The organism is Thermodesulfovibrio sp. TK500a (assembly GCF_055381765.1).
Genome location: NZ_AP041606.1, coordinates 745953 through 860570 on the forward strand (window position 1 = coordinate 745953; position 114618 = coordinate 860570).

General features: G+C 37.9%; 122 protein-coding genes and 7 tRNA genes (2 of these 129 running past the window's edge). 46 read left to right on the forward strand and 83 right to left on the reverse strand.

Going from position 1 to position 114618, the window contains the following annotated elements:
* The 21 genes from purB to ACZ430_RS03960 all read left to right on the forward strand — a co-directional run.
* Nucleotides 1-1242 carry the 3' portion of an adenylosuccinate lyase gene (gene purB / locus ACZ430_RS03860; RefSeq protein WP_297211140.1) on the forward strand. It extends 51 nt beyond the left edge of the window, so the window shows 1242 of its 1293 coding nt (coding positions 52-1293); its start codon lies off the left edge, out of view; the stop codon is at nt 1240-1242.
* Nucleotides 1243-1271: 29 nt separating this feature from the next.
* Nucleotides 1272-3368: an elongation factor G gene (gene fusA, locus ACZ430_RS03865; protein ID WP_297211143.1), complete on the forward strand. Its 2097-nt coding sequence runs from the start codon at nt 1272-1274 to the stop codon at nt 3366-3368.
* A gap of 394 nt (nt 3369-3762) precedes the next feature.
* Nucleotides 3763-4476 (forward strand): uracil-DNA glycosylase family protein, encoded by a 714-nt coding sequence (locus ACZ430_RS03870; protein WP_297211146.1) that lies wholly within the window; start codon nt 3763-3765, stop codon nt 4474-4476.
* The gene (locus ACZ430_RS03875; protein WP_297211148.1) at nt 4458-4889 is read left to right on the forward strand and encodes a hypothetical protein; all 432 of its coding nucleotides are present in this window, start codon (nt 4458-4460) and stop codon (nt 4887-4889) included. The genes ACZ430_RS03870 and ACZ430_RS03875 overlap by 19 nt, the downstream gene beginning before the upstream one ends.
* The gene (gene argH / locus ACZ430_RS03880) at nt 4886-6262 is read left to right on the forward strand and encodes an argininosuccinate lyase (protein WP_297211150.1); all 1377 of its coding nucleotides are present in this window, start codon (nt 4886-4888) and stop codon (nt 6260-6262) included. Before ACZ430_RS03875 ends, argH begins: the two co-directional genes overlap by 4 nt.
* Nucleotides 6259-7377 (forward strand): fibronectin type III domain-containing protein, encoded by a 1119-nt coding sequence (locus ACZ430_RS03885; RefSeq protein ID WP_297211153.1) that lies wholly within the window; start codon nt 6259-6261, stop codon nt 7375-7377. Before argH ends, ACZ430_RS03885 begins: the two co-directional genes overlap by 4 nt.
* On the forward strand, nt 7370-8368 hold the full coding sequence (gene hypE, locus ACZ430_RS03890) for a hydrogenase expression/formation protein HypE (protein WP_297211156.1): 999 nt from the start codon (nt 7370-7372) through the stop codon (nt 8366-8368). Before ACZ430_RS03885 ends, hypE begins: the two co-directional genes overlap by 8 nt.
* A gap of 11 nt (nt 8369-8379) precedes the next feature.
* Entirely contained in the window at nt 8380-9351 is a 972-nt protein-coding gene (locus tag ACZ430_RS03895) for a peptidylprolyl isomerase (RefSeq protein ID WP_297211159.1), read from the forward strand.
* Between the two features lie 2 nt (nt 9352-9353).
* Complete coding sequence (locus ACZ430_RS03900) at nt 9354-10094, forward strand: pseudouridine synthase (RefSeq protein WP_297211162.1); 741 nt, start codon at nt 9354-9356, stop codon at nt 10092-10094.
* A 13-nt stretch (nt 10095-10107) separates the two neighbouring features.
* Nucleotides 10108-11268 (forward strand): ABC transporter substrate-binding protein, encoded by a 1161-nt coding sequence (locus tag ACZ430_RS03905; protein ID WP_297211165.1) that lies wholly within the window; start codon nt 10108-10110, stop codon nt 11266-11268.
* Nucleotides 11269-11271: 3 nt separating this feature from the next.
* The gene (locus ACZ430_RS03910; protein WP_297211168.1) at nt 11272-12159 is read left to right on the forward strand and encodes a branched-chain amino acid ABC transporter permease; all 888 of its coding nucleotides are present in this window, start codon (nt 11272-11274) and stop codon (nt 12157-12159) included.
* Between the two features lies 1 nt (nt 12160).
* Complete coding sequence (locus tag ACZ430_RS03915; RefSeq protein WP_297211172.1) at nt 12161-13117, forward strand: branched-chain amino acid ABC transporter permease; 957 nt, start codon at nt 12161-12163, stop codon at nt 13115-13117.
* Nucleotides 13107-13856 carry an ABC transporter ATP-binding protein gene (locus ACZ430_RS03920; RefSeq protein ID WP_366934801.1) on the forward strand — a complete coding sequence of 250 codons (750 nt, stop codon included), beginning with the start codon at nt 13107-13109 and terminating at the stop codon, nt 13854-13856. Before ACZ430_RS03915 ends, ACZ430_RS03920 begins: the two co-directional genes overlap by 11 nt.
* Before the next feature lie 3 nt (nt 13857-13859).
* Nucleotides 13860-14600: an ABC transporter ATP-binding protein gene (locus ACZ430_RS03925; protein WP_297211179.1), complete on the forward strand. Its 741-nt coding sequence runs from the start codon at nt 13860-13862 to the stop codon at nt 14598-14600.
* A gap of 11 nt (nt 14601-14611) precedes the next feature.
* Nucleotides 14612-15904 carry a phenylacetate--CoA ligase family protein gene (locus ACZ430_RS03930; protein ID WP_297211181.1) on the forward strand — a complete coding sequence of 431 codons (1293 nt, stop codon included), beginning with the start codon at nt 14612-14614 and terminating at the stop codon, nt 15902-15904.
* An 83-nt stretch (nt 15905-15987) separates the two neighbouring features.
* Complete coding sequence (locus ACZ430_RS03935; RefSeq protein ID WP_297211186.1) at nt 15988-16566, forward strand: response regulator transcription factor; 579 nt, start codon at nt 15988-15990, stop codon at nt 16564-16566.
* 147 nt (nt 16567-16713) lie between these two features.
* Complete coding sequence (locus tag ACZ430_RS03940) at nt 16714-17253, forward strand: hypothetical protein (protein ID WP_297211188.1); 540 nt, start codon at nt 16714-16716, stop codon at nt 17251-17253.
* Nucleotides 17254-17334: 81 nt separating this feature from the next.
* On the forward strand, nt 17335-17895 hold the full coding sequence (locus ACZ430_RS03945; RefSeq protein ID WP_464910712.1) for a hypothetical protein: 561 nt from the start codon (nt 17335-17337) through the stop codon (nt 17893-17895).
* Nucleotides 17896-17901: 6 nt separating this feature from the next.
* The gene (locus ACZ430_RS03950) at nt 17902-18291 is read left to right on the forward strand and encodes a CsgE family curli-type amyloid fiber assembly protein (RefSeq protein ID WP_297211193.1); all 390 of its coding nucleotides are present in this window, start codon (nt 17902-17904) and stop codon (nt 18289-18291) included.
* A gap of 13 nt (nt 18292-18304) precedes the next feature.
* Nucleotides 18305-18715, forward strand: a complete 411-nt coding sequence (locus tag ACZ430_RS03955; RefSeq protein WP_297211196.1) for a curli assembly protein CsgF — start codon at nt 18305-18307, stop codon at nt 18713-18715.
* 13 nt (nt 18716-18728) lie between these two features.
* Nucleotides 18729-19670 carry a CsgG/HfaB family protein gene (locus tag ACZ430_RS03960; RefSeq protein WP_297211199.1) on the forward strand — a complete coding sequence of 314 codons (942 nt, stop codon included), beginning with the start codon at nt 18729-18731 and terminating at the stop codon, nt 19668-19670.
* A 1-nt stretch (nt 19671) separates the two neighbouring features.
* Here ACZ430_RS03960 and hemC read toward each other — a convergent pair whose 3' ends face one another.
* From hemC to ACZ430_RS03985, 5 genes are all read right to left on the reverse strand, one after another.
* The gene (gene hemC, locus ACZ430_RS03965) at nt 19672-20652 is read right to left on the reverse strand and encodes a hydroxymethylbilane synthase (RefSeq protein ID WP_297211202.1); all 981 of its coding nucleotides are present in this window, start codon (nt 20650-20652) and stop codon (nt 19672-19674) included.
* The gene (hemA, locus tag ACZ430_RS03970) at nt 20639-21934 is read right to left on the reverse strand and encodes a glutamyl-tRNA reductase (RefSeq protein ID WP_297211205.1); all 1296 of its coding nucleotides are present in this window, start codon (nt 21932-21934) and stop codon (nt 20639-20641) included. Before hemA ends, hemC begins: the two co-directional genes overlap by 14 nt.
* Complete coding sequence (locus ACZ430_RS03975) at nt 21931-22737, reverse strand: cytochrome C assembly family protein (RefSeq protein ID WP_297211208.1); 807 nt, start codon at nt 22735-22737, stop codon at nt 21931-21933. The genes hemA and ACZ430_RS03975 overlap by 4 nt, the downstream gene beginning before the upstream one ends.
* Nucleotides 22737-23417, reverse strand: a complete 681-nt coding sequence (locus tag ACZ430_RS03980) for a molybdopterin-guanine dinucleotide biosynthesis protein MobB (RefSeq protein WP_297211211.1) — start codon at nt 23415-23417, stop codon at nt 22737-22739. Before ACZ430_RS03980 ends, ACZ430_RS03975 begins: the two co-directional genes overlap by 1 nt.
* 63 nt (nt 23418-23480) lie before the next feature.
* A tRNA-Cys gene (locus tag ACZ430_RS03985) sits at nt 23481-23577 on the reverse strand.
* Nucleotides 23578-23680: 103 nt separating this feature from the next.
* On the opposite strand from ACZ430_RS03985, the gene ACZ430_RS03990 reads away from it, so the two are divergent.
* Nucleotides 23681-24211 carry a thermonuclease family protein gene (locus ACZ430_RS03990; RefSeq protein WP_464910713.1) on the forward strand — a complete coding sequence of 177 codons (531 nt, stop codon included), beginning with the start codon at nt 23681-23683 and terminating at the stop codon, nt 24209-24211.
* Here ACZ430_RS03990 and ACZ430_RS03995 read toward each other — a convergent pair.
* The 7 genes from ACZ430_RS03995 to ACZ430_RS04025 form a co-directional block, all read right to left on the reverse strand.
* On the reverse strand, nt 24208-25530 hold the full coding sequence (locus ACZ430_RS03995; RefSeq protein ID WP_297211217.1) for a glucose-6-phosphate isomerase: 1323 nt from the start codon (nt 25528-25530) through the stop codon (nt 24208-24210). The genes ACZ430_RS03990 and ACZ430_RS03995 overlap by 4 nt on opposite strands.
* Entirely contained in the window at nt 25524-25676 is a 153-nt protein-coding gene (locus ACZ430_RS04000) for a hypothetical protein (RefSeq protein WP_297211220.1), read from the reverse strand. Before ACZ430_RS04000 ends, ACZ430_RS03995 begins: the two co-directional genes overlap by 7 nt.
* A gap of 33 nt (nt 25677-25709) precedes the next feature.
* Nucleotides 25710-26111: an ATP synthase subunit I gene (locus ACZ430_RS04005; protein ID WP_297211223.1), complete on the reverse strand. Its 402-nt coding sequence runs from the start codon at nt 26109-26111 to the stop codon at nt 25710-25712.
* The gene (locus ACZ430_RS04010; RefSeq protein WP_297211227.1) at nt 26080-26334 is read right to left on the reverse strand and encodes an AtpZ/AtpI family protein; all 255 of its coding nucleotides are present in this window, start codon (nt 26332-26334) and stop codon (nt 26080-26082) included. The genes ACZ430_RS04005 and ACZ430_RS04010 overlap by 32 nt, the downstream gene beginning before the upstream one ends.
* The gene (locus ACZ430_RS04015) at nt 26331-26855 is read right to left on the reverse strand and encodes a TorD/DmsD family molecular chaperone (protein WP_297211230.1); all 525 of its coding nucleotides are present in this window, start codon (nt 26853-26855) and stop codon (nt 26331-26333) included. Before ACZ430_RS04015 ends, ACZ430_RS04010 begins: the two co-directional genes overlap by 4 nt.
* Nucleotides 26852-28135 carry a glutamate-1-semialdehyde 2,1-aminomutase gene (gene hemL, locus ACZ430_RS04020; RefSeq protein ID WP_297211233.1) on the reverse strand — a complete coding sequence of 428 codons (1284 nt, stop codon included), beginning with the start codon at nt 28133-28135 and terminating at the stop codon, nt 26852-26854. Before hemL ends, ACZ430_RS04015 begins: the two co-directional genes overlap by 4 nt.
* Before the next feature lie 94 nt (nt 28136-28229).
* Nucleotides 28230-29642, reverse strand: a complete 1413-nt coding sequence (locus ACZ430_RS04025; RefSeq protein ID WP_297211236.1) for an MASE3 domain-containing protein — start codon at nt 29640-29642, stop codon at nt 28230-28232.
* Between the two features lie 111 nt (nt 29643-29753).
* Here ACZ430_RS04025 and lgt point away from each other — a divergent pair, with 111 nt between their 5' ends.
* From lgt to ACZ430_RS04040, 3 genes are read left to right on the forward strand one after another with little or no spacing between them, the layout of a single operon-like run.
* A complete protein-coding gene (lgt, locus tag ACZ430_RS04030) occupies nt 29754-30527 on the forward strand; it encodes a prolipoprotein diacylglyceryl transferase (RefSeq protein ID WP_297211239.1) in 774 nt (257 codons plus the stop codon).
* Nucleotides 30524-30955, forward strand: a complete 432-nt coding sequence (locus tag ACZ430_RS04035; protein ID WP_297211245.1) for a ClpXP protease specificity-enhancing factor SspB — start codon at nt 30524-30526, stop codon at nt 30953-30955. The genes lgt and ACZ430_RS04035 overlap by 4 nt, the downstream gene beginning before the upstream one ends.
* The gene (locus ACZ430_RS04040) at nt 30952-31287 is read left to right on the forward strand and encodes a hypothetical protein (protein ID WP_297211249.1); all 336 of its coding nucleotides are present in this window, start codon (nt 30952-30954) and stop codon (nt 31285-31287) included. The genes ACZ430_RS04035 and ACZ430_RS04040 overlap by 4 nt, the downstream gene beginning before the upstream one ends.
* On the opposite strand, the gene phoU is transcribed toward ACZ430_RS04040, so the two are convergent.
* The 6 genes from phoU to ACZ430_RS04070 all read right to left on the reverse strand — a co-directional run bounded on the left by phoU (nt 31273) and on the right by ACZ430_RS04070 (nt 36183).
* A complete protein-coding gene (phoU, locus tag ACZ430_RS04045) occupies nt 31273-31977 on the reverse strand; it encodes a phosphate signaling complex protein PhoU (RefSeq protein WP_297211252.1) in 705 nt (234 codons plus the stop codon). The two genes, ACZ430_RS04040 and phoU, sit on opposite strands and share 15 nt — an antisense overlap.
* Nucleotides 31978-32081: 104 nt before the next feature.
* The gene (locus ACZ430_RS04050; protein ID WP_297211256.1) at nt 32082-32456 is read right to left on the reverse strand and encodes a HEAT repeat domain-containing protein; all 375 of its coding nucleotides are present in this window, start codon (nt 32454-32456) and stop codon (nt 32082-32084) included.
* A gap of 4 nt (nt 32457-32460) precedes the next feature.
* A complete protein-coding gene (pstB, locus tag ACZ430_RS04055; RefSeq protein WP_297211259.1) occupies nt 32461-33333 on the reverse strand; it encodes a phosphate ABC transporter ATP-binding protein PstB in 873 nt (290 codons plus the stop codon).
* Nucleotides 33327-34250, reverse strand: coding sequence for a phosphate ABC transporter permease PstA (gene pstA, locus ACZ430_RS04060; protein WP_297211262.1), 924 nt, complete (start codon nt 34248-34250; stop codon nt 33327-33329). Before pstA ends, pstB begins: the two co-directional genes overlap by 7 nt.
* Nucleotides 34251-35144 (reverse strand): phosphate ABC transporter permease subunit PstC, encoded by an 894-nt coding sequence (gene pstC / locus ACZ430_RS04065; protein ID WP_464910714.1) that lies wholly within the window; start codon nt 35142-35144, stop codon nt 34251-34253.
* Nucleotides 35145-35163: 19 nt separating this feature from the next.
* Nucleotides 35164-36183, reverse strand: a complete 1020-nt coding sequence (locus ACZ430_RS04070) for a PstS family phosphate ABC transporter substrate-binding protein (RefSeq protein WP_297211268.1) — start codon at nt 36181-36183, stop codon at nt 35164-35166.
* Between the two features lie 146 nt (nt 36184-36329).
* Between ACZ430_RS04070 and pstS the strand changes: the two genes are divergently transcribed.
* Nucleotides 36330-37337, forward strand: a complete 1008-nt coding sequence (pstS, locus tag ACZ430_RS04075) for a phosphate ABC transporter substrate-binding protein PstS (protein ID WP_297211271.1) — start codon at nt 36330-36332, stop codon at nt 37335-37337.
* Between the two features lie 36 nt (nt 37338-37373).
* Here the strand turns inward: pstS and aroD are convergent, their stop codons facing one another.
* Nucleotides 37374-38060 (reverse strand): type I 3-dehydroquinate dehydratase, encoded by a 687-nt coding sequence (gene aroD, locus ACZ430_RS04080; RefSeq protein WP_297211276.1) that lies wholly within the window; start codon nt 38058-38060, stop codon nt 37374-37376.
* 97 nt (nt 38061-38157) lie between these two features.
* Here aroD and ACZ430_RS04085 point away from each other — a divergent pair, with 97 nt between their 5' ends.
* Nucleotides 38158-39369, forward strand: coding sequence for an MFS transporter (locus tag ACZ430_RS04085; protein WP_297211300.1), 1212 nt, complete (start codon nt 38158-38160; stop codon nt 39367-39369).
* On the opposite strand, the gene ACZ430_RS04090 is transcribed toward ACZ430_RS04085, so the two are convergent.
* The 16 genes from ACZ430_RS04090 to ACZ430_RS04165 form a co-directional block, all read right to left on the reverse strand.
* Nucleotides 39310-39834, reverse strand: coding sequence for a Mut7-C RNAse domain-containing protein (locus tag ACZ430_RS04090; RefSeq protein ID WP_297211303.1), 525 nt, complete (start codon nt 39832-39834; stop codon nt 39310-39312). The two genes, ACZ430_RS04085 and ACZ430_RS04090, sit on opposite strands and share 60 nt — an antisense overlap.
* The gene (gene rpoC / locus ACZ430_RS04095; RefSeq protein ID WP_297211306.1) at nt 39831-43946 is read right to left on the reverse strand and encodes a DNA-directed RNA polymerase subunit beta'; all 4116 of its coding nucleotides are present in this window, start codon (nt 43944-43946) and stop codon (nt 39831-39833) included. The genes ACZ430_RS04090 and rpoC overlap by 4 nt, the downstream gene beginning before the upstream one ends.
* 3 nt (nt 43947-43949) lie before the next feature.
* On the reverse strand, nt 43950-47882 hold the full coding sequence (gene rpoB, locus ACZ430_RS04100; RefSeq protein ID WP_297211309.1) for a DNA-directed RNA polymerase subunit beta: 3933 nt from the start codon (nt 47880-47882) through the stop codon (nt 43950-43952).
* A 35-nt stretch (nt 47883-47917) separates the two neighbouring features.
* Complete coding sequence (gene rplL / locus ACZ430_RS04105; RefSeq protein ID WP_297211312.1) at nt 47918-48310, reverse strand: 50S ribosomal protein L7/L12; 393 nt, start codon at nt 48308-48310, stop codon at nt 47918-47920.
* 15 nt (nt 48311-48325) lie between these two features.
* Nucleotides 48326-48901: a 50S ribosomal protein L10 gene (gene rplJ / locus ACZ430_RS04110; protein WP_339945577.1), complete on the reverse strand. Its 576-nt coding sequence runs from the start codon at nt 48899-48901 to the stop codon at nt 48326-48328.
* 86 nt (nt 48902-48987) lie between these two features.
* Nucleotides 48988-49674: a 50S ribosomal protein L1 gene (rplA, locus tag ACZ430_RS04115; protein WP_297211315.1), complete on the reverse strand. Its 687-nt coding sequence runs from the start codon at nt 49672-49674 to the stop codon at nt 48988-48990.
* A gap of 6 nt (nt 49675-49680) precedes the next feature.
* The gene (rplK, locus tag ACZ430_RS04120) at nt 49681-50109 is read right to left on the reverse strand and encodes a 50S ribosomal protein L11 (RefSeq protein ID WP_297211317.1); all 429 of its coding nucleotides are present in this window, start codon (nt 50107-50109) and stop codon (nt 49681-49683) included.
* Nucleotides 50110-50124: 15 nt separating this feature from the next.
* Nucleotides 50125-50649 carry a transcription termination/antitermination protein NusG gene (nusG, locus tag ACZ430_RS04125; RefSeq protein ID WP_297211320.1) on the reverse strand — a complete coding sequence of 175 codons (525 nt, stop codon included), beginning with the start codon at nt 50647-50649 and terminating at the stop codon, nt 50125-50127.
* Between the two features lie 4 nt (nt 50650-50653).
* On the reverse strand, nt 50654-50839 hold the full coding sequence (gene secE / locus ACZ430_RS04130) for a preprotein translocase subunit SecE (protein ID WP_297211323.1): 186 nt from the start codon (nt 50837-50839) through the stop codon (nt 50654-50656).
* A gap of 24 nt (nt 50840-50863) precedes the next feature.
* Nucleotides 50864-50937, reverse strand: a tRNA-Trp gene (locus tag ACZ430_RS04135).
* A gap of 1 nt (nt 50938) precedes the next feature.
* Complete coding sequence (gene rpmG, locus ACZ430_RS04140; protein WP_297211325.1) at nt 50939-51091, reverse strand: 50S ribosomal protein L33; 153 nt, start codon at nt 51089-51091, stop codon at nt 50939-50941.
* Nucleotides 51092-51094: 3 nt separating this feature from the next.
* Entirely contained in the window at nt 51095-52294 is a 1200-nt protein-coding gene (gene tuf, locus ACZ430_RS04145; protein ID WP_297211328.1) for an elongation factor Tu, read from the reverse strand.
* Between the two features lie 56 nt (nt 52295-52350).
* Nucleotides 52351-52423 (reverse strand) — tRNA-Thr (locus ACZ430_RS04150).
* Nucleotides 52424-52430: 7 nt separating this feature from the next.
* Nucleotides 52431-52502 (reverse strand) — tRNA-Gly (locus ACZ430_RS04155).
* Nucleotides 52503-52553: 51 nt separating this feature from the next.
* Nucleotides 52554-52636: transfer RNA gene (locus ACZ430_RS04160), tRNA-Tyr, on the reverse strand.
* Between the two features lie 13 nt (nt 52637-52649).
* A tRNA-Thr gene (locus tag ACZ430_RS04165) sits at nt 52650-52722 on the reverse strand.
* 106 nt (nt 52723-52828) lie between these two features.
* Here ACZ430_RS04165 and ACZ430_RS04170 point away from each other — a divergent pair.
* From ACZ430_RS04170 to ACZ430_RS04180, 3 genes are read left to right on the forward strand one after another with little or no spacing between them, the layout of a single operon-like run.
* On the forward strand, nt 52829-53230 hold the full coding sequence (locus tag ACZ430_RS04170; RefSeq protein WP_297212443.1) for a CBS domain-containing protein: 402 nt from the start codon (nt 52829-52831) through the stop codon (nt 53228-53230).
* A 2-nt stretch (nt 53231-53232) separates the two neighbouring features.
* The gene (locus ACZ430_RS04175; protein WP_297212445.1) at nt 53233-53865 is read left to right on the forward strand and encodes a TIGR00153 family protein; all 633 of its coding nucleotides are present in this window, start codon (nt 53233-53235) and stop codon (nt 53863-53865) included.
* A 35-nt stretch (nt 53866-53900) separates the two neighbouring features.
* Nucleotides 53901-54845, forward strand: coding sequence for an inorganic phosphate transporter (locus ACZ430_RS04180; protein WP_297212447.1), 945 nt, complete (start codon nt 53901-53903; stop codon nt 54843-54845).
* Here the strand turns inward: ACZ430_RS04180 and acpS are convergent.
* From acpS to ACZ430_RS04235, 11 genes are all read right to left on the reverse strand, one after another.
* Nucleotides 54823-55179, reverse strand: coding sequence for a holo-ACP synthase (acpS, locus tag ACZ430_RS04185; protein ID WP_297212449.1), 357 nt, complete (start codon nt 55177-55179; stop codon nt 54823-54825). The genes ACZ430_RS04180 and acpS overlap by 23 nt on opposite strands.
* A 13-nt stretch (nt 55180-55192) precedes the next feature.
* Entirely contained in the window at nt 55193-56212 is a 1020-nt protein-coding gene (locus ACZ430_RS04190) for a deoxyguanosinetriphosphate triphosphohydrolase (RefSeq protein WP_297212452.1), read from the reverse strand.
* Nucleotides 56209-57591, reverse strand: coding sequence for an L-seryl-tRNA(Sec) selenium transferase (gene selA / locus ACZ430_RS04195; protein ID WP_297212455.1), 1383 nt, complete (start codon nt 57589-57591; stop codon nt 56209-56211). Before selA ends, ACZ430_RS04190 begins: the two co-directional genes overlap by 4 nt.
* Nucleotides 57592-57593: 2 nt before the next feature.
* On the reverse strand, nt 57594-60215 hold the full coding sequence (gene alaS / locus ACZ430_RS04200; protein WP_297212457.1) for an alanine--tRNA ligase: 2622 nt from the start codon (nt 60213-60215) through the stop codon (nt 57594-57596).
* Between the two features lie 3 nt (nt 60216-60218).
* Nucleotides 60219-60554 carry a hypothetical protein gene (locus ACZ430_RS04205; RefSeq protein WP_297212460.1) on the reverse strand — a complete coding sequence of 112 codons (336 nt, stop codon included), beginning with the start codon at nt 60552-60554 and terminating at the stop codon, nt 60219-60221.
* A 43-nt stretch (nt 60555-60597) separates the two neighbouring features.
* Nucleotides 60598-61050, reverse strand: coding sequence for a regulatory protein RecX (locus tag ACZ430_RS04210; protein ID WP_297212461.1), 453 nt, complete (start codon nt 61048-61050; stop codon nt 60598-60600).
* Nucleotides 61025-62053, reverse strand: coding sequence for a recombinase RecA (gene recA, locus ACZ430_RS04215; RefSeq protein ID WP_297212464.1), 1029 nt, complete (start codon nt 62051-62053; stop codon nt 61025-61027). Before recA ends, ACZ430_RS04210 begins: the two co-directional genes overlap by 26 nt.
* Nucleotides 62054-62130: 77 nt before the next feature.
* A complete protein-coding gene (locus ACZ430_RS04220) occupies nt 62131-62904 on the reverse strand; it encodes an RNA methyltransferase (RefSeq protein WP_297212467.1) in 774 nt (257 codons plus the stop codon).
* Nucleotides 62905-63126: an exodeoxyribonuclease VII small subunit gene (gene xseB / locus ACZ430_RS04225; protein ID WP_297212471.1), complete on the reverse strand. Its 222-nt coding sequence runs from the start codon at nt 63124-63126 to the stop codon at nt 62905-62907.
* Nucleotides 63104-64570: an exodeoxyribonuclease VII large subunit gene (gene xseA / locus ACZ430_RS04230; protein WP_297212473.1), complete on the reverse strand. Its 1467-nt coding sequence runs from the start codon at nt 64568-64570 to the stop codon at nt 63104-63106. The genes xseB and xseA overlap by 23 nt, the downstream gene beginning before the upstream one ends.
* Nucleotides 64563-65291 carry a pyridoxine 5'-phosphate synthase gene (locus ACZ430_RS04235; protein WP_297212476.1) on the reverse strand — a complete coding sequence of 243 codons (729 nt, stop codon included), beginning with the start codon at nt 65289-65291 and terminating at the stop codon, nt 64563-64565. The genes xseA and ACZ430_RS04235 overlap by 8 nt, the downstream gene beginning before the upstream one ends.
* Nucleotides 65292-65434: 143 nt before the next feature.
* Between ACZ430_RS04235 and trpE the strand changes: the two genes are divergently transcribed.
* Genes trpE through hisD form a run of 5 tightly spaced genes read left to right on the forward strand, consistent with a single transcriptional unit; the run spans nt 65435 to nt 70430 of the window.
* Nucleotides 65435-66925, forward strand: coding sequence for an anthranilate synthase component I (gene trpE / locus ACZ430_RS04240; RefSeq protein WP_297212479.1), 1491 nt, complete (start codon nt 65435-65437; stop codon nt 66923-66925).
* The gene (locus tag ACZ430_RS04245) at nt 66922-67485 is read left to right on the forward strand and encodes an anthranilate synthase component II (RefSeq protein ID WP_297212482.1); all 564 of its coding nucleotides are present in this window, start codon (nt 66922-66924) and stop codon (nt 67483-67485) included. The genes trpE and ACZ430_RS04245 overlap by 4 nt, the downstream gene beginning before the upstream one ends.
* The gene (gene trpD / locus ACZ430_RS04250; protein WP_297212484.1) at nt 67482-68492 is read left to right on the forward strand and encodes an anthranilate phosphoribosyltransferase; all 1011 of its coding nucleotides are present in this window, start codon (nt 67482-67484) and stop codon (nt 68490-68492) included. The genes ACZ430_RS04245 and trpD overlap by 4 nt, the downstream gene beginning before the upstream one ends.
* A 3-nt stretch (nt 68493-68495) precedes the next feature.
* Nucleotides 68496-69104 carry a hypothetical protein gene (locus tag ACZ430_RS04255; RefSeq protein ID WP_297212486.1) on the forward strand — a complete coding sequence of 203 codons (609 nt, stop codon included), beginning with the start codon at nt 68496-68498 and terminating at the stop codon, nt 69102-69104.
* A 48-nt stretch (nt 69105-69152) separates the two neighbouring features.
* Nucleotides 69153-70430 carry a histidinol dehydrogenase gene (gene hisD, locus ACZ430_RS04260; protein WP_297212488.1) on the forward strand — a complete coding sequence of 426 codons (1278 nt, stop codon included), beginning with the start codon at nt 69153-69155 and terminating at the stop codon, nt 70428-70430.
* On the opposite strand, the gene ACZ430_RS04265 is transcribed toward hisD, so the two are convergent.
* Both ACZ430_RS04265 and cutA read right to left on the reverse strand, forming a co-directional pair.
* Nucleotides 70421-70726 (reverse strand): hypothetical protein, encoded by a 306-nt coding sequence (locus ACZ430_RS04265; protein ID WP_297212495.1) that lies wholly within the window; start codon nt 70724-70726, stop codon nt 70421-70423. The genes hisD and ACZ430_RS04265 overlap by 10 nt on opposite strands.
* Complete coding sequence (cutA, locus tag ACZ430_RS04270) at nt 70713-71027, reverse strand: divalent-cation tolerance protein CutA (protein ID WP_464910715.1); 315 nt, start codon at nt 71025-71027, stop codon at nt 70713-70715. Before cutA ends, ACZ430_RS04265 begins: the two co-directional genes overlap by 14 nt.
* A gap of 163 nt (nt 71028-71190) precedes the next feature.
* On the opposite strand from cutA, the gene ACZ430_RS04275 reads away from it, so the two are divergent.
* The 3 genes from ACZ430_RS04275 to ACZ430_RS04285 are packed head-to-tail and all read left to right on the forward strand — an operon-like array spanning nt 71191 to nt 74333.
* Nucleotides 71191-71883 carry an energy transducer TonB gene (locus tag ACZ430_RS04275; protein WP_297212500.1) on the forward strand — a complete coding sequence of 231 codons (693 nt, stop codon included), beginning with the start codon at nt 71191-71193 and terminating at the stop codon, nt 71881-71883.
* Between the two features lie 40 nt (nt 71884-71923).
* Nucleotides 71924-72862 (forward strand): tRNA modification radical SAM protein MnmL/YtqA, encoded by a 939-nt coding sequence (mnmL, locus tag ACZ430_RS04280; protein ID WP_464910716.1) that lies wholly within the window; start codon nt 71924-71926, stop codon nt 72860-72862.
* Nucleotides 72807-74333, forward strand: coding sequence for a YifB family Mg chelatase-like AAA ATPase (locus ACZ430_RS04285; RefSeq protein WP_297212505.1), 1527 nt, complete (start codon nt 72807-72809; stop codon nt 74331-74333). Before mnmL ends, ACZ430_RS04285 begins: the two co-directional genes overlap by 56 nt.
* On the opposite strand, the gene ACZ430_RS04290 is transcribed toward ACZ430_RS04285, so the two are convergent.
* Genes ACZ430_RS04290 through ACZ430_RS04340 form a run of 11 tightly spaced genes read right to left on the reverse strand, consistent with a single transcriptional unit; the run spans nt 74330 to nt 83037 of the window.
* Entirely contained in the window at nt 74330-75619 is a 1290-nt protein-coding gene (locus ACZ430_RS04290; RefSeq protein ID WP_297212507.1) for a DUF512 domain-containing protein, read from the reverse strand. The genes ACZ430_RS04285 and ACZ430_RS04290 overlap by 4 nt on opposite strands.
* Nucleotides 75612-76154, reverse strand: coding sequence for a CDP-alcohol phosphatidyltransferase family protein (locus ACZ430_RS04295; protein WP_464910717.1), 543 nt, complete (start codon nt 76152-76154; stop codon nt 75612-75614). Before ACZ430_RS04295 ends, ACZ430_RS04290 begins: the two co-directional genes overlap by 8 nt.
* A 9-nt stretch (nt 76155-76163) precedes the next feature.
* A complete protein-coding gene (locus ACZ430_RS04300; protein ID WP_297212512.1) occupies nt 76164-77198 on the reverse strand; it encodes a tetratricopeptide repeat protein in 1035 nt (344 codons plus the stop codon).
* The gene (gene rpe / locus ACZ430_RS04305) at nt 77195-77848 is read right to left on the reverse strand and encodes a ribulose-phosphate 3-epimerase (protein WP_464910718.1); all 654 of its coding nucleotides are present in this window, start codon (nt 77846-77848) and stop codon (nt 77195-77197) included. The genes ACZ430_RS04300 and rpe overlap by 4 nt, the downstream gene beginning before the upstream one ends.
* Nucleotides 77849-77850: 2 nt before the next feature.
* Nucleotides 77851-78339, reverse strand: a complete 489-nt coding sequence (locus ACZ430_RS04310) for a PASTA domain-containing protein (RefSeq protein WP_297212518.1) — start codon at nt 78337-78339, stop codon at nt 77851-77853.
* Nucleotides 78336-79667 (reverse strand): RsmB/NOP family class I SAM-dependent RNA methyltransferase, encoded by a 1332-nt coding sequence (locus ACZ430_RS04315; RefSeq protein ID WP_297212521.1) that lies wholly within the window; start codon nt 79665-79667, stop codon nt 78336-78338. Before ACZ430_RS04315 ends, ACZ430_RS04310 begins: the two co-directional genes overlap by 4 nt.
* Nucleotides 79634-80179, reverse strand: coding sequence for a DUF116 domain-containing protein (locus ACZ430_RS04320; RefSeq protein ID WP_464910719.1), 546 nt, complete (start codon nt 80177-80179; stop codon nt 79634-79636). Before ACZ430_RS04320 ends, ACZ430_RS04315 begins: the two co-directional genes overlap by 34 nt.
* Nucleotides 80154-81089 (reverse strand): methionyl-tRNA formyltransferase, encoded by a 936-nt coding sequence (fmt, locus tag ACZ430_RS04325; protein ID WP_464910720.1) that lies wholly within the window; start codon nt 81087-81089, stop codon nt 80154-80156. The genes ACZ430_RS04320 and fmt overlap by 26 nt, the downstream gene beginning before the upstream one ends.
* Before the next feature lie 10 nt (nt 81090-81099).
* Nucleotides 81100-81600: a peptide deformylase gene (def, locus tag ACZ430_RS04330; protein ID WP_464910721.1), complete on the reverse strand. Its 501-nt coding sequence runs from the start codon at nt 81598-81600 to the stop codon at nt 81100-81102.
* Nucleotides 81601-81612: 12 nt separating this feature from the next.
* Nucleotides 81613-82563 carry an MlaD family protein gene (locus ACZ430_RS04335; protein WP_339945399.1) on the reverse strand — a complete coding sequence of 317 codons (951 nt, stop codon included), beginning with the start codon at nt 82561-82563 and terminating at the stop codon, nt 81613-81615.
* 3 nt (nt 82564-82566) lie between these two features.
* Nucleotides 82567-83037 carry a flavodoxin family protein gene (locus tag ACZ430_RS04340; protein WP_464910722.1) on the reverse strand — a complete coding sequence of 157 codons (471 nt, stop codon included), beginning with the start codon at nt 83035-83037 and terminating at the stop codon, nt 82567-82569.
* 65 nt (nt 83038-83102) lie between these two features.
* On the opposite strand from ACZ430_RS04340, the gene ACZ430_RS04345 reads away from it, so the two are divergent.
* Nucleotides 83103-83480, forward strand: a complete 378-nt coding sequence (locus tag ACZ430_RS04345; RefSeq protein ID WP_464910723.1) for a response regulator — start codon at nt 83103-83105, stop codon at nt 83478-83480.
* Here ACZ430_RS04345 and ACZ430_RS04350 read toward each other — a convergent pair.
* Both ACZ430_RS04350 and ACZ430_RS04355 read right to left on the reverse strand, forming a co-directional pair.
* Nucleotides 83472-86018 (reverse strand): ATP-binding protein, encoded by a 2547-nt coding sequence (locus ACZ430_RS04350; protein ID WP_464910724.1) that lies wholly within the window; start codon nt 86016-86018, stop codon nt 83472-83474. The two genes, ACZ430_RS04345 and ACZ430_RS04350, sit on opposite strands and share 9 nt — an antisense overlap.
* Entirely contained in the window at nt 86015-87025 is a 1011-nt protein-coding gene (locus tag ACZ430_RS04355; RefSeq protein ID WP_339945392.1) for an ABC transporter substrate-binding protein, read from the reverse strand. The genes ACZ430_RS04350 and ACZ430_RS04355 overlap by 4 nt, the downstream gene beginning before the upstream one ends.
* Nucleotides 87026-87124: 99 nt before the next feature.
* Between ACZ430_RS04355 and ACZ430_RS04360 the strand changes: the two genes are divergently transcribed.
* Both ACZ430_RS04360 and ACZ430_RS04365 read left to right on the forward strand, forming a co-directional pair.
* A complete protein-coding gene (locus ACZ430_RS04360; RefSeq protein WP_464910725.1) occupies nt 87125-88171 on the forward strand; it encodes a hypothetical protein in 1047 nt (348 codons plus the stop codon).
* Nucleotides 88168-90819 carry a c-type cytochrome gene (locus ACZ430_RS04365; RefSeq protein ID WP_464910726.1) on the forward strand — a complete coding sequence of 884 codons (2652 nt, stop codon included), beginning with the start codon at nt 88168-88170 and terminating at the stop codon, nt 90817-90819. Before ACZ430_RS04360 ends, ACZ430_RS04365 begins: the two co-directional genes overlap by 4 nt.
* A gap of 25 nt (nt 90820-90844) precedes the next feature.
* Here ACZ430_RS04365 and ACZ430_RS04370 read toward each other — a convergent pair whose 3' ends face one another.
* The 3 genes from ACZ430_RS04370 to ACZ430_RS04380 are packed head-to-tail and all read right to left on the reverse strand — an operon-like array spanning nt 90845 to nt 94319.
* Nucleotides 90845-92059: a phosphoglycerate kinase gene (locus ACZ430_RS04370; protein WP_339945386.1), complete on the reverse strand. Its 1215-nt coding sequence runs from the start codon at nt 92057-92059 to the stop codon at nt 90845-90847.
* A 14-nt stretch (nt 92060-92073) separates the two neighbouring features.
* Nucleotides 92074-93078, reverse strand: coding sequence for a type I glyceraldehyde-3-phosphate dehydrogenase (gap, locus tag ACZ430_RS04375; RefSeq protein ID WP_297212555.1), 1005 nt, complete (start codon nt 93076-93078; stop codon nt 92074-92076).
* A gap of 11 nt (nt 93079-93089) precedes the next feature.
* Nucleotides 93090-94319, reverse strand: a complete 1230-nt coding sequence (locus ACZ430_RS04380; protein ID WP_297212558.1) for a DUF1015 domain-containing protein — start codon at nt 94317-94319, stop codon at nt 93090-93092.
* Nucleotides 94320-94382: 63 nt separating this feature from the next.
* Here ACZ430_RS04380 and ACZ430_RS04385 point away from each other — a divergent pair, with 63 nt between their 5' ends.
* Genes ACZ430_RS04385 through ACZ430_RS04395 form a run of 3 tightly spaced genes read left to right on the forward strand, consistent with a single transcriptional unit; the run spans nt 94383 to nt 99454 of the window.
* Nucleotides 94383-95045 (forward strand): DUF1828 domain-containing protein, encoded by a 663-nt coding sequence (locus ACZ430_RS04385; protein WP_297212561.1) that lies wholly within the window; start codon nt 94383-94385, stop codon nt 95043-95045.
* A gap of 39 nt (nt 95046-95084) precedes the next feature.
* Nucleotides 95085-98492: a DNA polymerase III subunit alpha gene (locus tag ACZ430_RS04390; RefSeq protein ID WP_297212564.1), complete on the forward strand. Its 3408-nt coding sequence runs from the start codon at nt 95085-95087 to the stop codon at nt 98490-98492.
* On the forward strand, nt 98489-99454 hold the full coding sequence (locus ACZ430_RS04395; RefSeq protein ID WP_297212566.1) for an acetyl-CoA carboxylase carboxyltransferase subunit alpha: 966 nt from the start codon (nt 98489-98491) through the stop codon (nt 99452-99454). The genes ACZ430_RS04390 and ACZ430_RS04395 overlap by 4 nt, the downstream gene beginning before the upstream one ends.
* 6 nt (nt 99455-99460) lie before the next feature.
* On the opposite strand, the gene ACZ430_RS04400 is transcribed toward ACZ430_RS04395, so the two are convergent.
* Together ACZ430_RS04400 and ACZ430_RS04405 are read right to left on the reverse strand one after the other, a co-directional pair.
* Entirely contained in the window at nt 99461-100045 is a 585-nt protein-coding gene (locus tag ACZ430_RS04400) for an RNA ligase partner protein (RefSeq protein ID WP_297212569.1), read from the reverse strand.
* Entirely contained in the window at nt 100042-101352 is a 1311-nt protein-coding gene (locus ACZ430_RS04405; protein WP_297212571.1) for a tetratricopeptide repeat protein, read from the reverse strand. Before ACZ430_RS04405 ends, ACZ430_RS04400 begins: the two co-directional genes overlap by 4 nt.
* A 114-nt stretch (nt 101353-101466) precedes the next feature.
* On the opposite strand from ACZ430_RS04405, the gene ACZ430_RS04410 reads away from it, so the two are divergent.
* Nucleotides 101467-101542: transfer RNA gene (locus tag ACZ430_RS04410), tRNA-Ala, on the forward strand.
* 29 nt (nt 101543-101571) lie between these two features.
* Here ACZ430_RS04410 and ACZ430_RS04415 read toward each other — a convergent pair.
* The 16 genes from ACZ430_RS04415 to ACZ430_RS04490 all read right to left on the reverse strand — a co-directional run bounded on the left by ACZ430_RS04415 (nt 101572) and on the right by ACZ430_RS04490 (nt 108974).
* The gene (locus tag ACZ430_RS04415; RefSeq protein ID WP_297212574.1) at nt 101572-102609 is read right to left on the reverse strand and encodes a site-specific integrase; all 1038 of its coding nucleotides are present in this window, start codon (nt 102607-102609) and stop codon (nt 101572-101574) included.
* Between the two features lie 87 nt (nt 102610-102696).
* Nucleotides 102697-102930 carry a helix-turn-helix domain-containing protein gene (locus ACZ430_RS04420; protein ID WP_012545071.1) on the reverse strand — a complete coding sequence of 78 codons (234 nt, stop codon included), beginning with the start codon at nt 102928-102930 and terminating at the stop codon, nt 102697-102699.
* On the reverse strand, nt 102931-103170 hold the full coding sequence (locus ACZ430_RS04425) for a hypothetical protein (protein WP_297212579.1): 240 nt from the start codon (nt 103168-103170) through the stop codon (nt 102931-102933).
* 10 nt (nt 103171-103180) lie between these two features.
* Nucleotides 103181-103363 carry a hypothetical protein gene (locus ACZ430_RS04430; RefSeq protein ID WP_297212582.1) on the reverse strand — a complete coding sequence of 61 codons (183 nt, stop codon included), beginning with the start codon at nt 103361-103363 and terminating at the stop codon, nt 103181-103183.
* A gap of 21 nt (nt 103364-103384) precedes the next feature.
* Entirely contained in the window at nt 103385-103591 is a 207-nt protein-coding gene (locus ACZ430_RS04435) for a hypothetical protein (protein WP_297212585.1), read from the reverse strand.
* Nucleotides 103592-104021: 430 nt separating this feature from the next.
* Nucleotides 104022-104183 carry a hypothetical protein gene (locus tag ACZ430_RS04440; RefSeq protein ID WP_297212588.1) on the reverse strand — a complete coding sequence of 54 codons (162 nt, stop codon included), beginning with the start codon at nt 104181-104183 and terminating at the stop codon, nt 104022-104024.
* Nucleotides 104184-104201: 18 nt separating this feature from the next.
* Nucleotides 104202-104606 carry a hypothetical protein gene (locus tag ACZ430_RS04445; RefSeq protein ID WP_297212591.1) on the reverse strand — a complete coding sequence of 135 codons (405 nt, stop codon included), beginning with the start codon at nt 104604-104606 and terminating at the stop codon, nt 104202-104204.
* A gap of 41 nt (nt 104607-104647) precedes the next feature.
* Nucleotides 104648-104962 carry a hypothetical protein gene (locus ACZ430_RS04450; RefSeq protein ID WP_297212594.1) on the reverse strand — a complete coding sequence of 105 codons (315 nt, stop codon included), beginning with the start codon at nt 104960-104962 and terminating at the stop codon, nt 104648-104650.
* A 31-nt stretch (nt 104963-104993) separates the two neighbouring features.
* Entirely contained in the window at nt 104994-106202 is a 1209-nt protein-coding gene (locus ACZ430_RS04455) for a type IV secretion system DNA-binding domain-containing protein (protein WP_366934812.1), read from the reverse strand.
* Nucleotides 106202-106639, reverse strand: a complete 438-nt coding sequence (locus tag ACZ430_RS04460; protein ID WP_297212600.1) for a hypothetical protein — start codon at nt 106637-106639, stop codon at nt 106202-106204. Before ACZ430_RS04460 ends, ACZ430_RS04455 begins: the two co-directional genes overlap by 1 nt.
* Nucleotides 106640-106642: 3 nt before the next feature.
* On the reverse strand, nt 106643-107185 hold the full coding sequence (locus ACZ430_RS04465; RefSeq protein ID WP_297212604.1) for a hypothetical protein: 543 nt from the start codon (nt 107183-107185) through the stop codon (nt 106643-106645).
* Between the two features lie 20 nt (nt 107186-107205).
* Nucleotides 107206-107856 carry a hypothetical protein gene (locus ACZ430_RS04470; RefSeq protein WP_297212607.1) on the reverse strand — a complete coding sequence of 217 codons (651 nt, stop codon included), beginning with the start codon at nt 107854-107856 and terminating at the stop codon, nt 107206-107208.
* Complete coding sequence (locus ACZ430_RS04475; RefSeq protein WP_297212610.1) at nt 107849-108082, reverse strand: hypothetical protein; 234 nt, start codon at nt 108080-108082, stop codon at nt 107849-107851. Before ACZ430_RS04475 ends, ACZ430_RS04470 begins: the two co-directional genes overlap by 8 nt.
* Nucleotides 108083-108095: 13 nt before the next feature.
* Nucleotides 108096-108278, reverse strand: a complete 183-nt coding sequence (locus ACZ430_RS04480) for a hypothetical protein (RefSeq protein WP_297212613.1) — start codon at nt 108276-108278, stop codon at nt 108096-108098.
* Nucleotides 108275-108535 carry a hypothetical protein gene (locus tag ACZ430_RS04485; protein WP_297212616.1) on the reverse strand — a complete coding sequence of 87 codons (261 nt, stop codon included), beginning with the start codon at nt 108533-108535 and terminating at the stop codon, nt 108275-108277. The genes ACZ430_RS04480 and ACZ430_RS04485 overlap by 4 nt, the downstream gene beginning before the upstream one ends.
* Before the next feature lie 64 nt (nt 108536-108599).
* Complete coding sequence (locus ACZ430_RS04490; protein ID WP_464910727.1) at nt 108600-108974, reverse strand: hypothetical protein; 375 nt, start codon at nt 108972-108974, stop codon at nt 108600-108602.
* Between the two features lie 279 nt (nt 108975-109253).
* Here ACZ430_RS04490 and mobF point away from each other — a divergent pair, with 279 nt between their 5' ends.
* Entirely contained in the window at nt 109254-112367 is a 3114-nt protein-coding gene (mobF, locus tag ACZ430_RS04495) for a MobF family relaxase (protein WP_297212624.1), read from the forward strand.
* Between the two features lie 584 nt (nt 112368-112951).
* Here mobF and ACZ430_RS04500 read toward each other — a convergent pair.
* A protein-coding gene (locus tag ACZ430_RS04500; RefSeq protein WP_281321081.1) for a VapE domain-containing protein crosses the window boundary here: on the reverse strand, nt 112952-114618 show its 3' portion. The gene runs 442 nt beyond the window's last position; the window shows 1667 of its 2109 coding nt (coding positions 443-2109); its start codon lies off the right edge, out of view — the gene reads right to left on this strand; it ends in the stop codon at nt 112952-112954.

Genomic DNA, 114618 nt, shown 5'->3' on the forward strand with positions numbered 1-114618 from the left:
AACAAGTTTAGGAAATGGCTTCTTGTTGAGATTGCTGTATGTGAGGCATGGGCTGAGCTTGGAAAGATTCCTGAGGAAGCTTTACGGGAGATTAAAGAAAAGGCAGACTTTGATTTAAAAAGAATTGATGAGATTGAAGCAACTGTCAAGCACGATGTGATAGCTTTTTTGACTGCAGTGGCTGAAAAGGTTGGTCCTGTATCTCGTTTCATCCACATGGGACTTACCTCTTCTGATGTCGTTGATACTGCCCAGGCATTGCTTATGAAAGAGGCTGGAGAGTTGATAATGGAGGATTTAAAAAGGATTAAGGAGCTATTTAAAGAGAAGGCATTTCAGTATAAAGATACTATATGCATGGGACGAAGTCACGGAGTCCATGCAGAACCTACAAGTTTTGGCTTGAGATTTGCACTCTGGTATGAGGAAGCAGTAAGAAACATTGATAGACTCGCTTCAGCAATTGAGAGAATTTCAGTCGGTAAAATTTCTGGTGCTGTGGGCACATTCTCAAACATGCCTCCAGAGATTGAGGAGATTGCCCTTAAAAGACTTGGGCTTAAACCTGAGCCTGTGGCAACTCAAGTTGTGCAGAGAGATAGGCATGCAGAGTTTTTAAGTGTTCTTGCTCTTATTGCTGCCATGATTGAAAAGATTGCCGTTGAGATAAGGCATCTTCAGAGAACAGAGGTTTTAGAGGCAGAAGAACCATTCACAGAAGGGCAGAAGGGCTCTTCTGCAATGCCTCATAAGAGAAACCCTGTGGGATGCGAAAACCTAAGCGGCCTTGCCCGCCTTATAAGAAGTAATGCTTTTGCATCCTACGAAAACATTGCACTCTGGCATGACAGAGACATATCCCACTCATCTGTTGAGAGAGTAATAATTCCCGACAATTGCATCCTTGTTGACTATATGCTTAATAGACTCTACGGAATAATCAAAGACATGAGGGTTTATCCAGAACGGATGCTTAAAAATATTGACCTAAGTTATGGACTTTTCAACTCCCAGCGGGTATTACTTGCTCTTGTAGAGAAGGGGCTTACTCGTGAGGAGGCATACAAGATTGTCCAGTCCAATGCTATGCGGAGCTGGAAAGAAGGCATACCATTCATGGAACTGCTTCTTATGGACGAGGAAGTGAGGAAATATCTCAATGAAGATGAAATAAAAGGAATTTTTGAGCTAAACTATTACACAAGAAACATAGACCATATTTACAGAAGAGTGTTTGGATAGAAATTTGAAAAATACGAGGAGGGCGTTTTATGAGTAGAGAGATTACAAAAATTAGAAATGTAGCAATTGTAGCCCATGCAGGTGCAGGTAACACAAAGCTTGCGGAACAGATACTTTTTAAAACAGGGCAAATTGACAGGGTGGTTACAGGTGAAAGCACAGGTAAAGTAATTGACTACGAGCCTGAAGAACTTGCAAGAAACATGACACTGAGTTGCAAAGTTGCTTATTGTGATTACAAAGAGCACAGAATTAATATTATAGATACACCGGGTTTTGTTAATTTTCTTGAAGATACAAAAAACGCTTTGAGGGTCTCCGACGGTGCTGTTGTAATTGTCAGTGCCCTTTCGGGAGTAAAGGCCGAGACTGAAAGAATCTGGAAATACTGCGATGACTACGACCTTCCAAGAGTAGTTTTCGTAAACAAGCTTGACAAGGAAAACGCATCCTTTGATAGAGCAGTTGCAGAGATTGAAAAAGTTTTTGGTCAGGAGGCAATTCCCCTTACGCTGCCAATTGGCGAGGGTCCTGGCTTAAGAGGAATAGTAGACCTCATATCACTTAAAGCCTACGAGCAGGATGGAAAATCAGTAAAAGAAGTGCCTATCCCTTCCGAGCTTTCATCAAAAGTTGAGGAATACAGAAAGAGATTCGTTGAGAAAATTGCGGAGCTTGATGATAGCCTGCTCGAAAAGTATCTTGAAGGAGGAGAGCTCACCGAGGAGGAATTAAGAAAAGGGCTTCATGATGCCTCAATTGCCCGCAGATTCATCCCTGTCCTTGCTGGTTCAGCCTTGCTGGGCATAGGAGTTGATGCTTTACTTGATAGCATAATTCTCACTCTTCCAGACCCACAGGAAAGAGCAAACATATATCCCATAAAAGGTACTAATCCAAAAGATGGCAGCGAAGCAAAAAGAGAACCCTCCGAGACAGCTCCGCTTGCTGCCTATGTTTTCAAAACCACCATAGACCCCTTTGCAGGCAAAATATCATACATAAGAGTTTTTTCAGGTGTGCTTAAGGCTGACTCTACAGTTCTTAATCCCAACACAGGGACAAAGGAAAGGATTGGCCAGATTTACTACATACTCGGCAAAACACAAAATCCCTGCCAGAAAGCAGGACCTGGCGAGATTGTAGCAACAGTGAAACTAAAAGATACTCTCACAGGGCACACTCTTTGCGATGAAAACAATCCGATTCTGCTTCCAGAGGTAAGATTCTCCGAGCCTATTATCTCCTATGCAATTGCACCAAAAACAAGGGGTGATGAGGAAAAGGTCAGCGCAGGGTTACATAAACTTCTTGAGGAAGACCCTACTCTTAAGTTTTCAAGGGATGAAGAGTCAAAGGACATGATTTTAAGCGGAATGGGGCAGGTTCATATAGAAGTTGCCCTTGAAAAACTTAAAAGAAAATTTGGAGTCGAAGTTAACCTAATGGCACCAAAAGTGCCTTACAGAGAGACAATCAGGGCTTCTGCCTCTGCCCAGGGCAAATATAAAAAGCAGTCCGGTGGAAGAGGTCAGTATGGAGACTGCTGGATTCAGATTGAGCCTTTACCAAGAGGTGGAGGATATGAGTTCGTTGATAAAATCGTAGGCGGTGTTATTCCTCAACAGTATCGCCCTGCTGTGGAGAAAGGCATAGTTGAGACGATGAAAGAGGGAATTCTTGCCTACTATCCAATAATTGACATGAAAGTAACTCTCTATGATGGTTCTTATCATCCTGTAGATTCCTCTGAAATGGCTTTCAAAATAGCCGGTGCTCTTGCTCTTAAAAAAGCCTTTATGGATGCTAAACCTGTACTGCTTGAGCCAATTATGAAGGCTGAGATAATTGTGCCCGATGAAACACTGGGAACAATCATAGGAGACCTCAACTCCCGTAGAGGCAAGGTTCAGGGTGTTGACCCACAGGCTGGAGGAAATCAAAAGATAACAGCCCTTGTGCCAATGGCAGAGATGCTAACATATGCCAATCAGCTTCACAGCATGACATCGGGAAGGGGTATATACTCAATGGAGTTTTCCCACTATGAGGAAGTGCCCTCTCATATTGCTCAAAAGATAATTGAGCAGAGACAGAAAGAGCGTCAGGCAAAGGCAGAGGAGTGAATTTAACAGATGCTTTGTATCGCTTCATATAAATCTTCTGACAATTCCGAATTCGCTACGCTACAGCCGCAAAACTCGCTCCTAAGGAGCTCAAACAGTTGCGGCTGTTTCACGCTTCGCTCATCTGGAATTGTTACCATAAGATCTATAAGTCGCTTATTAAAGCATCTGTTAATGCTATATTTCGCTCCCGCAAAATTCTTGGACAATTCTAAGCTTCCTCCACTACAGCTAAAAAACTCGCCTTTCAGGCTCAAACAGTTTTGGCTGTGGACGTTCCGCTTCGCTAAGAATTGTTACACAAAAATTTTAAAAGTCGCTCAATATAGCAATTATTTGTTTGATAAAAAAACTTTTTTGAGATTTTGAAAATTAGAGATTTAAGGAATAGAAAATGAGTAAAGAAGACGAAATAACGAAATTAAGAGAAATAATTAGTAATTGCAAAAACTATTGCGAAAACTGTTGTCCAGAACTTGTTAATCCATTCTATTTAAAGAATATACCCCCTCCTGAAACCATAGGTTACTGGAATGATGCATTCAAAAATTATGATGCTAAATTAATGATAGTTGGGCAAGATTGGGGAAGTGAGGAGTATTTAAAAGAATGGATTAAAAAAAATGGGGGTAAAATTCCAAAACCATATAATGAGTATAGTCCAACCTTTCGTAACTTAATGTATTACCTTGAAAAAGCAAAAATTGATAAGAAAGATATTTATTTGACAAATGCTGTTTTATGCTTGAGAGAAGGAAATGAGAGTTCTGGAAATAAGAACAAACCTCAAAAGAAACACTTCAGGAACTGTTCTCAATTTCTTAAAAGACAGATAGAAATCATACAACCTAAAATTGTAGCCACACTTGGACTGGAGGCACTAAATATAATGCTTGAAATTTTTAAAATACCTAAAAAAGTCAAAACATTAAACGATTTAGCAGGCAAGATTATAGCAGAAAAAAGCGAAGTTTTCCCAAAAATAAAAATATTTCCACTCTTTCATACAGGTATTAAAGGTATGAATATGAGAAAACATCTAAGTAAAAATGACAACATTATTCTTGAAGATTTCAAGGAGTTAAAGAGGTGTTTAGAGGAAACATAAAAAAGCAATTAACTAAAGCACTCTGGAATTTACAAGAATTTCCGGGAGAAAATAAAGCTTCTTTCTTACTCAGCGATTTATCAAGATACGGTATCTCGTGTATAAAAAAAATTCAGGGTGCTTGGAACACTACTTGGTTTGAGTTTTATATTTATGTGAGAGGGAATAGCAAAATTGTCTTAGTAGTAGAACTTCCTTTTGATTTTACCCTTAAAGATGTTGAAAGAAGTATCATCCGTCTTCATGAATATGGAGGAATGATTGCCTCAAATGATAATGAACTTATGGATTATTGGCGTAAAAATATTAGAGAATATTACGACTATGATCATGCAAAGTATTCAGCATTAAAATTTCTTGAAGCACTCAGAAAAAAATTGTTGACAGATATAAAAGAGGTAAAGCATAGATGAAAAAACCGTGGGGTGGTAGGTTTAAGGAAGGGACAGCTAAGACTCTTGAGGAGTTTTCCCAGTCAATCTCTTTTGACAGGAGGCTCTGGCAGGAAGACATTGAAGGAAGCCGTGCTCACGCAAAGATGCTCTGCAAACAGGGCATTATCACTGAAGAGGAGCTAAAGCAGATTTTAAAGGGACTTGCTGAAATTGAAAGGGAAATCAAAGAGGGAAAGTTTCAGTTCAAAGAAGAGCTTGAAGATATACACATGAACATTGAGAGAGCTTTGATTGAAAAAGCAGGCTCTGCTGGTGCAAAGCTTCATACAGCCCGCTCAAGAAACGACCAGGTTGCAACAGACTTAAGACTTTATTTGAGAAAAAGATTGAATGAGTTAATAGAGTTAGCAGAGAAGCTTGGGAAAACTCTGGTTAATCTTGCAGAAAAAAACATTGATACAATTATGCCCGGATATACTCATCTACAGAAAGCCCAGCCTGTGCTTCTAAGTCAACATCTCCTTGCTTATGCATGGATGCTTGAAAGAGACAGGGAGCGGCTGAAAGAGGCTTTAAAGAGGCTCAATCTATGCCCTCTTGGTGCAGGTGCCCTTGCAGGAAGCAGCCTTCCAATTGACAGGCATTTTACCGCAAAGGAGCTTGGTTTTGAAGAACCAATTCCAAACAGCATGGATGCAGTCTCAGACAGAGACTTTGTCCTTGATGTTTTATACTGTGGTGCTATGCTCATGATGCATTTAAGCAGGCTTGCTGAGGAGATAATCCTTTGGGCAACGGATGAATTCAGATTTATTGAGCTACCTGATAAATTCTCCACTGGCTCAAGCATGATGCCCCAGAAAAAAAATCCAGACCCGGCAGAGTTAATTAGAGGGAAAACAGGCAGAGTTTACGGAAATCTGGTTAGCATGCTTACAACCATGAAAGGACTTCCCCTTACCTACAACAGAGACATGCAGGAAGACAAAGAGCCTGTTTTTGATACGATTGACACGGTAAGAATGAGCCTTAGAGTAATTACAGAAATGCTTCCGGAGATAAAATTCAACAAAGAGAGAATGAAAGAGGCTTGCGGAAGTGGCTACACCACAGCTACAGACATTGCAGAGTATCTTGTAAAGAAGGGAGTTCCCTTTAGAAATGCCCATGAAATAACAGGTAAGATTGTGCTTTACTGTATTGAAAAGGGTAAAAATCTCAACGAATTAAGCATAAAGGAATTAAAGAAATTCTCGCCGAAAATTGAAAAAGACCTCTATGCCATACTTAAGCCTGAAGGTTCAATTGAGGCAAAAAGCTCCTATGGAAGCACCTCAAAGAAGAGTGTAAAGGAGCAGATAAGGATGCTTAGGAAGAGGTTGAAGGAATGAAGAAGACGCTGATGCCCTCTTTCGCTCATGAGCTATTTTTGGACAGTTCTAAACTCGCTACGCTAAAGCCGCAAAACTCGCTCCTAAGGAGCTCAAACAGTTGCGGCTTTTTTACGCTTCGCTTCGTAAAGAACTGTTACCCCAAAATAGCTAAATCGCTCAATAGGGCATCAATTTTCCTATTTATATTAAGTTTACTATTCCTTCTTACAGCCTGTGGAAGAAAGCTTGACCCAAATCTTGATGATTATCTCCAGCCAGAAGCAGTTTCAAAACTTACCCTTTCAGCCACCTATGACAAAATATTAATTTCCTGGAGTTATCCTGAAAAAGAAAAAACTAAAATAGAAAGCTTCCTCATAGAGAGAGAAAGCAAAGGAGAGAAAAAAACTCTTGGTTACTACAATAAAGAGACGACCTCCCTTGAGGACAAAGATTTTACCTTCGGAGAAACTTACAGATATCGTATCTTTGCCATAAGACCAAAAGGTATATACAGCAAACCAACAGAGGCTGTAATTACTCCTCAAAAATTACCTGAGGTGGAAAATATTACTTATAAAATTAATCCTGAAGGCGTAATGCTCTCATGGGATGCACAGAATTCATTGACCTATAACATATACCGAGTAAATCAAAAAGGCGAAAGAGTAAAGATTGGCTCCACAGATAGAAACTTCTTTTTAGACGAACTTCTTTACGGAAGCATAAGCAGTTACAAAGAAAACTCTCAATCGGAAATTCCCTATGTTATTACTACTTCTAAATCCTATGAATCAGCATATATGGAAAGCAAAGGCATTGAAACAAAAGTTCCCATTGAATCTTTTACTCCCACAAAGCCTGAAGAAGTTTTCTGGTCTGTTACTGAGCAAGGAGTTTATATTTCGTGGAGAGAGTGCAAGGAAAAATGGATAAAAGGCTATCGAATATATAGAAAAAAGGCAGATGGAAAGATTTACGAACTCATTGGTGAAACAATGATTCCTCTATTCTTTGACGCCGAGTTTAATATGAATACCATAAAATCGCCGGTTTATTATAAAATCACTTCGGAAGCTCCTTTAAAAGAGAGTGAGGCAGTCGAAATAAAAGTGGAGGTGCAGGATGGATAGGATTCTTCTCGGTCACGGAAGTGGCGGCAAGCTTATGCACGAACTTATTAAAAAATATATTGCACCTATTTTTGAACTGCCTTCTCTTATGGATTCTGCCATAGTTTCTCTTAATCATTCAGGAAAAATAGCTATAACTACTGATTCTTATACTGTCTCTCCTATCTTTTTCCCAGGCGGCGATATTGGAGACCTTGCAATTAATGGAACTGTGAACGACCTCGCAGTAGTTGGTGCAGTTCCCCTTTATCTAACTGTTGGCTTTATTCTTGAGGAAGGGTTTGCCCTGTCTGATTTTGAAAGAATACTTAGCAGCATTGCCTCTTCTGCCCAAAAAGCAGGAGTAAAAATTGTTGCGGGAGATACTAAAGTTGTAGACAAAGGAAAGGGAGACGGAATTTTTATAAATACCTCTGGAATAGGAGTAATTCCCGAAGGAGTAGAGCTTTCCCCTCTGAAAATTGAAATGGGCGACAAAATCCTCATAAGTGGCTCTATTGGAAATCACGGAATTGCTGTTATGAGCGAGAGAAACGGCTTCACTTTCCAACCACCTGTCCTAAGTGATACAAGGGCACTAAACGGTCTTATAGGAGACATTATGAGAGAGCATTCGGCCTCTGTAAAAGTAATGAGAGACCCAACCCGCGGAGGTGTTGCTACAACTCTTAAAGAACTTGCAATTGAATCAAATAAGAATATCTTAATCTATGAGCAAGACATACCTCTACACCCCACAGTAAAAGGAGCCTGTGACCTTCTTGGCCTTGACCCTCTGTATGTGGCAAATGAAGGAATTTTTATAGCCATTGTGAAAGCAGAGGCTGCTGAGAAAATTATTGAAATAATGAAGGCTCATCCTTTTGGAGCAGAATCTGCTATAATTGGAGAGGTCATAGGAGATGGAGGCAAAGTAATGCTTAAAACCATTATTGGAGGCACAAGACTTGTAGATATGCTTCCAGGAGAGCAGTTGCCAAGAATATGTTAAAGGAGCCTAATATGAAAAAAAGTTTTTTCATATTTTTACTTTTATTATTTCTACTCTTCAGTGTTCAAGCCCTTACTTTTAGTATTTCATTTGCCCAGGAGAAATTTTTTGTAGACAGAGTTTTAGCTGTAGTCAACAGGGAAGTTGTTACTTGGAGCGAACTTTATAAATACATGGAGTTTATCTCAAGAGATGAAATTAAAAATCTAAATCCTGACGAAAAATTCAAATATTTCAAACAGAGAGAAGAAGAGTTTCTTGAAAGACTTATCGATACAAAACTACAAATAGAAGAAGCGGAAAGATATGGAATTTTTGTGTCCGACAGCGAGATAGAGGCTGCTATTAACGATATTAAAAGGAAATACGGTCTTAATGATAAGGAGTTTGAGGAAAGTCTCAAAAAAGAAGGTATGACTTTGAATGATTACAAGAAGATGATGAAAGAGCAGATAATAATAGGAAGAGCCGTAAATTCATTGGTGAGAAGTAAAATTATAATTACGGACTCTGAGATTAATTCATACATCTCATCCCATCCTGAACTTTCTTGCGAAGAAGAAGGCTATTATGTAAGTCAGATATTCATTAAAATGAGAGACAATCAGGAGCAAGTAAAAGACAAGATAAATGAGGCAATAAAAAGGCTAATTCAAGGAGAGTCTTTCAGTAAAGTAGCCTCTCAGTTAAGCGAGGATGCCTCTGCAAGAACCGGAGGGTCTATAGGGCTACTTAAAAGGAGCGAAATATCTCCCGAACTATCAAATGTTTTTTCAAAAATGAATGTAGGCGGAATAAGTGAGCCTCTGGTAACGGCGAATGGAGTATACATATTCAAACTTGATGGATTGTGCTTCAAGAAAAATTCCGAAACATTGAAAAATTATGTAAGAACAATAATTGAGGACGAAAAATTCAAGAAAGAATACAGACTCTGGATAAGAGGCTTACGGCAGAGAGCTTATATTGAGGTCATGGATTAAAAATGGCAGAGAGACTTCAGAAAATACTATCAGATTTTGGTATCACATCAAGAAGACAGGCGGAAGAACTTATAAAAGAAGGAAGGGTAACAGTTAATGGAAATGTGGCCATATTAGGTCAAAAAGCAGATCCTGAAAGAGACTACATAAAAGTTGATGGAAAGCTTCTAATCAAACCTGAACCAAAAGTCTACTATGCCTTCTATAAACCAAGAAAAGTAATAACCTCTCTATTAGATCCTCAAGGAAGACCGACGGTGAAGGACTTTCTTAAGGGGATAAAATTCAGAGTTTATCCTGTCGGAAGGCTCGATTTTGACTCGGAAGGGCTACTACTTCTTACCAATGATGGAGCATTAGCCCATCAGATAATGCATCCGAGTTCCCAGATAGAGAAGACCTATATGGTAAAAGTTGAAGGACTTATTGAGAGAGAGACTATTGAAAAGTTACGAAAAGGAGTGAAAATAGAAGGACGATTGGCTGTTCCTGTTAGCGTCAATTTAGTAAGAACTCTTAAGGCAAATTCTTGGATAAGAATTACTCTCCATGAGGGAAGAAAAAGACAGATTAGAAAGATGCTTGAAAGAGTTGGTCATCCTGTAATAAGGCTAATAAGAGTGGCAATTGATGGAGTAAGACTTGGTGAGCTTAAACCCGGTCAGTTAAGGCCTCTTACAAAGGAGGAGATAGAACAGTTAAAGAGCAAAACAAAGCCCAGAGACCCAACAAAAAATAAATAATCGGGAGGTTACAATGAAAGGCTTGGGCAAGTTGTGTTTATGTCTTTTAATCTTCCTTGTTTTTACGTTTTTCACTCCGATTACTTCCCATTGTAAAGAACCTTACAGAATAGGAGCCATATTCTCAGTAACAGGAGCGGCATCTTTTCTTGGAGAACCCGAAAAAAATACTGTCCTAATGCTTGCTGAACAGATTAACAAATCAGGAGGCATAAATGGACATCCCCTTGAGGTTATCATTGAGGATTCTAAGAGTGACGAAACTCAGGCTGTTCTTGCAGCCAAAAAATTACTCGAAAAGGATAAAGTCCTTGCAATTATCGGGCCTTCAACGACTGGAGAGTCAATGGCTCTTGTTCCAATAATGACTCAAGCTAAAACTCCCTTAATTTCAGCTGCCGCAGGAGCAAACATAACTCAGCCTGTAAAAGAGAGATACTGGATTTTTAAAACAGCCCAGTATGACACAAGTGCTGTTGAGGCAATTTACACATACATGAAGAAACGGGGCATTAAGAAAGTGGGAATTTTGACAATTACAACAGGCTTTGGAGATTCAGGCAGAAAAGCACTTACAGAGTTAGCTTCAAAGTTTGGAATTTCAATTGTTGCCGATGAAAGATATGGACCGAAAGACACTGACATGACTGCCCAGCTTACAAAAATTAAAGCTGCCGGAGCACAGGCAGTGATTAATTGGTCCATAGGTCCTGGACAGGTAATAGTTACTAAAAATTGGTATGCCCTTAAAATGGGTATTCCACTCTTTCAGAGTCATGGTTGGGGAAGCAAGAAAAATATAGAACTTGCAGGAAAAGCTGCAGAAGGTGTCATAGCTCCTCTTGGAAGACTTGTTGTATGGAACAAACTTCCCGATAAACATCCTCAAAAGGCACTCCTCAAAAAGTACGCTACTGACTACGAGCAAAGATTTAAAGCCGAACCAAGCACTTTCGGAGGTCATGCTTATGATGCATTTATGATTGTAGTTGAGGCGATTAAGAAAGTAGGACCGGATAAACAAAAAATAAGAGACTACATAGAGAATAAGATAAAAAAATGGCCAGGCACAGGTGGAATATTTAATATGTCTCCTAATGACCATTGTGGGCTTGATGTCTCTGCTTTTGAAATGGTTATTGTTAAAAACGGAGATTGGGAGATATTGAAATAGCAGATGACCTTACTTTTACAGTTTCTGTTTTCAGGTTTGACAACCGGTTCAGTCTACGCTCTTGTGGGTATAGGGTTTAATATTGTCTACAATTCTACCTCAATAATAAATCTTGCACAAGGTGAATTTGTTGTTATTGGCGGACTTATGATGTGGTTTTTCCTCGAGGGAATGCAGTTCCCCTTTTCTGTTTCTTTTTCACTCACTTTGCTTACAGCAGCAGTTATAGGTCTTATCATGGAGAGGCTTACAATCAAGCCTCTCCTTAAGAAAGGCGACCTTCTTCTGATGATAATGGTAACTATTGCTATATCAATCTTGATAAGGGGAATCCTAATGTTCAAATTCGGCAAAGACCCTTACACATACCCAGCCTTTACAGAAGGAGAGCCAATAAATTTCTATGGAGCTGTAATAACTCAACAGACTTTATGGGTTATTGGAATAACAGTTCTATGCATAATCTTGCTATATCTTTTCTTCAATAAGACTATGACAGGAAGAGCAATGAGAGCCTGTTCGATTAATATAAGAGCTGCCAGATTAATGGGAATAAATGTATCAAAAGTGGTTATGCTATCTTTCATAATAAGTTCGGTAATTGGAGCATTAGGTGGCATAGCTATAACACCCATTTCTCTTATGGAGTACGATAAGGGAGCTATGCTTTCGGTCAAGGGATTTTGTGCGGCTATTATGGGAGGACTTGGCAGAAACAGAGGCGCTGTAGCAGGAGGATTTAGTATAGGCATACTGGAAGCCTTGACTGCCGGATATATTCATTCCGGATTTAAAGACGCTATAGCATTACTTATAATGCTTTTCATACTCTTTGTAAAACCGGCAGGAATTTTTGGTAAAGCTGAAATCATGAAATTGAGAAAATTCTAATATGAACAGAGAAAACGCAATAGCTATTTTATTATTAACAATTCTTGTTTTTCTCTTCCCTCAGTTGACTACAGACAACTACATTCTTACCGTAGGCATTTTCATAGGAATTAACTCAATAGTGGCAATAGGATTAACCATACTCATGGGATATGCAGGACAGATATCGCTTGGACAGGCAGGGTTCTACGGCATTGGAGCATATGTCTCTGCTATTTTAAGCCTCTCCTATGGTCTGCCCGTTATGCTAAGCATAATTACAGCCATAGCTGTTGCATCAATAGCTGCTACTCTACTGGCCATTCCATCCTTGAGATTGAAAGGTCATTATCTTGCTGTGGCAACCCTGGGATTTGGAGAGATAATTCACATAATTATCAACGAATGGGGGCCTGGAGGCCCTTCTGGCTTTGGAGACATCCCTCACTTCAGTATTTTTGGATATACATTACAGTCAACGGTTGAATATTTTTATCTCATCTGGATATGCATTATCTTAATAATGATTTTCTCTCTAAATCTTCTTAATTCTATGACAGGTAAAGCACTGAGGGCAATTCATGATAGCGAAATAGCAACCTTGACACTTGGAATAAATATTACTTTTCTTAAAATAAAAGTATTCGTTCTAAGTGCTGTTTATGCCTCCCTTGCAGGAGCTCTTTATGCCCATTATGTAACTTTCCTTAGTCCCAGTGGATTTTCTCTTTTCTATTCAGTTTTAGTCCTAATGATGGTTGTGATTGGAGGGATATCGAACATTTGGGGTGGAATTGCAGGAGCAATCATAATTACCATTCTTCCCGAAGTATTGAGAGGCTTCAAAGAATTTGACATTCTCATGTATGGGCTAATTCTAACCCTATCTCTTTTATTTATGAGAAAGGGTATTGTGCCTATGGTTATCGATGTTTTCAGGAATAAATTCTTAATCAAGATAAGAAAGAATGATGCTTGAAATTAAAGATATATCAAAAAGTTTCGGTGGAATAAAAGCTCTCAGAAATGTAAGTTTTAGCCTGAGGAAAAGTGAAATTCACGCCCTTATTGGTCCTAACGGTGCTGGAAAGACAACGCTCATGAATATTATAAGTGGAATAGAGAAAATGGACAAGGGAGATATTGTCTTTAATGGCATCTCAATAAAAGATTTCTCAGCTTACAGAAGGGCTCAAATGGGATTGGCAAGAACATTTCAAAATATAGAACTCTTCGGAAATCTTACAGTTCTTGAGAATATTCTCATTGGAATGTATATGAAAAGTCACAAGGGGTTTATATTATCTGGATTGAATTTTAGGGGAGTAGATGAAAAAACCAAAAGCAGAGGAGGTTCACTCCTTGAATATGTAAACCTGAGCCACAGAAAAGGAGAAATTGCAAAAAATCTTCCTGTAGGGGAACAGAGACTACTTGAAATAGGAAGAGCTCTCGCAACAGACCCACAACTTCTTCTCCTCGATGAACCTGCTGCAGGGCTTAACACGAGGGAGACAAAAAATCTCAGCGAGCTTATCCAAAAAATCCGTAATGAACGAGGAGTTACAATACTCATAGTTGAACACGACATGGAACTTGTCATGGGAATAAGCGATATGATTACTGTGCTTAATTTTGGAGAGGTGATAGCAGAAGATAAGCCCCTTGCAATACAGAAAAACCCTCATGTTATTTCGGCCTATCTCGGTGAGGACTGAAAGATGCTTACCTTAAAAAATCTCGATGTATACTACGGCAAGCTATACACATTAAAAAAAGTATCCCTTCATGTGAAGGGAGGTGAAATTGTCACTCTAATAGGCAGTAATGGCGCAGGAAAAACTACTCTCCTTAATACTATCTCAGGTCTAATCAAACCCTCCAGTGGAAGTATACTTTTTGATGGAGTAGAAATCTCAAGAGACACTCCCGAACATATTGTAAGAATTGGTATTTCTCAGGTGCCTGAGGGAAGACTAATCTTTTCCACCCTTACTGTAGAGGAAAATCTCTTTTTAGGTGCATATGTAAGATACTCATTTAATAGAAAGAGAGAAGTCATTGAAGAGGCCGAAAGAATATACAGTCTCTTCCCCAAATTAAAAGACAGAAGAAAACAGCTTGCAGGAACGCTCTCAGGAGGAGAACAACAGATGCTTGCCATTGGAAGAGCTCTTATGAGTAAGCCTAAACTGCTGCTTTTAGATGAACCGAGCATGGGACTTGCACCTAACATTGCAAGGGAAGTTTTTCAGTATATCTTAGAATTAAAAAAACTTTACGGACTTACGGTTCTACTTGTTGAGCAGAATGCAAAAAATGCATTAAAAATAGCAGACAGGGGATATGTTCTCGAGACAGGAAGAGTGATTCTTGAAGGTAGTTCAGAGAGTCTCATACAAAACAGAGATGTTCAGCGAGCATATCTGGGAAGAGACCTCGATGCAGAGGAAAGAATTTAAGGAGGTATCCTATGATATGGGATAAAGAAAAAGAATGTATGGAAAGGGAGGAACTTCAACAGCTTCAACTTGAAAGACTGCAGTCTACCATTCACAGGGTTTACAGAAATGTGCCTTTTTATCGCCGTATGTTTGATAGAAATGGAATTGACCCCGATAGCTTCACCAGCCTTGAAGACTTAAGTAAAATTCCCTTTACCACCAAAACAGACCTTAGGGAAAACTATCCTTACGGACTATTTGCCGTTCCTCTGAGAGAAGTTGTGAGAATTCACACCTCTTCAGGCACAACTGGAATGCCCATTGTAGTTGGATACACTAAAAACGACCTTAAGATATGGACAGAACTTGTGGCAAGAATTCTTTCTTCAGGAGGCATAACAAAGGATGATGTCATCCAGATTGCCTTCAACTACGGACTTTTCACAGGCGCCTTTGGTTTTCATTACGGTGCCGAAAAAATAGGCGCATCCGTCATTCCTGTATCAATTGAAAACCCCAGAAAGCAGATAAAGATACTTCAGGACTACAAAACTACTGCCCTTATATCAACTCCTTCATATGCTCTTCTAATAGCAAATACACTAATAGATATGGATATTAATCCTAACTCTCTGTCACTCAGATTTGGACTTTTTGGAGCAGAACCTTGGTCTGAGAGAATGAGGCAAGAGATAGAGGAAAAACTAAAAATCACTGCTACAGATAATTACGGACTGAGCGAGATTATGGGACCTGGTGTGGCCGGTGAATGTCTTGAGAAAAAGGGGCTTCACATTCAGGAAGACCATTTTCTCTTTGAAATAATAGACCCTCAGAGTCTTGAGCCTGTTAGAGAAGGAGAGACAGGAGAGCTTGTAATAACAACCTTAACGAAAGAAGCATTTCCTGTTTTAAGATTTAGAACGGGTGACCTTACGAGATTCATTCTTGGTGAATGTTCCTGCGGAAGAACATTCAAAAGAATAGACAGAATAATGGGAAGGACAGATGACATGATAATCATAAAGGGGATGAAAATATTTCCATCTCAAATTGAAACAATTCTTCATGAAATAGAGGGTAGACAACCCAATTATCAAATAATAATTGAAAGACAGGCAGGCGTTGACCATATGACCATACTACTTGAGATGTCTGAGGATATTTTTTCTGATGTAATGAGAGAACAGACACAACTAATGAACGCCATAAAAGACCGCATTGCCTCTGAGTTAGGTATAACAGTCAATATCAAACTTGCAGAAAAGCGTTCAATAGAAAAAATTGGAGAAAAAATAAAAAGAGTTATTGACAAAAGATGAAACGAAGGATTGATAACTTTAGATAAAAATTTTTCATACCTTTGATGTTTGTTTTTTTGCCCTCATATAGCCTAACATAGGGTATGATTAAACTTTTGATAAAAATAAAATGCAGGCTTTTTTCAGAAATACTCTCCCAGTGCATTTCAAATGAAGAAGGTTTCATCTTAATAAAAGAAGAGGAAACTCAAGCAATTAAACCAGACATAATAATAACAGACATATATGAACTAAATGACAGACTGACTGATAAATTCTCTTTCTGTAAGATTGCCCTTTTAGATACAGGACTAAAAAAGGAAGAACTCATCCATAATTTAATAAGATACAAACTAAGAGGTATTATCTCATTCAACACAGAGCTCGAACTCTTTAGAAAAGCACTCAAAGTAATTTATCAAGGTCAGATATGGCTTAGTGACAAACTCATTCAGGAACTAATTAGTCGAGAGAATTATAATAAATTTGGTGGAATAAAGATAACGGAGAAAGAAAAGGAAATAATAGACCTTGTATGTGAAGGACTCTCAAACAAAGAAATATCCTCCAGATTATTTGTTAGCGAACAGACAGTAAAGGCACACCTGCATAGAATTTTTCAAAAGTTTAACATCAAAAGTAGGGCTTCTCTGGTAAAAATTTATTCGAAAAACATCCAATAAAAATTTATCCTCCAATCTTTAGATTCAATCTTTTGCCTCAGAAAATATACTTTCGATTAATTGTCTTATGAGCTCAGATACTATATTCTAAAATCAAAGGCTCGGCACAGGGCAGATGAAAAATAAAAAAAGAGAGGAGGTGAAAAAATGACAAAACTTACAAAAATTATTTTAGCCTTGCTTTTAGTTGTCGGAATACCAGCTGTGAGTATGGCTACTTGCTTTAATTGTAATCCTTGCGGAGCAAATGGATACAATGGTTGCACAGTAGCAGATATTACTCAGGTTGGAGGATTTAATCAGGCCTCTATAGAACAAAATGGAGGTTCCTGGGCATCTAATCTGGCAGTTATTGACCAAAATGGCGTTGGCAATAAAGGGTCTATTGTGCAGTCACCTTTTGCAGACCACAACAAGGCAATAGTTGAACAGGAAGGATGGAATAATCAGGCAAGCATTAAACAAAGTGGGTTTCTCGCTGATTATAACGAGGCCTACGTATCACAGAGTGGTCTTGGTAACAAGTCCTCTGTTGAACAGTATAGCGCTCATAACCTGTCCTCGGTTGGACAGAGTGGAATGTGCAATACTGCATCCATTTTACAGGGAACAACTGGCGGTTCACACTATACTGCCACAGTATCACAGATTGGAGTTGCAAACTCAGCCATGATTCTTCAGAAATAATTTCTGAAGAAATCGGCCTTGTGCTGGGTTTTCAGAGGGGCGGAGGAAATCCGCCCCTTTAAATGAAAAGGAGGTTTAGATATGGAGATAAAAAAAACTTTAGTAATCTTCGTTTTCCTGATATTTACATCTATTTCCTATGCCTTTGATTGTGGCTTCAACGGATACATCGGTTGTTCAGTGGCTGAGATTGAACAAATAGGTATTAAAAATAATGCTTACATTGAACAATCCATATCAAATAAAGCCTCTATTCATGAAGATGGAGTACTGAACATTGCAGAGATTAAACAGTCTCCAAACTCATTTCTAAATATGGCATACATCAGGCAATTTGGGATGGGTAATTTCGCATCACAGAGTCAAAAAGGAATGGCAAATTTATTAAATTCAGAACAGGTGGGTTTTATGAACAGTATCTCCCAGACTCAAGCTGGTCAGAATAATCTTGCCATGGCTTCACAATTTGGAGTAGGGAATAAAATATCTCAAGAACAGTATACTTCTCATAATTCTGCAACGGCTACTCAGATAGGTTTTTATAACAGCCTTTATCAAATCCAAGGATTAACAGGAAGTATGGGCAATAAAAACCGTCAAACTCAGATAGGTTATGGCCTTTTTACAATAATTGTGCAGTGAGAAAAAATGAGAAGGAATATATTTTGCTTTATCGTTATTTTTACCTTTATATGTCTGCTTAGTTCATATTCGTCAGCCCAGATTGAAGGATTAGTAATAGACAGAACGAAAACAAAGATTGGAAGAGATTTTTATGAATTTCTTTACATATCACTGGAGACCAAATTAGAGACAGACGGAAGAGTTAACATAACAGTAGATGAATTTGTAGACCCCCAATTTGGCAGTAGAATATCCGTATCAATCAACGATAATACGGTATATCAGAATTTTATTAGCTCAAGAATTGATGATATAGAAGAGAAAGTCATGGAAGCTACAGAAACAATAAGATATTTTTTAAACAACTGGAAAGAATATGAAAAATACCTCGAAGAAGAGGGCAAAATAAGATGACAAAGGAGATAAGATGGTAATCAAAGCTTCTATAGCATTCTTAATTTTCTCTTTCTGCTTTATGGTAAACGCAGAAAGTAGTGAATTAATGTTTCAGTTTACAAATCCCTCATTTGGAGGAAATCCTCTGAACGGTAACTTTTTATTGCAACAGGCGCAGATGCAGAATAAGTTTAAGGAAAAGACAACGGAGAAATCACTTCTTGAACAGTATGCTCCTATGTATCAGGCTCAGTATCTTAGTGCCCTTCTTGATGAAGCCTATGAAAACAATGGTACAAATCTGCCAGACAGCGGCGAATACATAATCGGTGGATTAAGAGTGAATGTGACAAAAGACTCTGTTAATCGCGTCATTACTCTGCTTGTCACTGACCCAGGCACTGGCCAGCAAACTACTTTTCAGATACCCTACACTCCATGAAAGGAGATAAATTATGTTTGATACAAAAATTCTAAAATATGGCATTCTTCTCATTTTTATTGTATCTTTTTCAGGCTGTATGGCTATGACTCCGAATATAGCCTCTCAAAGAGCTATAAGTGGACCAGAGTATATAACCTCTATCCATAAAGAACTCATATCACTTCCAAAACCTGAAAATCCTATTCCTGTGGCAGTTTACAAATTTCGTGACCAGACAGGGCAGTATAAAGCACCTGGCAATGCGACAAATTTTTCAACTGCCGTAACTCAGGGAGCAACGGCAATTCTAATCAAAGCAATAGAAGACAGTGGTTGGTTTTTACCGGTTGAAAGGGAGGGTCTTTCAAATCTGCTTCAAGAGAGAAAAATAGTAATTCAGATGAGAGACATTTATCTTAATGAAGAGCAAAAAAAGAGTTTCGAGCCCCTTCCTCCCCTTCTTTATGCGGGAATACTCTTTGAAGGAGGGATTATCGGTTATGATTCGAATGTAACCACCGGAGGCGTTGGTGCAAAATACTTTGGTGCAGGAGGCTCTGCAGAATACAGAGTTGACAAAGTTACCGTATATCTGAGAGCAGTTTCAGTAAAAAATGGAGCTGTTCTAAAAACTGTTCAAACCTCAAAAACTGTTCTCTCCCAGATGTTATCTCTGGGAATTTTCAGATTTGTAAGGCTAAACAGACTACTGGAGGCAGAGGCAGGTATGGCAGCTAATGAACCTGTTGAGATGGCCGTGCAAGAAGCTATTGAAAAAGCTGTATATGATATTATCATTGAAGGCACTAAAGCAGGCCTCTGGAAACCCAAGGATATGAAAGAATTTGAAAGGGTTATTAAAAAGTATGAAAATGAAATCTCAAAAGTATCCAGAGAAATTTACAATGAACAAGGGGGTTCAGAACTCAGAAAAGAAAGCAGAGATGTTGGCAAAGAACTTTTTAAATATTAGACTAATGGTGGGATTGATAAATTTTTTTGAGAATATCTTTCCCGCCTTTTTTTAACAGTTCTTCTGCAAGTTGTAATCCCATCTCCTCAACCTGCTGAAATATCCAATTTTCAACAGGATAATCAAAAAACTCCTCTCTTTCTGACTTTATCAGCAAATCTACACTTTCTGGGTCTCCTATTAGTGCAGCTATTTTAAAAACAAAATTTGAGGAAGAGTATCTCTCCATGCTTGCATGACAGGCAAGAGGCACCTGACATCCTCCTCCCATTTTGGATAGAAAAGCTCTCTCTGCTGATACACAGAGGGCTGTTTCAAAGTGATGTAAAGGCTTTATAAGTTTATTCAAATAATCATCATCCACCCTTGTCTCAATGCCTATTGCACCCTGACCTATGGCAGGAATCATAACTTCTTCTGAAAAAACTTCGGTAACACTATCATTAAGCCCCATTCTCTTAAGTCCTGCTAAAGCAAGGACAATAGCATCGAACTCTCCCTCTCTAAGCTTTCTAATCCTTGTATCAACATTACCTCTTAAGGGCTTTATCAATAAATCCTTTCGTAAAGCCTTTATCTGAATTGTTCTTCTAAGACTGCTTGTTCCAACAACTGCTCCTAAGGGTAATTCTCTAAAACTTTTACCTTCTTTGCTTATAAGAGCATCCTTAGGGTCTTCTCTCTCGCATATTGCTGAAATATGAAGTCCTTCAGGAATTTCTGTAGGCACATCCTTCATACTGTGAACAGCAAGGTCAACTTTTCCTGACAGCAAAGCTTCCTCTATCTCCTTTACAAACAAACCTTTACCACCAATTTTTGCCAGAGGTGCATCAAGAATTTTATCACCGGTTGTTTTAATTTTTTCTATTTCAATAATGAGCTCGGGATAAATGGTTTTAAGCCTTTCCTTCACCCAGTTTGCCTGCCAGAGTGCCAGTTTACTGCCTCGGCTACCAATAACTATCTTATTCCTCTTCATCGTCAATTCCAAATAGCCTCCTTGCTGAATAAATAAGCATCTCTTTGTCTTCACAGTTGTTCTTAAGAGCAACTGTAGGATGGTGCATTATTTTATTAGTAATGCTCTGTGTAAGGTATTCGATAGACGAGAGAACCTCTGGAGATAAGTCTTTAAATCTTGACTTAAATTTCTCCATTTCCTCTTGCCTTATCTGTTCTGCTTTGCTCCTAATAGAAACTATCAGAGGCACGCTTTCCAGGGAATTAATCCATTGAAAGAATTTCTCCGTTTCCTCCTGAATAATTCTTAGAGCTTTACTGGCCTCCTTTTTTCTCTCAAGTATGTTAGAGTCAACGACATCCTGAAGGTCATCTATGTTGTATAAATAGACATTGTCAAGGTCATTACAGGCAGGGTCAATATTTCTTGGAACAGCTATATCAATGAGAAATAGAGGTTTATACTTTCTTAAGGCCATTATCTCTCTTAGCATCTTTGCTGTTATTACATAATGAGGAGCACCTGTTGAACAGATTACAATGTCTGCTTTGACAAGATGTTCATTTAGTTTTTCAAAGGGAACTGCCACTCCTTCAAATTCCTTAGCAAGTTCCTCAGCTCTTTCAAAGGTTCTATTCGTTATGTAAACATTTCCTACGCCGCCTCCAATTAGATGTCTCAAAGCCAGTTCTGCCATCTCACCTGCCCCTATTAACAGAATTGATTTTTTTGAGAGCTCATCAAAAACTTTTTTAATCAATCCAACTGCTGCATAGCTTACAGAGACAGGATTTTCACCTATTCGAGTTTCATTTCTAACTCTTTTTGCTGTAAAAAGAGCTTTGTTCATAAGATGATTTAATATTAAAGAGGTTGTTCTCTCAGCAAGAGCTAAATCATAGGCCTCTTTAACTTGACCTGTTATCTGCGGCTCACCTACAATCATTGAATCAAGACTTGAGGCAACTTTAAATAGATGTTCTACCGCTTCTCTGTCTTGGTAAATATAGAGAAATTTCTCAAAATCCCCTTTTTCAACTTTGTGAAAATTGGCAAGAAAGTCTATTATTATTTCTTCAGATGATTTTCTTTGCCCTCCTTCATTGTTACAAAAGGCAGAAACATATGCATATATTTCAACTCTATTACAGGTTGAAATAATTACAGCCTCTTTTATCCTTTCCTCTGTAATTAACTCTTTCAAAGCTTTTCTAACTGCATCCTTTGAGTTAAAAGCCAACTTTTCTCGTATCTCAACAGGAGCTGTCGTATGATTAAGGCCAATAACAATCAAGCTCATATTAATCTATGAAAACTCTCTGTAAGAAGATTTATTCCGAAGAAGCCAATTATTACAAGAAGAAAACCGAAAATAGTAAGATAAGCAGCCCGTTTCTTTCTCCAATCCTCTTTAACTCTTAGATAAAAAATTACGAGATATACAACCCAAGTCATTAGAGTCATCACTTCCTTTGGGTCAAAAAGAAAACCGTGCATAGAATAATACTTAATCAATCCTACAATTAGAGCAAGACTATAAATCGGAAATCCCCAAAATATTAGCTGATAGTTTATCTTATCTAAAACTTCTAAGCTTGGTATCATATTTAAAAAAGCTCGTAGTTTTTTGTTTTTGATAGCTTTTTCCTGAAGAAGATAGAGAATACTTAAAACAAAGGCAAGGCTGAAAAGAGATATTCCAAAAACCGCTGTGAGAGCATGAATATCAATCCAAAAACTCTTCTGTTCTGGCTTTAAGGATGGAATGATTCTTGAGAAAAAAGCACTTATAAACATGAGAGCAAAGACAAGAATCAGGGAAAAGTTTAAAATTTTTGTCTTGTGATAAAATCTTATTACGAGCGAGGTAAACATAACACTCCATGCAAAAAAAGAACTTGCCTCATGCATTGAAAAAACCGGTGCCTGACCAGAGTTAATGTATCTCACAAAGAGGTATACCGTATGCAGACCGAAACCACCTAAGCCAAGTAAGAAGACCGCTTCGTCGAGCTCATTTTTTTTCCTAATTATGCCTACAATGCCAAGAATAAATCCTGCAAAGTAGAGAGTAAGGGCGAGTTCAAAAAATAAAGTTCCCATTAGAAGCAGCCAAGTTCACACTTTCTAATCTTTATTTTCAGTTCATTAGCTAATCTTCCAACCTCGATATAGGGAACACTCAGCTGTTCTGCAATCTTTCTTGCTTCAGAGCAAGTAATTTTTCCATCTTTACTTTTTTCTCTAAGATTTTCTTCGATAAGCTTTCTAATCTGAACTTTCTCAATCTCTGTCATGACTTCCTCCATTAAATATTCGCCTTCTATAACTAAATCAGCTATTTCTAAAATAGCCTCTGCCGAGGGCTTCATGCATTCGGAAGCTAAACCCTTAAGAAATATTATAACATCTGGCTTCATTACTCTTACCAGAGAATTACCTTCAATTACAGCAATGCTGCCTTCCTTATCATCTTGGCTGTGTTTAGTAATCTCATTTTGTAAGCTCTTCGCCACTTCTGGCAGGTCTTCTTCTATGGCCTTCACAAAATAAACAATGTCTGCACCTGCTTTCTTCATTCTCGTCGTATCTTTATTCTCTTTTAATGCATAATGTTGTTCCTGAACAATGGAGGAATAAAGAGTATTTTTAGAGTATTTTATGGCAATTATCTGAATATTGTAATTTTTATTCTTTAAATGTTTAATTAACTTTTCAACAAAAGTTGTTTTTCCTGCTCCGCTCTTTTCAGCGCCTACTCCAATTGTTAAAGGATATCGCATATATACATAACTCTCTTTAGTTAGATAGATTATATGGCAGAGCCATTGGCACAGTCAAATTAATGGAGAGGGATGGTGGGAATTGAACCCACAGGAGAGCTTTTAAAAACCTCCATCGCTGGTTTTGCAGACCAGGAGGAAGACCACTTCCACATCCCTCGAGTAAATTTTATTATAAAATTTTACTATTATTCAAATCGGTTTTATCTATACTTTATCAGTTAAAATCATGATATAATTTATAAATGAGATTTTTGTGGATAATGAACAAAAAACTTATCTATGTGCTTTTGCTTTTTATAATTTTTGCCTATCCTGCATGTGCTAAAAAGGAAAGCGAGTATTATAAGGTTACGGAAATACACGACGGAGATACTCTGACAATTGTGAAAGATTCTTTTTTTGGAATTCTGGTTAAAACAGAAAGGATAAGACTGATTGGTATCGATGCTCCTGAACTTGCACAGGAACCTTGGGGAAGAAAAGCCAAAAATCATCTCAAAAAATTGATAAGAGAAAGTAGTTGGCTTGTAAAGATTGAATTAGATGTTCAGCAAAGAGACAAATATGGCAGAATACTGGCATATTTGTGGGATAAAAATGGAAACATGATTAATTACATGATGATAAGAGACGGCTATGCAATGGTTTACACTATTCCGCCCAATGTAAAATACGCAGAGAAATTCGTAGAAGCCCAAAGAGTTGCCCGTGAAGAAAAAAGAGGGATATGGGGTGAAAATGGTCTTAAAGAGAAACCTTCAGACTGGAGAAAAGCAAATCCGAGAAGTTAAATTATAAATCGATTTCTTTTTAAGTAATTTTTCACTTCTTCTCCTTCAGTCTCAAATCCTCTTTTACCCATTGCTCCGTAGGTTAATCTCTTACCGAGTTCAACGCCTGGTTGATTGAAAGGATTGACACCGTAAAGCATCCCTGCCATGGCGGTTGTTACCTGTAAAAACTGAAAAACCTGTCCGATTGTTGATGCGTCAATCTGCGGTAGAATAATCTTCAGATTCGGTTTTTTATTCATCCATAAAGCCATCTCAGTGGCAAGTTGCTCTGTGTTTATTAACTCCTCAAGGGTATGTCCACCTAAAAACCTTAAACCTTCTATGTCATGGAACTCCTCTGGTATCTCTTCCTGACAACCATGCCTGTCAACGGAAAGGAATAAGACAACCTTGTCTTCAGGCCCTTCCATCCATAGCTGAAGCTGTGAGTGCTGGTCTGTTGTTCCAACAGATGGATAAGGAGTTGTGCCTCTTCCATCTTTACCAAGACTTTCAGCCCACAGCTGGCAAAACCATTCTGATAAGGTTTTTAATCTATCAGAATAAGGAAGGAAAACTACAATTTTTCTCTCCCTTAAAATATCCATCATATAAAGACTTGAAGCAAGACATGCCATAGGATTTTCTCCTATGTTTTTACTGAAAGCCTTCTCAGAAATCTCTCTCGCTCCTTCAAGGAGATATGAGCTGTCTACCCCAATAGCTTCAGCAAGAAGAAGTCCAACTGGCGACAGCACCGAATATCTTCCCACCACATTTCTCGGAATTTCGAGAGCTGGAATTTCGTATTCACTGGCAAGTCTTCTGAGGTTTCCTTTCTCTGGGTCTGTGGTAAATACGAAATGCTCATTTACTCTAAGCTTTCTGTCTCTTACCATTCTCCAAAGTATTAAAAATGAAGCAAGAGTTTCAGAGGTGCTGCCAGACTTAGAGATTACATTTATCAACGTCTTTTTTAAATCTACTATTTCAACAATCTGCTTTAATGTAAGCGGGTCTACATTATCATATATAAAAACCTTCGGTGTCTTTTTAAGATTATGGAAGGGACTGAGAGACTCCATAATTACTCTCGGACCAAGAGCACTTCCACCAATCCCCAGCACTAAAAAGTATTCATATTCTTTGACCCTTTCACCTATCTGCTTAACCTTTTCAATCTGTTGATATGGAAGATTTATGAAATCGAGTTCATCATATTTTTTTTCAGAAAGCAGCAAAACAGCACGTTTTGTGCATTCTTCAATTTCTGAAATCTTAAGCCCCCTTTCTCCTATCTCCTCCTGTAAAACATTAGAAAAGTCAAGCCTCAACACTTTTTGCCTCCTTTCTTTGAGAAGTAGGCTACTACAATAACAATCAAAACAGAAAGTATAATTATTATGGCCAAAACTTTTGTAATCTTAAAGGCCATTATAACCAAAAGAGCAAGTCCTAAGAGAAGATATATCTGCCAGCTCAAAAACTTCTCCTTCTATAATTATGGGGATTAACTCTATTTTTCTTCATTCTGATTTTCTGTAGAGAGCGCTTCTGTTTTCTGCCTTTTTATGTAGATATAAGCTTCCTTTGTCGAAATAATTAGGATAGCTATAAAACCTATCAGCAAACCCTTGATGTTAAACCATCCTTTTATGGCGATAAACCACAAAAAGAGAAATATGGCACCAAGCTTTAAGTAGCTAAGACCGATAACAGTAAGCTGAAACATTGGTTTACCAAAGAATTTCTTTACAGCCCATGCAAGTTCTCTCAAGCTAAGCCAGCTAATAAATCCTCCAAGAATTACATTTAGCGCAACTATTTCATTCTCCCATACAAGATAACTTGCCAGTGAGAGCACTGGCACCAAAATAAGCGTCTGCCTATTCAGTCTCTTGATTACTTCCCTGTCCATCTTCTCTGTTCACCTTCCTTACAAATCTCTGAATTTCTCGAATGCCTGCTACAAAGCCTGCCAATAAAAAAATTAATGAAAAAACTGGAAAAGTGCTTAAAAATTTATCGATAAGATATCCTAACACAACGCCTATTATCACGCAAAGAACAAAGTTTATGCCCAGTGCTGAAGCTTCAAGAATAACCTTAAAAATTGATTTTTTAGCTCTCTCCTCGCTCACCCTCTACCTTCACACTCTGATAATACAAACTCTTTGAGAGAAGTTGCAACTTCTTTGTAAAAATCTGTCTTTGCTTTCTTATAAAGAGCATCGCAAAAAAGGGGAATCCAACGACAAAGCCTTTTTAAAAATTCGATTTGTAAATCTACAAGATTTTGTTCAATTAGATAACTCATAAAAAGAAGCTCCATTGATACGTGGTCTGCCGGAAGGTCAAATTCTTCATCTATTGCTACTCCCGCTGTCCAGTAAAAGTGTTGAACATCATCGAGACTCAAATCAATAGGTATGTCTCTGTAAAGCATTTCCCGATAGTAACCTTCAAAGTTTGGCAGGTCTCCCTCACTAAAAATTCTTATAAAATCCTCGCATATCTCTTCATAGCTTTCATCAATAGGAATATCGGCATATATCTCAAATTCTCTTATAAGCTCTGGCTCTGGAATATCCATTAACAAATATCCGAAAAGCCTGTAAGTTTCTGCTCTTTCTTCTTGCTGCAAAGGGTCTAAAAAGCTCATAGCTCCTTAAATGTTTTATATGCAGATTTTACTGTTTTTTCAATATCCTTCTCACTGTGACTAAGAGAGATAAAACCGGCTTCAAACTGGGAAGGAGCAATATAAATTCCTCGATTTAGCATACCCCAAAAAAATCTCTTAAACTTTTCCAAATCTGAAGTCTTTGCCGTTTTTGCATCAATCACCTCTGTCTCTGTGAAATAACTGCAAAACATTGTCCCTGCCCTGTAAAATCTAACTTTTGCTCCTGCCTTCTTGGCTGCATCCTTAAGTCCCTCTTCAAGGTGAATCATTTTATCTTCAAGCTTTTTATAAGTAGATGATTTTTTAAGAACCTTTAATGTTTCTATTCCAGCAGTCATTGCTAAAGGATTTCCCGCCAGAGTTCCAGCCTGATAAACTCCTCCCTCAGGTGCAACCATCTGCATTATCTCTTTCTTACCACCGTATGCTCCCACTGGAAGGCCGCCACCGATTACCTTGCCGAGACAGGTAAGGTCTGGCTTTATACCGTAGTATTCCTGAGCTCCACCAAAGGAAACTCTAAATCCTGTCATCACCTCATCAAAAATCAGAACTACTCCATATTTTTCCGTTTCCTCTCTTAAAGCAGCTAAAAATTCCTTGTGGGGAAGAATACATCCCATATTACCAACAACTGGTTCAAGTATCACACAGGCTATATCTTTCCAGTTATCCTTGAGAGCATTTCTCAAAGCCTCTACATCATTGAAGGGAAGCACGATTGTCTCAGATGCATAGGAAGAAGGCACACCGAGACTATCGGGAATGCCAAAAGTAGCTCCTCCAGAGCCAGCTGAAACCAACAACCCATCTACGTGTCCGTGATAGCAACCCTCAAACTTTACCACCTTTGAGCGTCCTGTAAAACCTCTTGCAAGTCTTATGGCAGACATTGTAGCCTCTGTGCCTGAGTTAACCATACGGAGCTTTTCTATTGAAGGAAAAGCATTTTTCACAAGCTCTGCCAGCTCTATTTCAAGCTTTGTCGGAGCACCATAGCTTGTCCCCCTTTCAGCAGCTTTCTTGAGCGCTTTAACCACGGAAGAATGGGCATGACCAAGTATTAAAGGTCCCCAGGAGAGAACATAGTCTATGTATTCATTTCCATCTACATCGTAAATCTTTGAACCCTTTGCTTTAGAGATGAATAGAGGATTGCCACCTACTGCCTTAAAAGCTCTTACGGGGCTGTTTACACCACCAGGCAGTAAGGTCATTGCTTTTTTATAGAGTTTTTGCGATTTTTTTGTTTTCATACTCCCTCCAGCAAATTATTTTTATTTTACGAAAAACCTGAAACTTTTAATAATTTCAATTCAATATATGCCGACATAAATATGCCGTTAAAACCTACATATCCTGTTCTTTATGTTCCTTTTCTATACTGTCTTTCATCTTCTCATAACATTCAGGACACATGCCGTGAGTAAAGTCCGCCTCTGTATGCTCTTTTAAATAAGTCTCAAGCTTCATCCAGTAGCCTTCGTCGGTTCTAATTTTTTTACACCATGCACAAATAGGTATTAAACCCTTCAGAGTTTTAATGTTTTCAAGGGCTTTCTGGAGTTCCTTAATCAGCTTTTCCCGATTCTCATCGTATACCTTCTTGTCTGTTATGTCTTCTCCTGCACTTACAGTTGCCAGTATTTTTCCATCTATACCTCTTAATACTGTATTATGCCAAGCAAATAGCCTCTCTCTGCCATCTTTTGTCAAAATCTTATTTTCAAAATATTCAACCATCTCTCTTTCACCAGATATTATACTTTCAAAAACTATTTTAACCTTTTGTCTCTCTTTTTCAGGAATCATCAAATCAAACCAATTTTTTCCAATTAACTCGTCCTTTGAGTAACCAAGTATTTCAGCTCCCCTTTGATTTATTCTCTTAATCCTCTGATTTCTGTCTATAACAACGAAAACTAAATTGAGAACTTCTAAATAGGTGTTTAATTTGATATAGGCATCTTTGAGCTGTTCTTCGCTCTCTTTAAGCTTTCTCCAAAGCAAATTGAAGGGGTCAGTTAGAGCTGTTTTTATTAAAGCCTTATAAATAAAGAAATATGAGATTGCTTTTAAGATATGGCCGATAAAATTAAAACTTCCATAAACACTTACATACTGAGTGAAAGAGAGTTCTGCCAGGATTGTCGTAATAATAGCTAACTGGAGGTATTGAAAGGTAGCTGAAGGGAAAAAGTTTTTATTTTTCCTAAGAAGTATAAGAGCCACAGCTAAAATTAAACATATCAGATATTCACTGTATATTTTGAAACTTGTAAGTCCATGTCCTTCAATGTAACAATCGGGAAAATTTTTAAGTAAGAAGAGTGATATAAAGACAATTACTGTTATTACCGAGTATATCAACATGACCAGATAGAAACTAAATTGTCTTTTAATAAAAAGAACGGCAAAGAGAAAACTCAGACTTTCTAAATATCTCGCAGCAATCCAGAGTTGAGTTGGTAAATCGGCATCAAATCCCACGAATATATTCATGCCCTTGTATGAAAGGGTGTGAACAAGGTCGATTATTATCAAAAATAAATAGGCAACTCCTAAGAGTCGCACATAGCCAAGTTCAATCTTATCTCTTAAAGCAAAAGTTATGATGAATACTGTTCCACCAATTATTATGCTGTAGAGTTCTACAAGGGTATGAAAAAGCAGATAACTGTAGGTGACAGTAAGAGATATAATGACTAAGGCAAGAAAGAAAAAGATAAAATCTTCGTATTTTCTCAAAAAATTAATTATCATTTACAAATTATATCACAAAGCCTGTTATGATAAAATAAAGTATGACCGAAAAGGAAAAACCAAATCCCAATGTCTCTGGCTACAAAAATTGTCTTTTTTGGAGTTTAAAAGATGATACCTTATCCTAATATTAACCCTGAAATACTGAAAATAGGACCACTTTCAATACGATGGTATGGCCTCATGTATCTGCTTGGATTTATCTGTTCTTATCTCATAGTAAAAAGAGAAATAAATCGACGAAAATTAAGTGTAGAAAAAGATTTCATCGAAAATCTATATTTCTATCTCATTTTAGGTCTTCTTGTTGGAGCAAGACTTGGCTATGTTGTCTTTTACAATCTTAACTACTATCTATCTCATCCTCTCGAAATTTTTGCCCTATGGCATGGCGGTATGTCCTTTCACGGTGGTCTCATAGGTGTAATAATTGCTGCACTTTTGTTCACAAAAATGAAAAAATTTGATTTTTTCACACTTACAGATATGCTTGTTCTTACAGCTCCGATTGGACTTGGGCTCGGAAGGATTGGCAACTTTATAAACGGCGAACTCTATGGAAGAATTTCAAACGTTCCCTGGGCTATGATTTTTCCTGAAGGAGGGCCTCTTCCAAGACATCCCAGTCAGCTTTATGAAGCTTTTCTTGAAGGGTTTCTGCTGTTCGTGATACTTTGGTTTTTAAAAGATAAATTCAGTAAATCAGGCATATTATCCGCTATTTTTTTAATTCTCTATGGATTTTTCAGATTCATTGCTGAATTTTTCCGTGAACCCGATGCACAAATAGGTTACATTTTAGGATTTCTCACAATGGGGCAAATCCTGTGTAGTATTATGATAATTTCAGGATTTGTATTACTCTTTTTTAGGAGCAGAGAGTGATTGAAATTACCGATGAATTAATGAATAGACTAAATAAACTAAGAGAACATACATTCTTTGAAATACTTGACATGGCCGGAAGAGTTTTTATTGTCGTCGATTATGATGAAAGCGTTATAATCGGCAAAAGAGGTTTTTTACCAGAAGAAAAAGAAAGAGGGCTTGTCCTTGTATTCAATAAAAAAATGAAATTTAACTGGGACGAACAGGCAATAACTGCTACTTTAGTATTTGGTAATACGCCTGAAAAATGTTATATACCCATAGAGCTTATTGCTGCTGTATTCTCACCAGACTTAAGAATTCAACTTGTTCTGCCAGTGTTGAAAAAAATTGACAAATCAATAGTTGAAGAATCTAATAAATCTTTAAAAGACGATACTGATAAAGGCAAGATAATAGATATTACAAAGAGGAAGAAAAAATGACCAAGCAAAATCAATTAAAAGAACTCATAATAGCTCAGCTAAAACAAAAACTTGGTAAAGTTAAACAGGACATAGAATTGGTAAAAGAACCTCCTCCGGAGTTAAAAATTACAAGTTATGGAATGACCGTTGGATATATCGACATTATTACAGAGGCGGAACTAACAGAAAACAGAATAAACCTTTGGAAAGAAGCTGTCAAAAAAGGTGAGAAATTAACCATAATTGTTCCAAAAGAGCAAAAACTCAAAATAACAGAGCTTCTCTGGAAAGAAGGACTTGCTGAAAAAATTAGTGTAGGAACATACGAATTAACGCTACTTTTGCCTTGAAATGAAGTCTTCTAAGCAGAGTTTTTGTATCTCCTCTGTTACGAAAGTTCCTCTGAGCATTTTTCCTTCAACCATGTAAATAACCATCTCGGCAATATTAGTAGCATGGTCTGCTATTCTCTCAAGATACTTGGCGATGAACATTCTCTTAAGTGCCAGGGGGATTATATCAGGATTTTTTACCATCAATCCGAAAAGCTCATTGTGATTGTTCTGAAGGAGTTCGTCTACCTGGTCATCTCTCTTTATAACATCGTAACATAAGTCTACATCTTCTTTTACAAAAGCATTAATCGTATCTTCGACCATACTTTCAGTTATTTCAGCCATTTTAGGTATGTTAACAAAGGGTTTAAGAAAAGGCTCTTGATTTAACTCTATTGCCCTCTCTGCAATGTTAACAGCAAAATCTCCCATTCTCTCAAGGTCTGTGCTGATTTTCATCGCTGTGGTAATAAACCTTAAATCCTTTGCCATTGGTTGCCTCAGAGCTATAAGTCTTATACACTCTTCATTTATATCAACTTCAAGTCCGTTTATTAGGTTATCTCTCGAAACTACCTGTTTAGCCAGTTCATTGTCTCTATCTATTAGGGACTTTACGGCCTTTCTTATATTTTCCTCTACAAGACAGCCTAATATTAAAATTCTCTCTTTAAGTTTTCTTAATTCGTCATCCAAAATACCCATTTTTAGCCTCCTAATTGCTCTTTAGGTTATTATACAGTCTGAGGATTTCTATTAACAACCTCTGATTTATTAAAAATTATTGTTTTGTCATAAAAATCTTTAATTTAACGGTGATTGATGTTTTGCTCAACATAACGTGATATAAGTGGAAATTTATGTGATTTCATCTTATCTAACACCTCTTTTGCCTTTCTGCTTCTTATTTTGCTAAGGGCATTTGCTATTTCCATAAGAATTATCGGGTCTTCTTCCTCATCAATCATTCTCTCAAGTTCACTTACTGCCTTTTCTAACCTTTTCAATCCTATTATGTATATTATCGTTCTTCTTATCTCCTTTATGGGATGCTTTAAAGCAGATATCAACTTCTCTTCGTAACTTAGGGACTGGTATGATTTTAAATCATACTGACAGTAAGGGCAGATAATTACAAAGTCAGGAATTCCCCTCCAACAGGATGGACAGAAAAAATGAATCATCCTTTTAGCCAAATCTACCGGTTATATAATCTTCTGTGAGTTTCTGAGAGGGAATTGTGAATATTTTTTGAGTTTTATCAAATTCTATAAGTTCTCCTAAATACATAAACCCTGTGTAGTCAGATACTCTTGCTGCCTGCTGCATGTTGTGAGTAACGATTATTATTGTTAATTTCTCTTTGAGGGTCATGATAAGCTCTTCAATCTTTGAGGTAGATATAGGGTCTAAAGCACTTGTGGGCTCGTCAAAAAGGACAATGTCTGGTTCGATTGCAATGGCTCTTGCAATGCAAAGTCTCTGCTGTTGACCTCCCGAAAGGGAGTAAGCATTAGCATCAAGTCTGTCTTTCACTTCATCCCATAAAGCAGCTGAGTTAAGTGCCCATTCAACCCTTTCCTTGATTAATTTTTTATCTCTTACTCCATTTACCCTTAAGCCATAGGCTACATTTTCAAATATAGACTTAGGGAAAGGGTTTGGTCGCTGAAAAACCATTCCTATTCTTCTTCTTAAGTCAAGCAAATCTATGTTTGGGCTGGCTATGTTAATTCTATCGGGATTAAAAATTATACTTCCCTCATACCTTGAACCAGGATAGAGGTCATGCATTCTGTTAAAACACCTGAGCAATGTTGTTTTACCGCATCCACTTGGTCCTATGAGAGCTGTTATTTTCTTGGTTGGGATGTTTATATTTATGTTTTTTAATGCCTTAAAATCGCCATAATAAAAATTTAAATCTTTAACTTCAAGCTTTATCTCACCTTCAATTTTATGACTTCTCTTTTCTGCTTCTTTAGACTTCTCAATAGCTTTATCAGAAGCTCCAAGAAATAAGGATTTGATGCCATCTATAATTGCATTTGTTGTTACCATATGTATTTCCTCCTTACTTTCTGTCTAAAGTAATAGGCAAGAGCATTCATCAAAACAGTCAGTATGAGCAGCACAAATCCCGCTGCTGCCGCATTTATCTGAAAGGCTGCCTGAGGCCGAGATACCCAGTTAAAAATCTGTATTGGCAGAACAGTAAAGGGGGACATTAAAGCTTCCCATATTTTTTCTGGCGAAATATATGGAAACTCCGAAATAAAAGGAGATGGAGGTAGAAAAGCTATAAAAGTCAAAGCTCCTATTGTAACTAAAGGTGCTGTCTCACCTATAGCTCGGGAAGCTGCGATTATTAAACCTGTGAGAATTCCTCCAAGAGAGTAAGGCAGTATGTGGTCTCTAACAGTATCCCACTTTGTAGCACCAACAGCGTACGCACCTTCTCTTATATCCCGGGGAATTCTTCTTATTGCCTCTCTCGTGTTTACAACTATTACAGGCAGCATTAAAATACTCAATGTAAGACCTGCGGTGAGTATACTTTCGCCGAGTTTAAACCTGTAGACAAATATTCCAAGCGCTAAAAGACCATAAATTATCGCTGGAACTGCAGCAAGATTATTTATGTTAAGCTCTATAATTGTCTCAATTTTTCCAATTAGTCCTCTTTTAGTAGCATACTCTTCAAGATATATACCAGCCGGAATTCCGATAAGCAAAGACCAAAATATAGCACCTGCCATTACCAGCAGTGTTCCTACCCATCCCGAAAGAATACCAGCCTTATCTGGGAATCTTGACGGATAAGAATTATAAAAGGAAGGGTCTTTTATTTTCTCAAAACCATCAATAAAAATATCTACGATAAGGGTTATCATGAAAGACACAACCATTAAAAAAGCAAGAAAACCAATCAGTGGAAATAAAATATCCCATTTTGAATTAATCTTTCTGTTTGACATTTAGTAGGCCTCTCTTATCTTTGTTCTTAACCACAGAGCAAGGGAGTTGAAAATAAATGCTATGATAAATAAAGCAAGCCCTACTGCAAAAATTGATAGGTATTCAATTGAACCATAGGGCAAGTCTCCAAGAGCCACCTGCACTATGTATCCTGTCATTGTCTGAATAGGCTCTCGGGGGTCTAAGGTTAAGTTAGGATACATTCCTGCTGCAATTGCTACAACCATTGTCTCACCAATGGCACGAGATGCACCGAGAATAAAACCCGCCACGATGCCAGATACAGCTGCTGGAATAACAATCGTTATAGCTGTTCTTAGTTTAGTTGCTCCAAGAGCATAAGAAGCCTCTCTAATTCGCTGAGGCACGCCTTTCATGGCATCTTCTGCCATAGAGGCTGTATATGGAAGTATCATGAATCCCAGAACAATGCCGGGTGCAAGGGAATTAAAAGCTTCAAGGTCAGGTATTATCTTCTGTAAAATCGGTGTAACAAATAACAGAGTAAAATAACCATAGACAACTGTTGGAATGGCCTCTAAAAACTCAATTATAGGCTTAGCCACTTCTTTTACTTTCACTGAGGCATACTCACTAAGGTATATGGCTATGAGCAAGCCAAGAGGGATTGATACTGCTACTGCAATGCCGGCTATAAGAAATGTTCCTGAAACAAGAGGCCAAATACCAAACTTTTTTGTAGCAAAAACAGGAGTCCATTCTTTTTCAGTAAGGAACTCTTTTATGGAGACTTCTTGGAAAAACTTAATGGAGTCACTCAAAAGCACGTAAACTATTCCTATTGTTATGAAGATAGTAATGAAGCTGGCGGTGAAAAACACCGCCAGCATCAGTTTGTCTAAAAATTTTTTATGGGCTAAACTTGAAAACAATTTCTATTTATCCTCTCAATTAGTGTTTTGTCTCTCTTTTAAGAAGCTCTTCTACAGTAAGACCTACTTCAATGTGTCCACCAAATACTGTTCCAGTTTCCATCTTCTTGAATCTATCAAGAGCCATCTGATATGCCTTTGCAGGAAGAGGAATTGCGCCGACCTGCTTTGTAATTTTGCCTGCATGCTTTAAGTAGAACTCTACAAATTCTTTCACTTCTGGTTTTTCCTTTGCGGATTTCTCATTCACATAGATGAAAAGTGGCCTTGAGAAAGGCTGATATGTGCCATCCATGACTGCTTTTTCACTTGGCATCACGCATTTGCCAGTCTTTGGATTTTTTATTGCTACGGCCTTCACTTTGCCCTTATTTTCCTCAACGTATGTAAAGCCCACATAACCAAGCCCGCCAACATCTTTAATTACGGCGTTCATTATTACATTGTCATCTTCGCTGGCAACATAATCGCCTCTGCTTGCCTTAGCTTTACCTACTGCTGCTTCTGTAAAGTATTCAAAGGTTCCAGAATCCGCACCCGGTCCTGCAAGTCTTAAAGGTCTGTCAGGCCAGCTTGGGTCTACTTGATTCCATTTTGTAATCTTACCCTGTGCTTCTGGTTCCCATATCTTTTTAAGTTGTTCAATTGTCATGCAGTTGTCCTTTATCCAGTTATTCTTTACATTCACAAATACCGAGAGAGCATCGTATGCAACAGGAAGCTCTATATACTTTATACCGGCTTCCTTACAGGCATCCATCTCTTTTTTCTGAATTGGTCTTGAAGCATTTGATATGTCGGTCTCACCTCTACAGAATTTTTTAAAGCCTCCTCCTGTTCCCGATATACCAACTGTAACCTTAACTGCTCCTTTTTTTGCTTTCTGAAAATCCTCTGCTATGCCCTCTGTAATGGGAAATACTGTTGATGAACCGTCAATTTTAATTATTGGTTGTCCGTGGGCAGAGGACAAAAGAAATAAAAGTACAAAAACTGAAAGAAATAAACTACTAAAAGACAAACCCTTTGAAATCTTCATACACTAACCTCCATTTTTTGTTTTTTTATACTTTTAGTATAGAAACTGAATGTTACATCAAATTTACGCAAATGTTAAATTTCTGTTACAAAGAACTGGCGATGTGCTAAAATAATTAACAAATTCAATTATTTAAGGAGGCACTCATGGCAAAAATATTGAGTTTTGCCGCATTAATCCTGATTTTTCTCTGGTCAAGCATTGTCTTTTCGGCTGAAATGATTAATGGAGCAGGCGCCACATTTCCTTATCCCCTTTATTCAAGCTGGGCTAATGACTATCACAAGGCAACGGGAATAAAGGTTAACTATCAGTCAATAGGTTCAGGTGGAGGTATCAGGCAGATTACAGAAAGAACCGTTCATTTTGGTGCTTCTGACATGGCTTTAAAGCCTGAAGAGCTTGAAAAGTCAAAACTCATTCAGTTTCCAGCTGTAATTGGTGGAGTTGTGCCTGTTGTGAACCTTCCAACCATTCCCTCCGGCGGATTAGTTCTTGACGGAACAACAATCTGTGAAATTTTTCTTGGCGAGATAAAAAAGTGGGATGACCCAAAAATTAAGGCACTGAATACAAATATAAACCTACCCTCTAAACCCATAACCGTCATATATCGTTCGGACGGTTCGGGAACAACTGCCATATTTACTCACTATCTGAGTTCTACATGTCCGAAGTGGGCACAGAGTGTTGGGCAGGGAACTTCGGTTAAATGGAGAGCAGGACTTGGAGGAAAAGGCAACGAGGGAGTAGCTAATTACGTGAAAAGAACGCCATATTCCATTGGCTATGTAGAGTTTGCCTATGCCAAACAAAATAAACTTGCCGTGGCAAAGCTTAAAAATAAAGCAGGCCAGATTGTTGCACCAGACATAGACAGCTTTGCAGAAGCTGCCTCTTCAGCAGCACTTGACCCTAAAAATCATTTCTACGCCTGGATGACTAATGCTTCAGGTAAAAAAGCCTGGCCTATAACAGGCGCTACTTATATTCTGTTAGCAAAAGAAAAAGCTGAAATCAACAAGTCAGTAATCCAATTTTTCGACTGGGCTTTTAAAAATGGTGACAACACAGCATTAAAACTTGATTATGTTCCTTTACCACAGAATCTCAAAGACAAAATACGGGCATACTGGAAACAGTACGTAAAATAGAAGAATAAGGGTCTGAAAAGACTATTTTCAGACCCTTCACGAAGCATCCCTTAAACCCATTAATTTAAAAATCCTTACAAGGTCTCGCAAAGCAATCTGTCCTGGTGCTGAAGCTCTATTTAAACTTGCATATGTCACCAAAGAACCAAAAATAGGATTTATTACTCTTGAGGGGATTCCTTTATTACCCATGCCAATTACAATTATTCCATTATCTCTGTGTCTTATTGTAAGCTGAAGCAGTCTCTCCAAGTCTTCCATGGCATTTACCATTGTGGCAATTTTCACTATATCAAATCCCAAATTCCTACCTTTCTCAAAAATTCTCTCCAGCTCCTCTGTTGAGGGTGTTTCTTTAAAGTTGTGATAGGAACCAATTAACTTTAATTTACTTCCCTTTGTAAGCTGCCGAAGAGGTTTAGCCTCTTTAGAAAAAATCTCTATATCAAAGAAGCTACACAATGGCAATACAGACTCATATATGGCAAGTCTATTAATAATCTTTTTTTCACCGCCTTCTTGAGTTGCTCTTACCGTACACAGAATAGGCAACCCGTATTTTTTAATGGCAACTGTGAAAACTTCTCTTACTTTTTCAATCTCTCTAAACATATCAACTCGTAACTCTATCAGGTCTGCTCCCTTTAGTTTCGCTTTTGGCAAGGAAAAAACATCCTCGTCACTGAGCACAACAGCTATGGCAGGTTTGTTTTTGAAAGGCATTTAAAAGTTTAACTTTCAGCTGAGTTTTAATGCAAATGCTTTTTTCAAAAAAAGCTTTAATTTAAGCTCATTCCCTTAAAAATGATATAATTAATGAATGTTTCAACCCCTAAAAATCAGGGATTTCAGAGCATACTGGATTGGACAGGTCATATCTCTAAGTGGCACATGGATGCAGCATATAGCACAAAGCTGGCTTGTGTATGTTATAACTAACTCCGCATTCTATCTCGGTTTAATATCCTTTCTTTCCTCCTTTCCGATGCTTATCTTTACGCTTTTTGGTGGAGTTGTAGCAGACAGGTATTCAAGAAAAAAAATACTTGTCCTTACTCAAATATTCTCTCTTTTTCCCGCTCTTTTTTTAGGAATAATAATCCATCTAAACAAAGTTGAGATATGGCATGTGGCAGTTGCATCCCTTGTGCTCGGAATAGCGTCTGCTTTTGATATGCCTGCCAGGCAGGCCTTTATAACAGAGATTGTATCAAAGGAGATGATTACCTCGGCAGTGGCGATGCAGTCTATGTCTTTCAATATTGCACGAATAGTAGGTCCGTTTTTAGCGGGAGTAATTGTAACAAATCTTAATTTCCATATGTGTTTCTATCTCAATGCAATAAGTTTTCTGCCTTTAATCGTGATTCTCCGCTGGATATCTGAAAAAAACATTCCTGCAACTACTGAAAACTCCTCTGTAAAACATTTTTTTAAGGAGGGATTGGCTTTTCTATTGGAGAGAAAAAGAATTTTGTTTACTATATCAGCCGTTGGCATATTCACTGTCTTCGGAGTTTCCTTTATTCCTGTATTACCCGTTATAGCTAAGGAAGTTCTCGGCAGAGGAGTAGAAGGTTACAGTATGCTCGTAACCTCTATTGGCATAGGTTCTCTTACTGCGGGAACAATAATTGCCATTCGAAAAGATATTCAAGACAAAGAAAAACATATTTTTCTTGCTTCTCTTATTTTTCCTGTAGGTCTATTTGGAATAGCCTTCTCTGAAAACTTTTATCTCACAATTATTTTTGCTTTTCTCCTCGGTATGTCTTTTGTAAATTTCTTTACTGTAAGCAATAGTTTTATACAGCATCAAACAGAAAGCCGATTAAGAGGAAGAGTAATGAGCTTTTTTTCCTTTGTTTTCCTGGGCTTTACACCTTTTGGAAATATGCTCATGGGGGTTTTAGTTGAAAACTTTGGCACAAGAATGGTCATATCCTTGTGCGCCCTTGTATGTATGATATCATCAGTAGTTTTCTTCAAAATCCTTCCGTCCTATTTTTCCAGCGGAAATGAGACCTCTTAAGATTTCAGCTTTGGTTCGATTTATTCTCTCTTTATGGCTTCCGTGCCAGTAAATCTTGCCACATCTTTTACATCTTATAAAGTAACTATTTGACATAGCTACATAATCGGGAATTTCAGTGTCAATGTTAGACTTCTCTACATATTCGGTTTCACCATTACAAATAGGACATCTTGGCATGAGGTCTATAAAATCTCTCAAGTTTTCTATCCTTTGAAGCACTTCTCTTATCTGCTCCTTAAGTTCTTCTGATTTTATTAGCAAAACTTTCTTTAAAATTTTTGATTTCGCAAGTAAAATATCCCTTGTGAGTAAAATTCGGTCTTGTTGTAAAGATATTTTAATAAGTTCTTTGTCATCAAAGTCATTTCTGTAGAGGGTGTCAAAACCAAAAAGCCTGAGCCATCGGCTCAGGCTTCCAAGCATCACATCTGCTACATACTTAGGGGGCTTTATAATGCTCAATTCTCTTCAATATATTCTACCTTACTCTGCTCAATCTGCATGTTATAAAATTCTCCCTGTATCAAAGTATCTCTGTATTCGGGGAAACCTGTTCCTGCAGGAATAATCCTTCCCATAATCACGTTTTCCTTCAGACCTCTTAGTTCATCAATTCTGCCTTCGATTGCTGCATCTGTAAGCACTCTTGTGGTCTCCTGGAAAGATGCTGCCGATACCCATGAGTCAGTAGATAGAGCAGATTTTGTTATGCCCAAAAGAAGAGGTTTTGCCTGAGCAGGCCTGCCTCCCTGGGCAATTACTCTCTCGTTTTCTTCCATAAATACGAATCTATCGAGCTCATCGCCGATAAGGAAGGAAGTGTCTCCTGGGTCTTCAACTCTAACTTTCTTCATCATCTGCCTTACTATTACCTCAATATGCTTGTCATGAATAGAAACACCCTGCAGACGATAGACCTTCTGTATTTCATCAACAAGATATCTCTGTAGCTCTGTAGGACCGAGTATATCAAGAATACTGTGCGGATTAATTGAACCATCTATGAGAGGTTCTCCTGCCTTTACCCAGTCTCCATCATGGACTATTACGTGTTTACCTTTTGGTATCTGATATTCTCTTGTTTCATCGGCACCTCTTACAACTATAAGCCTTGAACCTTTCTGACTTCCCTTGAACTCAACTATACCATCAATCTCACTAACTATGGCTGCCTCTTTAGGTCTTCTTGCCTCAAAAAGTTCAGCAACTCTTGGAAGACCACCTGTTATGTCCTTTGTCTTTATTGTTTCTCTTGGAATTTTTGCAAGAATATCGCCTGGTTCGACTTCATCTCCCTTGTCAACTACAAGTATTGCTCCTGCGGGCAGAAGATATCTTGCTGGAGTACCCGTCGGCAGTTTTGCTGTTTTACCATCCTTATCCTTTATAGTTACTCTCGGTCTGTATGTGGCAGGATAATCAATTATTATCTTGTGAGAAAGTCCGGTAGTAGGGTCTGTCTCTTCCTTAAAAGTAGCGCCCTCTACCAAATCGCCCAGAGCTATCTTTCCACCAATCTCTGTGATGATAGGCGTTGTGTAAGCATCCCATTCGGCAAGTCTCTGACCTGCTTCAACAGTCTGTCCTTCCTTTACTATTATTCTTGCACCATAGACAAGATTGTATTTTTCTCTCTCCCTTCCAGATGCATCTGTTATAGCAATCATGGCGTTTCTGTTTAAAACAACAAGGGAACCGTCTTTTCTTTCAACATAATGGATGTTTTTGAACCTTACTGTTCCATTGCTCTTTGCCTCAAGAACTGCCTGTTCAACTATCTTAGTTGCAGCACCACCTATATGGAACGTTCTCATTGTGAGCTGTGTCCCAGGCTCACCGATTGATTGTGCTGCGATTACGCCTATAGCTTCTCCTATTTCTACGGGCTCACTCCTTGCAAGGTCCATTCCGTAACACTTTGAACAAACTCCAAACTTAGTTCTGCAAGTGAGAACTGAACGAATTTTAACCCTGTCAATACCGGCATCAACGATTTTCTTGGCAAGATTTTGGTCAATTAGCGTATCTCTCTTGACTATTATCTCTCCTGTGAGAGGGTCTTTTACATCCTCTGCAAGAGTCCTTCCGTATATTCTCTCCTCGAGGGGCATAACTATCTCTCCACCCTCAATGAGTGCGGTGATGTAAATACCATCTTTTGTGCCACAGTCATTCTCAGTGAGAATTATATCCTGAGCAACATCAACAAGTCTTCTTGTCAGATATCCTGCATTAGCAGTTTTAAGAGCCGTGTCTGCAAGTCCTTTTCTTGCACCGTGCGTTGATATGAAGTATTGAAGCGGAGTCAAGCCTTCTCTGAAGTTTGCCGTAATTGGAGTCTCAATAATTTCACCAGAAGGTTTTGCCATTAGTCCTCTCATACCAGCAAGCTGCCTTATCTGAGCAATGCTTCCTCTTGCACCCGAATCGGCCATCATAAAAATGCTATTAAAGGACCTTCTCTCTGCCAGCTCTTCTTGGGTAAACTCTTTACCTTCCTCTGCACCTAATTCTTTCATCATTTCATCGGCTACTCTTTCAGTAACATTTGCCCATATATCAATAACTTTATTGTATCTCTCACCCTGCGTAATAAGACCTTCTGCATACTGTCTCTGCACTTCCATAACCTGTGCTTCCGCTTCCTTTATCAGGTCAGCCTTATTAGAGGGTATGTGCATATCATCAATGCATATCGATATTCCCGACTGTGTTGCTATTTCAAAACCCAATTTTTCAAGCTTGTTCATGAATTTAACGGTTTCCCGTTTTCCAAAATTACTGTGGATGTACTCTATAAGCTTACCAAGCTCCTTTTTGGTAAGTTCCTTGTTTATAAAGCTGAAAGGAACTCCTTCAGGAACAATTTCTCTGAAGAGTATTCTTCCTGTGGTTGTCTCGACAAGCTTTCCATCGATTTTAACCTTAATAGGTGCATGCTTTTCTATTACTCCGCTTTGATAAGCCAGTATGACCTCGTCGGTATCGGCAAAAACTTTGCCCGCTCCCTTTGCTTCTCTCTTACTCTTTGTGAGATAGTATATTCCTAAAACCATGTCCTGCGTAGGCACAACTATAGGCTTACCATTGGCAGGAGAGAGCAGATTGCCTACTGACATCATCAAAACCCTTGCTTCAACCTGTGCTTCGTATGAAAGGGGAATGTGAACTGCCATCTGGTCTCCATCAAAGTCTGCATTAAAGGCTGTGCAGACAAGAGGATGAAGCTTTATTGCTTTTCCTTCTACAAGCACAGGGTCAAAAGCCTGAATTCCAAGTCTATGAAGGGTTGGCGCACGGTTAAGAAGCACCGGATGCTCCTGAATAACCTCTTCGAGGGCATCCCAAACTTCAGGACCTTCCTGTTCGACAAGTCTTTTAGCCTGCTTTATTGTTGTTGCATAGCCCTTTTCTTCAAGTTTATTGAAAACAAAAGGTTTAAAGAGTTCTAAAGCCATCATCTTCGGCAGACCGCACTGATGCATATCAAGCTCAGGACCAACAACAATAACAGACCTTCCTGAGTAGTCCACTCTCTTACCGAGAAGATTCTGCCTGAATCTTCCCTGTTTGCCCTTTATCATATCGCTTAAAGACTTAAGAGGCCTTCTACTGCCTGCTTTCAATGCTTTTGAGCGTTTTGTGTTATCAAAGAGTGTATCTACGGCCTCCTGAAGCATTCTTTTTTCATTTCTTATAATTACACTTGGAGCTTTAAGCTCCATAAGCCTTTTAAGACGATTGTTTCTGTTTATGACTCTTCTGTAAAGGTCATTTAGGTCTGAAGAGGCAAAACGGCCGCCATCAAGAGGTACAAGAGGTCTTAGCTCTGGTGGAAGTACAGGAACGATATCAAGTATCATCCACTCAGGCCTGTTTCCAGAAGCCTTGAATGCTTCAACCACCTTAAGCCTCTTCGTTAGCTTTCTCTTTATTCCGCTTGAAGTTGCCGTGTCAATCTTTTCCTTAAGGTCTTTGGCAAGGGATTCAAGGTCAATTTTCTTCAAAAGCTCCCTTATAGCCTCTGCACCCATTCCAACTTTAAATCTGTTACCGTATTCGGCAACTCTCTTTTTATATTCTTCTTCGGTTAGTATATCCTTTTCTTTAAGAGGCGTATCTCCAGGGTCTATGACAATGTAGTCCTCATAATAAATGACTTTCTCAAGTTGTCTTACGCTGAGGTCGAGAAGTAAGCCCATCTTGCTTGGCACACCCCTTACAAACCATATGTGTGCAACCGGTGCTGCCAGCTCAATGTGTCCCATTCTTTCACGCCTTACCTTTGACTGAATAACCTCAACACCGCACTTGTCGCATATGACGCCTTTGTGTTTCATTCTTTTGTATTTACCACAAAGACATTCCCAGTCTTTTACGGGCCCAAATATTTTTGCACAAAACAAACCCTCTGGTTCAGGCTTAAAAGTTCTGTAGTTAATCGTCTCAGGTTTCTTTACCTCTCCAAATGACCATTCCCTTATTTTGTCTGGTGAGGCAAGTTTTATCCTTATTGCATCAAAGTCTCTTGGATTTTTTGGTCTTTGAAACAATGAATAAATGTCTTCTGTCAAGGTTTATCCCCCCAATTTTTTCTTTTTCTCCAGAAGCTCTACATCAAGACAAAGGCTCTGGAGTTCTTTTACTAAAACGTTAAATGACTCTGGAACGCCAGGCTCAAGCACAGGATGACCTTTGACAATTGCCTCATACATCCTTGTTCTACCGGTTATATCATCACTCTTTACTGTTAAAAACTCCTGAAGTGTATAAGCAGCACCATATGCCTCAAGCGCCCATACCTCCATCTCTCCAAGTCTCTGACCACCAAACTGAGCCTTGCCGCCAAGGGGCTGCTGGGTGACAAGAGAGTATGGACCGATTGAACGGGCATGAATTTTATCAGACACAAGGTGATGAAGCTTGAGCATGTACATGTATCCTACAGTGACAGGTCTCTCAAAGGGCTCACCTGTTCTGCCATCGTATAGAGTAACCTGGCCTGATGTAGGGTATCCAGCTTTCTTTAGCATTTCTTTAATCTCTTTTTCTTTAGCTCCCTCGAATACAGGACTTGCCACATGAAGACCAAGAGCCTTTGCAGCCAGACCAAGATGAGTCTCCAGTATCTGCCCTACATTCATTCGAGAAGGAACACCTAAAGGATTAAGCACTATATCTACGGGTGTTCCATCTTCAAGATAGGGCATATCTTCCTCGGGAAGCACCATGGAGACAACACCTTTGTTACCGTGCCTTCCTGCCATCTTATCTCCCACCTGGATTTTTCTCTTCATGGCAATATAAACCTTAACCAACTGATTCACTCCAGCGGGAAGTTCGTCGCCCTTTTTAATTCTGTCTATTTTTTCATTGTATTTTGCATAAATCTGCTTTATGTTCTGTTCAACTTCTCTATTGATTCTGGTAATCTCTGCTTTTATATCAGGGTCATCTACCTTTAGCTTCATAAGTTCGTTTACATCAAGAATATTAACAACTTTGTCTGTAAGAGGTTTTCCTTTCTGACAGAGTACCTTGTCTTTGTGTTTAACATCTTCAAGAACCACTTTTCCTTTTAAGATTTTTCTTATCCTACTGGCTTTTGACTCCTTAAGAATTCTTATTTCATCCTCTCTGTCTCGCTCAATTGCTCTTATTTCTTCTTCTTCAATTGCTTTTGCTCTACGAGATTTTTCCTTTCCCTTTCTGGTGAGTATCTTAACATCAATTACTACACCTTCAATACCCGGAGGCACATAAAGACAGCTTTCCTTGACATCTTCTGCTTTTTCTCCGAATATGGCATATAGAAGTTTTTCCTCTGGAGTTAGAACTCTCTCTCCCTTTGGTGTTACCTTTCCTACAAGTATGTCTCCTGCCTTTACTTTTGCTCCAATTCTTATAATTCCATCTTCATCAAGATTTTTCAAAAGTTCTTCATTAACATTCGGAATTTCCCTTGTAATCTCCTCTGGTCCGAGCTTTGTGTCTCTGCATTCGACTTCAAACTCATCTATATGGATTGAGGTGTAAACATCCTCTTTAACAAGCCTTTCACTTATTAGAATAGCGTCTTCAAAGTTGTATCCACCCCATGGCATAAAAGCAACAAGAACGTTTCTTCCAAGAGCAAGCTCTCCCTTATCCATACTTGGTCCATCAGCAAGAATTGTTCCTCTCTCTACTGTCTGACCCACTTTTACAATGGGTTTTTGGGTCATACACGTTCCCTGATTGGATTTATGCAATTTTACGAGGTTGTATATATCAACTCCACCGCCTTCTTCTGTAACTCTTATAACAATTCTTGTTGCATCAACACTCTCAACAATTCCAGCTCTCTTGGCCACAACAAGCCAACCAGAGTCTCTTGCTGCATAAAGCTCCATGCCTGTACCCACAACAGGTGCCTCTGTATGAACTAAGGGAACTGCCTGTCTCTGCATGTTTGAACCCATCAAAGCTCTGTTGGCGTCGTCATTTTCAAGAAATGGAATAAGTGAAGCAGAAACGCTTACAATCTGCTTTGGAGACACATCCATGTATTCTACTTCCTGTGGAGAGACCATTTTAAAATCTCCTTTTACACGGGCAGAAACAGTCTCGCCAATTATATTTCCATTTTCATCTAAAGGAGTGGTTGCTTCGGCAATTACATAATTTTCACTTTCCAGAGCACTTAAGTAATGAACCTCGTTTAAAACCTTTCCATTGGTTACTTTTCTGTATGGAGACTCGATAAAACCGAAATCGTTTATTCTCGCATAGGAAGCAAGAGAGGTTATAAGTCCAATATTCGGACCTTCTGGGGTCTCAATTGGACATATTCTTCCATAGTGAGTTGGATGAACGTCTCTTACTTCAAATCCTGCCCTCTCACGAGTTAATCCTCCAGGGCCTAAAGCACTAAGTCTTCTCTTATGAGTAATCTCGCTCAATGGATTTGTCTGGTCCATGAACTGGCTCAGTTGGCTGGAACTAAAAAACTCCTTTACTGCAGCCATAACTGGTTTAGTGTTGATTAAATCATGAGGCATTGCGTTTTCTATCTCTGTAATGGTCATCTTCTCCCTTATAGCCCTTTCCATCCTTACAAGTCCGATTCTGAATTGATTTTCAAGAAGTTCACCTACACCTCTTACTCGTCTATTGCCAAGATGGTCAATATCATCTACCTCTCCTTTTCCTGTTCTTAGTGCAAGGAGATATTTGACAATTTCTATTATGTCTCTGTCTGTGAGCACCCTCACATCTATTGGGATATCAAGCCCTAACTTCTGATTAAGTTTAAGCCTGCCCACTGCTGAAAGGTCATATCTCTTCGGGTCGAAAAACAGTCCGTAGAAAAGTTCTTCCGCCGCCTCTTCAGTAGCAGGTTCACCTGGTCTCAGTTTTTTATATATCTCTCTTAAAGCGTGTTTCTTGCTTTCCACTTTATCTGTAAGAAGAGTCTCCCTTAGGGATGGTAAATAGTTGACATTATCTATGAAAAGAAGCTTGAGACTGTCTATTCTGGCATTGATTATTCTGTGAAAAGCCTCTTCAGTAATTTCCTTATTACTATCAACTATGACCTCACCTGTCTCTGGGTCAACTATATCTGAAAGAGTTATTCGCCCTATTATTTCGCTTTTCTGTATTGGTATCTCTTGAATTCCTAATTCCTTCATTTTTTTGAGGGCATATCTTGTAATTTTACTGCCCTCCTTAACAATTACGTCCTTTCCATCCGGTCCCAGAATATCTATCTTTGTTCTTACACCCGCTAAAACTTCTGTAACTACGCGAGTATAGGTCTTTTCGTCTTTAATCTTAATCTCCTCTATGGGATAAAAAATTCTCAGTAAATCTTCATTAGTATATCCGAGTGCTTTAAGAACAATCGTGGCTGGAAGCTTTTTCCTCTTGTCTATCCTTACATAAAGAAGGTCCTTTGAATCAAATTCAAAATCAAGCCACGAGCCTCTAACAGGAATAACTCTCGCTGAATAGAGAAATCTTCCACTGATACGACTTTTGCTTCTGTCTGGAGCAAAATAGACACCGGGAGAACGATGAAGCTGACTTACTATAACCCTTTCAACTCCATTTATTATGAAACTTCCAGTTTCTGTCATCATGGGAAGGTCGCCAAGAAAGACCTCCTGTTCACGAGACTCTTTTAGGAACTTCTTACCATCGTCATCTTTATCCCATATGTTAAGCCGAACTTTAATTTTTATAGGGACTGAATAAGTGAGTCCCTTAACCATACACTCATGGGGAGTTAATTTTGGTTCTCCAACTACATAAGATAGAAACTCTATTGTAGTGGTTCCATTGTAATCGCTTATTGGGAAAACACTCTTTAAGGCAGCCTGAAGCCCCTCGTCAACTCTTTCGTCGGGATACACATCTCTCTGCAAGAATTTTTCAAAGGATTTCCTTTGAAATTCAAGAAGATAAGGCACCTCCACAAGGGGAGGCACCTTTCCGAAGTTTATTCTCTCTCTTAAGGGCTTTATCATAGTTCTCCTTCTCTCTAAAATTTATTGATTTGTTATTACTGAATTTCTATTGTTGCGCCCTCAGCTTCAAGTTTAGATTTTATTGTCTCTGCTTCTTCTTTAGATACACCGGTCTTTACTGGCTTTGGAGCACCGTCTACTAAATCTTTTGCCTCTTTTAAGCCAAGTCCTGTAAGCTCTCTTACCACTTTAATTACCTGAATCTTCTTGTCTCCTGCAGCCTTGAGAATTACATCAAAACTGGTCTTTTCCTCTGCTGCTGGTGCTGCTGCCGCTGCTGCTGGCGCTCCTGGAACAGCTGCTGCAACTGCAACTGGTGCTGCTGCTGTAACGCCATATCTTTCCTCAAATTCTTTAATAAATTGACTTAGTTCGAGAATTGTGAGATTATCAAAAAACTGAAAAACCTCTTCTTTTGTAATTGCCATCTTTTCTCCTCCTTTTTATTGCGATTTTTTATTTTTTAGTGCTTCAAGTGCATAGAGAAGCTTTAAATTTACTGCTTGCATGGCACAGGCCATTTTTGCAAGTGGGGAATTCATGCCACCAAGAAGCATTCCTAAGAGGACTTTCTTGGATGGTAGTTTTGAAATTTCCTTAAGCTCTGACAGAGAGTAAACCTTTCCTTCTACAACTCCCTGCTTTAGTTTAAATTTTTCATTCTTTTCCGCATACTCGATGCTTTTCTTCACTGCTAAAACTGGGTCATCGTAACCGAACACAACACCTGTGCAGCCCTTTAATGACTCCTTCAGCTGTTCCTTGTAAGGTGCATCTCCAAGAGCTATTCCGAACAAAGTATTTTTGCACACCTTGTACTCAGAACCAGCATCCTTCATGTTCTGTCTCAGTTCCGATATCTCCGCTACTGTTAGGCCTTGAAAATCTGTAAGGATGAACGACTTAGCCCGAGACAACCTTTCTGTGATTTCTTCAACTTTCTTTTTCTTGCTTTCCTTTGTGGTGCTCAGAGTATACCTCCTTTCTTGGACAGCAGTGCATGTGAAGGTTTTGTCAATCTACTCTCCCTAATCTCGGCAGGCGGCAGCCCTTTAAGCCTTTAGGCACCTGCTGTCTCAGATTATTAAAAACAGGCAAAGCCTGTTTAAAGCTTCAATTTTGATATATCAACTTTAAGCCCCGGCCCCATTGTCGAAGACATGGAGACTTTTTTAATGTATTTTCCCTTTGATGTAGGTGGTTTAGCCCTTACCACAGACTTTAAAACAGCTATAGCATTTTCCACGAGTTTTTCTCTGTCAAATGATAGTTTTCCAATAGGAACATGAACAACTCCGCCCTTGTCATTTCTATACTCTATCTTTCCAGCCTTAGCTTCTTTGACTGCTTTGCCAACTTCAAAGGTGACTGTTCCGAGCTTTGGGTTAGGCATCAGTCCCCGGGGGCCTAAAATTTTACCAAGTTTACCTACCTGGCCCATCATGTCTGGAGTGGCAATAGCTCTGTCAAATTCAAGCCAACCCTGTTGAATTTTTTCAATTAAATCTTCTGCACCCACATAGTCAGCACCAGCCTCTCTTGCTTCCTTTTCCTTTTCGCCTTTAGCAAAAACCAATACCTTAACCTCTTTGCCTGTTCCATGAGGAAGCACGACAGTATTTCTTACAACCTGGTCTGATTTTCGAGGGTCAATACCTAAATTTATCGACATCTCAACGGTCTCATCAAATTTTGCAAAACTACTTTCTTTAAGAATATCTACTGCCTCCTCCAGTGTATACTCTCTCTGCAAATCAAGCTTTTCTTTAACAGCAGCTAACTTTTTTCCCATCTAACCTTACCCCCTTATTTCAACGCCCATGCTTTTTGCTGTGCCAATTATCATGCTCATGGCTGCCTCTAAAGACTTTGTATTTAAATCTGGAAGTTTAGTCTTTGCAATCTCCTCAACCTGCTTCATCGTTAAAGTGCCAACCTTTTCTTTACCCGTTGTTCCAGAACCTTTAATGATACCAGCAGCTTTCTTTATCAACTCTGAGGCGGGAGGTGTTTTGAGGATGAACGTGAATGACCTATCTTTGTAAATAGTCAAAACTACAGGAATTAAAGTGTCTCCCATGGACTGGGTTTGTGCATTAAACTGCTTGCAAAATTCCATAATATTTACACCGTGGGGACCGAGAGCTGGTCCTATTGGTGGAGCAGGATTTGCCTTTCCTGCAGGAATTACCAGTTTTACTTGAGCAGTCACTTCTTTTTTTGCCATAATTTATTCCTCCTTCTAAACCTTTTCAACCTGAGAGAATGCAAGCTCTACAGGCGTTTGTCTTCCAAATATGCTTACCATTACCTTTACTCTTTCATGCTCTGAATCAACTTCATCTATAAGACCAGTGAAATTGGTGAACGGACCATCGGTAATTCTTACAGTTTCACCCTTTTCAAAGTGAGTTTTAACCTGTGGAGCTCTGCCTTTTTCTAACTGTTGAAGAATCATCTCCACTTCTTCTTCTGGAATTGGAGCTGGTTTTTTGCCACCGATAAAGCCTGTAACTCTCTGTGTTGTTCTTACAAGATGCCAAGCATCCTCGTCAAGCTCCATCTCCACAAGAATATAGCCAGGATAAAACTTTTTTTCCATTTCTTTTTTCTTTTTACCCTTGACCTCTATTATCTTTTCGGTGGGTATTAGTATTCTTGAAATTTTATCTTCGAGGCCTTTAGTTTTTACCTTTTCCTCTATTGAGGCCTTAACCCTTTCTTCAAAACCTGCCATCGTATGAATAACATACCACTGCTTTGCCATTAGCTCACCCGATAAAGGAACTTATAATTTTTGATAATACGAAGTCTACAATGCCAAGAAAAAATGAAATAATGAATACAGTAACAATAACTACCCATGTAGAAGCCATTACTTCTTCTTTTTTGGGGTAATTAACTTTTTTAGCTTCAATCTTTACTTCCTGAAAAAAGTTCTTGATTTTTTTTATCATTTCATCACCTCAAAATATACAAAACAGGCCAGGAGGGATTTGAACCCCCATCCCCCGGATTTGGAGTCCGGTGCTCTAGCCGTTAGAGCTACTGGCCTATTAAGCCTTCGTCTCTTTATGTAAAGTATGACGCCTGCAGTGTTTACAGTATTTCTTTAGCTGCAATTTATCGGGAGTAGTTTTTTTATTCTTTGTTGTAGAGTAATTTTTACCTTTACATTCAGTGCACTGTAACAGTATTATATCTCTCATCGTTTACTCCAGTATGGCTGTCACAACGCCTGCACCGACAGTTCTTCCACCTTCACGAATGGCAAACCTCAATCCTTCCTCCATCGCTATCGGCGCTATCAACTCTACACTTAAGTTCACATTATCCCCTGGCATCACCATCTCTACTCCATCAGGTAACTTTATCACTCCCGTCACATCCGTCGTCCTAAAGTAAAACTGCGGCCTGTATCCATTGAAAAAGGGTGTATGCCTTCCCCCTTCCTCTTTTGTTAATACGTATACTTCTGCCTTAAACTTCGTATGGGGCGTTATACTCCCTGGCTTCGCCAATACCATCCCCCTCTCTACTTCGTCCTTCCCTACTCCCCTCAATAACACTCCTATGTTGTCTCCAGCTCTTCCTTCATCCAATATCTTCCTGAACATCTCTACTCCCGTTGCTACTGTCTTACGGGTCTCCCTCAATCCTACTATCTCTACTTCATCTCCTACTTTTATTATCCCTCTCTCTACTCTCCCCGTCACTACTGTCCCACGTCCAGATATGGTGAATACGTCTTCTATGGGCATTAAAAATGGCTTGTCTATCGGCCTCTCTGGCTCCGGTATGTAGCTGTCTAATGCATCAAGTAGTGCCTGTATGGGCTTGTACTCCTCTGCATTAGGGTCGTTGCTTCCACTCTCAAGGGCCTTTAATGCTGAACCCCTCACTACAGGTATCTCATCTCCAGGAAATCCATACTTGCTTAATAGCTCTCTTACTTCTAACTCTACTAAGTCAAGTAGCTCCGGGTCATCTACCATGTCTACTTTGTTCATGAATACTACTATGTATGGCACTCCTACCTGTCTTGCAAGTAGTATGTGCTCCCTGGTCTGAGGCATTGGTCCATCATTGGCTGCTACTACCAGTATGGAACCATCCATCTGCGCTGCTCCTGTTATCATGTTCTTTATGTAGTCCGCATGCCCAGGACAGTCTACATGGGCATAATGCCTCTTGTCTGTCTCATACTCTACATGAGCCGTGTTTATCGTTATTCCCCTCGCCTTCTCCTCAGGTGCATTGTCTATCTGGTCATAGCTCCTAAACTGTGCCATGCCCTTTAAATTCAAATACTTAGTTATTGCCGCCGTTAATGTGGTCTTCCCATGGTCAATGTGCCCTATCGTCCCCACATTCACATGTGGCTTCTTCCTCTCAAATTTTGCCTTTCCCATTACTCTCCTCCTTCAAAGTCTCTTAAACTTTTATTGTTCTGCTTTTAATGCCTTTAAGCCCATGACCGGGATCGAACCGGTGGCCTCGTCCTTACCAAGGACGTGCTCTGCCGACTGAGCTACATGGGCATAAAAAAGCGGGAAACGGGATTTGAACCCGCGACCCTCAGCTTGGAAGGCTGACGCTCTACCGCTGAGCTATTCCCGCAAATTATACTATAATAGTTAAAATCGCTAACAATCTTCAAATCTTTTTAAATGGAGGGGGAAGGATTCGAACCTTCGAAGGCTGACGCCAACAGGTTTACAGCCTGTCCCCTTTGGCCACTCGGGTACCCCTCCATATCAAAGCTCAAGCCACCAAAGGGATTCGAACCCCCGACCCGCTGATTACAAATCAGCTGCTCTACCCGCTGAGCTATGGTGGCGTTCATAACTTAATAATATAAGAACTTTTCAAAAATATTGTCAACTTCTCAAAAAAGAAGTATAATATACCTAATTTTAACAAAATTTTCAAACGGAGGTAAATAGATGAAGACGAAAGTTAAAGAGATAATGAACACCAAGCTGGAGACAATAAAGCCTGATGCCACAGTTTATGATGCCATTGAAAAACTTGTAGACAAAAGAATGAGGTCTATAATTGTTCTTCCAAAAGATGAAAAGGATGTTTACGGAGTTATAACAGTTAGAGACATAGTTTTTAAAGTAATTGCTAAAAACTTAGACCCTAATAAAATAAAAATAGAAGAAATCGCATCTAAGCCAGTCATAAGCATAGATAAGGAGACAGAATTAGAGCATCTGATAAAGCTAATGGATAAATTTAATATTGCAAGGGTTTTTGTCCATGAAGGAAGGGATATCGTGGGAGTTGTATCTCTCCTTGATGTCCTTTCAGCTACCTTAATAGAAAGAGCAAGGAGATATTAGGCATGCTTGGTAAACTCATATCTGGTGGAAAATTAGAAAAGAAGGTTATTGAAGATATAAAAACTCATATAAAAATCCTATGCTCAGCAGCAGAATGCTTTAGAAACTCTATTTCAACTGACAACAAAGAGGCTACATTTTGCGTAGCAGACCTTGAGAGAGAGGCTGATTCTATAAGAAGAGAAATAATCTCAACAATTCATCAGGGAGCATTTCTGCCTTTCATAAGACCAAATATATGTAGATTTATAGAAATGGTTGACGAAGCCTTTGACAGCCTGGAAGATGCTGCCTTTGAATTCAGATATGTAAGAAGTGACCTTTACAAACTAATCAAGCCCGAGTGTGAAAAAATAGGGAAGATTAACTCATCTATGTGCGAACTATTATTAATTGCCTTTGATACGCTAATTGAAAAAGGTGACCTTAAAGAGAAAAATCTTGCCATAAGAATATATGAAAAACAGGTTGACGACATTAAGTTCGACATTACAGAGAAGCTTAGAACTGTTGAATTAAACAATTTCTGGGACGGGAAAATCATTTCTGACTTTGTTTCCTATGTTACCAAAATAAGTGATTTAATAGAGGACGCAAGCGATTATCTATACATAATTGAAGTAAGCCTTAGGTAATACCGAGTTTTTCATTAGTTTACAAAGGGAGAGAAATGATAGAGGTTGCCGTTGTTGCCAGTTTTCTTATTGCCTTTGGAATAGGTTCTAACGATGCCTCAAATGCCCTCGGCATATGCATTGGCGCAGGAATTGTTAAATTAAAAAGGGCGATACTGCTTTTCGGAATACTTGTTTTTCTTGGTATTATTATTCAAGGTCAAAAGGTTATGAAGACAGTCGGTAAAAATATTGCCGATGTCAATTTAACCATAGTGATTGTGGCACTTACAATATCTGCCGTATTGATAATAATCTCTAACTGGCGAAGACTTCCCCTTTCTACTCATCAGGTCATAATAGGAAGCATAGTCGGTGCTGCTGTTGCTTCTGACAATGCAGTAAATTTGCAGTCTATCATAAAAATATTAATTTCTTGGATAATCTCTCCTTTCATTGCCCTGACTTTTTCTTTTTCTATTTATAAAATCCTTGAAAAGACCATATCTAAATTTCCATTCTTTCAGATTGAAAAACTCTTAAGAATCTTTCTCTTGCTAAGCGGAGCTCTCATATCTTACAATACCGGTGCAAATGAGCTTGCTACAGTCTTAGGTCCGCTGATGCATTTAAAGTTGGAGATTGATAAATTCATCATATTTTCACTGGCCTCTCTAATGGTATTCTCCGGAGCAATTCTTCTCAGTCACAGAGTAATTGAAACAGTTGGCAAGGGCATCACTACCTTAGACCCTTACTCGGGATTTGCCGCCCAGTTTGGTGCTGGTGCCTGTGTTTTATTTTTTACTTTTCTTGGAATGCCCATCTCTACAACTTACTGCATTATTGGAGGAATAAGTGGTGTAGGGCTTACAAAGGGGATTAAAACTGTAAAATTCAGTCTTCTCAGAAAAATTGCAATGAATTTCGTGCTAACTCCATCCTTAGCCTTTATTTTAGGATATCTGATACTTAAACTCACTCTTCTTTATTCGATGTGACGACTACAAAAGCTATGGCGTATTTCTTTTCGTGAGATATGCTTAGAAAAAACTTCTTGTCTAAGCCTGCTACTTTCACTTCAGGAGCTCCTTTTTCATTGTTTAAAACTTCGATAGCCTTTATATTCAATCCATCGGCACCTTTAAGGGCTTTTATCACTGCCTCTTTAGCGGCAAAACGAGCAGCTAAATGAGGAAAGGGATTGGAACGGGAAAGGCTGTATTGAATTTCAAACTCTGTAAATACTCGGTTCAAAAATTTTTCACCGAATTTTTCATAGAGCCTTTTAATTCTCTCCACTTCAACTATGTCTACTCCAACTCCCTCTATCATATAGTTCGGTCACCTACGAAATGACCCAGCTTTTAGGAATAAATATTTTTTCAAAAGTATGTATGGCATACCTGTCTGACATGCCCGCTATGAAATCGCATATCTTTCTGTGAATTTCCTTCTCCGACAATTCTTCTGCATTTAAAAGGTGAGGATTTTCAAGATAATAGTTATAAAGACTTTCAAGAACTCTCTTTGCCTTATTAAACTCTCTTATGACGAGTTCGTTGTAATAGACTCTCTCAAAAAGAAAATCCCTGAATGAATAAATACATTCTTCAATTTCCCTCGAAATTGAAATCTGTTCATAGTCGTTATTAATCGTCGTGAATATAACATCTCTTACCATTGTATCAATCCTCTTTGAGTGTCTATCACCAAAAACTCTAAAGAACTCAGTAGGAATATCACTAAATTTAAGAATTCCAGACCGAATAGCATCGTCAAGGTCATGGTTTAAGTAGGCTATTATATCTGCTATTCTGACAATCTGACCTTCAAGGGTTGAGGGTGCATCGCTCAGTATCTTTCCTCTTCCCTTTGAATGTTTTACTATTCCATCTCTTACTTCGAAGGTAAGATTTAATCCCTGCCCGTCCTTCTCGAGTATGTCCACAACTCGCAAACTCTGTTGATAGTGTTCAAACCCACCAGGATGAAGTTCCCTCAGAATTGCCTCTCCCGCATGACCAAAAGGCGTATGGCCGAGGTCATGACCGAGGGCAATTGCCTCTGTAAGGTCTTCATTTAGCCTCAAAGCCCTGGCAATGGTTCGAGCAATCTGGGCAACCTCAAGAACATGTGTTAGACGCGTTCTGTAATGGTCTCCCTGAGGAGAGAAAAAAACCTGCGTTTTATGTTTAAGTCTTCTGAAAGCTTTACTGTGAATTATCCTGTCCCTGTCACGTTGAAAGGGTGTTCGTATGTCATCCTCCGCTTCTTCCCTGAGCCTCCCTTTTGTTTCAGCGCTCAATTTTGCCTTTGGATGCAGAAAGACTTTTTCAATCTGTTGATACTGTTCTCTTAGGTTCATAAAACTTGCTTTACGGCTTTGGCAAGCAATGGAATTTCTTTTTCCTGTACTGTCCTTGCATCAAAAAGCACAAAATCATCCTTTATTCTCGCAATAACCGGAGGTTCAACTTTTCTTAGTTTTGTAGCAAAATCCTGTGGAGCAATCTTTGTTTTAATTGCAACGACATAGGTCTTTACACCGTGCTCTGGAAGAGAGCCTCCTCCGGGCATTGAAAAGTCTTCTTTTATTAAAGAAACAACGCCTTCTTTTTTAAGGGCTGCCCTTATTTTTAAAGCTCTTTTTCGAATAGAAGAAAGTTCCTCTGTTATCATTCTCAAGGTAGGTATCTTTTGGAGAGCATTTTTTTGATCCAAATAAAGCCTGAGTGTTGCCTCTACAGCAGCAAGGGTCATCTTGTCTACCCTGAGGGCTCGCATAAGAGGATTTTTTGATATGCGCTCTATTAATTCTTCTTTGCCCAAAATAAATCCTGCCTGAGCTGCACCAAGAAGTTTATCACCGCTAAAAGTCACTATATCTGCTCCCTCAGACAAAACTTCCTCGACAGTGGGTTCTTCATAAAAACCGTATTTTTTTAAGTCAATAAGGCATCCGCTTCCTAAGTCTACCATTACGGGAATACCCTTTTCCTTGGCAATAATTGACAACTCCTTAACTGACACTTCTTCGGTAAAACCAATAATCCTGAAATTAGACCTGTGCACCTTCAGTAAAAGAGCCGTATTGTCGTTAATGGCATTTTTATAATCACTTAGTTTAGTCTTGTTTGTTGTGCCAACCTCCTTCAAAACAGCGCCTGATTGCGCCATTACATCAGGAATTCTAAAAGAACCTCCTATCTCTACAAGCTCACCTCTGGATACAACAACTTCTTTGCCTTTAGCAAGAGTATTAAGGCAGATAAATACTGCAGCTGCATTGTTATTTACTACTACCGCCGATTCTACATTTATAACTTTTCTTATAGCCTCAATGATATGGGTGTATCTCTTACCTCTCTGTCCTTTCTCAAGGTCGTATTCAAGGTTAGAATAGGAAGTCGCAACTTCAATAACTTGCCTTATTGCCTCCTCTGGCAATATAGCTCTTCCCAGATTTGTGTGAATTACAACACCGGTGGCATTAATAACAGGTCTCAGAGAGTATTTCCCTTTTATTGCTACTGATAATTTTACCTTTTCGACTATCTCCAGTTCATTAATATCTTTACTGTTTCCATTTAAAAGCTCTTTCCTGAGTTGATTTAGCACCTCTCTTATCGATTCTTTGACAATTGAATGAGGATAATCCTTAAAAAGAGGAGAAAGCTGGGGATTTTTCAAAATTCTGTCGACCGATGGAATTTTTCGTAAGGCGCTGTCACTTTCTGTTTTCAAGTTTACCTCTCAATCTCTTCATAGAATATTTGCATTGCCCTGTCTATTGCTTCTCCATCAGGACATCCACCTTGAGCCATATCTGCTCTACCACCTCCCTTGCCTCCAATCTTTTGAGTTATGTTTCTGAGAATCTTGCCAGCGTCATATCTGTCAACAGCGTCTTTAGTAACAGAGATTATAAGTGTGCCCTGTCCGTTGGTTTTTGAGGCAAGAAGAATAACAGCAGGAGAGAGTTTTTCTTTTATTCTGTCTGAAAGGCTTCTAAGACTCTTTGCATCAACCCCTTCAAACTTAACTGCAAGAGCATTGACTCCCTTTAGCTGCTTTGCTTGTTTAATAATTTCATCTATGTTTTGAGTAAGAAGTTTTGTTTTGAGAGTTTCTATTTCTTGCTGTTTTTCTTTAAGCTCTACAATTAGCCTTTCAACTGCCTTAACAGGTTCTGCTGATTTAAGCAATGCCGAGATTGACTTTAAAGCTTCTCTATTGAAATTAGAGAAACTCAGCGCTGAAAGTCCTGTCACTGCCTCAATTCTTCTTATTCCAGAAGCCACAGAGCCCTCAGAAATGATATAAAAACTTCCTATTTCACCAGTACTGCTACAATGTGTTCCACCGCAGAGCTCTTTGCTAAAGCCAAGTATTTTTACAACCCTAACAGTCTCCTCATATTTATCTTCAAAAAGAGCAATTACACCTTCCTGTAAAGCCTCATCAAGATATTTAGTTTCAACCTTTACAGGCAGGTTTTCAAGTATCTTTTCATTAACGATTTGCTCTATCTCTTTGAGTTCTTCATCTCTTAAGCCCTCGAAATGCGTAAAATCAAAGCGAAGCCTATCTGGTTCTACAAGGCTTCCTGCCTGCTTTACATGTTCTCCTAAAACAGCTCTCAGCGCACTGTGCAGAAGATGAGTAGCAGTGTGATTTCGCATAATAGACTTTCTTCTTTCTACATCAATCTTTGTAAAAACTCTATCTCCCTCTCTTATAACTCCCTCGGCAACTTCTATTCTATGGCTGTGGAGCCCACCTATTTTTTTTGTGTCGTTAACATTTATCTTAGCTTGAGGAGAAATGATAACTCCCTTGTCACCTACCTGTCCGCCTGATTCGGCATAGAAAGGAGTTTCCATTAGGATTATCTCACCTTCTTGTCCCTTTGAAAGCTCTTTGACCCTGTTGCCATCTTTTAAAAGTGCAACTACAGATGTATTCGTCTCAAACTCGGTGTATCCAATAAATTTTAATCTATCGGCCTGCTGAATTAGTTCCCTATAGCCCTCGCTTACAGCAACCTCTTCAATCTTCTGTGCTGCCCTTGCTCTTTCCCTCTGACTGTTTAGGGCATTCTGAAAACCTAACTCGTCTATTTCGAACTCCGAATCTTGAACCATTTCTTTTATCAGGTCATAGGGTAAACCATAGGTATCGTATAACTTAAAAATTTCTTCACCGGGTATGACTTTCGAACCTGAAGCTCTTAGTTTTCCTATTATTTCGTCAAATACCTGCTGAGCCCTGTCGAGACTCTTTAGGAATCTCTCTTCTTCTATCTTTATAACCTTCTCAATTCTGTCTTTTTCATTCATTATTTCAGGATAAAAACTGCCAAGACAACTAACAACGGGGTCTGTAAATCTGTAAAAGACTGTTTTGTCGTAACCTAAAAGTTTTATATGCCTTCCAGCTCTTCTTATTATTCTTCTTAAGACATATCCCCTTCCCTCATTGGAAGGTATTAATCCCTCTGCAATTAAAAATGTTGCTGCTCTTATGTGGTCTGCAATAACTTTTATTGAAATATCGGTTTTTCTTTCTTTGCCATAAGATACATTAAGACAAGAGCATATCTCTGAGATGATAGGTTCAAAAAGGTCTGTGTCAAAATTTGTATTTTTACCCTGCAAAACCGCTGTTATTCTTTCTAATCCCATTCCCGTATCAATGCTCGGCTTCGGAAGTGGTGTTAGTTTGCCCGTTATATCTCTGTTGTACTGCATAAATACAAGATTCCACAGTTCTAAATATCTATCGCAATCGCATCCTACTGAACAATCGGCTCTGCCACAACCAAAATCTTCACCTTGGTCTATTATTATCTCTGAACAGGGTCCGCAAGGGCCTGTATCACCCATCTGCCAGAAATTGTCCTTTTCACCGAGTCGAATAATTCTGTCTTTCGGAACTCCTATCTCCTTTTCCCATATCTGAGCAGCCTCATCGTCTTCTCTGTAAATTGAAACCCATAGTTTTTCTTTTGGAAGCTTAAATTTTTCTGTAAGGAGTTCCCAGGCAAATAAAATCGCCTCTTTCTTAAAGTAATCTCCAAAAGAAAAGTTTCCAAGCATCTCAAAAAAAGTATGATGCCTTGCAGTGAAGCCAACATTTTCAAGGTCGCTGTGTTTTCCACCAGCCCGCATACACTTCTGACAGGTCGTTGCTCTGCTGTAAGGCCTTTGTTCTTCGCCGAGGAATACTCTTTTAAATTGAACCATGCCAGCATTTGTAAACAATAAGCTTGGGTCGTCTTTTGGAATAAGAGGAGAGCTTTTAACTAATTCATGGCCTTTTGATATAAAGTAATCAAGAAAGAGCTGTCTTATTTCAGAGCTCTGCATAAATTAGTCCTCACCAACTATTCGCTGCTCATTGCTGATTATATAAGTAAGCTTTCCATCTATAAATATAAGCCTCGACTTTAGAAGTCCGAGAGAGGATGAATATATCCACTCTTCTCTCTGCTTACCCTTTTCAGGTGTCAGTATTCTTGTTGAGGAAGGCGGACCCCAAGCATATCTTACCTGTTCCTTTGTCATTCCCAGAGCAATTTCACCTTTTGCAATTCTCTCCTGAATATCGGGCGGATAATTTTTAATCTCCTCGTAAGTATACCTTACCCCCTGAGAAGCACAACCAAAAAGGAAAATCACAGTTAATAGAGAGAGTAAAATCCTCATGATGCGTTCCTCCTATAATTTTATTGCTAAAAAATTCAAGTCTTCAGTCAAAATTTTTATTGACACATTCATTTACTGTTTCCCATGAAAAACCTCTTCGCAGTAGAAAACCTGCAATTTTTGCCTTCTTTTTATCTCCTGGCAAATCCCTAAGGAGATGCCTTTTTCGCTGAATAAGCTTTCTGGCTATTAATATTTCATTGATAGGTGGTAGGCTTTCTAATTTGTCTTTTTCAATTCCTCTTTTCATTAAGTAGTGCTTAATGCCCATTTTCCCAAGAAATCTGTCTTCAGCAATTCTGTCTGCTTTCTCAATAAACTTTGAGTCATCTAAGAGGCCTTTTTGCTTGAGATATTCTAATGCTCCATTTATCTCTCTTTCAATATAACCCTTTGATTTGAGTTTCTCCCTTAACTCAGCCTCGGTTCTGTCTTTAAGGCTTAAAAGCTTAAGTGCTGTTTTTAGAATCTCATTCTCCCTTTTTTTCACTTCCATTTCCTTTTAAAACCTTCAAACTGTAAGCTTCGTATACCTTCGACTGAATTTCATTAAGAATTTCAGGATGGGTTTTTAAGTATTCTTTTGCATTTTCCCGCCCCTGAGCAAATCTTGCGGATTTATAACTATACCATGCCCCGGATTTTTCAATAATTCCCTTATCAACGGCAAGGTCTAATATTTCACCGGTCTTTGAAATTCCCTCATTGAAATATATATCAAACTCTGCCTGTTTAAAGGGTGGTGCAACTTTATTCTTTACTATCTTTACCCTTACTCTGCCTCCAATAGGCTCTTGTCCTTCCTTTAAAGTGTCTATCTTTCTTATATCAAGCCTCATGGAAGCATAAAACTTAAGAGCTGTTCCGCCTGGAGTTGTCTCTGGATTTCCGAACATCACACCTATCTTCTGTCTTATCTGATTTATGAAAATCACTACTGTCTGAGACTTTGATATAGCTGCTGTGAGTTTCCGCAAAGCCTGACTCATAAGTCTTGCCTGTAGACCTGGCAAAGAGTCTCCCATCTCTCCTTCTATCTCTGCCTTCGGGACAAGGGCAGCAACAGAGTCAATTACTATTATATCAACAGCACCACTACGGACAAGGGTTTCTGTTACCTCAAGAGCCTGCTCTCCTGTATCTGGCTGGCTTATAAGAAGGTCTTCTATGGTTACACCAAGTTTGGAAGCATAGTTTACATCTAAAGCATGCTCTGCATCTATAAAAGCCGCAACTCCGCCCTGCTTCTGTGCCTCTGCTATTGCATGTAGAGCAAGGGTTGTTTTTCCAGATGACTCGGGACCGAAAATCTCTATAACTCTTCCTCTTGGATATCCACCAACGCCTGTGGCCACATCAAGAGATATAGAACCTGTTGGAATCACTCCAATTCCCTCTGCCTGTGCTCCTGTGCCAAGACGCATTATGGCACCTTTACCAAAATTTTTCTCAATCTGTGATATGGCTACTTCCAATGCCTTTAACTTATCTTTGTTCATAATTCACCTCTTAGAAAAACTCAAAAATGCCAGGCATTTTGTTTTATTATACCATTTCGGTCAATATCTGAATAATTCTAATGCCTTGGTCTTTCCTTTAATTCCTCTTTCTTCAGCCCAGACACTTCCTGTCCATTTGTTATCTCTTCAATGTGACTACAGAGACCGTGCAACATCTTCAATTCCCAGAAAGTAAGACCCGTTCTGCCAAAAAGATGTCTTAGGTTATTCATAATTCTCTCTTCAATATCAGGATTATCAGGTATGTATTTAATATTTTTCAAAACTTCATGGAGTCTTTCATAAAGTTTTTCAAGCTCCTGCTGCTGCACGTAAAACTGCCTCTCCATGTGATAATCCTCTATTTCCTCGCATCTCATTAACTCATAGGCAACTATCAATACGGCTTGGCTTAAATTCAGCGAAGGCTGAAGCTCTGAGGTGGGAATAGTCATAAGAAAACCACATTTCTCTATTTCATCATTAAAAAGTCCTTTGTCTTCTCTTCCAAAAAGAATGGAAACGCTGTTGTTCTGTGCTACTTCGTAAATTCTCTTAACTCCCTCTCTCACGTCAACTATAGCACCTCTCTTTGAGCCCCTTCTTCTCGTAGTTCCCACTACTAAAGCCTTATCCTCTATGGCAGATGAGAGATTTTTATGAATTTGAGCACGTTCAATGACATCCTTACTTCTCCATGCCATCCAGTAGGCTTCATCGGTGAGTGATGCAGGATTTACGAGAACAAGATTGGTAAATCCCATGTTTTTTATAGCCCTGGCTGTTGCTCCGATATTGCCCGGTTCTTTTGGTTCTACGAGAACAAAAGAAATGTTATTTTTCCAGTTCATTTAGAATGGTTCGTTTTCCTGCGCCGATGATTCCTCTAATTCAATCAAAGTCTTCTGCAGTTCCTCTTCGGCAGACTTAAGCTTGCCTTTACAAAAACGGATTAACTCGGTAGCTCTCTTAACCTTCTCAACAAGTATGTCTACATCAATCTCTTGAGACTCTATGTATCTTAGGATTTCTTCCAATTCTTTTATGGCATTAGAATAGTTTAGCTCCGTCATTTTCTTCCTCCTTATTGATGACTTTTCCTGTTATTTTACCTCTGTAAAGCTTTATCTGAATGTTCTGTCCCGTTCTTACCTCTTTCACATCTTTCAATACCTTACCGTTAAAATAGGCTATGCTATAACCTCTTTTTAAAATATTTTCAGGACTTAAAAGATAAACCTTCTCACTTAATCTCTCGAGATGAATTTTTTCAAGCTTGATTAAACTTTCTGTTTTGTTTCTCAGTTTATCTGTAATAGACTTTATTTGAAACTTTGTCCTCGTAAAGTAATCTACTCCTCTTATCTTCAGGCGATTATTTATGTTGTGAAGTGAAGTCTCCGCTCCTCTTACTCGCATGTTAGTCTTCCTGTGCAACTCCTGCTTTAAAGAGAAGATATTCTCCCTTTCAGAATTTACTGTTCTTAAAACACCCGTATGAAGACTTTTCATTATTAGATTAATCTTACTTATTGACCTCTCAAGAGTATTCTGAGCAATTGAAATCAACCTATCTTTATCGGCTGTTACCCTCGCAGATTCAAATTTTAAGACAGCATCAATCTTGTTGAGGAGAGCTTTCCTGATATTTTCAATTCTTGAGTAGTAATCAAAAGCTCTGTCTATTATGAATTTTGCCAATTCAGAAGGTGTTTTGAAGCTTATCGAGGCAACGTAATCGGCAACAGTCTCATCTCTTGTGTGTCCAATTCCTGTAAGAACAGGAATAGGCATTAGAGCAATCTTTTTTGCAAGCTCGTAATCATTAAAGCAATGTAGGTCTACTACAGAGCCTCCACCTCTTATTAGAACAACGGCATCAAATTTTTCATGCTCCCTCGCACACCTCTTAAGTGCCTTTATCATGGAGCTTGCCGCCTCCTCTCCCTGAACATAGGCATCAAAAAGAAAGGTGTGAAATATAAAACCATAAGCGTTTCCCTTTAATATCTTTAAGAAATCCTCGTAACCTGCTGCAGTTTTGCTTGAAACAATAGCAATCCTCTGAATTACAACAGGGATTTCAAGAAGTTTATTTTTATCAATAAGTCCCTCACGGGTAAGTCTGTCTAAGATTTCTTTCTTTTTTAAAGCCATCTCGCCAAGAGTAAAAGAAGGGTCTATCTGTAAGATTTTTAAATTAAAACCATGCTTTTCATGAAAATTAGCTCTGCCGAGAAACAAAATCTTCATTCCCGGTTGAAGGTGAGTGCCTGTTTTAAGAAAAAATGCCTGAACTGTTTCTGAATTACCTTTCCATATAACCGCCTTGCATTGAGCAATGACCTCGCCGTCCTTTTTTTCAACAAGTTCTAACCAGTAATGCCCTGTTTTGTCTACATTAACTTTAGCTATTTCTGCTACAATCCACTGATAATCAGAGTTTTCCTGAATTAAATCTCTAATCTCCGTTAAATAGTCTGAAAGGCTTTGATATGTTACCTCAACATTAAACATTCAGAGAAGCCTCTTTGATTAGATTTTTCATCTCTCTTACGGCTCTTTCCATTCCCACCAATACAGCCCTTGAGATAATACTATGTCCTATATAAAGACCCCTTATTCCCTTTATTGAGGCAATTGGTTTAACGTTATAGTAGTTTAAACCGTGTCCTGCATTTGTCTTAAGACCAATGGAGTTAGAAAATGCTACGGCATCTTTGATTCTCTCGAGTTCTCTTAGCTGGGTTACACCTTTTGTATCTGAATAGAAACCAGTATGAATCTCGACCATATCGGCTCCTACTTCCCTTGCACACTCTATATCAAGCCGGGATGGATTTATAAACAAACTTACAGGGATACCGGCTTCTTTAATTCTTTTTATTGTTCCCTTAAGATATTCTTTCATCTCAATTACATTCAGTCCTCCCTCTGTAGTGAGTTCTTGCCTTTTCTCTGGTACTATTGTTACCATGTCTGGCTTGACTGAAAGTGCTATATTTATCATCTCTTCGGTCATAGCCATTTCTAAATTTAGCTCACAGTTAACGGTTTCTCTTAAAAGTCTCAAATCTCTATCCTGAATATGTCTTCTGTCTTCTCTCAAATGCACTGTTATGCCATCGGCACCACCTATTATTGCAAGGCTTGCTGCCCAGACAGGGTCTGGTTCAAAAGTTCTTCTTGCCTGCCTTACTGTTGCCACATGGTCAACATTTACTCCTAAAAGCACCATGAGAAACCTCCAAAAGATTGATTGCTTTGATTATAGCACGTTTTAACAATTAAACTACCTCTAAAATTTTAACAGGAGTTTCTGAATTTTTTTAATGCTGCTTTTAAATTGCCTTTTTTAGCTTTGATTTTTTAAACTAATTCATGAATTTAAATGAGAGAGAATTCCTTGAGTTATCAAAAAAATATAATGTAATTCCACTCTATAAAGAAATTATCGCTGACCTTGACACACCGGTAGGAGCATTTCTAAAGCTAAATCGTAGGCCTTCATTTCTTCTTGAGAGCGTTCAGGGAGGGGAGAAATGGGGAAGATACTCAATTATAGGCATAGAGCCAGCTGTTTTGATTAAGGCAAATGGCAATAAAATAAACATTCACAAAGGAGAAACTAAAGAATCATATGAAAATGCAGAGCCTTTCACTTTTTTAAAAGAATTCTTCAGTCAGTATATACCATACATAAATCCAGAGCTTCCGAGATTTTTCGGTGGAATGGTAGGCTATATATCCTATGACACGGTCAAACTTTTCGAAAAAGTGCCAGAGCTTTCAAAGCCATCAATAGACATGGCCGATATATTTCTAATGGTGCCAGAGACTCTTTTGATTTTTGACAATCTCAAACAGTCAATTAAAATAGTCTACAATGCTTTCATAGAAGGAAATGTTTCTTTTATCTATAGCAAGGCAATTGATAAAATCAACCAGTTAATATCTGACTTAAAAAGGCATAGCGATGAGAGATTTAGAACGTATTTAAATGTTCCTAAAAGAGAGAGTAAATCCCTCAATACGTTTCATTCGAATTTTAGCAAAGATGAGTTTATATCTGCTGTAAAAAAGGCAAAAGATTATGTTTTAAGTGGAGATGTTGTCCAAGTGGTCATTTCTCAAAGATTTGAAACAGAAACGAAAGCTCATCCTTTTGACATTTACAGAATTCTGAGAATTATAAATCCTTCGCCTTATATGTTCTACATCGATACAGGTAGTGACCACCTTGTCGGTTCATCTCCAGAAATTCTTGTTAGACTCGAGGATGAAAGAGTTATTGTAAGGCCAATTGCAGGAACTCGTCCAAGAGGAAAAAATGAAGAGGAAGACAGTGCCTTTGAACGAGAATTATTAAGCGATGAGAAAGAGATTGCCGAGCACATTATGCTTGTTGACCTCGGCAGAAACGATGTAGGAAGAGTTGCTGAATTAGGCAGTGTGAATGTTACCGAGCTAATGACCATAGAGAGATACAGCCATGTAATGCATATTGTAAGCAATGTAGAGGGAAAGCTTAAAAAGGGACTTGATATGTTCGATGTCTTTATGTCCTGTTTTCCTGCTGGCACAGTAACGGGAGCACCAAAAGTGAGAGCTATGCAGATAATTGAAGAACTTGAGCCAACCAGAAGAGGTCCCTATGCTGGAGCTATTGGCTATTTTGGCTTTGGCGGCAATATGGATATGTGTATTGGTATAAGAATGCTTACAATAAAGGATAATCGTGTGTATGTCCAAGCAGGAGCAGGAGTGGTAGCTGACTCTGTCCCCGAAAAAGAGTATGAAGAAACAGTAAACAAAGCAAAGGCTATGCTCAAGACAATTGATTACTTAAACTATGGAGGGCAGCCACTTTGATACTAATAATTGACAACTACGATTCCTTTACATACAATCTATATCAATACGTCGGAGAGATGGCCAAGTCTGTTAAGGTTTACCGAAACGACAGGATTACAATAGAGGACATTGAAAAACTAAAACCACAAAAAATCATTATTTCGCCAGGTCCTTGCACTCCCTCTGAAGCAGGTATTTCTATTGAAGTTATAAAACATTTTGCAGGTAAAATACCAATTCTCGGAGTATGCCTTGGTCATCAGGCAATTGGAGCGGCCTTTGGCGGAAGAGTAATTCGCTGTCATGAAATAATGCATGGAAAAACATCACTCATATATCACGATGAAAAAACTATTTTCAAAGGAATTCCAAATCCTTTTGAAGCAACAAGATACCACTCTCTAATAGTTGAAAGGGAAACACTTCCCCATTGCCTCACTGTCTCTGCGTGGACATCAAATGATATAATTATGGGATTAAGGCACAAAGATTATCCTGTTGAGGGAGTGCAGTTTCATCCTGAAAGCATACTAACAAAGGCTGGTAAAGATTTAATAAGAAACTTTATAAGACTATGATAGAAGAGGCCATATACAGACTTAGCAAAAGAGAAAATCTTTCGGAAGAACTGCTGCGGGGAAGCTTCATTGAGATAATTGAAGAAAAAGCCTCGCCTGTTCAGATTTCTGCCTTTTTAATGGGTCTTTCAACAAAAGGAGAAACAGAAGAGGAGATTCTCTCCACAGTCAAGCTTTTCAGAGAGTATGCCATAAAAATAAAATCTCCCGAAGGTACCATAGACATTGTAGGAACTGGCGGAGACCGTTCAGGCACATTCAACGTATCAACTGCTACGAGTTTTGTTGTAGCCGGTGCCGGTGTTCCTGTAGCAAAGCACGGAAATCGCTCTGCCTCAAGTCAGTGTGGAAGTATAGATGTACTTGAGGAATTGGGAGTAAAGGTTGACATGCCAATCCATGTGGCTGAAAGATGTCTCTTTGAATGTGGCATAACAGTGCTTTTCGCACCTTTATATCATCCAGCCATGAAAAGAGTTGTTCCTGTAAGAAAGGAGCTCAAAATTAGAACTATTTTTAACATTCTCGGGCCTATGCTTAATCCAGCTGGGGTGAAACGTCTTCTGTTAGGAGTCTTTTCTAAAAATTACATGGAAATAATAGCAAAAGTTCTTATGAAGCTTGGAGCGGAAAACTTAATGGTCGTCCACAGTGAAGATGGCCTCGATGAAATATCTTTAACTGGTAAAACCTACGTAGTAAGAGTTAGAGATGGCAGAATAGAGAATGACACCATATCTCCAGAAGATGCAGGGCTTAAGAGAGTTTGTCTTACCGAACTGAAAGGTGGAGACAAGAGACAAAACGCTGAAATAATAGTCAATATTCTAAAGGGTAAAGAAGGACCTGCAAGAGAAATGGTTTTACTAAATGCTGCGGCAGCTTTACAGATAGCTGGAAAAGCTGAAAACCTACAAAAAGGAATTGAAATAGCAAGAGAGACAGTAGACAGCGGAAAAGCTTATAATAAATTACAGGAACTTAAAATCCTGTCAAATTCAAACTAAAAGATGGCAGAGTTAGGAAAAATACAGAGATTGAGCATTGATGAATTTAAAGGGAAAAGGAGACTCTTCTGCATCCCCAATCTTTTTATCCCTGAAGAAGATGACGAAACATTAAAGGGACTTGTTGAAAAATACTGGTTAGAGGCTCTCCATCAGGTAGAGAAACTTGAACGACTTGGTTTTGTAACTAAAATTTTCATTGAAACAATATTTATTGACGGTCAAGATGCCGTAGACGTAGTAAGGGAGACAAATCCATATCTTTACCCTCTCATTGAGAAAAAGATAAATGAAGGTGCTGTTGTGAAAGGGATTGAAGATCCTGAGACTTTTGGTGAGTTTATTGACTGGGGCAACTGTTTAAGAATCGTAAAAACAGCAACAGTGATGCAAAAGGTATTTGAATACTTTAACAAAGCAACAGAAAAAAGAATAGCAAAAATAAAAGACGTAATCATTTCGAATCTCTATGAGGGCGAATCGGCAATTCTAATCTTGAGAGACCACGACAGAACAAAATTAGATCTGCCTGGTGATATAGAGATATTTCTCATTGTTCCCTCAAGCTATGATGACATTATGAGGTATCTGAGAGACAAACTTTTATCTTAATATACGATGGATATAGAAATTTATTTCTTTCAGATTGTATAATTTCTAATGCTTACCATAAGAACAAAAGAAAATCTGAATAGATTTATAAAAAGGCTGGATAGACGTTCCACCTTTCAACGTAAAATTGAAGCCACTGTCAGAAAAATACTCAAAGAGGTTTTATCAAAAGGTGACACTTCGTTAGTCAAATATAATAAGCTCTTTGATAAACATACGCTACCTTTGAAAGTTAATATAAAAGAGATAAAAGAAAGCTCTAAAAAAGTGTCTAAAGATGTCTACGATGCTATTAACTTTGCAGCCCTTAGAATTCGCAAATTTCATGAAAGACAACTGGAAAGTTCCTGGCAGTATGAAGAAGGAGACATTACTCTTGGTCAGATAATTAGACCTTTGGAAAGAGTTGGAGCTTATGTGCCCGGAGGAAAGGCCTCTTATCCTTCAACAGTTCTGATGAATATAATTCCAGCTCAAGTAGCAGGAGTAAGGGAAATTGCCGTGTGCGTTCCTACTCCAGAGGGAGAACTAAATCCTGTTGTGTGTGCAGCCCTTGATATTCTCGGCATTAAAGAGGTTTATCGTGTAGGAGGTGCTCAGGCAGTAGCAGCAATGGCTTACGGAACAGAAACAATTAAAAGAGTAGACAAGATTGTAGGACCTGGAAATATCTTCGTAGCTTTAGCAAAAAGACTTGTTTTCGGAGTTGTAGACATAGATATGATTGCAGGACCAAGCGAAATTCTCATAATAGCAGACAACTCTGCAATACCTTCATTTGTAGCCGCCGATATGCTTAGTCAAGCCGAACATGATGAAATGGCTTGTAGTGTTCTTGTTACAACCTCTGAAAAATTAGCCCTGTCAGTAAAAAAGGAGATTGTAAAACAGCTTCGGCAGCTTCCTAAATCAAGCATTGCAGAGAAATCCTTGAAAAACTTTGGAGCTATTGTAATAGTAAACTCAATTTCTGAAGCCTGCGAAGTGGCAAACATAATTGCTCCCGAACATCTTGAAATTATGACAGAAAAACCCCGAGAAATTCTGCCATTTATAAAAAATGCAGGAGCCATATTTCTTGGTCAGTGGACTCCTGAACCAATAGGAGATTATGTAGCTGGGCCGAATCATACCCTTCCAACTACAGGAACAGCAAGATTTTTCTCACCGCTCGGTGTATATGATTTCATAAAAAGAAGCTCTCTCATAGAGGTAGGTAGAGATAGTTTCCTCAAATTTGCATCTTATGTTGACTTGCTTGCCAATGTCGAAGGTTTACAGGCTCATGCAAATACGATAAAAATAAGAAAAGATTTCTACGAATAAATTTGACAATAAAGCCTACTTAGTATTATATATCCTCCGCAAGGAGTAGAACTTTTTCCAGCATAAAAGTCACAGCCATCAGCCCTAAAATCGCATTGATTACACAAAAAATTTAGCTTTTCTTCAAGCATTTTTTCTTCGTTTAGACTAAAAACCTTAATTAAACTGTCCAACTCACGGTGGGTAAGGAAATTTTTAATAAAAAAATACCCACCACAAACATCTTCTTCTCTACCAGGCTTATAATAATCACAGAATTTCTCACATATAAGAAAAGTGTAACTACTGTCTTTCATTTGTAACCTCATGAAGCCATCTTAAATAGCTTTCAGAGCCTTTTTTGATTTTTATTCCAATAATTTCGGGGACTGTATAGGAATGAATTTCTTTAACCTTCTCTTCGAGTTTTGAAAACAGTTCGGCACGAGTTTTTACTATCATTAAGACTTCAGCGTCATCCTCTATCTTTCCCTGCCAAAAGTAAATTGAGCGAACATTTTTAACTATGTTTATACACCCGGCGAGTTTTTCTTCTACAAGCGTTTTTGAAATCTTTACTGCTTCTTCCTCATTTGGTGCGGTTATGAATACAACCATAAACTCCATAATTTAATTATATAAAATTTCGCTGAAAACTGTATATCAACCTATCCTTAATGCTGAAAAGACAATTTGTTGAGACGAAATTAAAAAGAAAGGTTTTATTGACGTAAGGGCTCTTAATTTTATAAAATTTCTTTATCCTATCCAGAAGGATAGCTTGAGCCATGAAGGCAGCGTAGCTTTCATGGCTTTATTTTTTGAAGGAATGAACTTTTTATATACAAATAAAATTCAGAAATTCGTAGTTCTATCCATATTTTTTCACCTCTTGCTTTTTCTGACATGGTCAAGTTTTGCAATTCTTAACAAAAACCAAAAGGAACTTGAAATATTTATAATGGAAGAAAACTCTGGCAGCAACAACATTAGAGAAATAAAAAAAACAGACAGACCAATAAATAGAGAGATAAAAAAAATTACCCCCACTATTGTAGAAGAGACAAAAGTTAATTCGCCAGTTGAGCCTATAGTAGCAGAGAAAATTGTTGATACCTCTCATAGCACCGGTCATATTACAGAGAATCCACAAGGAGCAAGAGGTAAATCAAAAGATACGATTATAGATGCAGAATTTGGCACAGCAACAGGGCCTAAATTTCTACACAGAGAAATTCCTGTGTATCCTCAGGTGGCAAGAAGACTTGGTAAAGAAGGAAAAGTTATATTAAGGCTTACCTTAAACGAAAAAGGAGAATTAATCAACATTGAAGTATTAGAGTCAGCACCTTACGGCTTTACAGAGTCTGCTGTGGAAGCGGTTAAAAGGTCGAAATTTTTGCCTGCTACCAAAGACGGCATCCCAATAGCCAGCAGAGCTATCCTTCCCGTAAGATTTGTGCTCAAAAATTAGGCTAATTGACTATTTTCACTAAAATGTATTAGAACAAACTATGATGCGAAGATACTACGCTTTTGGTGATTATTTGAAAGAGGTGTTCGGAAAAAAAGTCTACAAGGTAAATGTAGATGCAGGTTTTACTTGCCCAAACAGAGACGGAACTCTCGGCAGATTCGGATGTATTTATTGCAACAATAATTCATTCCGACCTTCAAACTGCGCTCCCACAAAACCTATAAGAGCTCAGATAGATGAGGGCATTGAGTATCTAAAAAGAAGATACAATGCAAAGGCCTTTCTTGTCTATTTTCAGCCATATACAAACACCTATGCCCCTGTTGATTACCTTGAAAAGCTTTATAATGAGGCACTTTCAACGCCAGAGGTTGTAGGACTTGCAATTGGAACTCGTCCAGATTGTATTGATAATCAAAAACTTTCCCTCTTGCAGAGCTTATCAAGAAAATACATGATAATAGTAGAGTATGGATTGCAGTCCATATACGATAAGTCACTTAAGTTTATTAGAAGAGGCCATAACTATGAAACTTTTCTCAAGGCCGTATACAGCACTCATGAAAGAGGTATTCTCGTTGGTGCACATATAATTGTAGGATTGCCTACCGAAACAAGACAGGAGTCTCTTTTAATGGCAGATGAGATAAATCGTCATCCTTTAAAATTTCTTAAAATCCATCAGCTACAGGTTGTCAAAGATACTCCTCTTTCAAGGCTTTATGAAATAAAGCCTTTCCCTGTTTTTGAATACGAAGAATACCTTGATTTTGTCGTAGATTTTATAGAAAGGCTATCTCCAGAAATAGTTATTCAAAGACTCTTTGCAACTGCACCAGAGGAGATTTTGATTGCACCTAAGTGGAATCGCTCAAAACAACAGATTTTAAACGATATCAACAAACGTTTAGAGGAAAGGAATGCTTGCCAGGGTTCAAAGTGCTCATTTGATAGGTATAGAGCCTTATGCTGTTGATGTAGAAGTTGACATTGCCCAAAGAGGACTTCCCCATTTTAATATTGTAGGACTTCCAGATACGGCTGTAAAGGAGTCGAGAGACAGAATTAAGGCAGCTTTTAAAAATTCTGGTTTTCCCTTCCCAATAAAGCAGATAACCGTTAATCTTGCTCCGGCAGACTTAAAAAAAGAAGGCTCGTCCTTCGACCTTCCCATTGCTATAGGGATACTTGCTGCGGAAGGTCATATCCCACAGGAATCACTTAAATCCTTTCTAATCATGGGCGAACTTTCTTTAGAAGGAAAAGTAAGAGGAATAAAAGGTGCTCTATGCATAGTTTCAAACATAAAATCCGATTCTATTAAAAAAGTAATCGTGCCAAAAGAAAATGCTTACGAAGCAGGAATTGTAGATAATGTAGAAATATATCCTGTCGAATCCCTTGCAGAGGCAGTAGAGTTATTAAGAGGCGAGAGGATATTTAAGGCTTTTAAAACAGAAATAGATTTTTCATACGAAGCAGATGGTTATGAAGACTTTGCAGATGTTAAGGGACAGTTTCAGGCCAAAAGGGCACTTGAAATAGCTGCTGCAGGAGGACATAACGTTTTAATGGTAGGACCTCCAGGCAGTGGAAAGAGTATGCTTGCAAGGAGATTTGCCAGCATACTTCCTCCTATGACAATCGAAGAAGCAATTGAGACTACAAAAATACACAGCGTTGCAGGTCTCATATCTGACGGAAAGGGTCTCATAACAAGCAGACCCTTTCGGAGTCCCCATCACTCATCAAGTGATGTAAGCCTCATAGGAGGCGGGCAGATACCAAAGCCAGGAGAGGTCTCCCTTGCTCACAATGGAGTGCTTTTTCTTGACGAACTACCCGAATTCAAAAGAACTGTTCTTGAAGTATTGAGACAGCCTCTTGAAGACGGTTTTGTAATTATAGCTCGAAGCTATGCAACTGTTAGATTCCCAGCAAGATTTATTCTTATCGGTTCCCTTAACCCATGTCCTTGTGGTTTTTGGGGAGACAATTCAAAACCTTGCACTTGTACACCGCAGATGATTATAAGATATCGGTCAAGGATTTCCGGACCGCTACTTGACAGGATTGACATACATATAGAAGTGCCACGAGTAAATTACAATGAGCTCAAAGATGAGACTCCTTCGGAAAATTCATTAAAAGTGAGAGAGAGGGTAGTGCAAGCAAGAGATATTCAGATAAGGAGATTTAAGTCAGAGGGAATATTTTTCAACGCTCACATGAAGCCAAAGGATATGAAAAAATTCTGCAAATTAAGCGAAGACTGTCATAGTCTACTTCAGACTGCCATGGAAAAATTAGGTTTGAGTGCAAGGGCCTATTCAAAAATTGTAAAAGTTGCAAGAACAATAGCAGACCTTGAAACTTCGGAAGTTATAAAGCCCTCCCACATTGCCGAGGCAATCCATTACAGAAGTCTTGAAAGACAGACTTTTTAGGCGTTGTTATTTTTAATGCATTCAATAAGGTCTGTTGGCTCTGTTCCGATTTTTACGGCCTTAACAGAAAGTATCCTTTCTATGTCTTTGATTGTAAGGTTGTCAATAAAAGTGTCTTCGTAGTCACGCATTGTTATGTCAGGAACTAAAACTACATCTTTTGGCTCTGCATATGGGGCAAGACCCTTTATTATATCTTCACCTGTTAGAAGTCCCGTAACCGTTACGGACTCACCAAACAAATTATTTTTTAGGGGGTAGGCATCAACGGCTATGCCTTTTTCTTTAAGTCTCAATACAAATTCCTCAAGATATGGATAAAAGGATAGCCCTGTAAAAGTTACATATCTCCTTTTAGGCTTAATTGTGGGGATAGAGATTTTCTTTGCCTTTTCAATAAACAAAGGAACCATTCCCACGCCGTTTTCAATTTGTGGAAAATCGTCATAGTTACTAAGTGGTGGAAAGCTATGTTCAGCTTTGATGAAAAATTCATCGGCAAGATAAACAAAGCTATTTCCGTGTTTTTTGCGAAATCTCCTTTGAAGAGGCTCTACGAGTTTTATTGTATCTTTCGCTTTACTTTTATCTACGGGTTTAACACCTCTTTTGTGATATTTGGTTAGTCCAACAGGAACAACAGCCAGAGAGGAAACATAAGGATAAAGTTTGTAAAGTTCAAGAATTGTTCTCTCCAACTCCTCGCCATCATTAATTTCGGGGCATAGAACAACTTGCGTGTGCATTCTTATTTTCATCTTTGCAAGCTTCTTTAGTTCTAACAAAATTGGTGGAGCTTCATAGTTTCCAATCATAGCATTTCTTATCTCTGGATTTACTGCATGAACAGATATGTAAAGAGGGCTTAACTTCATTTTATTTATTCTTTCATAGTCTTCCTTTGTTAAATTCGTAAGGGTTATGTAATTACCATAGAGAAAACTTGCCCGGTAGTCTTCATCTTTTACATACAAAGACTTTCTCAATCCCTTAGGAAGTTGTTCTACGAAACAGAATATACACCTGTTTCTGCACCTTTTTATTACAAAAGGTTCAACTTCGATACCAAGGGGATAGTCACCTTTTAATATCTTGAAATTGAAAGTTTTGTTTTCCCTTAAAACGACAATGTTCAGAATTTCCGAGTCACTGTAAAACATGAGGTCTATCGGGTCTCTTATAGTGTGTCTGTTAATTGATAAAATCCTGTCGCCTTCCTTTATACCAGCTTTTTCAGCGGGAGTGTCGGATATGACACACTCGACTCTTATTCCTTTTTTATTCATTACTTAAACGAATGATTACGTATTGTATGAGGGAGATAACTGAAAGAAATCCCACAAAATAATAGCCATACATAGGCATTGGTGGGACTGGAAAATTTAAGGCAAGAAGGACATAACCGAATATTATAACCTGCGAAGCATTGCTTATTTTACCTAATGCTGTCGGCCTGCTTATTCTTTTTCTTGTGAGATAAAGCTCAAGCCATCCTAAAACAACCAATAAATCTCTCGTTAAGACAAGAATAATAAACCATCTTGGAACAAGTTCATTCATATAGAAGCTCAACATCACGCTTATAAGAAGAAGTTTGTCTGCAAGGGGGTCAAGAAAAATTCCCAAGCGTGATATTTGTTTAAATTTCCTCGCTATTATTCCGTCGAGGCAGTCTGTTAATCCAGCAAAGATTAAAATCTTCAAGGCCATTGAGTAATCTTTTGAATTCATTGCAAAAATAAAAAAGGGAACAACGATTATCCTTAAAGTAGTAAGAAAGTTTGGCAACGTCATAACTCTGTCACTAACTGTATTCATCATAATTTTTGTCTAAGGTATGTTATATGGAATTGGTAATAAACCATCGATAAATTTTTCAGCATATTTTTTCTCCAATGAGAAGTCAAACCGCTCGCATATTTTAAGGGCTTCATGAAAGTAAATCTTAGAGAGCTGTTTTCGTTTTTTAAGATACATAATCATTCCCTTCAACAATTTGCAATAGGCTTTTCCCCTAAGGTCGCTGCATTTTTGAAAATTTCTCTCCGCTTTCTTTATGTAGTCTTCAGCCATTTGAAACATAATATTGTTAGAGTTTTCAGCCTGAAGAATTTTTACCATTGCCATACTCCAAAGGGTATAGGATGAACTCACTATGTCTCCAATTTCATCGTATAGCTTTAGGGCTTTATTAAAACTTTTTTCTCCTTCTTTAAGATTTCGAACCATTCTGTAGGCATTTCCTATGCCGCAAAAGGAATAGGCCAGGCCAAATTTATCACCGATTTTTTTAAATATTTCATTGGCCTTTTTATAGTAATCCATAGATTTAGCAAAGTCTCCATAAATCCTCCAACTACCTCCGAGTCCGCAAAAAGTATAACCGATTGCTTTTTCATCTTTAAGTCTCTTAAACATTAGCAAAGCTTTATTAAAAGAATCAATTGATTTTTTCGCTCTGCCGCCAAATCTCCATGACACACCCTCAGCCCAAAAGGTAAAAGCTATGCCTTTTCTGTCTCTTATGTTTTCATATATTTTACGGGCTTCTCTTACCATCTTCAATGCCTCTTTCCAATGTCCCGTTGCTTTTTTTGATAAGGCAATGCCAACAACTGCATCTGCATATGAAAGCCAATCTTCCAGAGCCGTTGCAAGCTCTAAAGCTTCGGAGTAGAAGTGTTCAGATTTTTTAAACTGTCCTCTAATTCTTAAGAGGTCTCCTATGGCAATTAAACAGTCCAGAATCAAGGAGGGATTACTCTTCTTAAGTGAAGCTTTATATATTTTCTTCCAAAGGGAGAGAGATTCTCTAAAATTGCCTATTTCTCTTAGCTTTTCTGCTTTTTCTATGATTTCTTTCATTTGAGTTCTCTTCTTAGTTCTTTTACAAATTTTCTGTAGTCTTTCTGTCCGAAAAATTCAGACCCCATGACAAGAATATCAGCACCGGCCTGAGAAATATCCCGGGCATTATCAATTTTCACTCCTCCGTCAACTTCAATTAGGGTCTTAAGTTTTTTTGATTGAATCAATTTCCTACTCCTTTTAATCTTATCAAGACAGAAGGATATAAATTTCTGCCCGCCAAAGCCAGGATTAACGCTCATTATAAGAAGAAGGTCTATGTCAGCAACTATCTCCTCTAAAGCATTCAAAGGCGTTGCCGGATTAAGAGAAACTCCTGCTTTTACGCCCCTTTCTTTAATCTGCCAGACTGTTCGGTGAAGGTGCGTGGATGCTTCTACGTGAACGGTAAGATAGTCAGAGCCTGCTTTTATAAAGTTTTCAATATATCTTTCTGGATTGACAATCATTAAATGGACATCAAGTGGAAGCTTTGTAACCTTTCTTATAGACTCTATCACTACAGGTCCGATTGTTATATTAGGAACGAAAACTCCGTCCATTACGTCAATATGAATCATATCAGCACCTGCTTCCTCTGCTAAAGCAATCTCTTCTGCAAGCCTTGAGAAATCAGCAGAAAGTATGGATGGGGCTATTAGGGTCAATTTTATTCCTCCTTTTTACCTGAGCTTACTATTAATCGAACTGACTTTCCACCTTCCTGTGGCTCTGGTCTCTGGGCAATAACTGTTTTTTCTTCGTGTTTTGAACTTACATAGATAATTTTCTCAACGGGAATACCTTTACTGGTTAAAAGCTTTTCTGCTTCGTCCAGCTGCATGCCTGTTACATCGGGTAGCACTGAGAATTTTAAGCCTTTGCTCACTATCACTCCTACTTCCCTTCCTTTCTTGACCTTTGTCTGTGGAGGAGGGTCTTGTCTGCATATTGTGCCTGACTGCATCTCTGAATATTCCTCTCCGTCAATTCTTATGTAAAGACCCCTTTCCTTTAAAATCTGATTTGCCTGAACTATGTCTTTACCCATTAAATCAGGAGTCTCTGTTTTTCCTGAAGATACGAAAACTGTAAGTGAAAGATATCCTGTAATAAAGCCTCCGATAATAGCCAAAAGTATGTAAAAAATTTTTCTCATTCTCTCCTTAGAAGTTTGGCAATAAAGAAACCATCCATACCGTCAAGATGTGGAAAGGTTCGCAATATTTTTATACTACTAAATTCTGGGCGTTTCTGTAAAAAGCTATCTACAACTTCCTCTCCCTCTTCCTTTTCCGTTGAGCATACTGAGTATATGAGAATACCTTGAGGTGAGACAAAAGAGGATACCTTTTCTATCATAAGCTTCTGTGTTTCGGCAAGCCTCTTTATTTCGCTCTCCTCTAACCTGTATCTAACATCGGGATTTCTTCTTATAACTCCTAAAGACGAACAGGGAGCATCAAGAAGGACTCTATCAAAGGTTGCCTTTGTCTGAAACTCTAAAACATCGACAAGCTTTGTTTGAATCTCTACATTAGGTATAAATCTCTTTATCCGCTTTAAATTGTTATGGAGTAGTTTCATTCTAATTCTGCTGTTTTCAAGGCAGAGTATTTTACCTTTTTTCATGAGAGCTGCCGTTAGTATGGTTTTTCCGCCAGGGCTTGAGCAAGTATCAAGAACTGTTGCTCCTTCAAAAGGTTCAAGATAGAAACATACGAGCTGACTTGCCTCATCCTGAACTACCCAAAAAAATGGTGCTTCTGTTAGAGTTTTTCTTATATCATATCCTTGCCCTTCTATAATTAAGCCTGCCGGTGAGTGTTTGGTTGGTCTGCTTTTAAAACCTTTCTTTTGAAAATACTCTGCAATTTCTTCTCTTTCCTCTGGTTTAACGGCAATGCTTATTGGAGCCTTTTCATTATTTGCCTTTAGAAGTTCTACCAACTCTTCTTGTGAAAATCTGTTTGACCACCTTTTTATAAGCCATTCAGGGTGGGAGAAGGCAATTGATAGATTTGGAGGTATCTTTTTTGCCCTCAATTCATAGTCACTGAATACTTTGCTGTTGTGGAAAAATGATGGCAAATCTTCAGTTTCGTATTTTCTTAAAAAAGCTCGTATTATTGCATTTACAACCGCTGGCTTTCCCAAAAAAGCCTTTTCTGTATTTACTGCCTCATTTGTTACAGCATAGGCAGGGATGTTCATAAACATCAACTGATAAAAGGAGCATCTTAGATTGTTGATGGTATTTGAAGATAAGCTTTCCTTGTTTTTATAAAACTCTTCTAAAACCCAATCTATGGCAAAAAGATTTCTCAAAACTCCGTAGATTATCTCAAGAAGAAAGGCCCTATTAACTTTGTCAAACTGGGATAGAGTCTCTTCGGTGAGAGCAAATTTCAAGGCTTTTTTGTTTTCAAGCACCTCTGTTAGTACTTTTACTGCTACTTGTCTTGGGTTTTGTTTTTTAATAAACATTCGACTGCATCCTCTACCTTTTTTAAATTTACTGTCGTATTAAAGCAAGGACCGTGAGGTCTTTCATTTAAAATTCCTATCACAGGGATAGGATAGGTATCAACAACACCGCTTGAAAGGTCCCTTTCACAGGCTACAGCCACAATAGCATCGGGTCTGATATCTTTTACTACCTTTCTTGCAATAGTTCCTCCTGTTGCTATTGATATGAAAACTCCATTTTTCTCAGCAATTTCAAGCAAATCTTTGATTTTACACTTTCCGCATTTCTTACATTTGAAAACATCAAAGGTAAGCCTTATGTCACATTCAGAGTTCTGTATGCAGTGAGGTAGGAGTATTAGAATTTTAGAGGGATTTGTTGTATTTCGCATTACGAGAGAGTTGTTCAATTTTATTATGTAAGACTGAAAGTAAGATTTCTTTGATTTCATAAAAGCACCTAAAAACATTAGAAATGGATATAGCAGTTTAAGTACAACTCCTCTAAGAAAATGAGTCCATACCTTCATTTATCTTTCTTCCAGCAATAAACTCTTTTGCATTCATTACTTTTTTTCCTTCTGGTTGAAGTTGAATAATCTTCAACAAACCCTCTGCTGTGCCAACGATTAGTTCATTTTTTGCCTTTACTATTAAGCCAGGAATTGCATGACCCGGAAGAACTTCTGATTTTATTATTTTAATCCTCTCATTTTTTAGAAAACAGTAGGCACATGGCCACGGATATGTTCCCCTGATTAAATTAAAAATCTCCTCTGCTTTTTTTTGCCAATCAATTCTACCATCTTCTTTTTTTAGCTGTGGTGCATAACTTGATTGCCCCTGTTGCGGTGTTGGAGTAATCAAGCCTTTTCTTAAATTGTTGATAGTTTCAATGACAAGCTTTGCTCCAATTTGCGAGAGTTTTTCAGAAAGAGTAAGACTATTGTCCTCTTTGTCTATATTAATTTCTCTTTGCATAAGAATCGGTCCTGTATCGAGCCCCTCGTCTATCAACATAGTAGTAACGCCTGTTGTCTTTTCTCCTCTTATTAATGCCCACTGGATAGGTGCTGCCCCTCTGTATTTAGGCAGTAAAGAAGCGTGAAGATTAATACATCCTCTTGAGGGTATGTCTAACAATTCTCTTGGAAGAATCTTACCATAGGCAACAACAACGGCAAACTCGGGATTTAGCTCTTTAAGCTCTTTTATTAGAGTCTCATCTTTTATTTTGTCTGGTTGGACAACGGTTAACCCTTTTTCAAGGGCAAACTGTTTTATCTCCGTTGGTTGAATTGCTTTACCTCGTCCCTTTGGTTTTTCAGGCTGAGTTATAACAAGCAGGATATTTTCACCGCTTTCGATTAAAGCTTGAAGCGTGGGCACAGCAAACTTTGGTGTTCCCAAAAATATTATCCCTCTCCCTTTTGATAACATCTCAAATGGACTATTTTTTTGATTTTAAATACTTTCTTCTGAAAAGTTCCCTTTTAAGTGGGCTTATTCGGTCGATTAAAAGTGTCCCATCAAGATGGTCTATTTCGTGTTGTAGTGCCCTTGCAAGCAGTCCCTCTGCTTCAATTTCTATTTCTTTGCCCTTTCTGTCAGTGCCTCGCACCAATACCCTCTCTTTTCTTTTTAATCTTGTTAAAAAACCAGGCAGACTTAAGCATCCCTCTTCTGAGAGAATTTCTCCCTCCGATTGAATAATCTCGGGATTAATTAAAACTATTAAGCCTTGATTTTCTTGTCTTGGAGAAGTATCAACTATGATAAGTCTCTTTGAAATTCCTATCTGAGGTGCAGCAAGTCCTATTCCGTTTGCTTTATACATCGTTTCTATCATATCATCGATTAATTTCTGAAGATTGCCATCGAGAGTTTCAATTTTTTCGGCTTTCTTTTTCAGGATTTCATCGGGATATTTTCTTATCTCAAGTATAGCCATAGGAAATTATAACTAAAACACGCTGAATTTGAAAAATTTTTTAGGATTTTTCTTTACCTCTTCCACAAGTTCTTTGAGTTCATTGACGGTTTGTTTTAAATCTTCCGCTGTTTTCTTATCCTTTATCAGAAGATTAAGAGTTCCTTCGGATTTTTCGACTTCTGTCAGTAACACATTAAGTTTTTCCGACGAAGACAGCAGTTTATCATAAAGAGTGGAGTCGTTAACAAGCTTACCAAGAGTTCCTTCAGATGAGGTAATCTTATTTGAAATTTCTTCAATATTTTTAACACTTCTGTTAACCTTTTCATATAGGTCTTTGTCCCGTGCCAGCATTCCAATGCTCCCGTATCTTATTTCTTTTATTGTCTCCCTTAGTTCCAATACAGAAGTGTTAAGATTGTTATATAGAGTTGGGTCAGATAGTAGTTTTGGAATAGTACCTTCCGATTTGTCAATCTTGCCTATTAAGAGGTCTAACTTGGAGATAAAACTTTCGATTTTATTTAGGGTGGAGGAGGCATTTACCATTATCTCTCTTGCTTCAATCTGGGGATAGCCAACTATTCCCTTTGAAAGGTCTAATGGTTGTGTTGAGTCACCTGTGTATATCTCAATGTATTTATCACCGAGAAGTCCTATGGTTTGAACAGTTGCTTTTGCGTCTGCTTTAAGATACGGCAGAACATCTTTGTCTACCGAAACTTTCACAATTGTTCCGTGACTCATGCTTAGATTTATCTGATTAACCTCCCCAACATCTACTCCAGCAATCCTTACAGTTGCGCCTTTTCTAAGCCCTTTTACATCGGATATGTAGATGTTAAAAGAGACTCTTTCTTTAAGAAGAGACTGTATTCCTCCTGAAAAAAGAATAACGAAAAATATAATACAAATAGTGAGGGTGATTACAATCCCAACCTTAAGAGATGCCCATTTTACCTGTTTTTTTCTGTCAAACATAAATTAGATACGATTTATTATCTCAGCATATTTATTTACCATCTGTTCAATCTCTTTAACTACTCTGTCGTCAGGTTTACCAATGGATACAGGACCGTAGTGACCGAGCTTTGTAAAGCCAAGACAAATACAGCCGTGAATTAAGAAGGCCTTTAGTATATCAAGACAAGCTGTCTCTCCTCCTCCGCCAATCATGCCAGTTGAACAAAAGGCTGCTACAAGTTTGCCTTCAATTTTTCTGTAGTATTTAACGCTTTCGTCGATAAATTTCTTTATCTCTGCTGACATTGTTCCAAAGTAGTTTGGTGTTCCTATTATGTAACCGTCATACTGAGGAAGAGAATCAATGTTTACCTCCTCTACTTTTTTCAAGTCAACATTAAGAGCTTTTCCTTTAAGTCCCTCGGCAATGATTTTAGCCATTTTTTCGGTGTTCCCCGTTCTTGAGTGATAAACTACGAGAACTTTTTTCATAGCAAACCTCCATTACAGAAAAATTAAAGTCTTTTAATACACTACTATGATATAATAAAACAATTATGAAAAAGAAAGCACTTGTCATAGAGGACAATGGACTTGTAAGCGAAACCATAAAGGCCATGCTGGAGTTTTTGGAATTTCAAGTAGACCTCGCAGATAGCGGAACTGATGGAATTAAAAAATATGTTGATGCTAAAAACACAGGACAGCCTTTTGATGTAGTATTTGTTGACCTTGTCTTGCCTGAGATGCACGGAAATATGATAATTAAAGAGCTAAAAAACATAGACCCTCAAGTAAATGCGGTGATATCAAGTGGCTACTCTGAAGACCCTTCAATAAGGGATTATAAAAATCTCGGGTTCAAGGGAGTATTAAACAAACCCTATACGCTTGACGAACTAAGAAACATTCTCAACGAATTGAGTTTACTTTAAACCAGGCAGATAAATTCTGAAGACCGTGCCCTCACCTAATCTGCTCTCTACCTCAATTTTGCCTTCGAGTTTTTCTATGAGATTTTTAACTATGCTTAAGCCAAGCCCTTTGCCTTCCTTTTTGAGAGAGAAGAAAGGGTCAAATATTTTATCTATGTGTTCTTCTGGAATTCCCGGACCTGTATCGGAGACTTTAATCAGAACATAATCACCTCTATTTATTCCCATGATTTGCCCTTCATTTCTTATATTTGATATATGAATTTCAATTAAACCTCCATCCTTCATTGCCTGTTTGGCATTGACAATCAGGTTTTGAAAAATTCTGTATATCTGCCCAGGATTTGCAAAAATATCATAAATATGCCCTTCTGTAACAAGCTTTGATTTTATCTTGCCGTCGTTGACAAGAAAATCAAGGCAATTCTTTGCTATTTCTACAATATTTGCTCTTTCTTTTTTTGTAACAAAATCGGGACTTAAGTCTTTTAACTCTTCTATGATGTTGCTCATAATTTTTGTTGCCTCAATCATTCTCTCAATAAGTGCAAGTCTACTTGGTGTGTTTTCAGATTCTTTAAGAACTGACAGGTTACCTGTTACTGCAAAAAGATAGTTATTGAAATCATGAACAATTCCAGAGGATATCCTTGCAATCAAGTTTGTCCTTTCAAACTTCTTTGCAAGTTCATGACTTCTGATTATTTCGGTAGCATCTTTCATTGTTATCACCTTTCCTAATGTCATATTTTCTACAATAACCGTATTTTCAGAGTATATGACCGGTATTTTTCTATCGCCGGCTTTAAACATTTTGTATTCAGGTATTTCAAAGTCCTCAATAACAAACAAATCACTTAATTTTTTATCTTGAACTTGTTCCTCAGGCATCTGAAGAAGCCTTAAAGCTTCTTCATTTAAATATGTTATTTTCTCTCTATCATCAGTGTATATAACAGCTGTATCCATGGCATTTAATGATATTTTTTTACTTTCAACCTCTTCGGCCAATGAAAGAAAGAGATTTCTCAGATTCTCCACGTTCTTTATGAATATTGAATGTCCCACTAAAGCAAGCAGAATTAATCCAAGGAGAAGTATACTTTTGTAATTTTCATACTTGTCAAGGTAAATGAAGCTCGCCAGATACCACTCAGAAGTAATGTTCTCTTTTACTATTCTTAGAAGTTTCGAATCATATTCAATGACATCCTCATCTATCTGCTTTGCACCAGAGTGAAGCACTTTGTCATTACCAAAAAATCTATGCTCATATAACCTCTGAATCTCCTTCTCCGGAGGATTAAAAATTATCTTACCTTTCAGCTCATCTTTTCCTATCAAAATTGCTCCTGTGTAATGCATTACAAAGGCATCTTCTATTTCAACTTGCTTTTTAAAATGCTCACTTATATCAAACTGAAAAACTATAACGCCGATTATTACTCCATTCTTATACACAGGGTAAGAAATCCTAACATCATCTCTTTTTGTATATAAGCCTCTGCCTAAAAATATGGAAAGCTTGCCCTCTATTGATTCTTGAAAATACTGTCGCATCGACACATCTCTATGGAGCATCACTTCTCTGTATTCCTTTGAACAGCCTGTTACTTGTCCGTTTTTGTTGATAAAAAATACAAGTGCCGTGTTCAGTGTTTGATTTAAGTAGGAAAGATAGTTATTCAGTTCTGTTTGCCCTTTGTCAATGCTCTCAATAAGGTCATTTGAAAGGGCGACAACCCGTATAAAATTGCTGTATAGACTAATTCGGTCTTTTATCTCGAGAACAAGCCTTTGAAGAGTAAGGTTTTTTTGAAACTCATCAGTGGTTCTTACACTTTTTATGTATTCATTACCTATGTAAAGAAGGAGATAAAATAGAATTGTAAAACTTAAAGTGTAGAAAACAAAATTTCTCAATCTCTTTTCATAGAGAGCCTTAAATCTCATGAATAGGCTGGCAAATACAAAAAATGTGGATATTAAATTGAAAATCAAACTTCCCGTTAGGATATAAAAAGATATGGCTAAATTGTATATGCCAAAGAAAACAAAGGGCAGAAAAAGACCATTCCTAATTAGGCCGGGAACAACATTCGAAAGCTTTTCAGACGAGTATTTTTCAAGAAGGATAAGATGAAAATAAGAAAAAGAGATTAATAAAAGACTGAAAAATGGAAAGACTTTGTTCTTAGTGAACAGACAAAGGACAGAAAAGACCACAGGAGCTAAGAGATAGTATACTTTTAGTTTGAGAAACTTTTTGTATCCATAGAAAAGAACAGTTCCAATTGCTAAACTGTTCAGAGCAATTATGCACAGATACATATTTCCAATAAAACTTCTGAAAACAATAAAAATATTGAGAGTAAGATGTAAAAAGATAATAGTGAAAAATTGGGAGACTATGTCTCTGTTCATCTGGTAGCTTAATTTTATTCGCCAGAAGGCAAGGTAGTAGAAAATAATCGCATGGAAAAGAAGAAAAGATACTCTCAGGAGATTTGAAAATTCATCAACAAACAGAGTATTCACAACAAAATCTCATTAAAAATAGTTAGTTTTTTCACAGGTATTTCTAATTTCAACTCCTTTGCACGTCTTAGATTGATAATTTTAACATATTCACGCGCCTCTTCTACTTCAAGGCTTGATATTTTTACTCCCTTTAAAACATAAGAAGCCAGCTCTCCAGCTCTATACCCCATCTTATAGAAATCTACAGAGACACCTCCTAAAAATCCAAGTTCCATAAACTCTCTATTTACAACTAAGTCTGGTTTTTTTATCTTCTGAGTGATTATTGGAGAGACATCTTTTAATGTTCGAATGTTTCCGTTTTTTATGGACATTACAAAAGGAAAGTAGGCGGTAATCTCTTTTCTTCTGTTAATCTCATCAGAAGCTTTTACTAAATCTTCCAATGAACTAATAGGAAAAAACAGTAGCTTTCTCTCTGATTTAGAGTCTTTTAATTCATGGATAACCTGATTTTTTAGAGTTTCACCCATAAAATCCGTAGAATACAGCACAGCAATTTTATCTACCCTCCCAATTAAAACTTCAAGAAGTTCAATTTGTTTGGAAAAGAACAACTTCTCATAAACACCTGTAAAGTTTTTTATTGGTCTTCTGTCATCTAAAAAATTAAACTTTTGATTATAACTCTCTGGCGTTACATTAATACCTGAGAATATAACAGGAATTGATTTGCCCATATAGTGTTTTGCCGCGCAGTTAAAAGCTGCATCATCTATTGTTATTATCAGAGAGGCTTTTTTATTTTCTACGGTTTTTCTAAATTCTTCGCATTTTTCATTAAAATTTTCCTGAGATAATCTTCTCGAATCAAGATATAGGGTAGCAATATTGATATCCTTAAGATTACTTTTAAGTGAATCTACTACTCCTTCAAGTTGGGGTTTTCCGCATAAATCATCAGCATCATAACTCGCTAAAATTACGATATTCTTTTGCTCAGCACAGAAACAGCAGAATATAATTACGAGCAGTGAAAGAATTATGATTTTAAGCCATTTCATTCTTAATAAGTTTTTAATTTAATTTTACAAAAATGTCTTTAAATTTTCATATCCACTGGGATTGAAATCTGGAAAAATTTTTTGTATAATGTAGTCAACATGAATCCAAATACTTTAATTCCCTCTACTGAACCAATTCCGGTGGCTGCGGAAATATTTATTGTCCTTGAGCAGCTTTTTTTTCTGATACACATCGTTATTATCAACATGATTCTTGGCACTGGCCTTATTCTTTTGTATAAGTGGAACAGAAAAAGTAACTTTTTTGATATCAATAAGCCTGTGGCAGGTAAAATACCAATACTATTTGCCCTTGGCATAAACATGGCTATACCTGCTCTTTTGTTTTTACAAGTAGTATTCGGACATCTCTTCTATACCAGTTCTATTCTTATGGGAACTTTCTGGATTTTAATAATTCCGCTTCTTATAATTGCCTATTACAGCTCCTACTATAATTACAAAAAGTTTGAAGTTTCAAAAAATTCAAAGTATGCCCTTGTTTTAATGATTTTTATAATTCTCTATATCGCTTTTATGCTTGTAAATAATTTGTCAATGATGGAAATGCCAGAAAAATGGACAACCTATTTTTCTAACAGAGATGGAACAATTCTTCTTTGGAGCGTTCCCAGCATATATCCGAGATTTTTCCATTTTCTCGTAGCCTCTGTAGCGATTGGAGGAATCTCTTACAGCCTTTATTTTAGTAGAAAGGCAAACTCTGAAGACAATGTCAAAGAAGGACTGAAAATATTTGCCTATGCAACAATGATACAAATAGGCGTGGGTTTCTGGTTTCTTTTAAGCCTTCCTCAGCAGGTCATGCAAAAATTTATGGGACAGGACATAATTGCCACCACCTCGCTACTGTTAGGTATAGTTACTGCCTTTGTAGCAGTTTTTCTCTCCCTTAAAGGTCAGCTTAGGAGCACAATCGTTATGCTCGTTGCGACGCTAATTTTTATGGTTATAAACAGATATAACCTTAGAGTATTCCATATCGGTGAGAATTTCAGCATCGCTCAACTTAAAGTTGAGCCTCAGTGGGATGTTTTTGTTATCTTTGTATTAATACTTCTCATTGGAGTTTTCGTAATATTCTATATGCTTAAGATAGCCTTTCCCGGAGGAGTTAAAAGATGAACTATCCTGTCTGGGAGCTATACTATCTTAACTCTGGCACACTGATAGCTGTAATTGCTGTTCTCCACGTGTTTATCTCTCATTTTGCCGTTGGGGGAGGTATTTTCCTCTGGCTTACAGACCTTAAGAGTGTAAGAGAAGGCAACATAGCCTTAAAGCAGTATGTTCGCAGGCATATCTGGTTTTTCCTTCTTCTTACAATGGTATTCGGTGGAGTAACGGGTGTAGGAATATGGTTTATAATAGCTCTTTCAAGCCCCTGGGCTACTTCTGTATTGATACACACTTTTGTTTTTGCTTGGGCAATCGAGTGGGTCTTTTTCATTGTCGAGATTATATCCCTCCTTGTATACCATTATAAGTTCGACTCTCTTTCAGATAAAAACAGGCTAACGGTAGCGTTTATATATGCCGCATCTGCATGGTTAAGCCTATTCATAATAAATGGAATTATAACCTTTATGCTTACTCCTGGTGAATGGCTTAAAACAGAAAACTTCTGGCAGGGATTTTTTAATCCCACCAATATTCCAAGTCTTTTATTTAGAACGGCCATTTGTATAATGTTTGCAGGCCTTTTTGGCTTTGTCACCGCCGTATTTGAAAGAGAACCTCAACTAAGGTCAACCCTTCTTAGATATTGCGCAAAGTGGCTCTATATCCCCATTCCTTTTCTTTTGATTGCAGGAGTATGGTATTTCTATTCAATCCCCGAAAATGCAAGAATTACAAACTTTGTGCTGAATAAGCAGACAGTAAATGCCGTAAATGTATTCATAGTTGCCTCTATTTCTCTCTATCTTTTAGCTCTAATTTTAGTAATCAAAACATCTCAGATTCTGCAACGCATTGCTGTATTTGTGCTTCTTCTAATTGGGCTCAGCTGGATTGGTGGATTTGAATACATGAGAGAGTATGCAAGAAAACCTTATGTTATCTATGGATACATGTATTCGCCTTCAATATTAGTAGCCGATGAGCAAAGACTAAACAGAGAAGGATTTCTTAGGCATGCCAAATGGGTTACTGTTAAAGAAATAACCGAAGAAAACAAATTAGTTGCAGGACGAGAGATTTTTAACAATCAATGTCTTAGTTGTCATACCATAAAAGGCGTTAAAAATGATGTAGTTGAGAAAACCAGAGGTCTTACTCAGCTTGGCATAATCTCCCAGCTTTACGGTCAAGGGAAAATTCTTGACTACATGCCGAAATTTATAGGAAATGAAAAAGAAATAGAAGCTCTGGCTGCTTTTATTGCAAGCCTCAGAGGTAAAGAACAACTCCATACCGCAGAGTTTAAACCAAAGGAAGAGGAAGTTCAGATACCGTCCTTTGACCCTCAGAAAGACCAATATGTGCTACTTGCATGGAGCAGTCTTGGAGAAAAATGTATCACCGATATTGACAGATGGTTTTCTTTTCTATACCCTGGAAGTTACTTTCAAGCAGTTCTCATAAAGAGGGGTAAAAAACCTGAGATTGTCACTGAAGGGATTGAAATTCATTATGAAGCTCAAAAGGGTTACGAAACACCTTCAAAACATACAGATTTCTGGAAGTATGCCGAATCCCTAAAAGGCAAGAAAATACCAGAAAACATAGGAGTTGCAGGAAAAGGAACAAATGGAGTTTTTGACTATGACAAAGACAAAAATATATTCTATGTCGACGGCGTGCCTGTATTGCCTTACAGAAATGACGGAGTTTTTAATCCTTATCCCATATTTGAGGCAAAAGCAATAGAAAAGGCTACTGGTAAGATTTTACAAACTACAAGATTTGTTGCTCCCGTATCTACAGAACTAAGATGCTTTGAGTGTCACGGAGGAAAGCCTCGCTGGAAGGAAATTTCGGGAATATCGGATGAAACAGCCATAAATATACTAAAGGTTCACGACAGAAATCACGGGACAAAACTTCTTGAGAGTGCCCTGAAAGGAAAACCAATGATGTGTCAGAAATGTCATGAAGACTTTATCGTAAAGGCTGAAGGAATAAAGGGACACAACAGTTTTTCCGCTTCAATGCATGGCTGGCATGCGAATTATATTCCTTGGAAAGATGAAAGGGCATGTAATTTCTGTCATCCCAATGACGCAAGAGGAAATACAAGATGCAACAGAGACATCCACGCAAAAATAGGAATAGGTTGCACCCAGTGTCACGGAAGACTTGACGAACATGCCTCTTCAGTGCTGCTCTCACAAAAGGGCACAAGAACAGCTAAACTACTTTTAAAGAATTTAAAGCCTGAAACTCCTATTGAATCCATCTATCCAAGAAAGCCATGGGTTCAACAGCCCGATTGCCTTGCTTGTCATGAGGGATTTCAGAAGCCCGAAAGAAACGCAAGTTCTTTTAATAAATGGACGACGGATTTTTCAACTCTCTTCAGAGCAAGAAGAGATAACACCGGAAAACTTCCATGTCTTGCATGCCACGGCTCACCTCATGCAACCTATCCGTCTTTCAATGAATACGGCAAAAACAGAGATAATATTCAACCAATGCAGTATCAGAAAACGCCACTTCCAATCTCTTCTGAGTTAAAATGTGAAGTTTGTCACAAAATAAAAATGCAAGGCAATCAACATCACAGTAATATGCTCAGGCAATTCAGGAACAGGGAATATCTTGAACGTTAAGATATTCCCTGTTTTATTATCTTAATTAGTCTCTTTTCTTGGCAGGAAGTATAGCAAGGCCGGGCAGTTCCTTTCCTTCAAGTAGCTGAAGGGCTGCACCACCACCGGTTGATATGAAAGATATGGAATCACTCACACCTGCTTTGTGAACAGCATAATCCGTATCTCCTCCTCCAACAATTGTAAAGGCATAGGAGTCGGCAACAGCATGAGCGAGGGCAAGAGTTCCCCTTGAGAAAGCATCTATCTCAAAAACACCCATTGGTCCGTTCCATAAAATAGTTTTTGCATCATGAAGAGCTTCTGTAAAAAGCTTTACCGACGCAGGACCTATATCGAGCCCCCTCCATCCAGGAGGAATTTCCTGAACAGGAATTATCTTTGCCTCAGCACCGCTTTCCATGCTTTGAGCAATTACCACATCTACGGGCAGATAAAATTTAACCCTATTTTTGCGAAGTTTATCCATAATTCTTATGGCAAAATCTAACATATCGTTCTCTACAAGAGAGTCTCCGACCTCATACCCCATGGCTTTTATAAATGTAAAGGCCATTCCTCCACCTACAATTACCTTGTCTGCCTTGTCTGCAAGATTTTCAAGGACCCCTATTTTACCGCCAACCTTTGCTCCTCCCAGTATTACGACAAAAGGTCTTATAGGAGACTCTACAGCACCCTTTAGATATTCAATCTCTTTTTTAAGGAGAAATCCTGCTGCAGAGGGTAAAAACTTGGGAATTCCTACAATTGATGCATGAGCTCTGTGAGATGCTCCAAAAGCATCGTTTACGTAATAATCTGCCAAGGAAGACAGTTCCTTTGCAAATTTCTCATCGTTCTTCTCTTCTTCAATGTGAAATCGGAGGTTTTCAAGCAGTAAAACATCTCCTTCCTTCATCTTAGATACCATCTGCTCTACCTGCGCACCAATGCAATCGGGCGCAAAGAGCACTTCTTTGTTAAGAAGCCTCTGAAGTCTTCTTGCAACGGGTGCGAGAGAAAACTTAGGGTCTACCTTACCTTTAGGTCTTCCAAGATGGGAGGCAAGAATTACTTTAGCTCCTTCATCAATGGCGTAATTTATTGTTGGAAGAGTAGAACGAATTCGTCTGTCATCAGTTATCATTAAATTTGCATCAAGGGGAACATTAAAATCCGCTCTGATAAAAACTCTTTTTCCTTTAAGAGGCAGGTCTTCTATTGTCATCTTATCAAAGGAGTTATTAAAAGGTGCCATGTTTCCCTCCTTCTTTAGATTTTGCTGCTAATATAAAGGATAAGGTCTCTTACCCTACAACTGTAGCCATACTCATTGTCATACCAGGCAAGAACTTTTGCAAGTTTTCCTTCAATTACTTTAGTGACAAGGGCATCAACAATTGAAGAAAAATCTGAACCGTTGAAATCTATCGATACAAGGGGCTCGTCAGTAACAAGAAGAATTCCCTTTAGCTCCTCTTGAGAGGCTTTTATAAGGACATCATTTATCTCTTTTTCCGTGGTTTCCCTGCTTAATTGAACAACAAGGTCTACAAGGGAAACATTAGGAGTTGGCACTCTAATGGCAAGTCCGTCAAGCTTGCCTTTAAGCTCGGGAAGAACTTTTCCTACGGCTTTTGCTGCACCTGTTGTTGTTGGAATCATAGATAATGCCGCTGCCCTCGCTCGTCTAAGGTCTTTGTGCGGTAGGTCTAAAATTCTCTGGTCATTGGTATAGGAGTGAACAGTGGTTGCAAAACCTCTCTCAATTCCGAAATTTTCATGTATAACCTTTGCTACCGGTGCAAGACAATTGGTCGTGCAGGAAGCATTTGAAATAAGCTTATGTTTTGAAGGGTCAATTAGATGGTGATTGACACCCATTACAACGGTTATGTCTTCCTCTTTTGCTGGCGCTGTAATAATAACCCATTTGGCACCAGCTTCAAGATGTTTTGATGCTCCTGCTCTATCTGTAAATCTTCCTGTAGATTCGACGACAATGTCAATTTTTAGGTCTTCCCATGGAAGCCTTTCAGGAGCAGTCTCAGCAAATACCTGAATTTTTCTTTCATCCACATAAATAGCGTTATCTGAGGCTTTTACATTTGCAGGAAATCTTCCATGAACAGAATCGTATTTTAGAAGATGGGAAAGTGTATATGCATCGGTGAGGTCGTTGATTGCAACGATTTCAATTTCTGGGATGCCATAGCAGGAACGGAAAAAAAGTCTTCCAATTCTACCAAAACCGTTAATGGCAACCTTTACTGACATAATAACCTCCTTTAAAGGTTTTCTCTGAAGCTATTTATAATCATGCCTGTGAGGAGTTTAGGATAGAAGTATGTTGATTTTGGAGGCATTCTAAGTCCTGCAAGGGCAACTCTCTCTATGTCCTCCACATCTGTTGCTCTGAGGAGGAAAAGGGCATCACATTTTCCTTCCCTTATCATTCTTAGACCTCTTTCTATATCAATGTCGTAGCAGACTTCTCTTTTTGGAAAGATTCTCTGCAAAATTACCTCTTCAAGAATTGTAACGTCAAGTTTTCTTAGTTCTTCGGGTAAATGCTCTGGCACAGGGCCTTTGTATCTAAGAATGTAAGCTTTTGAGTTGATGTATAAACCAAAATGACAAGGCCCCATTTGTTCGATAATATCAAGAAGGTCTTCGGAAGGGCTAACCTCAGTAATGTCAAAGAGGTTCTCATTTGCTTTGAGAGCTTCTCTTATTGGCATGGAAGTGCTCACCATTCTGTGTGTAGGTAGAATAAGATATCCATCATCTTCAATATTAGATAGAAACATTAAAACATAGTTCCATGCAGCATCCTTCTGATTGGGATAAAGAGCGGACATCTCTCTTTTAAATTCAAGAGCCACCTCATACCTGTGATGTCCATCGGCAATAAAAATCGGCTTTTCCCTAAAGTCCTCAACTATTGCATTAATATCAGTATCACTGCAAATCCTGTAGAGTTTATGAATATTTCCATTTAAGTCTCTTGCTTGAATAAACGGTGAACTTTGATTTTCAATAATCTGAGAGGTTATTCTTTTTTTTGAGCGATATATGGAAAATATAATTGATGTGTTGGCCATGCATGATTTCATAAGGTTCAATCTGTCTGCTTTTGGTTTTGCATAGGTCTGCTCATGAGGATACACTCCTTTACCAAGTTCCTCAAGCTTAATTAATCCAATTACTCCCCTTAATTTTTTAGCCTTGTTTTTATACGAATACTCGATTTCATAACCATAAAAACAGGGGTGTTTATCTTGAATAAGAATCCCCTCTTTTAGCCAGCTTTCAAGATATTTGCGTGCCAGAGTGTATTTATCCTCTTCTTTTGAGTTTTTTCCGTAATCTATTCGAACTACATTGTAAGGACTTTTTTCATATAGCCTTTCTCTGAGTTCTTCTGAAATTATGTCGTAGGGCGGACACATTACATCATGAGGATTTACCTTCTGTGGATTGTAGAGAATACCTCTGAAGGGTTTAATTATAGCCATAGGTTTTATGATAACATTTAAAAGGGTTGTAGCTCAACAGAATATTTGTGTTATACTCAACCTATGAATTTGATTACTAAAACCATATCTCTGCCCAAGGTAGGCAAAACAAGAATAACCTTTTACAGGGATAAAAGGAGAACCACCAGAGATAAAAGCACTTTTTCTCTTCCCTTTGATGTTCAATTAGGAGATGATACTTTTTTAGGGGAAATTTTATACAGTCCTGAAATGCGAAGCTGTCGAATAATGTGGAGCGAGTATCCAGAGGATAAATCAGTTGCAGAAGAGGTGGAGAGTTTTATAAAAGAATTTCTGTTCGGAACAGTATTAGCAACAACAGAACCCATAGAGCCTGAAGAGGCAGAAGAAATAATGAACTCCCTGACAGAGGCTATTATCTCATACTTAAGATATTCCATCTCTGGTGAAGGGGCAATGGTGATTGAAATTCCCATTATTGGAAGAGAGTCAAAAATGCTAAAAGTAATTGTGAGAAAAAAAGACAGTGGCGATTATTTTATAACCGATGACGGCTTAATTCTAAGAAGTTTTAGACCTCACGAACGAGGACAGAGAGATAGAGTAGTATTCGCAGCAAAAAGATTGGGAATAGAAGTGAGGGAAGAGGAGCTTTACCTTGATTCACCCCCAGAGGATATGGGCAATAATCTGTATAAATTTATTCAGATGATTTCTGCCGTGTATCTTTTCTATCTTTTTTAAAATTGACTTGTTAAGAGACAAAATTTTAACATTCATAATATGAGCAACTCCGAGTTTGTCCATCTGCATCTGCACACAGAATACAGTCTATTAGATGGAGCAATCAGAATTGGTGAGTTAATTCAGCAGGCTAAAGCCTATGGCATGCCTGCGGTAGCAATAACTGACCACGGAAATCTTTTTGGTGCCGTAGAGTTTTTCAAAAAGGCCAAAAAAGCTGGAATAAAGCCAATAATCGGCTGCGAGGTCTATGTTGCTCCCCAAAGCCGTTTTGACAAGGCAAAAATTAATAAAGACCCTGGCATGCCTGAAGAAGCTTCCTTTCACCTTACACTTCTTGTAAAAGATGAAGAAGGCTACAGAAATCTAACCAGACTTGTGACACGCTCATATTTAGAGGGATTTTACTATAAACCACGCATTGATATGGAGCTTCTAAGCCAACACTACAGGGGACTTATTGCTCTTTCAGGATGTATAATGGGAGAGATACCTTACAACATAGTTCACGAAAATTTTGAACGTGCCGAAGCTACGGCAAAGGGTTTAAAAGAGCTGTTCGAGGACAACTTTTATCTTGAACTTCAATCAAACAATTTACCTGAACAAAAAGTTGCAAATAAAGGATTGATTGAAATTTCAAAGAAATATCAGATTCCTATCGTTGCAACCAATGACTGCCATTATCTTCATAAATCTGATGCAAGAGCCCACGAAATACTTCTATGCATACAAACGGGAAAAACTATTAAAGATGAAAAAAGGCTTAAATTTCAGACTGAGGATTTTTACTTTAAATCACCGGAAGAGATGTATTCGGCTTTTTCAGAAATACCAGAAGCATTGGAAAACACTCTTTTTATTGCTGAAAAATGTAACTTCAATCTTACTCTCGATGGATATCGCCTACCAAGATATTCCCTGCCAGAGGGAATTGTTGAAGAACAGTATCTCAAAGAACTCGCTTACAAAGGCCTAAGGGAAAGATTCAAGGGAGAGCCTCCTGAGGAATATAAGGAAAGACTTGAAAATGAACTTAAGGTAATAACAGAAATGGGTTTTTCATCATATTTTCTAATAGTGTGGGATTTCATAAATTATGCAAGAAGCCAAAAAATTCCTGTAGGTCCTGGTAGAGGCTCTGCAGCAGGAAGTCTTGTGGCCTATGCCCTTAAAATTACCGATATTGACCCAATAAAATACGGCCTTCTTTTTGAAAGATTTTTAAATCCCGAGAGAATAAGCATGCCAGATATAGATGTAGATTTCTGTAAAGACCGAAGAGAAGAAGTTATAAAGTATGTTTCTGAAAAATACGGAAAAGAAAGAGTAGCTCATATAATAACCTTTGGAACAATGCAGTCAAGGGCAGTTGTAAGAGATGTCGGCAGAGCCCTTAACATTCCCTATGCAGAGGTAGATAAAATTGCCAAGATGATACCTTTTGCCTGTTCATCGCTTGAACAGGCAATGACACTTGAACCAAGACTAAAGACCCTTTACAGTAAAGACGAGACAGTAAAAGAACTAATCGACATTGCCATTAGGCTGGAGGGGCTCGCAAGGCATGCCTCTCAACATGCCGCAGGAGTTGTCATATCTCCAGAGCCATTAGAAGACATAATGCCGCTTTATAAAAATCCAGGAGATGAAAACATAATAAGTCAGTTTGACATGAAAGCCTTAGAAGATGTTGGACTTTTGAAGTTTGATTTCCTTGGATTGAAAACTCTCACTGTCATTGATGATACGGTTAAATACGCCTCTTTGCAGGGTAAAAATATAGATTTAGAGAACATTCCCCTTGATGACAAAGAAACTTATGAACTTCTATCATCTGGTCAGACAATAGGTGTTTTTCAGCTTGAAAGTAGAGGTATGCGGGAACTTCTTCAGAAGATGCAACCAGAGAGATTTGAAGACCTCATTGCCCTTGTGGCTCTTTACAGACCAGGCCCATTAGGAAGTGGCATGGTAGATGATTTTATAAAACGCAAAAAAGGAATAGTCCCTGTTGAGTATGTGCTTCCTCAACTAAAGGAGATTCTTGATGAGACCTACGGAGTTATTCTCTATCAAGAGCAAGTTATGAGGATTGCAAATAAAATCGCCGGTTTCACAATGGGACAGGCAGATGTATTGAGAAAAGCCATGGGGAAAAAAATTCCCGAACTTATGGCCAGCCTAAAGGAAGAGTTTATAAACGGAGCTCTAAAAAATGGAATTTCCAAGGAAGCTGCTGATTCCCTCTTTAATCTAATGGCAGCTTTCGGTGAGTACGGCTTTAATAAATCTCACTCTGCCGCATACGCATATCTTTCATACGTTACAGCATATTTAAAAGCTCATTTTCCTGTAGAGTTCTTTGCAGCAAACCTCTCAAATGAAATGGGAGACAGCAACAAAATAGTGAAATTTATAAATGAGTGTAAATCTTGGGGAATTGAGATTTTGGGACCGGATATAAATGAATCGCAAAGATTCTTTACCGTAAGCGGAGATTCTATAAGATTTGGCCTTGAGGCAGTAAAGGGTGTTGGTGGTGCTGCTTTAGAGTCTATTCTTAAAGAAAGGCAGAAAGGTAGATTTAACTCAATGGCCGAATTCCTTAAGAGAGTGGATACAAAAAAGGTTAATAAAAAAGTGGTAGAGTCTCTAATCAAAGCGGGAGCTTTTGACTCCCTGTATCCATCAGCGAGAGTTGCCCAGGCAAGAGCATTGGCAATGGACGAATTTTTATCCATAAAAAATAACACGTCGAAAACAGGATTGTTCTCTATTCAGGAGAATGTAGAAGAGTGGGATACAGCAGTACTTCTCAGTGAGGAAAAAGCATCCCTTGGATTTTATCTTTCTGGACATCCTCTAAAACCCATAAGACCAGCGCTTAATAAGAAAAACATATCTACGATTGCCGATATTTTTGAGGCGGCAGAAGAGGATTTTGAAGATGAAGTTGAAAACTCACAAGAGGTAACCATTGCAGGAATTATTGATGAAGTGAAAAGCAAAGCAAAGGAAAAGGGAATTACAGGCTACATAACAATTGAAGATGAAACAGGAAGGTTAGAGGTTGTTATTCATCCAGAGCTTTTCAAGAAATACAGCGAAATTTTAAAAGAGAAAAATACCATATTAATAAAGGGTCTTATTTTTAAGTCAAATGATACCACGAAATTTCTTGCAAGAGATATCGAAGACCTCAATAGAGCAGACTTGAAAATAAAATACGAGATTACCGTTGACTGTTCCGATGAAAAAGAAGCACAGCAGACTCTGAGAGAGATAAGACAGTACTTAACAGACCGAATTAATGGAGAAGGTAGTGTATTCATCCGTTTAAATTTATCAGAACATTATGTTACTATTTTAAGTCCTCTTGAACCATGCATAGATTTTGATGCAAAATTAGAGAAAATTAAAAACTGTAATATGAGGATAATATGACCTACTATCTTGATTTTGAAAAACCAATTCAAGAACTTGAGACAAAAATTGAAGAGCTAAAGAAACTCTCTGACGGAGGTGATATTGATTTAACTCAGGAAATTAAGAGAATAAACAAAAAACTCAAAGACCTCAAAACCGAAATATTCTCAAATTTAACGCCCTGGCAGAAAACGCAACTGGCAAGACATCCAGAAAGACCATATACCCTTGATTATATCTCTATGATGATGGATGATTTCATAGAGCTTCATGGAGACCGAAGATTTGGAGATGACCCTGCAGTTGTTGCAGGAATAGGCAAGATTGACAACTGCTCAGTTATAATCGTTGGACATCAGAAAGGCAGGACAATAAAAGAAAGAATATATCGTAACTTTGGACAGGCCCATCCAGAAGGTTACAGGAAAGCTCTGAGGGTAATGAAAATTGCCGAGAGGTTTAAAATACCCATTGTTACCTTAATAGATACGCCCGGTGCATTTCCAGGAATAGGTGCGGAAGAAAGAGGACAGGCCGAAGCCATAGCAAACAATTTAATGGAAATCTCCCTACTTAAAACACCTATAATAAGCATTGTAATAGGTGAAGGTGGAAGTGGTGGAGCTTTAGCACTGAGCGTATGTGACAGAATTTTCATGCTTGAACACTCAATATACTCGGTCATATCTCCTGAGGGTTGCGCTGCAATACTCTGGAAAAAAAACAGTGACGTTGGCGTGGAAGATTACGCCAGAGCTGCTTCTGAACTGAAACTGACGGCAGAAGACCTTAAAGAGTATGGCATAATTGACGACATAATTCCAGAACCTCTGGGAGGTGCTCACAGAGAACCACAAGAAATGGCAAAACGAATTAAAAATAAAATTTTAACAACAATTAATGAGCTTCAGAAAGTATCTGTTGACGAGCTTATACAGAGAAGATACAAAAAATTTAGGAAAATTGGTAATTTTTGGTAATAATATCTACTTGTAAAGCAAAAAATCTCTGAATTTATCCGGCAAAATCCATTCAACCCCCAATTTATCAGCCCAAATGATAAGTCCTTGGTCTCCGGTAACCAGTGTTCCTTTAAGCTCAAAGGATAGAAATATTAAGTCCACATCCTCTTTACTGTCAATAATTCCTTCTCTGAGTGCTTCTCTGTATTTTTTTCTAACATCCTTTATAGTTTCATCAATTCCCTTTTGAGAAACACTTTTTACAGCATTTTCGGCAACCCTCAATCCTTTGTTTACTCTTGTTCTGATTTCTTCAACTAAGTCATAGAAAAATATTGAAGGACAAACAATTCTGTGTTTATTGGGAGATTTAATTCGTAAAATAGAGTAAAAATCCGAGGGAATTTTTTTTTCATCAATAAAATTTAACAGCTCTTTGAAAACAGAGGAAGGCATGTAGAAATCAAATTTTTTATTCTCTTTTGCAAGCCTGGTGAATTCTTCAATGGCATTTTCAGGACTTTTGCCAAAATATTTTCTTACATCAGGATTTATGAAAACGCTTGTATCGAGAACAATTTTACGTTTACGGGAAAAAAAAGATATCATTTAATCTCACAGCCCCGAAGGTCAACATCAAAACTATTCCATTGATTGCATATACTGCATCTTCCTGACCACTCATCAAAGGAAGAACTACATTCTTTACATATGTAAGTTAAATTCGAAACCTTTGCTTCGGGGCAGAGGGACTTAAATTCTGCCACTGCTTTGGTAACTTGATTTCTTCTAAGATATAGATATCCCTTTATACAATGAAGTTTTGGCGTTGAGCATACAGCAGGGTCAATAGAAGAAAGTGTATCTATTGCATCATCTATCATTTCAAGCCTGTAGTAAAGCCTTCCCAGCAAAAATTTGAGCTCTATGTTTTGTTGTTGTTCATTAATGGCTTTTATGTAGAACTGAATTAAACGCTTTGGGTCTCCCATACTTATTAAAAGGTCTTCCAGTCTGATTAAGAGAAGATTAGACTTTAATTCTCTAAAAGATTTTTGTAAAAATTCTATGGCTTCCTCCATTTCTCCTCTTGCTATCATTACCTCTGCCATTCCTAATTGAGCAGGTATGAAATCTGGATTAGATTTAATTATGCTTTCAAATATCCTTCCTGCCTGTTCCAAGTCTCCAGATTCAAGATTTGTTCTCGCATACTCGTAGCTATATCCTATAAGTCTTCTTTCCTCCTCTGTCTTTTTAAATTCAGGTATGAGTTTTAAAATTTTTTTCTGAAGATTTATGAGGTCACTCCATCTTTCAAGCTTTTCAAGAATTGTTCGCATCTTATAGTGAGCAGTAAGATTGTCTGGTTCGAGATTTGTTATTTGCTCTATATACTTGAGAGCCATTTCATTTTCATTAATTTTTTCCATAACATTCTCTAAAGAAAAAAGCGGAACAATGTTTTTAGGGTCTAACTCATAGGCCTTTCTGTAGTATTTTAATGCTGTTTTATAATCTTCCTCTTTTACTGCTAAGTCTCCAAGCCTTATTATCGCATCAATGTGGTCTGGCTCCTCTTTAAGTATCTCCTGCAACGCCTCTTTAGCTTCAGTAATCTTTTCCCTCATAATAGCATTAAGGGCTTTTGCATAAAATTCTTTTATTTTCTCCTCTCTTTTATGTTTCTTCTGAATCTGCAATCTATTTATAAGATTTGAAGTGTCTCTTATGAAAAATACTATAAAAACAAAAAAAGCACCAAAACTTATTGATAAGAGTACAAGACCTATTTTAGGCATTTCATAGGAAGCGCCAAAGGGAATTTTAAGAACAACGGCTTCTTTATTTTCCATTGCAAAAAGTCCGATAATAGTGAGAAAGAGAAGTATAAGAAAAATTAAAAATTTCGACATAAATACCTCGCAAACTGGCAATTTTTTAATTATACCTTAAAGAAGTATTAAAAATTAATACTAATTGACAAACTGATGCTATTGTATGTTATTTTTATCTATCGACTTTTATTTGGGGCTGTAGCTCAGTTGGGAGAGCGCTTGAATGGCATTCAAGAGGTCGGGGGTTCGACTCCCCTCAGCTCCACCAAGTAAAATCAAGGTTTTTTGAATTTTCAACTATCCCCTCTCCTGCCTGACTGTGATAAAATTGTGATAAATTGTGATATTCAACGAATTAACTGCCTTTTCCTTATGTGCCTTTGATAAGTGGCTGTATTTTAAGGTCATTTTAATGGTTTTGTGTCCTAAAAGTTCCTGAACAGTTTTCAGGTCAACTCCGTTCATTACAAGATGGCTGGCAAAGGTGTGTCTTAAGTCATGAAATCTGAAATCAGTAATTCCTGCTCTCTTGCAGGCTGTCCTGAAGCTTCTTTTAATGTCAGTCAATCTCTTTCCTGTGTCAGGGTTCAAGAATACATAATCAGAGTCAAGCCTTCTGCTTTTAATGAGGTCTCTGAATAAGAACTTAAGAGTATCATTTAGAGGAATGTCTCTTCTCTCTCCGTTTTTGGTCTTCTCAAGGTGGATATAACCATGCTTGAGGTCAATCTGACTCCATGTGATGCCCAGAATTTCTCCCTTTCTCATGCCAGTATTCAAGGCAGTGATAATGATAGGCTTTAAGTGTGGTTCAGCTGCATCAATTAGCTTCTGGCATTCCTCAAGGGATAGGAACCTCAATCTTTGAATTTCTCCTTTAAGGGGTTTTACTCTTTGCACTCTCTTAAGGGCTTCCTCTCCTGTCAATTCCCATTCGTAAGCTTTTCTCAGTGAGTGTTTGATAGTGGCAATAATTCTGTTTACACTGGCTGGAGTTCTGCCTTTCAGGAGGTCTCCCTGAAGGAGTTCAAGGTCTCTGGTGGTAATCTGGTTGACAGGTAGTTTTTTAAACCACTCAGGGATAACTTTGAAGTAATATTTTTTACTCTGGTGAGAAGCCTGCCTCTCTGAAAAAGGTAAATAATGATTCTCAAAGAATTCACAAAAAGAAATCTGATTTTCAACTTCCTTAACAGGATTGTCAAGTTCAAGAAGTGCTCTGGCATAAATCTCTGTGGCTTTTTTTCTATCTGAGGTTTTGGTTGAGAATCTGAATTGTTTTCCATTAACTGCGATAGAAAACCACCAGATATTGCCTCGCTTATACAATCCCATGTTCTGCCTCCTTTCGGCTCAGAACATGGCCTACCTGCTTGTCAATGAACTGGGATAAGGTAGGATAGAAAAAAATCATCAGGCGGGTCAAGACTCCTTGAGTGCTTTTTGGATTTTTCTTTTAATAGTGACAACAATATCGTCAACTTCAGGATTTCTACTCAGTCGGTTCTGAATAAATTGGTCAATGTCTTCTTTTCTGAATCGGATTCTTTTCTGCAGTCTAACGTATGGAATAATTCCCTGTTTGATATAGTGGTAGAGGGTTCTTTTTGTGATTTTGAGAATTTGAGTTACTTCATTTGGAGTAAGTAGTTCCATTTACACTCCCTTAAGTGAAAAGGTTTTATTGCAGGCCTTGCAAACATATCTAAGCCTGCCATTCACTAACTTCCGTGCCATAACAGTTTGACAATGTGGACACTTCCTTAGTTGAGCATTGCTTTTATTAAGCACTGACTTAATCCACTGGTGGCATTCCTGAGCAGAGGCAAACTCTGGCTCAGGTATGCCGTAGTATCTGGCTAAAGCGTTTGCGATAGCAAAGGCTTTTTGGTTCATTTTAAAAACCTCACATGAAAAGTAATAAAAGAAATAAAAATATGAATGCTATTCCAAAAGTCTTTTTCGCTTTCAACTTCGTGGCCACTGGGTCAATGTTCAGTAACTGACAGTATTTCTCCCATGTGAACTCTCGGCATTCCTCTGCTGGCAAACTGCTTCTGTAAATCCAATAACAAAGATACTCTTTCATTTGCCCTCCTCTATTAATTTCTTAGAAAGGTTCTTCAGTCTGTTCCTTTTCTTTTCTCTCTTTTACAGTTAGCCACCCGTCCCAGCTTGAACTTATAGGGATACAATCAAGTTTTATCGAAAATCCCTTTTCCTTTTCTAATAACACTCCAATCTTAGCCCATTTTGCTTTTTCTCCATTTTCAGTTACTGTGCTGTCAACTTTTGCCAAAAGGTCATAAACTTTCATTTTTTATTTCCTCCTTTCATTTGTTTTCTAATATATTTAATGCAGTTCTAATTACATATAGACTACTTTTTTTCATTTTTGTCCCGTTTTTTAAAAAAATTTTAAAAACTACCTTAGTGCAAATTGCTATAAACTTGTTGAAATTGTTTCAACAAGTTTATGAGGCATTTATGAGGCATTTATGAGGCATCATTTTTAAAAAAACAAAAAATACAATTCAAAACATGCGTATTGAGTTCGTTTTCGACTATCTCAACTTGAAAAGTTTTTGAATAGTATTGAAAACAAAAAAAACACAATTTGTGTAGTATTTTGTATTGATTTTCTTTTTCTTTTTTTCTAAAAATGATGAAAAAAACATTACCCATGCGAGTGCAGGCATCACACTCGCATGGGTGGAGTAAGACAACTTTCTGAGCTTTAAAACTCATTAGGTATTTTGTATCTCATTTTGATATATGAGAAAAAAAACATATACAACAACAAGCATCACTAAAGCCGTGATCGCATAATCAAGAGTTACAGAAAGTTCCAAAGCCGTAGCCGCCCTGTCGAGTTCTGCTGTAGCTTCATTTATCCAGTATCTTTTCATTTTTTAACCCTCCTTTCCTTATTTTTTTATAACGGCGGAAATTTCATATATATGCGTCTGCTGTTTCTCATCCCTGCATGTCATCGTAATTTTTTCGCTGTAGAAAGAGTTAGAGCCTTTTTTCAACTGAATTTTCTGAGCATTTTCTTGTTGATCCATTTCGTCTGCGATTTTTCTGAGGAATTCTTCAGAAAGTAGCTTTTTTCTTGCCTTTTCAATGTTTTCTGCTGTTATCGTAGTTTCATAGACATACGAATTCGAGTATATTGGATTGTTGAACTCATACGTGACCGGACATACTATTGAAGTTGACTTTGCCATTCCTACTCCAAGTTGTGCGTTTTTTCCTGTTTCTGCCTGTGCAGTTGCAATTAAAAAAACTACTGCAACTGCTGCGACTGCGGTTAAAATTTTCTTTTTCATAGTTTTACCTCCTTTTTGGTTTCTAATATATATAATGCAAATTATTCTGTTTCTAAATTAGCATCGTAAGTTTTTATCGTTTCGTTTTCATTTTTGCAAAACATTTTTATGTTTTTTACTGAACTTTGTTGAAACTCAGGCAAAAGAAAAACGATATTAAATAATCTCTTTCTAAATTCTATAGAGTTAAATTTTTCGTTTGCTTCATCTACGTTCCTAAAAAAAAGAACCGTGGAATATGTTGAATCTTCGCATAACAGTACACATACCACCCTGTTTGTATTTTTATATAGACTTATGATAGCTAACAAAACTACTACTAAGATTGTTACGATTAAAATTGTTCTTTTTCTCATCTTTATCCCCCTTTTTTTAATCTATATTTACTCAATTTTTTTTCTGTTCATCATTTTTAGAAAACCTGAAAATGTCATTTACTTCAAAACTATTGTATTTTGTTGTCATCTTTGAAAAAACAAGCGATGACATTGCTGCGGGATAAGAGAGCATCTTGATAAAAAAATGCAAATCTGGAAGGCTTGCAAACTCTGAAGGCATAATGAGCCGTTTGATTTTTTCCGTTTTTGAAATTGAAAAGCCATCCCTCATGTCGTGCGGTCCCATACTGAGATTTTGAGTGTTCTCCAAAATTTCAACATCTCCGAACACTTTGGACATGTATTCACAACTATTTGGATCGTTCAATGCAAAACTCACGATTGTGTTGCAGTTGTTTGTGATCGTGTAGGTAGTCTCTCTTGAATATAGTTTCTGTAGCTGTGATATATCTTGTGTAGCTATCCAAACTGATGCTCCCTTGGACCTACCTTGCTCTAAGGTTCTGACTACAGAAGGCAACCTTTGAAGTGCTGCAAACTCGTCAAGAATGAAAAAAACACGTCTGTCTTGCGATTCAGTCATTGACAATAAATGTTTTAAAGCAATATCGATAAACAAGCTAAGGGCTGGCTTTAAAGTGTCTCTCAGATTTGCATAATTTGTGATGAAAATAAAACCTGGCTGGTCATTTTCAAGCCATTTTTTGATTGAAAATTCACTACTTAAATGAGTCATATATTGAAAACAGTTTGTATACTGACGCATGGTTGAAAGCACATCTGAAGCCACTTTTGAACCTTGTTCATAGCCCTGGAGGTAGCCTTGAGCCCTTTTAGCCGCTTCAATTCCGCTTGCTACTGCCTGCTGCATGAGTTGAATCATCTCAGGTTCTGTTTTTGTGACATGTTCCCATATAGCTTGATTTGATTCATTTCCTGTGACTTTCAAAAAATACAAAATACTTGAAAAAACGTCTCTCGCCGCATCAACCCAAAATTTGTCGTTTTGGAAGGACTCGGGTATCATTGATGTAGCAATAGAATCAACATCAGGCTGCATTTCAATTTCAGAAAAGAGGCACCAATTGACACTACGGCGGTCAAGCGGATTAAAAATTATATCAGTTGCTGGATCGTAAAAATATGAAAGATAGTCTCCTTTAAAATCGTGGATGATTGCCTTGGCTCCTCTTTCTCTCAACACTTCTAACACTTGATTGAGCAATGTAGTTTTGCCCGTCCCGGGTCTGCCTGTGATTAGGAAATGTCTTGTCTCTGCCCATGGAGGACTACTATTTTTCCTATGTTCAGTAGTGAGTTTTTGGCAATTCGAGCAAGTTCAATGTCGTTGTGCAAAATCTCATTTGCGACCATTTCATTGAGCTGCACTTCATGAATCATCAAACTGCCTCGGCTGTATTGCTGCTCGTCAATCTGTTGTGTAGCTTCTTCTGACATTCTTGATATACGTCTATATGTGTATATCAAAATTGGAATCGTGAGCAAAAATAAGTATATGTAGTTCGAAAAAAGATATCCAAAAAAACCTTTGCTACTGAAAAAGTGAAAAACAAAAGCAAAAAGCAGAATAAACAGTTGCTGCATCCACAAGCTCGTTATAACCGTTTGTTTGACGCGGTTAACCTCAAGCCTAAACTCAGTAGAAAGTTTTTCAAAGCCTCTATATTTGTGCATGCATTACCTCCCAAAAATAGACTCGTAAAAAGGAAGCAGAGGAAGCGGTAACGCAAACAAACCCAAGATAATTCGTCTTGAAACTTTCTTGAATACACTTTCATTTTGCTGCTCTATGTAGTTGTTTTCTTTTTCATATATGTCTTTCATGAGTGCATCATATTGAATTTGGTACATTTCAGAACGTCGGGGATCCTTAAACTTGTCTGCTGCTACATACTTTTGGAAATAGGCATATGCATATATATGCTCTAAACATGATTTATCGACGGGAATATGTCTATCAAATAACGGTACCCGTAGAAGAAACTTTTTGTCATCAGAAGAAAAAGCTTTTTCATGACAAATTGAATATTGTGTGTCTTTTATGATTACTCCACCTGCAAGATATGAAAAAATCAGTACTCCCACGACAAAGAAAAATAGAAATCTTTTTTTCGTCTCGGTCGCAAACGTAAGAAAAACCGTAATGGCAAAAAGAATTGAAGCCAAAAACTCGTAAACCACTATACCAAACTGCCTTAAAAACACTATTATTTTCCTCATTTTCAGCCTCCTTTTTAAATTTAAAACTCTCTTTCAAAAAGGTAATCTGTTCTTTTCATCTTTTCGATATCATTGCTTGGGGGGTCAAGATATTCAATAGTTTTCACGTATTCATACAGTTTCTGAAAGTCATTTTTGGGGTCACAAAAGAAATACAGTATAGCTCTTTTCGTCTCGTCGTTGGTGTTGAATAAAAGTTTTTCAGTGTTAAAATGTCGATATTTCTTCTGCAAGATTTGAATTATCTGGTTAAAACTATTCATTTTTGGGTATTTTTCTAGCTTGATTTTTTCTTTCCATTCCGGTACATCTCTGTCACAGATGAAAACTACTTTTTTCTCCTCTTCAACTATTTTCTCTATTTCCAGTTTTTTCTTGTGTTTTTCAAATGCGTATTTCATTGCTTTTTCTCTGCTTTCATCTGTAGCTTGATTTTTTTGCAACAGTGCAAGATGTGTTTCAAAATCGTTGTCGTTGTGAAAAACTGAAAAAAGAAGCAAAACGGTGATAAAAGCGACTACAATCAGAGCTATCACTATGAGTGTTTTTCTTGAAAAACTGGAAAAAAGCCAAAAAAGATTGTTCAAGTGTTTTTTCAATTGCTGTATTGCTCTTTCTCTTCTTTCTTTTTTTCTTTTCTTTTTTTCTATTTTTTCTATATCTTTACTCATCTTGTTCCTCTCCTTTTTGTTTTTTTTGTATCTTTTTCGTGTATCGTCTCAAGCTTTCAAGTTCTTTCTGGAGTTCAAGCGTGTGTTCTTCTATTTCATTGAGCTGAAAAAGCATAGCGTCTATCAGTGTGATTGTGTCGTCAAGTCTGTTTCTCACTTCCAGGAGTAACTCCCTATCACTGCTTTCAAGTGTTTTGTATCGTTTGATGATTTCATCAATTACCATCATCTACCTCCTTTTAAATCCCGTATTTTTCTTTCAGTTTTTCATAGATTTCTTTCATTTTTCCGTCTGCGTTTCCTGCTGCGATTTCCCTCTCCACCTCCTTGCCGAATTCTGCGTAGAAATCCCTTTCTGTCTCCCTCAGAACCCTCTCCAATTGCTTCATTTTTTCCTTGATGCTTTTGACGTTTTTTTTCATACTACCTCCTGTATTTTCTCGGTTTCATGTTTCATGAAATTTTCAGAATCAAAAAAGTATGCGATACAAAAAAAACTGTGCATAAAATCAAAATTTTTTTGCAGAAATTTTTGGATTTCAACATCGTTCTTTTCTGCTGCAAGTTCGTGTATGCGTTTTTTCAACTGATTCTCTTTTTCTGTGATACTGCTATCCGCTGCAATTTCTTTCGCTATCCCTTCCACTTCCCTCAAAAACTCCTCGATTTTTTTCTCCATTTTTGCCCTCCTTTTTGTTTTTTTTAAGTGCTCTCATGAGCACCTCTATATTTATTAATGCAACTTATTCATTCAGAATTTTCTGCAAAATTTGCTTTGCAACTTTTTCAAAATTTTCATGCTTCTTTTTGTCAAAAAAGAATTCATTTGACAAAGCAAGAAGACACTCAATTACTGCTGCTGTGTTTTGCTTCATCATAAATAGAATTACCTCCTCAGAAAGTGTTGAATTTTGCGGTTTTGCTGGCTGTGGTTCTGAGAGGCTTTCAATCTTCTGGATGAGCTTGTTTAACAATTGTGTGTCTTTCATTTCTTGCTTGATTGAGTTTTGCAAAAGTTCTGCCGCAAACTTTGACAAACTTTTACCTTGTGATTTGCTTAATTTTTCAAGTAAGTCATAAAGTTCATCTGTTACTCTTGCTCTGATTACTTGCGACATATTTATTACCCCCTTTTTTATTAATTACCTACTTATAAATAATGCAGTTTCAGGGTGTAGACAAATGGCTACATTTTGACTGAAAGAAGTTGTCTACATATCTAAAAGCTTGCTAATTCTAATCAAATCAGGGATTAAAAATAAGGAATGTAGACAAAGACATTTAATACTATCAAGGCTTTTTGCACCAGGGCGGTGCGTGGTGTATGCCATTAGAAGCGGGCGAGAGGAACTGCATTAATACATACATGAGGATATAACATTTTTAGGGGGTAAAATATGGTAACTTTAACAGTTGTAAATGATAGCAAATATTACACTCACTTAAAAGAGGATTCTCATGGTCTTGAATACTACTCAGAAAAGGATTCAGTTAAAGGATTCTGGCAAGGTGAACTTGCTAAGAGAGAGGGCTTAGAGGGTAAGGAAGTAACTGAGCAGGATATGGAAAAAATCAAGGGACTTTCTAACAGTGAAAGGTTGGGTCTGGATGTAACTTATTCTGCATCAAAATCCGTATCACTTGCATATAGCTTAATCGGTGATGAAAGAATCAAAGAAGCACATGAGAAAGCAGTTATGAAAGCAAATGAATATCTTGAAAAAAATCTCGCTTGGACAAGGCAAGGTCAGGGTGGGAAAGAGGATGTTCAGGCAAGTGGGGTAGCAATAGCAAACTTCACTCATTTCACGAGTCGTGAACATGACCCTCAACTTCATACTCATTCGGTGGTATTGAACTCAGTAATCCGTAGTAGTGATGGAAAGATAACTGCACTTGAACCACGTGTGATTTTTGAACATCAGAAAGCACTGGATCAGATATACAAAAATGAGCTTGCGAGGAATCTGCAGGAACTGGGATACAAAATTGAAATGATAGATAGGAATGGCAATTTTGAAATTGTAGGATTCAGTCAAGAGGTATTAGACAAATTTTCAGAAAGAAGAGAGCAAGTTGAACAAACTTTGAAAGAGTTAAAAGAGAATGGAAAATTTCAGGGGTTAAATGAGAATGAATTAAGGGATATAGCAAGAATAGACTCAAGACAATCAAAGGAATTTCTTTCAAAAGAGGAACTAAATCAAATTTGGGATGAGAAACTCTCTGAACTTGGCATAACAAGAGAGCAAATAAAAGAGAGTGTAGAAAGTGCAAGACAAGACATAAAAGAACTCTCAGAGAAAAAGCAGTTTGAAGCTACAAAGGACTATGTTAGACAATCGTATTCAATCATACATGAAAATGAATCTGCATTCACTAAAACAAAACTCTTTGAAATTGCACTCAGGCAATCAATGAATGATGCGGTAAAAGGTCAAAAAGTAATGACTGTTTCAGATATAGAAAAAGCATTCAATCAGTTGCAAAAAGAAAGAGAAATAATACAGGTCAAAGGCACTGAATATTTCACAACTCAAGACATGCAAAAGATAGAGAAAAGTGTAATAGATTTCGTGAGGAAGACAAATGGAACTGAGAAGGAATTTGTTTCAAACAAAGAAGTGATAGACAAAGCAATTAAGGACTATGAAACTCAGAAGGGTTTTCAAATGACTGAGGATCAGAAAAAAGCAGTATATCATATAGCAATGTCAAAGGATAAGGTAATAGGCATTCAAGGCGATGCTGGCGTGGGGAAGACAACTTCTTTTGAGTGCATCAAACCTCTCCTAGAAAAAGAAGGTTTTGTAGTTCGTGGACTTGCACCAACTGGCAAGGCTGCGGAAGAGTTGTCTAAGGTTGGAATAAACTCTCAAACCGTGGATAGCTTTCTCATGCAGTTTGAAAAGACTCAGATAGTGAAAGACATAGAGAAGTATCGTCAAGAGTATGAAAAACTCAATCAAAAGTTTGAGAATCGGTCTTGGTCTGCACCACCAAGTTTGTTCGATAAGTCTGAAACATGGCAATCTCAGATAAAGAACTATATAGTCAATGACATAAAACAAACTTTCGGGCTAAAAACAGAACAGAAAGGTGGGTGGGGGTATGAATACAAAGACAAGGTATATGTGATTGAGAAGGATGGCTGGAAAGGACAAATGATAGTTGAGTATGGACAAAGGTTTCAGACATATAGAGAGGTAAATGTATATCTCAAGGATGTTCAGTCTGGAAAAATAAGCCATACAAGATTTGTTCCTGTAGGTGCTGGCATAAGCATAAAAGAGCATCAGAAGGAATATCAATCTCCTGAACGGGTCATTCAACATGGCAAAGAAGTCTGGATAGTTGACGAGGCATCAATGCTGGGTTCAAAAAAAATGTCTGAACTAATGAAAACTGCAAAGGAAGCTGGGGCAAGGGTAGTGGTGGCGGGGGATACAAAACAGATGCAGTCTGTGGCTCAAGGTAAGATATTTGAGGAAATGCAAAAAAGAGGTATGAATACAATAGAAATGACCCAGAAAGTAAGGCAAACTGAGGAAAGATACAAAGAAGTGGTAAAAGAATTCAGTGAAAAAAGATTTCAGGAAGCAATTGAAAGGCTTGATAGCTCTGGAAAAGTGCATGAGGTTCAAAATAAACAGGATAGGATAGAGGCAATCAAACAGGAATATTTCAAAAGTGACTACAAAAAAACTCATATAGTATCGGCTACAAACAGGGAAAAGAATGAGCTAAATGCGGTCATTCGAGATGAATTGAAGAATCAAGGCAAAGTAAACAAAGAGGGGTATGTTTTCACTGTGAAAGAAAGCAAAAATCTCAGTGCAGAGGAAAAGAGGTATGCTTTTTCATACCAAATAGGCGATTCAGTGCATATAGCAAGGCAAGACATGAAAGAAATGGGTATATCTTCAAAAGTGAATGAGTTTCAGGTCAAAGGCATAAATAGCAAAGAAAACACAATAACAATAAGCAATGGCAAAAATGATTTTCGGGTCAATCTAAAAGATTGGGGCGATAAGCTTTCAGTGTATTCTCAAAAGCAAATAGAAATTTCTAAGGGCGATAAAGTCATGACTCTCAAGAATGACAAAAAATTCGGGGTCAAAAATGGTGAAATGTGGGAAGTGAAATCAGTTGACAAAGATGGAAATATCACAATCAAGAATAACAACAAGGAAAAGAGTTTCAACATCAAGAGCTACAACTACATAGATCATGGCTATGCCTCAACCGTGCACAAAAGTCAGGGTATGACAACGAAAAAAGTGATATATTCCGTATCAGAAAAGACAAACTATAATGAAATGTATACTGCAATGACAAGAGGAAAAGAGGGATATAGCATCTACACTGCAAATAAACAAGAAATGTATAAAAGCATGCAAAGAGAACAAGAGAAAACAAGCTCACTGGAAAGGGAATCAAAGACTCAAACAGAACACTCTCGTTCAGCTGCAGCAGCTGAACAATCCCACTCCCTCGGACGGGGGCGATAGGGTGACACTTGGGGAAGTAGAAAAATCAAGGGATTGCACGAATGGGGGGGTGACACTTGGGGAAGGAAAAGGTGACACTTGGGGAAGTAGAAAAATCAATAGTTTAGAGCATATCTCTTGCATAAATGATTGATATTATTAGGATTGCAAAAAAAGGGGTTTTTCACTTTTTTTTTAAAAAAGGTGACACTTGGGGAAGGCTTGCAAAAGGTTTTTTATAATTTTGTTCTTACAAATTTATATTTTTCAAGCATTTTAATATAGTCCCTACCCCTATACATCAAGCAAAATCAAGAATTCCTATGGTGGTAACAGGGGTGGTAACATTTTTGCCCTTGATATTTCTATATTGTTACCACCTCTATTTTTAAGGGTATAAGGTGGTAACAGGTGGTAACACATTGATACTACTGGATTGTTACCACGTAATGACAAAAAATAGGGGTAAAATTTTCCCAAAAAAAAATTTTTTTAAAAAAACTGAAAAAAGAAAAATATACGAAAATGGTGGAAACGGTAGTAACAAATGGGGAATAATAAGGCTAACTCGTTGAAACTCAAAAGTTTTTTAGTGTTACCACCTCTTAAAAGGGGTCAGTTTCCTGGGGCTGAATTGAATCTAAAATTTTAAACCAAACCTTTTTTATCTTACTTGCTTCTCTGACTGTTCTTTTGGCGAATCCCATAACAGTAAGACATTCTGCGATTCGCATTTGTTTGGTTTTATCGAGGTCTTTCGGTGGAATATAGAGAGCTTTTTCGGCTATCTCAACTACCGTTGTTTTTTCTATTTTGTTTTTTTCTATATACTCCGATATAATTTCTTCCCATTCATCATGCCTGCGTGCGTTTTCTTGGATCTCTTGAGCTTCTTGCTCATCGACTTCCCAATATTTGTAGCCTTTCTCAAGCTCCCATACCGCTTCGCCAAAAAGCTGTTCTCTATACTTTTCTATGTATTCTATATTTGCTTTTCCCCGAGCCTCAAGAATCCAAAATCTTGTTCCTCCTGTGGGGTCGTCATATATAGTCTGGTCATTCGTTGTGCACGTAAAAACGCTTCTTCTCGGGAAGTCTTTCATGTGTCTTGAATATGGCGGTCGAAATCTATCCACCGTACTTGATATTATTGCCTTGATCCGATTTCTGTCTGCCTTACGCAAGGCATCCATCTCAGGAATCTCGGCAAGCCATACTCCCTGAATCGCCATGTAGAAGTCTTTTTCAGTGGTGATTGAGACATTGATTTCACGATGAAACTCTTTACCTAAAGCCATCAAAGCCCTTGATTTCCCTATGTTTTGAGCACCCTGAATAACTACTATGTTTTTCTGGAAGCACCCAGGGCAAAAAGCCCTGGCAACAGCAGAAACAAAAAAGTTTTTTGAGACAGTGATACTATACTGAGATAAAGGCGTTTTAAATACATCGTAGAAGAATGTATGAATTCTCGGAATTCCGTCCCATTGATGTTTGCATAGTTTAAGGAACTCTATTAGTCGGTCTCTTTTATTAGAGTATGCTATACTTTCTATAGACTTCTGGAATACATCATCTGGAATTCTCTTGTTTATTCGTTTTTCGAGTTTTGATTGAATATATATTTCTACTTCTCTACTGATTTCCCTGTCGTTAATAAATATTTTAATGTAAAATTCATCATAATCTATTTTTATGTTGTTTTCTGTACAAAATTCAAATAAAAGTTCGGTCACTGTAGGAATTGTTATTTTTATTTCTTTTTCTTTGCTCTCGGAAAATACTTCTTCAATCTCCTCAATTCCAAGCTCTTTTAAACCTGAAATGCCCTTAACTTCTTTTCCGGCCTCAAAGTCCTGATATGTATGTCTTACTCCAGCTATCCGCATACGAAGTTCAGTATCTCCTGAAGCTATCTCAGATACAATCGCTATTGCTGTGTCTATGTCAATTCCATTCTTTGCGAGTAGTCCAGCTGTGTATATACATATATTCTGTCTGTCACCGTGCTTGTAATGCCTTTTTATTATTTTGCTGAGTCTATCTAAATCTATTTTTTGTGTTATTCTTTTCTCTCTGCTTATATTGTTTCCGTGTCCATTGCCATTCCCTTGTTCTGCTATACCTGCAACACTTAGGCAATTCTTTAAAAAAAGATGCATACCAATATCATCTATTTCTAAAACTTCGGGATTAACCACTTCGTAAATTACGTTTTTCTGTAATCTTTCGTGATATATCCTGCTGCCTGGCAACATTACAAGATCATTCT

Bases quoted from the DNA above. Each gene is read 5' to 3' on its own strand.
- fusA (WP_297211143.1), top strand. From the start codon at position 1,272: ATGAGTAGAGAGATTACAAAAATTAGAAATGTAGCAATTGTAGCCCAT.
- ACZ430_RS03870 (WP_297211146.1), top strand. From the start codon at position 3,763: ATGAGTAAAGAAGACGAAATAACGAAATTAAGAGAAATAATTAGTAAT.
- argH (WP_297211150.1), top strand. From the start codon at position 4,886: ATGAAAAAACCGTGGGGTGGTAGGTTTAAGGAAGGGACAGCTAAGACT.
- ACZ430_RS03885 (WP_297211153.1), top strand. From the start codon at position 6,259: ATGAAGAAGACGCTGATGCCCTCTTTCGCTCATGAGCTATTTTTGGAC.
- hypE (WP_297211156.1), top strand. From the start codon at position 7,370: ATGGATAGGATTCTTCTCGGTCACGGAAGTGGCGGCAAGCTTATGCAC.
- ACZ430_RS03895 (WP_297211159.1), top strand. From the start codon at position 8,380: ATGAAAAAAAGTTTTTTCATATTTTTACTTTTATTATTTCTACTCTTC.
- ACZ430_RS03900 (WP_297211162.1), top strand. From the start codon at position 9,354: ATGGCAGAGAGACTTCAGAAAATACTATCAGATTTTGGTATCACATCA.
- ACZ430_RS03905 (WP_297211165.1), top strand. From the start codon at position 10,108: ATGAAAGGCTTGGGCAAGTTGTGTTTATGTCTTTTAATCTTCCTTGTT.
- ACZ430_RS03910 (WP_297211168.1), top strand. From the start codon at position 11,272: ATGACCTTACTTTTACAGTTTCTGTTTTCAGGTTTGACAACCGGTTCA.
- ACZ430_RS03915 (WP_297211172.1), top strand. From the start codon at position 12,161: ATGAACAGAGAAAACGCAATAGCTATTTTATTATTAACAATTCTTGTT.
- ACZ430_RS03920 (WP_366934801.1), top strand. From the start codon at position 13,107: ATGATGCTTGAAATTAAAGATATATCAAAAAGTTTCGGTGGAATAAAA.
- ACZ430_RS03925 (WP_297211179.1), top strand. From the start codon at position 13,860: ATGCTTACCTTAAAAAATCTCGATGTATACTACGGCAAGCTATACACA.
- ACZ430_RS03930 (WP_297211181.1), top strand. From the start codon at position 14,612: ATGATATGGGATAAAGAAAAAGAATGTATGGAAAGGGAGGAACTTCAA.
- ACZ430_RS03935 (WP_297211186.1), top strand. From the start codon at position 15,988: ATGATTAAACTTTTGATAAAAATAAAATGCAGGCTTTTTTCAGAAATA.
- ACZ430_RS03940 (WP_297211188.1), top strand. From the start codon at position 16,714: ATGACAAAACTTACAAAAATTATTTTAGCCTTGCTTTTAGTTGTCGGA.
- ACZ430_RS03945 (WP_464910712.1), top strand. From the start codon at position 17,335: ATGGAGATAAAAAAAACTTTAGTAATCTTCGTTTTCCTGATATTTACA.
- ACZ430_RS03950 (WP_297211193.1), top strand. From the start codon at position 17,902: ATGAGAAGGAATATATTTTGCTTTATCGTTATTTTTACCTTTATATGT.
- ACZ430_RS03955 (WP_297211196.1), top strand. From the start codon at position 18,305: ATGGTAATCAAAGCTTCTATAGCATTCTTAATTTTCTCTTTCTGCTTT.
- ACZ430_RS03960 (WP_297211199.1), top strand. From the start codon at position 18,729: ATGTTTGATACAAAAATTCTAAAATATGGCATTCTTCTCATTTTTATT.
- hemC (WP_297211202.1), bottom strand. From the start codon at position 20,652: ATGAAGAGGAATAAGATAGTTATTGGTAGCCGAGGCAGTAAACTGGCA.
- hemA (WP_297211205.1), bottom strand. From the start codon at position 21,934: ATGAGCTTGATTGTTATTGGCCTTAATCATACGACAGCTCCTGTTGAG.
- ACZ430_RS03975 (WP_297211208.1), bottom strand. From the start codon at position 22,737: ATGGGAACTTTATTTTTTGAACTCGCCCTTACTCTCTACTTTGCAGGA.
- ACZ430_RS03980 (WP_297211211.1), bottom strand. From the start codon at position 23,417: ATGCGATATCCTTTAACAATTGGAGTAGGCGCTGAAAAGAGCGGAGCA.
- ACZ430_RS03990 (WP_464910713.1), top strand. From the start codon at position 23,681: ATGAACAAAAAACTTATCTATGTGCTTTTGCTTTTTATAATTTTTGCC.
- ACZ430_RS04005 (WP_297211223.1), bottom strand. From the start codon at position 26,111: ATGGACAGGGAAGTAATCAAGAGACTGAATAGGCAGACGCTTATTTTG.
- ACZ430_RS04015 (WP_297211230.1), bottom strand. From the start codon at position 26,855: ATGAGCTTTTTAGACCCTTTGCAGCAAGAAGAAAGAGCAGAAACTTAC.
- hemL (WP_297211233.1), bottom strand. From the start codon at position 28,135: ATGAAAACAAAAAAATCGCAAAAACTCTATAAAAAAGCAATGACCTTA.
- ACZ430_RS04025 (WP_297211236.1), bottom strand. From the start codon at position 29,642: ATGATAATTAATTTTTTGAGAAAATACGAAGATTTTATCTTTTTCTTT.
- lgt (WP_297211239.1), top strand. From the start codon at position 29,754: ATGATACCTTATCCTAATATTAACCCTGAAATACTGAAAATAGGACCA.
- ACZ430_RS04040 (WP_297211249.1), top strand. From the start codon at position 30,952: ATGACCAAGCAAAATCAATTAAAAGAACTCATAATAGCTCAGCTAAAA.
- phoU (WP_297211252.1), bottom strand. From the start codon at position 31,977: ATGGGTATTTTGGATGACGAATTAAGAAAACTTAAAGAGAGAATTTTA.
- ACZ430_RS04050 (WP_297211256.1), bottom strand. From the start codon at position 32,456: ATGATTCATTTTTTCTGTCCATCCTGTTGGAGGGGAATTCCTGACTTT.
- pstB (WP_297211259.1), bottom strand. From the start codon at position 33,333: ATGGTAACAACAAATGCAATTATAGATGGCATCAAATCCTTATTTCTT.
- pstA (WP_297211262.1), bottom strand. From the start codon at position 34,250: ATGTCAAACAGAAAGATTAATTCAAAATGGGATATTTTATTTCCACTG.
- ACZ430_RS04070 (WP_297211268.1), bottom strand. From the start codon at position 36,183: ATGAAGATTTCAAAGGGTTTGTCTTTTAGTAGTTTATTTCTTTCAGTT.
- pstS (WP_297211271.1), top strand. From the start codon at position 36,330: ATGGCAAAAATATTGAGTTTTGCCGCATTAATCCTGATTTTTCTCTGG.
- aroD (WP_297211276.1), bottom strand. From the start codon at position 38,060: ATGCCTTTCAAAAACAAACCTGCCATAGCTGTTGTGCTCAGTGACGAG.
- ACZ430_RS04085 (WP_297211300.1), top strand. From the start codon at position 38,158: ATGTTTCAACCCCTAAAAATCAGGGATTTCAGAGCATACTGGATTGGA.
- rpoB (WP_297211309.1), bottom strand. From the start codon at position 47,882: ATGATAAAGCCCTTAAGAGAGAGAATAAACTTCGGAAAGGTGCCTCCC.
- rplL (WP_297211312.1), bottom strand. From the start codon at position 48,310: ATGGCAATTACAAAAGAAGAGGTTTTTCAGTTTTTTGATAATCTCACA.
- rplA (WP_297211315.1), bottom strand. From the start codon at position 49,674: ATGGGAAAAAAGTTAGCTGCTGTTAAAGAAAAGCTTGATTTGCAGAGA.
- rplK (WP_297211317.1), bottom strand. From the start codon at position 50,109: ATGGCAAAAAAAGAAGTGACTGCTCAAGTAAAACTGGTAATTCCTGCA.
- nusG (WP_297211320.1), bottom strand. From the start codon at position 50,649: ATGGCAAAGCAGTGGTATGTTATTCATACGATGGCAGGTTTTGAAGAA.
- secE (WP_297211323.1), bottom strand. From the start codon at position 50,839: ATGATAAAAAAAATCAAGAACTTTTTTCAGGAAGTAAAGATTGAAGCT.
- rpmG (WP_297211325.1), bottom strand. From the start codon at position 51,091: ATGAGAGATATAATACTGTTACAGTGCACTGAATGTAAAGGTAAAAAT.
- tuf (WP_297211328.1), bottom strand. From the start codon at position 52,294: ATGGGAAAGGCAAAATTTGAGAGGAAGAAGCCACATGTGAATGTGGGG.
- ACZ430_RS04170 (WP_297212443.1), top strand. From the start codon at position 52,829: ATGAAGACGAAAGTTAAAGAGATAATGAACACCAAGCTGGAGACAATA.
- ACZ430_RS04175 (WP_297212445.1), top strand. From the start codon at position 53,233: ATGCTTGGTAAACTCATATCTGGTGGAAAATTAGAAAAGAAGGTTATT.
- ACZ430_RS04180 (WP_297212447.1), top strand. From the start codon at position 53,901: ATGATAGAGGTTGCCGTTGTTGCCAGTTTTCTTATTGCCTTTGGAATA.
- acpS (WP_297212449.1), bottom strand. From the start codon at position 55,179: ATGATAGAGGGAGTTGGAGTAGACATAGTTGAAGTGGAGAGAATTAAA.
- ACZ430_RS04190 (WP_297212452.1), bottom strand. From the start codon at position 56,212: ATGAACCTAAGAGAACAGTATCAACAGATTGAAAAAGTCTTTCTGCAT.
- alaS (WP_297212457.1), bottom strand. From the start codon at position 60,215: ATGCAGAGCTCTGAAATAAGACAGCTCTTTCTTGATTACTTTATATCA.
- ACZ430_RS04205 (WP_297212460.1), bottom strand. From the start codon at position 60,554: ATGAGGATTTTACTCTCTCTATTAACTGTGATTTTCCTTTTTGGTTGT.
- ACZ430_RS04210 (WP_297212461.1), bottom strand. From the start codon at position 61,050: ATGGAAGTGAAAAAAAGGGAGAATGAGATTCTAAAAACAGCACTTAAG.
- recA (WP_297212464.1), bottom strand. From the start codon at position 62,053: ATGAACAAAGATAAGTTAAAGGCATTGGAAGTAGCCATATCACAGATT.
- ACZ430_RS04220 (WP_297212467.1), bottom strand. From the start codon at position 62,904: ATGAACTGGAAAAATAACATTTCTTTTGTTCTCGTAGAACCAAAAGAA.
- xseB (WP_297212471.1), bottom strand. From the start codon at position 63,126: ATGACGGAGCTAAACTATTCTAATGCCATAAAAGAATTGGAAGAAATC.
- xseA (WP_297212473.1), bottom strand. From the start codon at position 64,570: ATGTTTAATGTTGAGGTAACATATCAAAGCCTTTCAGACTATTTAACG.
- ACZ430_RS04235 (WP_297212476.1), bottom strand. From the start codon at position 65,291: ATGGTGCTTTTAGGAGTAAATGTTGACCATGTGGCAACAGTAAGGCAG.
- trpE (WP_297212479.1), top strand. From the start codon at position 65,435: ATGAATTTAAATGAGAGAGAATTCCTTGAGTTATCAAAAAAATATAAT.
- trpD (WP_297212484.1), top strand. From the start codon at position 67,482: ATGATAGAAGAGGCCATATACAGACTTAGCAAAAGAGAAAATCTTTCG.
- ACZ430_RS04255 (WP_297212486.1), top strand. From the start codon at position 68,496: ATGGCAGAGTTAGGAAAAATACAGAGATTGAGCATTGATGAATTTAAA.
- hisD (WP_297212488.1), top strand. From the start codon at position 69,153: ATGCTTACCATAAGAACAAAAGAAAATCTGAATAGATTTATAAAAAGG.
- ACZ430_RS04265 (WP_297212495.1), bottom strand. From the start codon at position 70,726: ATGAAAGACAGTAGTTACACTTTTCTTATATGTGAGAAATTCTGTGAT.
- cutA (WP_464910715.1), bottom strand. From the start codon at position 71,027: ATGGTTGTATTCATAACCGCACCAAATGAGGAAGAAGCAGTAAAGATT.
- mnmL (WP_464910716.1), top strand. From the start codon at position 71,924: ATGATGCGAAGATACTACGCTTTTGGTGATTATTTGAAAGAGGTGTTC.
- ACZ430_RS04285 (WP_297212505.1), top strand. From the start codon at position 72,807: ATGCTTGCCAGGGTTCAAAGTGCTCATTTGATAGGTATAGAGCCTTAT.
- ACZ430_RS04290 (WP_297212507.1), bottom strand. From the start codon at position 75,619: ATGAATAAAAAAGGAATAAGAGTCGAGTGTGTCATATCCGACACTCCC.
- ACZ430_RS04295 (WP_464910717.1), bottom strand. From the start codon at position 76,154: ATGATGAATACAGTTAGTGACAGAGTTATGACGTTGCCAAACTTTCTT.
- ACZ430_RS04300 (WP_297212512.1), bottom strand. From the start codon at position 77,198: ATGAAAGAAATCATAGAAAAAGCAGAAAAGCTAAGAGAAATAGGCAAT.
- ACZ430_RS04310 (WP_297212518.1), bottom strand. From the start codon at position 78,339: ATGAGAAAAATTTTTTACATACTTTTGGCTATTATCGGAGGCTTTATT.
- ACZ430_RS04315 (WP_297212521.1), bottom strand. From the start codon at position 79,667: ATGTTTATTAAAAAACAAAACCCAAGACAAGTAGCAGTAAAAGTACTA.
- ACZ430_RS04320 (WP_464910719.1), bottom strand. From the start codon at position 80,179: ATGAAGGTATGGACTCATTTTCTTAGAGGAGTTGTACTTAAACTGCTA.
- fmt (WP_464910720.1), bottom strand. From the start codon at position 81,089: ATGTTATCAAAAGGGAGAGGGATAATATTTTTGGGAACACCAAAGTTT.
- def (WP_464910721.1), bottom strand. From the start codon at position 81,600: ATGGCTATACTTGAGATAAGAAAATATCCCGATGAAATCCTGAAAAAG.
- ACZ430_RS04335 (WP_339945399.1), bottom strand. From the start codon at position 82,563: ATGTTTGACAGAAAAAAACAGGTAAAATGGGCATCTCTTAAGGTTGGG.
- ACZ430_RS04340 (WP_464910722.1), bottom strand. From the start codon at position 83,037: ATGAAAAAAGTTCTCGTAGTTTATCACTCAAGAACGGGGAACACCGAA.
- ACZ430_RS04345 (WP_464910723.1), top strand. From the start codon at position 83,103: ATGAAAAAGAAAGCACTTGTCATAGAGGACAATGGACTTGTAAGCGAA.
- ACZ430_RS04355 (WP_339945392.1), bottom strand. From the start codon at position 87,025: ATGAAATGGCTTAAAATCATAATTCTTTCACTGCTCGTAATTATATTC.
- ACZ430_RS04360 (WP_464910725.1), top strand. From the start codon at position 87,125: ATGAATCCAAATACTTTAATTCCCTCTACTGAACCAATTCCGGTGGCT.
- ACZ430_RS04365 (WP_464910726.1), top strand. From the start codon at position 88,168: ATGAACTATCCTGTCTGGGAGCTATACTATCTTAACTCTGGCACACTG.
- ACZ430_RS04370 (WP_339945386.1), bottom strand. From the start codon at position 92,059: ATGGCACCTTTTAATAACTCCTTTGATAAGATGACAATAGAAGACCTG.
- gap (WP_297212555.1), bottom strand. From the start codon at position 93,078: ATGTCAGTAAAGGTTGCCATTAACGGTTTTGGTAGAATTGGAAGACTT.
- ACZ430_RS04380 (WP_297212558.1), bottom strand. From the start codon at position 94,319: ATGGCTATAATTAAACCCTTCAGAGGTATTCTCTACAATCCACAGAAG.
- ACZ430_RS04385 (WP_297212561.1), top strand. From the start codon at position 94,383: ATGAATTTGATTACTAAAACCATATCTCTGCCCAAGGTAGGCAAAACA.
- ACZ430_RS04390 (WP_297212564.1), top strand. From the start codon at position 95,085: ATGAGCAACTCCGAGTTTGTCCATCTGCATCTGCACACAGAATACAGT.
- ACZ430_RS04395 (WP_297212566.1), top strand. From the start codon at position 98,489: ATGACCTACTATCTTGATTTTGAAAAACCAATTCAAGAACTTGAGACA.
- ACZ430_RS04400 (WP_297212569.1), bottom strand. From the start codon at position 100,045: ATGATATCTTTTTTTTCCCGTAAACGTAAAATTGTTCTCGATACAAGC.
- ACZ430_RS04405 (WP_297212571.1), bottom strand. From the start codon at position 101,352: ATGTCGAAATTTTTAATTTTTCTTATACTTCTCTTTCTCACTATTATC.
- ACZ430_RS04415 (WP_297212574.1), bottom strand. From the start codon at position 102,609: ATGGGATTGTATAAGCGAGGCAATATCTGGTGGTTTTCTATCGCAGTT.
- ACZ430_RS04420 (WP_012545071.1), bottom strand. From the start codon at position 102,930: ATGGAACTACTTACTCCAAATGAAGTAACTCAAATTCTCAAAATCACA.
- ACZ430_RS04425 (WP_297212579.1), bottom strand. From the start codon at position 103,170: ATGAACCAAAAAGCCTTTGCTATCGCAAACGCTTTAGCCAGATACTAC.
- ACZ430_RS04430 (WP_297212582.1), bottom strand. From the start codon at position 103,363: ATGAAAGAGTATCTTTGTTATTGGATTTACAGAAGCAGTTTGCCAGCA.
- ACZ430_RS04435 (WP_297212585.1), bottom strand. From the start codon at position 103,591: ATGAAAGTTTATGACCTTTTGGCAAAAGTTGACAGCACAGTAACTGAA.
- ACZ430_RS04440 (WP_297212588.1), bottom strand. From the start codon at position 104,183: ATGAAAAGATACTGGATAAATGAAGCTACAGCAGAACTCGACAGGGCG.
- ACZ430_RS04445 (WP_297212591.1), bottom strand. From the start codon at position 104,606: ATGAAAAAGAAAATTTTAACCGCAGTCGCAGCAGTTGCAGTAGTTTTT.
- ACZ430_RS04450 (WP_297212594.1), bottom strand. From the start codon at position 104,962: ATGAGAAAAAGAACAATTTTAATCGTAACAATCTTAGTAGTAGTTTTG.
- ACZ430_RS04460 (WP_297212600.1), bottom strand. From the start codon at position 106,639: ATGCACAAATATAGAGGCTTTGAAAAACTTTCTACTGAGTTTAGGCTT.
- ACZ430_RS04465 (WP_297212604.1), bottom strand. From the start codon at position 107,185: ATGAGGAAAATAATAGTGTTTTTAAGGCAGTTTGGTATAGTGGTTTAC.
- ACZ430_RS04470 (WP_297212607.1), bottom strand. From the start codon at position 107,856: ATGAGTAAAGATATAGAAAAAATAGAAAAAAAGAAAAGAAAAAAAGAA.
- ACZ430_RS04475 (WP_297212610.1), bottom strand. From the start codon at position 108,082: ATGGTAATTGATGAAATCATCAAACGATACAAAACACTTGAAAGCAGT.
- ACZ430_RS04480 (WP_297212613.1), bottom strand. From the start codon at position 108,278: ATGAAAAAAAACGTCAAAAGCATCAAGGAAAAAATGAAGCAATTGGAG.
- ACZ430_RS04485 (WP_297212616.1), bottom strand. From the start codon at position 108,535: ATGGAGAAAAAAATCGAGGAGTTTTTGAGGGAAGTGGAAGGGATAGCG.
- ACZ430_RS04490 (WP_464910727.1), bottom strand. From the start codon at position 108,974: ATGTCGCAAGTAATCAGAGCAAGAGTAACAGATGAACTTTATGACTTA.
- mobF (WP_297212624.1), top strand. From the start codon at position 109,254: ATGGTAACTTTAACAGTTGTAAATGATAGCAAATATTACACTCACTTA.